Source organism: Stenotrophomonas sp. YJH_SMC_80, from assembly GCF_059372495.1.
In genome coordinates this window covers 57,672-169,633 of the sequence record NZ_JCAFVP010000006.1, presented here as the reverse complement: position 1 = coordinate 169,633, position 111,962 = coordinate 57,672, and the positions used below count along the sequence as shown (strand labels likewise).

The 111,962-nt window shown below is 67.5% G+C and carries 103 protein-coding genes, 1 tRNA gene and 1 pseudogene (2 of these 105 cut by a window edge); 40 read left to right on the top strand and 65 right to left on the bottom strand.

From position 1 onward, the window contains the following. The 3 genes in view from AC5P99_RS12625 to AC5P99_RS12615 are tightly spaced (each overlapping or abutting the next) and all read left to right on the top strand, a layout consistent with a single transcriptional unit that may run on beyond the window. Nucleotides 1–974 carry the 3' portion of a DUF4350 domain-containing protein gene (locus tag AC5P99_RS12625; RefSeq protein ID WP_033833771.1) on the top strand. The gene continues 211 nt to the left of window position 1, outside the view, so the window shows 974 of its 1,185 coding nt (coding positions 212–1,185); its start codon lies beyond the left edge, outside the window; the stop codon is at nt 972–974. Beyond that, nucleotides 971–1,957, top strand: coding sequence for an AAA family ATPase (locus AC5P99_RS12620; protein ID WP_099605388.1), 987 nt, complete (start codon nt 971–973; stop codon nt 1,955–1,957). The genes AC5P99_RS12625 and AC5P99_RS12620 overlap by 4 nt, the downstream gene beginning before the upstream one ends. Further along, nucleotides 1,954–3,252, top strand: a complete 1,299-nt coding sequence (locus AC5P99_RS12615; RefSeq protein ID WP_495213209.1) for a DUF58 domain-containing protein — start codon at nt 1,954–1,956, stop codon at nt 3,250–3,252. The genes AC5P99_RS12620 and AC5P99_RS12615 overlap by 4 nt, the downstream gene beginning before the upstream one ends. A 32-nt stretch (nt 3,253–3,284) precedes the next feature. On the opposite strand, the gene AC5P99_RS12610 is transcribed toward AC5P99_RS12615, so the two are convergent. Genes AC5P99_RS12610 through AC5P99_RS12600 form a run of 3 tightly spaced genes read right to left on the bottom strand, consistent with a single transcriptional unit; the run spans nt 3,285 to nt 5,690 of the window. Next, nucleotides 3,285–3,932, bottom strand: a complete 648-nt coding sequence (locus AC5P99_RS12610; RefSeq protein WP_099605386.1) for a hypothetical protein — start codon at nt 3,930–3,932, stop codon at nt 3,285–3,287. Beyond that, nucleotides 3,932–5,110, bottom strand: a complete 1,179-nt coding sequence (locus AC5P99_RS12605; protein ID WP_123959197.1) for a glutathionylspermidine synthase family protein — start codon at nt 5,108–5,110, stop codon at nt 3,932–3,934. Before AC5P99_RS12605 ends, AC5P99_RS12610 begins: the two co-directional genes overlap by 1 nt. Before the next feature lie 7 nt (nt 5,111–5,117). Then, the gene (locus AC5P99_RS12600) at nt 5,118–5,690 is read right to left on the bottom strand and encodes a DUF1190 domain-containing protein (RefSeq protein ID WP_005414818.1); all 573 of its coding nucleotides are present in this window, start codon (nt 5,688–5,690) and stop codon (nt 5,118–5,120) included. A 485-nt stretch (nt 5,691–6,175) separates the two neighbouring features. On the opposite strand from AC5P99_RS12600, the gene ilvD reads away from it, so the two are divergent. Together ilvD and AC5P99_RS12590 are read left to right on the top strand one after the other, a co-directional pair. Beyond that, a complete protein-coding gene (ilvD, locus tag AC5P99_RS12595) occupies nt 6,176–8,014 on the top strand; it encodes a dihydroxy-acid dehydratase (protein WP_123959201.1) in 1,839 nt (612 codons plus the stop codon). A 226-nt stretch (nt 8,015–8,240) separates the two neighbouring features. Further along, entirely contained in the window at nt 8,241–9,413 is a 1,173-nt protein-coding gene (locus AC5P99_RS12590; RefSeq protein ID WP_123959203.1) for a DUF418 domain-containing protein, read from the top strand. 106 nt (nt 9,414–9,519) lie between these two features. Here AC5P99_RS12590 and dinG read toward each other — a convergent pair whose 3' ends face one another. The 3 genes from dinG to aroE all read right to left on the bottom strand — a co-directional run bounded on the left by dinG (nt 9,520) and on the right by aroE (nt 12,992). After that, on the bottom strand, nt 9,520–11,622 hold the full coding sequence (dinG, locus tag AC5P99_RS12585) for an ATP-dependent DNA helicase DinG (protein ID WP_088436052.1): 2,103 nt from the start codon (nt 11,620–11,622) through the stop codon (nt 9,520–9,522). Nucleotides 11,623–11,789: 167 nt separating this feature from the next. Beyond that, nucleotides 11,790–12,143: a hypothetical protein gene (locus AC5P99_RS12580; RefSeq protein ID WP_005411542.1), complete on the bottom strand. Its 354-nt coding sequence runs from the start codon at nt 12,141–12,143 to the stop codon at nt 11,790–11,792. Nucleotides 12,144–12,146: 3 nt separating this feature from the next. After that, nucleotides 12,147–12,992, bottom strand: coding sequence for a shikimate dehydrogenase (aroE, locus tag AC5P99_RS12575; protein WP_005411543.1), 846 nt, complete (start codon nt 12,990–12,992; stop codon nt 12,147–12,149). 49 nt (nt 12,993–13,041) lie between these two features. Between aroE and AC5P99_RS12570 the strand changes: the two genes are divergently transcribed. Next, a complete protein-coding gene (locus tag AC5P99_RS12570) occupies nt 13,042–13,905 on the top strand; it encodes a hypothetical protein (RefSeq protein ID WP_495213208.1) in 864 nt (287 codons plus the stop codon). 82 nt (nt 13,906–13,987) lie between these two features. On the opposite strand, the gene AC5P99_RS12565 is transcribed toward AC5P99_RS12570, so the two are convergent. From AC5P99_RS12565 to AC5P99_RS12550, 4 genes are all read right to left on the bottom strand, one after another. Next, complete coding sequence (locus AC5P99_RS12565) at nt 13,988–14,257, bottom strand: hypothetical protein (protein WP_005411545.1); 270 nt, start codon at nt 14,255–14,257, stop codon at nt 13,988–13,990. Nucleotides 14,258–14,289: 32 nt separating this feature from the next. Beyond that, the gene (gene hemB, locus AC5P99_RS12560; RefSeq protein WP_049451274.1) at nt 14,290–15,279 is read right to left on the bottom strand and encodes a porphobilinogen synthase; all 990 of its coding nucleotides are present in this window, start codon (nt 15,277–15,279) and stop codon (nt 14,290–14,292) included. A 19-nt stretch (nt 15,280–15,298) separates the two neighbouring features. Next, nucleotides 15,299–16,216: a bestrophin family protein gene (locus AC5P99_RS12555; RefSeq protein WP_049451275.1), complete on the bottom strand. Its 918-nt coding sequence runs from the start codon at nt 16,214–16,216 to the stop codon at nt 15,299–15,301. A gap of 122 nt (nt 16,217–16,338) precedes the next feature. Next, nucleotides 16,339–16,587, bottom strand: a complete 249-nt coding sequence (locus AC5P99_RS12550; protein ID WP_005411548.1) for a hypothetical protein — start codon at nt 16,585–16,587, stop codon at nt 16,339–16,341. A gap of 184 nt (nt 16,588–16,771) precedes the next feature. On the opposite strand from AC5P99_RS12550, the gene AC5P99_RS12545 reads away from it, so the two are divergent. Beyond that, on the top strand, nt 16,772–17,230 hold the full coding sequence (locus AC5P99_RS12545) for a hypothetical protein (protein ID WP_024958198.1): 459 nt from the start codon (nt 16,772–16,774) through the stop codon (nt 17,228–17,230). A 172-nt stretch (nt 17,231–17,402) separates the two neighbouring features. On the opposite strand, the gene AC5P99_RS12540 is transcribed toward AC5P99_RS12545, so the two are convergent. From AC5P99_RS12540 to AC5P99_RS12525, 4 genes are all read right to left on the bottom strand, one after another. After that, nucleotides 17,403–19,202 carry a DUF885 domain-containing protein gene (locus AC5P99_RS12540; RefSeq protein ID WP_049451276.1) on the bottom strand — a complete coding sequence of 600 codons (1,800 nt, stop codon included), beginning with the start codon at nt 19,200–19,202 and terminating at the stop codon, nt 17,403–17,405. A gap of 266 nt (nt 19,203–19,468) precedes the next feature. Then, the gene (locus AC5P99_RS12535; RefSeq protein ID WP_005414826.1) at nt 19,469–19,984 is read right to left on the bottom strand and encodes a cytochrome c oxidase assembly factor Coa1 family protein; all 516 of its coding nucleotides are present in this window, start codon (nt 19,982–19,984) and stop codon (nt 19,469–19,471) included. Between the two features lie 25 nt (nt 19,985–20,009). Then, on the bottom strand, nt 20,010–22,235 hold the full coding sequence (locus tag AC5P99_RS12530; protein ID WP_012481560.1) for a S9 family peptidase: 2,226 nt from the start codon (nt 22,233–22,235) through the stop codon (nt 20,010–20,012). A gap of 162 nt (nt 22,236–22,397) precedes the next feature. Then, nucleotides 22,398–23,087, bottom strand: a complete 690-nt coding sequence (locus tag AC5P99_RS12525) for a glutathione binding-like protein (protein ID WP_005411553.1) — start codon at nt 23,085–23,087, stop codon at nt 22,398–22,400. Nucleotides 23,088–23,199: 112 nt separating this feature from the next. Here AC5P99_RS12525 and AC5P99_RS12520 point away from each other — a divergent pair, with 112 nt between their 5' ends. Both AC5P99_RS12520 and AC5P99_RS12515 read left to right on the top strand, forming a co-directional pair. Next, nucleotides 23,200–23,820: a TIGR00645 family protein gene (locus AC5P99_RS12520; protein WP_012481561.1), complete on the top strand. Its 621-nt coding sequence runs from the start codon at nt 23,200–23,202 to the stop codon at nt 23,818–23,820. Nucleotides 23,821–24,022: 202 nt separating this feature from the next. Further along, nucleotides 24,023–25,027, top strand: coding sequence for an energy transducer TonB (locus AC5P99_RS12515; RefSeq protein WP_005414830.1), 1,005 nt, complete (start codon nt 24,023–24,025; stop codon nt 25,025–25,027). Nucleotides 25,028–25,109: 82 nt separating this feature from the next. Here the strand turns inward: AC5P99_RS12515 and AC5P99_RS12510 are convergent, their stop codons facing one another. Further along, nucleotides 25,110–25,364: a hypothetical protein gene (locus AC5P99_RS12510; RefSeq protein ID WP_005414831.1), complete on the bottom strand. Its 255-nt coding sequence runs from the start codon at nt 25,362–25,364 to the stop codon at nt 25,110–25,112. 77 nt (nt 25,365–25,441) lie between these two features. On the opposite strand from AC5P99_RS12510, the gene AC5P99_RS12505 reads away from it, so the two are divergent. Next, entirely contained in the window at nt 25,442–26,239 is a 798-nt protein-coding gene (locus AC5P99_RS12505; RefSeq protein WP_495213207.1) for a helix-turn-helix domain-containing protein, read from the top strand. A 100-nt stretch (nt 26,240–26,339) separates the two neighbouring features. Next, a complete protein-coding gene (locus AC5P99_RS12500; RefSeq protein ID WP_495213206.1) occupies nt 26,340–27,038 on the top strand; it encodes a transposase in 699 nt (232 codons plus the stop codon). Between the two features lie 34 nt (nt 27,039–27,072). Here the strand turns inward: AC5P99_RS12500 and AC5P99_RS12495 are convergent, their stop codons facing one another. From AC5P99_RS12495 to AC5P99_RS12480, 4 genes are all read right to left on the bottom strand, one after another. Continuing rightward, a complete protein-coding gene (locus AC5P99_RS12495) occupies nt 27,073–28,257 on the bottom strand; it encodes an ABC transporter permease (protein WP_032967061.1) in 1,185 nt (394 codons plus the stop codon). Next, nucleotides 28,254–29,000: an ABC transporter ATP-binding protein gene (locus AC5P99_RS12490; protein WP_005411560.1), complete on the bottom strand. Its 747-nt coding sequence runs from the start codon at nt 28,998–29,000 to the stop codon at nt 28,254–28,256. The genes AC5P99_RS12495 and AC5P99_RS12490 overlap by 4 nt, the downstream gene beginning before the upstream one ends. Beyond that, nucleotides 28,997–30,523, bottom strand: a complete 1,527-nt coding sequence (locus tag AC5P99_RS12485) for an alpha/beta hydrolase (protein ID WP_049451280.1) — start codon at nt 30,521–30,523, stop codon at nt 28,997–28,999. Before AC5P99_RS12485 ends, AC5P99_RS12490 begins: the two co-directional genes overlap by 4 nt. A gap of 68 nt (nt 30,524–30,591) precedes the next feature. Continuing rightward, complete coding sequence (locus tag AC5P99_RS12480; protein ID WP_262091068.1) at nt 30,592–31,173, bottom strand: diguanylate cyclase; 582 nt, start codon at nt 31,171–31,173, stop codon at nt 30,592–30,594. Here AC5P99_RS12480 and AC5P99_RS12475 point away from each other — a divergent pair. The 3 genes from AC5P99_RS12475 to AC5P99_RS12465 all read left to right on the top strand — a co-directional run bounded on the left by AC5P99_RS12475 (nt 31,168) and on the right by AC5P99_RS12465 (nt 34,394). After that, nucleotides 31,168–31,695, top strand: a complete 528-nt coding sequence (locus AC5P99_RS12475; protein ID WP_049403666.1) for a DUF1203 domain-containing protein — start codon at nt 31,168–31,170, stop codon at nt 31,693–31,695. The genes AC5P99_RS12480 and AC5P99_RS12475 overlap by 6 nt on opposite strands. Before the next feature lie 190 nt (nt 31,696–31,885). Then, nucleotides 31,886–33,058 (top strand): lytic polysaccharide monooxygenase, encoded by a 1,173-nt coding sequence (locus AC5P99_RS12470; RefSeq protein ID WP_049451281.1) that lies wholly within the window; start codon nt 31,886–31,888, stop codon nt 33,056–33,058. Between the two features lie 178 nt (nt 33,059–33,236). Next, on the top strand, nt 33,237–34,394 hold the full coding sequence (locus tag AC5P99_RS12465; protein WP_495213205.1) for a lytic polysaccharide monooxygenase: 1,158 nt from the start codon (nt 33,237–33,239) through the stop codon (nt 34,392–34,394). 113 nt (nt 34,395–34,507) lie between these two features. Here the strand turns inward: AC5P99_RS12465 and AC5P99_RS12460 are convergent, their stop codons facing one another. Beyond that, complete coding sequence (locus AC5P99_RS12460) at nt 34,508–35,257, bottom strand: ferredoxin--NADP reductase (RefSeq protein WP_495213204.1); 750 nt, start codon at nt 35,255–35,257, stop codon at nt 34,508–34,510. A gap of 84 nt (nt 35,258–35,341) precedes the next feature. On the opposite strand from AC5P99_RS12460, the gene AC5P99_RS12455 reads away from it, so the two are divergent. From AC5P99_RS12455 to AC5P99_RS12435, 5 genes are all read left to right on the top strand, one after another. Continuing rightward, the gene (locus tag AC5P99_RS12455) at nt 35,342–36,310 is read left to right on the top strand and encodes an ABC transporter ATP-binding protein (RefSeq protein ID WP_005411567.1); all 969 of its coding nucleotides are present in this window, start codon (nt 35,342–35,344) and stop codon (nt 36,308–36,310) included. Next, nucleotides 36,307–37,098, top strand: coding sequence for an ABC transporter permease (locus tag AC5P99_RS12450; RefSeq protein ID WP_005411568.1), 792 nt, complete (start codon nt 36,307–36,309; stop codon nt 37,096–37,098). The genes AC5P99_RS12455 and AC5P99_RS12450 overlap by 4 nt, the downstream gene beginning before the upstream one ends. A gap of 320 nt (nt 37,099–37,418) precedes the next feature. Beyond that, nucleotides 37,419–38,186, top strand: a complete 768-nt coding sequence (locus AC5P99_RS12445) for a hypothetical protein (RefSeq protein ID WP_495213203.1) — start codon at nt 37,419–37,421, stop codon at nt 38,184–38,186. 377 nt (nt 38,187–38,563) lie between these two features. Further along, complete coding sequence (gene panE / locus AC5P99_RS12440) at nt 38,564–39,502, top strand: 2-dehydropantoate 2-reductase (protein WP_049451247.1); 939 nt, start codon at nt 38,564–38,566, stop codon at nt 39,500–39,502. Nucleotides 39,503–39,531: 29 nt separating this feature from the next. Beyond that, a complete protein-coding gene (locus AC5P99_RS12435) occupies nt 39,532–40,383 on the top strand; it encodes an NAD-dependent epimerase/dehydratase family protein (RefSeq protein ID WP_329757314.1) in 852 nt (283 codons plus the stop codon). 55 nt (nt 40,384–40,438) lie between these two features. Here the strand turns inward: AC5P99_RS12435 and AC5P99_RS12430 are convergent, their stop codons facing one another. Further along, complete coding sequence (locus AC5P99_RS12430; RefSeq protein ID WP_043034484.1) at nt 40,439–41,236, bottom strand: TatD family hydrolase; 798 nt, start codon at nt 41,234–41,236, stop codon at nt 40,439–40,441. A gap of 68 nt (nt 41,237–41,304) precedes the next feature. On the opposite strand from AC5P99_RS12430, the gene hrpB reads away from it, so the two are divergent. Both hrpB and AC5P99_RS12420 read left to right on the top strand, forming a co-directional pair. Further along, nucleotides 41,305–43,809, top strand: coding sequence for an ATP-dependent helicase HrpB (hrpB, locus tag AC5P99_RS12425; RefSeq protein ID WP_495213202.1), 2,505 nt, complete (start codon nt 41,305–41,307; stop codon nt 43,807–43,809). 211 nt (nt 43,810–44,020) lie between these two features. Then, nucleotides 44,021–44,395: a hypothetical protein gene (locus tag AC5P99_RS12420; RefSeq protein WP_149501393.1), complete on the top strand. Its 375-nt coding sequence runs from the start codon at nt 44,021–44,023 to the stop codon at nt 44,393–44,395. Between the two features lie 60 nt (nt 44,396–44,455). On the opposite strand, the gene AC5P99_RS12415 is transcribed toward AC5P99_RS12420, so the two are convergent. From AC5P99_RS12415 to AC5P99_RS12400, 4 genes are all read right to left on the bottom strand, one after another. Then, nucleotides 44,456–44,995 (bottom strand): pseudouridine synthase, encoded by a 540-nt coding sequence (locus AC5P99_RS12415; RefSeq protein WP_049451241.1) that lies wholly within the window; start codon nt 44,993–44,995, stop codon nt 44,456–44,458. Between the two features lie 146 nt (nt 44,996–45,141). Further along, complete coding sequence (locus tag AC5P99_RS12410; RefSeq protein ID WP_227832973.1) at nt 45,142–45,393, bottom strand: hypothetical protein; 252 nt, start codon at nt 45,391–45,393, stop codon at nt 45,142–45,144. Between the two features lie 135 nt (nt 45,394–45,528). Continuing rightward, entirely contained in the window at nt 45,529–45,789 is a 261-nt protein-coding gene (locus AC5P99_RS12405; RefSeq protein ID WP_049451239.1) for a hypothetical protein, read from the bottom strand. 139 nt (nt 45,790–45,928) lie between these two features. Next, nucleotides 45,929–46,786, bottom strand: a complete 858-nt coding sequence (locus AC5P99_RS12400; RefSeq protein WP_059035856.1) for a class I SAM-dependent methyltransferase — start codon at nt 46,784–46,786, stop codon at nt 45,929–45,931. A gap of 169 nt (nt 46,787–46,955) precedes the next feature. Between AC5P99_RS12400 and AC5P99_RS12395 the strand changes: the two genes are divergently transcribed. From AC5P99_RS12395 to AC5P99_RS12380, 4 genes are all read left to right on the top strand, one after another. Then, nucleotides 46,956–47,912 carry an aldo/keto reductase gene (locus AC5P99_RS12395; RefSeq protein ID WP_049397671.1) on the top strand — a complete coding sequence of 319 codons (957 nt, stop codon included), beginning with the start codon at nt 46,956–46,958 and terminating at the stop codon, nt 47,910–47,912. A 648-nt stretch (nt 47,913–48,560) separates the two neighbouring features. Then, a tRNA-Thr gene (locus AC5P99_RS12390) sits at nt 48,561–48,634 on the top strand. Between the two features lie 357 nt (nt 48,635–48,991). Beyond that, a complete protein-coding gene (locus AC5P99_RS12385; RefSeq protein ID WP_495213201.1) occupies nt 48,992–50,116 on the top strand; it encodes a slipin family protein in 1,125 nt (374 codons plus the stop codon). 55 nt (nt 50,117–50,171) lie between these two features. Beyond that, nucleotides 50,172–51,392 (top strand): RtcB family protein, encoded by a 1,221-nt coding sequence (locus AC5P99_RS12380; RefSeq protein WP_323152519.1) that lies wholly within the window; start codon nt 50,172–50,174, stop codon nt 51,390–51,392. A gap of 112 nt (nt 51,393–51,504) precedes the next feature. Here the strand turns inward: AC5P99_RS12380 and AC5P99_RS12375 are convergent, their stop codons facing one another. Further along, on the bottom strand, nt 51,505–52,410 hold the full coding sequence (locus AC5P99_RS12375; RefSeq protein WP_005411581.1) for an NAD(P)/FAD-dependent oxidoreductase: 906 nt from the start codon (nt 52,408–52,410) through the stop codon (nt 51,505–51,507). Then, the gene (locus AC5P99_RS12370; protein ID WP_495213200.1) at nt 52,400–52,855 is read right to left on the bottom strand and encodes an Rrf2 family transcriptional regulator; all 456 of its coding nucleotides are present in this window, start codon (nt 52,853–52,855) and stop codon (nt 52,400–52,402) included. The genes AC5P99_RS12375 and AC5P99_RS12370 overlap by 11 nt, the downstream gene beginning before the upstream one ends. A gap of 182 nt (nt 52,856–53,037) precedes the next feature. Here AC5P99_RS12370 and AC5P99_RS12365 point away from each other — a divergent pair, with 182 nt between their 5' ends. Further along, nucleotides 53,038–55,158 carry a methyl-accepting chemotaxis protein gene (locus tag AC5P99_RS12365; protein WP_099605374.1) on the top strand — a complete coding sequence of 707 codons (2,121 nt, stop codon included), beginning with the start codon at nt 53,038–53,040 and terminating at the stop codon, nt 55,156–55,158. Between the two features lie 156 nt (nt 55,159–55,314). Here AC5P99_RS12365 and AC5P99_RS12360 read toward each other — a convergent pair whose 3' ends face one another. Next, the gene (locus AC5P99_RS12360; RefSeq protein ID WP_005411584.1) at nt 55,315–56,217 is read right to left on the bottom strand and encodes a LysR family transcriptional regulator; all 903 of its coding nucleotides are present in this window, start codon (nt 56,215–56,217) and stop codon (nt 55,315–55,317) included. A 105-nt stretch (nt 56,218–56,322) separates the two neighbouring features. On the opposite strand from AC5P99_RS12360, the gene AC5P99_RS12355 reads away from it, so the two are divergent. Next, complete coding sequence (locus tag AC5P99_RS12355; RefSeq protein WP_005411585.1) at nt 56,323–57,537, top strand: MFS transporter; 1,215 nt, start codon at nt 56,323–56,325, stop codon at nt 57,535–57,537. 114 nt (nt 57,538–57,651) lie between these two features. Continuing rightward, nucleotides 57,652–58,461 (top strand): 2,5-didehydrogluconate reductase DkgB, encoded by an 810-nt coding sequence (gene dkgB / locus AC5P99_RS12350; RefSeq protein WP_012481584.1) that lies wholly within the window; start codon nt 57,652–57,654, stop codon nt 58,459–58,461. A 119-nt stretch (nt 58,462–58,580) separates the two neighbouring features. Here dkgB and AC5P99_RS12345 read toward each other — a convergent pair whose 3' ends face one another. Continuing rightward, complete coding sequence (locus AC5P99_RS12345; protein ID WP_033833843.1) at nt 58,581–59,282, bottom strand: alpha/beta fold hydrolase; 702 nt, start codon at nt 59,280–59,282, stop codon at nt 58,581–58,583. Between the two features lie 131 nt (nt 59,283–59,413). Here AC5P99_RS12345 and AC5P99_RS12340 point away from each other — a divergent pair, with 131 nt between their 5' ends. Then, a complete protein-coding gene (locus AC5P99_RS12340) occupies nt 59,414–59,794 on the top strand; it encodes a YbjQ family protein (protein ID WP_033833807.1) in 381 nt (126 codons plus the stop codon). A 62-nt stretch (nt 59,795–59,856) separates the two neighbouring features. Here the strand turns inward: AC5P99_RS12340 and AC5P99_RS12335 are convergent, their stop codons facing one another. Both AC5P99_RS12335 and mgtE read right to left on the bottom strand, forming a co-directional pair. Beyond that, entirely contained in the window at nt 59,857–62,577 is a 2,721-nt protein-coding gene (locus tag AC5P99_RS12335) for a bifunctional acetate--CoA ligase family protein/GNAT family N-acetyltransferase (RefSeq protein ID WP_149501396.1), read from the bottom strand. Nucleotides 62,578–62,766: 189 nt separating this feature from the next. After that, nucleotides 62,767–64,137: a magnesium transporter gene (gene mgtE / locus AC5P99_RS12330; protein WP_099561899.1), complete on the bottom strand. Its 1,371-nt coding sequence runs from the start codon at nt 64,135–64,137 to the stop codon at nt 62,767–62,769. A 344-nt stretch (nt 64,138–64,481) separates the two neighbouring features. On the opposite strand from mgtE, the gene AC5P99_RS12325 reads away from it, so the two are divergent. Further along, complete coding sequence (locus AC5P99_RS12325; RefSeq protein WP_005411591.1) at nt 64,482–66,260, top strand: monovalent cation:proton antiporter-2 (CPA2) family protein; 1,779 nt, start codon at nt 64,482–64,484, stop codon at nt 66,258–66,260. A 217-nt stretch (nt 66,261–66,477) separates the two neighbouring features. Here the strand turns inward: AC5P99_RS12325 and AC5P99_RS12320 are convergent, their stop codons facing one another. From AC5P99_RS12320 to AC5P99_RS12185, 28 genes are all read right to left on the bottom strand, one after another. Beyond that, nucleotides 66,478–69,816 (bottom strand): ankyrin repeat domain-containing protein, encoded by a 3,339-nt coding sequence (locus tag AC5P99_RS12320; protein ID WP_495213199.1) that lies wholly within the window; start codon nt 69,814–69,816, stop codon nt 66,478–66,480. Beyond that, nucleotides 69,809–70,069 carry a YcgL domain-containing protein gene (locus tag AC5P99_RS12315; protein WP_005411593.1) on the bottom strand — a complete coding sequence of 87 codons (261 nt, stop codon included), beginning with the start codon at nt 70,067–70,069 and terminating at the stop codon, nt 69,809–69,811. The genes AC5P99_RS12320 and AC5P99_RS12315 overlap by 8 nt, the downstream gene beginning before the upstream one ends. Before the next feature lie 160 nt (nt 70,070–70,229). Beyond that, nucleotides 70,230–70,670 (bottom strand): hypothetical protein, encoded by a 441-nt coding sequence (locus AC5P99_RS12310; RefSeq protein ID WP_005411594.1) that lies wholly within the window; start codon nt 70,668–70,670, stop codon nt 70,230–70,232. Nucleotides 70,671–70,732: 62 nt separating this feature from the next. Further along, on the bottom strand, nt 70,733–71,971 hold the full coding sequence (locus tag AC5P99_RS12305) for a beta-ketoacyl-ACP synthase (RefSeq protein WP_049459613.1): 1,239 nt from the start codon (nt 71,969–71,971) through the stop codon (nt 70,733–70,735). Beyond that, nucleotides 71,971–72,702: a 3-ketoacyl-ACP reductase FabG2 gene (locus AC5P99_RS12300; protein ID WP_088429563.1), complete on the bottom strand. Its 732-nt coding sequence runs from the start codon at nt 72,700–72,702 to the stop codon at nt 71,971–71,973. The genes AC5P99_RS12305 and AC5P99_RS12300 overlap by 1 nt, the downstream gene beginning before the upstream one ends. Then, nucleotides 72,699–73,154 (bottom strand): hotdog family protein, encoded by a 456-nt coding sequence (locus tag AC5P99_RS12295; RefSeq protein ID WP_099527223.1) that lies wholly within the window; start codon nt 73,152–73,154, stop codon nt 72,699–72,701. Before AC5P99_RS12295 ends, AC5P99_RS12300 begins: the two co-directional genes overlap by 4 nt. Continuing rightward, complete coding sequence (locus AC5P99_RS12290; protein ID WP_005411598.1) at nt 73,151–74,335, bottom strand: beta-ketoacyl-[acyl-carrier-protein] synthase family protein; 1,185 nt, start codon at nt 74,333–74,335, stop codon at nt 73,151–73,153. Before AC5P99_RS12290 ends, AC5P99_RS12295 begins: the two co-directional genes overlap by 4 nt. Next, nucleotides 74,332–74,889, bottom strand: coding sequence for a DUF3261 domain-containing protein (locus AC5P99_RS12285; protein WP_005414865.1), 558 nt, complete (start codon nt 74,887–74,889; stop codon nt 74,332–74,334). Before AC5P99_RS12285 ends, AC5P99_RS12290 begins: the two co-directional genes overlap by 4 nt. After that, nucleotides 74,877–76,127: an NAD(P)/FAD-dependent oxidoreductase gene (locus tag AC5P99_RS12280; RefSeq protein ID WP_043034447.1), complete on the bottom strand. Its 1,251-nt coding sequence runs from the start codon at nt 76,125–76,127 to the stop codon at nt 74,877–74,879. Before AC5P99_RS12280 ends, AC5P99_RS12285 begins: the two co-directional genes overlap by 13 nt. Nucleotides 76,128–76,179: 52 nt before the next feature. Then, nucleotides 76,180–78,555 (bottom strand): MMPL family transporter, encoded by a 2,376-nt coding sequence (locus AC5P99_RS12275; RefSeq protein WP_495213198.1) that lies wholly within the window; start codon nt 78,553–78,555, stop codon nt 76,180–76,182. Beyond that, nucleotides 78,527–79,156 (bottom strand): outer membrane lipoprotein carrier protein LolA, encoded by a 630-nt coding sequence (locus tag AC5P99_RS12270; protein WP_088435764.1) that lies wholly within the window; start codon nt 79,154–79,156, stop codon nt 78,527–78,529. Before AC5P99_RS12270 ends, AC5P99_RS12275 begins: the two co-directional genes overlap by 29 nt. After that, nucleotides 79,153–79,584, bottom strand: coding sequence for an acyl-CoA thioesterase (locus tag AC5P99_RS12265; protein WP_005411603.1), 432 nt, complete (start codon nt 79,582–79,584; stop codon nt 79,153–79,155). The genes AC5P99_RS12270 and AC5P99_RS12265 overlap by 4 nt, the downstream gene beginning before the upstream one ends. Next, nucleotides 79,571–81,121 carry an HAL/PAL/TAL family ammonia-lyase gene (locus tag AC5P99_RS12260; RefSeq protein WP_088435763.1) on the bottom strand — a complete coding sequence of 517 codons (1,551 nt, stop codon included), beginning with the start codon at nt 81,119–81,121 and terminating at the stop codon, nt 79,571–79,573. Before AC5P99_RS12260 ends, AC5P99_RS12265 begins: the two co-directional genes overlap by 14 nt. Further along, nucleotides 81,111–82,052: a lysophospholipid acyltransferase family protein gene (locus AC5P99_RS12255; RefSeq protein ID WP_049417925.1), complete on the bottom strand. Its 942-nt coding sequence runs from the start codon at nt 82,050–82,052 to the stop codon at nt 81,111–81,113. The genes AC5P99_RS12260 and AC5P99_RS12255 overlap by 11 nt, the downstream gene beginning before the upstream one ends. A 1-nt stretch (nt 82,053) precedes the next feature. Beyond that, nucleotides 82,054–82,824, bottom strand: a complete 771-nt coding sequence (locus tag AC5P99_RS12250) for a glycosyltransferase family 2 protein (RefSeq protein WP_049448222.1) — start codon at nt 82,822–82,824, stop codon at nt 82,054–82,056. Beyond that, a complete protein-coding gene (locus AC5P99_RS12245) occupies nt 82,814–84,499 on the bottom strand; it encodes an ApeI family dehydratase (protein WP_495213197.1) in 1,686 nt (561 codons plus the stop codon). The genes AC5P99_RS12250 and AC5P99_RS12245 overlap by 11 nt, the downstream gene beginning before the upstream one ends. Beyond that, nucleotides 84,492–85,043: a COG4648 family protein gene (locus AC5P99_RS12240; RefSeq protein WP_005414874.1), complete on the bottom strand. Its 552-nt coding sequence runs from the start codon at nt 85,041–85,043 to the stop codon at nt 84,492–84,494. Before AC5P99_RS12240 ends, AC5P99_RS12245 begins: the two co-directional genes overlap by 8 nt. Before the next feature lie 22 nt (nt 85,044–85,065). After that, nucleotides 85,066–85,323, bottom strand: a complete 258-nt coding sequence (locus AC5P99_RS12235) for an acyl carrier protein (RefSeq protein ID WP_005411609.1) — start codon at nt 85,321–85,323, stop codon at nt 85,066–85,068. Between the two features lie 17 nt (nt 85,324–85,340). Then, on the bottom strand, nt 85,341–85,598 hold the full coding sequence (locus AC5P99_RS12230; RefSeq protein WP_005411610.1) for a phosphopantetheine-binding protein: 258 nt from the start codon (nt 85,596–85,598) through the stop codon (nt 85,341–85,343). Then, a complete protein-coding gene (locus tag AC5P99_RS12225) occupies nt 85,585–86,382 on the bottom strand; it encodes a lysophospholipid acyltransferase family protein (RefSeq protein WP_005414875.1) in 798 nt (265 codons plus the stop codon). Before AC5P99_RS12225 ends, AC5P99_RS12230 begins: the two co-directional genes overlap by 14 nt. Next, nucleotides 86,375–87,118, bottom strand: a complete 744-nt coding sequence (locus AC5P99_RS12220; RefSeq protein WP_049448217.1) for a beta-ketoacyl synthase chain length factor — start codon at nt 87,116–87,118, stop codon at nt 86,375–86,377. Before AC5P99_RS12220 ends, AC5P99_RS12225 begins: the two co-directional genes overlap by 8 nt. Before the next feature lie 217 nt (nt 87,119–87,335). Next, on the bottom strand, nt 87,336–88,349 hold the full coding sequence (gene cydB, locus AC5P99_RS12215) for a cytochrome d ubiquinol oxidase subunit II (RefSeq protein ID WP_005414876.1): 1,014 nt from the start codon (nt 88,347–88,349) through the stop codon (nt 87,336–87,338). A 1-nt stretch (nt 88,350) separates the two neighbouring features. After that, the gene (locus AC5P99_RS12210) at nt 88,351–89,748 is read right to left on the bottom strand and encodes a cytochrome ubiquinol oxidase subunit I (protein WP_049448215.1); all 1,398 of its coding nucleotides are present in this window, start codon (nt 89,746–89,748) and stop codon (nt 88,351–88,353) included. Nucleotides 89,749–89,877: 129 nt separating this feature from the next. Further along, a complete protein-coding gene (locus tag AC5P99_RS12205; protein ID WP_049448213.1) occupies nt 89,878–91,077 on the bottom strand; it encodes an ABC transporter permease in 1,200 nt (399 codons plus the stop codon). A 1-nt stretch (nt 91,078) separates the two neighbouring features. Further along, nucleotides 91,079–92,374, bottom strand: a complete 1,296-nt coding sequence (locus AC5P99_RS12200) for an ABC transporter permease (protein ID WP_237398807.1) — start codon at nt 92,372–92,374, stop codon at nt 91,079–91,081. Between the two features lie 321 nt (nt 92,375–92,695). Then, nucleotides 92,696–92,911 carry a hypothetical protein gene (locus AC5P99_RS12195; RefSeq protein ID WP_049448210.1) on the bottom strand — a complete coding sequence of 72 codons (216 nt, stop codon included), beginning with the start codon at nt 92,909–92,911 and terminating at the stop codon, nt 92,696–92,698. Beyond that, nucleotides 92,908–93,561 carry an RNA polymerase sigma factor gene (locus tag AC5P99_RS12190; protein ID WP_049448208.1) on the bottom strand — a complete coding sequence of 218 codons (654 nt, stop codon included), beginning with the start codon at nt 93,559–93,561 and terminating at the stop codon, nt 92,908–92,910. The genes AC5P99_RS12195 and AC5P99_RS12190 overlap by 4 nt, the downstream gene beginning before the upstream one ends. Before the next feature lie 37 nt (nt 93,562–93,598). Beyond that, complete coding sequence (locus AC5P99_RS12185) at nt 93,599–93,928, bottom strand: hypothetical protein (RefSeq protein ID WP_043034435.1); 330 nt, start codon at nt 93,926–93,928, stop codon at nt 93,599–93,601. A gap of 168 nt (nt 93,929–94,096) precedes the next feature. On the opposite strand from AC5P99_RS12185, the gene AC5P99_RS12180 reads away from it, so the two are divergent. The 7 genes and pseudogenes from AC5P99_RS12180 to AC5P99_RS12150 all read left to right on the top strand — a co-directional run bounded on the left by AC5P99_RS12180 (nt 94,097) and on the right by AC5P99_RS12150 (nt 102,503). After that, nucleotides 94,097–96,469, top strand: coding sequence for a S9 family peptidase (locus tag AC5P99_RS12180; RefSeq protein WP_495213196.1), 2,373 nt, complete (start codon nt 94,097–94,099; stop codon nt 96,467–96,469). Continuing rightward, nucleotides 96,466–96,885: an NUDIX hydrolase gene (locus tag AC5P99_RS12175; protein ID WP_005411620.1), complete on the top strand. Its 420-nt coding sequence runs from the start codon at nt 96,466–96,468 to the stop codon at nt 96,883–96,885. The genes AC5P99_RS12180 and AC5P99_RS12175 overlap by 4 nt, the downstream gene beginning before the upstream one ends. 30 nt (nt 96,886–96,915) lie before the next feature. Beyond that, nucleotides 96,916–97,476 carry a hypothetical protein gene (locus tag AC5P99_RS12170; RefSeq protein ID WP_049448203.1) on the top strand — a complete coding sequence of 187 codons (561 nt, stop codon included), beginning with the start codon at nt 96,916–96,918 and terminating at the stop codon, nt 97,474–97,476. Between the two features lie 34 nt (nt 97,477–97,510). Then, nucleotides 97,511–98,642, top strand: a pseudogene (locus tag AC5P99_RS12165) (hypothetical protein). 37 nt (nt 98,643–98,679) lie between these two features. Next, nucleotides 98,680–100,293: a hypothetical protein gene (locus AC5P99_RS12160; RefSeq protein WP_495213195.1), complete on the top strand. Its 1,614-nt coding sequence runs from the start codon at nt 98,680–98,682 to the stop codon at nt 100,291–100,293. A gap of 54 nt (nt 100,294–100,347) precedes the next feature. Continuing rightward, nucleotides 100,348–101,244 (top strand): oxygen-dependent coproporphyrinogen oxidase, encoded by an 897-nt coding sequence (gene hemF / locus AC5P99_RS12155; protein WP_495213194.1) that lies wholly within the window; start codon nt 100,348–100,350, stop codon nt 101,242–101,244. A 95-nt stretch (nt 101,245–101,339) separates the two neighbouring features. Beyond that, on the top strand, nt 101,340–102,503 hold the full coding sequence (locus tag AC5P99_RS12150) for a hypothetical protein (RefSeq protein ID WP_495213193.1): 1,164 nt from the start codon (nt 101,340–101,342) through the stop codon (nt 102,501–102,503). A gap of 42 nt (nt 102,504–102,545) precedes the next feature. On the opposite strand, the gene AC5P99_RS12145 is transcribed toward AC5P99_RS12150, so the two are convergent. Next, the gene (locus tag AC5P99_RS12145; protein ID WP_024957711.1) at nt 102,546–103,025 is read right to left on the bottom strand and encodes a DUF421 domain-containing protein; all 480 of its coding nucleotides are present in this window, start codon (nt 103,023–103,025) and stop codon (nt 102,546–102,548) included. Between the two features lie 340 nt (nt 103,026–103,365). Further along, nucleotides 103,366–106,140, bottom strand: coding sequence for a DNA polymerase I (polA, locus tag AC5P99_RS12140; RefSeq protein ID WP_164221840.1), 2,775 nt, complete (start codon nt 106,138–106,140; stop codon nt 103,366–103,368). Between the two features lie 98 nt (nt 106,141–106,238). Between polA and AC5P99_RS12135 the strand changes: the two genes are divergently transcribed. Further along, the gene (locus AC5P99_RS12135) at nt 106,239–106,523 is read left to right on the top strand and encodes a DUF2782 domain-containing protein (RefSeq protein ID WP_005411628.1); all 285 of its coding nucleotides are present in this window, start codon (nt 106,239–106,241) and stop codon (nt 106,521–106,523) included. Nucleotides 106,524–106,792: 269 nt separating this feature from the next. Here the strand turns inward: AC5P99_RS12135 and AC5P99_RS12130 are convergent, their stop codons facing one another. Next, nucleotides 106,793–107,239, bottom strand: coding sequence for a universal stress protein (locus AC5P99_RS12130; protein WP_005411629.1), 447 nt, complete (start codon nt 107,237–107,239; stop codon nt 106,793–106,795). 229 nt (nt 107,240–107,468) lie between these two features. Then, on the bottom strand, nt 107,469–108,023 hold the full coding sequence (locus AC5P99_RS12125; protein WP_049448193.1) for a thioredoxin domain-containing protein: 555 nt from the start codon (nt 108,021–108,023) through the stop codon (nt 107,469–107,471). 144 nt (nt 108,024–108,167) lie between these two features. Between AC5P99_RS12125 and AC5P99_RS12120 the strand changes: the two genes are divergently transcribed. After that, entirely contained in the window at nt 108,168–108,794 is a 627-nt protein-coding gene (locus AC5P99_RS12120) for a hypothetical protein (RefSeq protein ID WP_495213192.1), read from the top strand. A gap of 90 nt (nt 108,795–108,884) precedes the next feature. Here the strand turns inward: AC5P99_RS12120 and AC5P99_RS12115 are convergent, their stop codons facing one another. After that, nucleotides 108,885–109,211, bottom strand: coding sequence for a low molecular weight protein tyrosine phosphatase family protein (locus tag AC5P99_RS12115; protein WP_049448189.1), 327 nt, complete (start codon nt 109,209–109,211; stop codon nt 108,885–108,887). A gap of 109 nt (nt 109,212–109,320) precedes the next feature. On the opposite strand from AC5P99_RS12115, the gene AC5P99_RS12110 reads away from it, so the two are divergent. Then, the gene (locus AC5P99_RS12110) at nt 109,321–110,058 is read left to right on the top strand and encodes a hypothetical protein (protein WP_237398806.1); all 738 of its coding nucleotides are present in this window, start codon (nt 109,321–109,323) and stop codon (nt 110,056–110,058) included. 104 nt (nt 110,059–110,162) lie between these two features. Here AC5P99_RS12110 and uvrD read toward each other — a convergent pair whose 3' ends face one another. Further along, nucleotides 110,163–111,962: the 3' portion of a DNA helicase II gene (uvrD, locus tag AC5P99_RS12105; protein WP_049448186.1), read on the bottom strand. The gene runs 393 nt beyond the window's last position; the window shows 1,800 of its 2,193 coding nt (coding positions 394–2,193); the start codon falls outside the window, past its right edge; the stop codon is at nt 110,163–110,165.

Sequence of the window (111,962 nt, the reverse complement as noted above, 5' to 3'; positions counted from 1 at the left end):
TGCAGCAGATGGCACTGGGGCCGAACGATACGGTGGTGCTGCTGCAGGACAGCAGCGAACTGCCGCCGCCCGTTGCCAGCGCGCTGCTGGACTGGGTCGACGGTGGCGGCCACCTGCTGGTACGTACACCGCCGCCGGCCGAGGACGATGCCGGCAGCACGCAGGGCCCCTTGCTGGACCGGCTGGGCGTGGACAGCCTGTTCCAGCGCAGCGACTGCCAGCCATTCCATGTCGACGACGATCCTGGCCACGTTGAATTCTGTGGTGGCCGCCGCTTCACCTTGGGTTTTGCCGCCAGTGCGCAGGCCGAACGTCGCTGGGGCACGGATCGCGACCTGGTGTTCGCGCGCCTGCGCCATGGCCAGGGCAAGGTGAGCGTGCTGGCCGACATGGAGTTCATGCGCAGCGAGGTGGACTCACCTGCGGCGCGCCTGGCCTCCGCAGGGGGCAAGGCCAGCGACGGCCTGCACGACGCGTCGCATCGCGACCTGACCCGCTACCTGCTCGATCCGAACTACGGCAAGGGTGCGGTCTGGCTGGTCTATGCCAGCCGCCCGCCGTCACTGTGGTCGCGCATGTTCTATCAGGGCTGGCCGCTGTGGGCACCGTTGCTGCTGGCCCTGCTGGGTTGGCTGTGGGGCCGCTCGCAGCGCTTCGGCAGCCTGCTGCCGTCGCCGGTTCTGGAACGCCGTTCGCTGCTGGAGCACGTGCGCGCCAGTGGTGAACTGCTGCTGCGCTTCGGTCACGGCGCGCGCCTGTACGAGGCCGTACTCGCCCTGTTCCTGCACCGCCTGCGCCTGCGCGCACCGGTTGCCGCCGCACTCGATGGCGCGCCGCGCGATCAGGCCATCGCCGAGCTGCTGAAGTGGCCGCAAGGCCGCGTTGCCAGCGCGCTCACGCCCCCTCCGCCGCACGATTCCTCCGCCCTGCGCGAGCGCATCCGCTTGCTGCTCCAGATGAGATCCCTGCTATGACCGAAGTCCCCGAGCTGCCGGCGGCCGCCAACGCCCGCCTGATCGAACGCGTCGATGCCATCCGCGATGCCGTCGGCCACGCCTTCATCGGCCAGGCTGATGTGCTGGACCAGATCCTGGTGGCCCTGCTGGCCGGTGGCCACGTGCTGATCGAGGGCGTGCCCGGGCTGGGCAAGACCCTGCTGGTGCGCGCGCTGGCCCAGGCACTTGAGCTGGACTACGGTCGCGTGCAGTTCACCCCCGACCTGATGCCCAGCGACGTCAGCGGCCACGCGGTGTACGACCCGAAGAGCGAGAGCTTCAAGATCCGTCGTGGCCCGGTGTTCACCAACCTGCTGCTGGCCGACGAGATCAACCGCGCACCGGCCAAGACCCAGTCGGCGCTGCTGGAAGTGATGCAGGAAGGCCAGGTGACCATCGAAGGCAAGGCCTTCACCCTGGCGCCGCCGTTCATGGCGCTGGCCACGCAGAACCCGCTGGAACAGGAAGGCACCTACCCGCTGCCGGAAGCACAGCTGGACCGCTTCCTGCTGAAGGTGCTGATCGACTACCCGCAGCTGGAGGACGAGAAGCGCATGGTGACCGCGATCACCAGCGGCCGCGCCGCCAGCGATTTCGACCTGAGCCAGGTGCCGCGCGTGCTCGGCGCCGGTGAGCTGCTGGAACTGCAGCGCGCCACGGCGGCGATCACCGTCGATGACGAAGTGATCGACTACGCGGTGCGGATTGTGGCGGCCACGAGGCAGTGGCCGGGTATCGCGGTCGGCGCTGGCCCGCGTGGCAGCATCGCGCTGGTACGTGCCTCGCGCGCGCAGGCGGTGTTGACCGGCCGTGACTTCGTCACCCCCGACGACGTGCGCGACATCGCGCGCCCCGCGCTGCGCCATCGCATCGCGCTGGCACCGGAACTGCAGATCGAAGGCCAGGACGCCGACGACGTGCTGGGTGCACTGCTGGCCAAGGTGGAAGCACCGCGCCGATGAGGCCGGCCCCGCTGCTGCTGGCGCTGCTGCTGGCCTGGGCCGCCCTGGGTGGCCTGGTGCTGGGCGGCCTGCTGCCGCGCTGGAGCTGGGCGCTGGCGGCAGTGGCAATTGCCGTGCCAGCGTTGATGGATCTGTGGCGGCAGACGCGGCGTCCATCGCCGCAGATCCAGCGTGAGCTGCCCGAAGCGCTGGCACTGGGCGTGCGCCGCGAGGCTGCACTGCGGCTGCAGGCGGACGCATCGATGACGGTGCAGGTGTTCGACCTGGTCCCCGGCGGCTGGCCGCTGGAGTCGCTGCCGCAGCGCGTGCGCCTGAAGGCCGGTAGCGCCTCCACGCTGCACTATCACCTGCAGCCGCTGCAGCGCGGGCACTTCCGCTTCGAAGGCGTGCACCTGCGCATGCGCTCGCCGTGGCGCCTGTGGTGGCAGCAACGCACGCTGCCTCCCGCGCTGGACGTGCGGGTCTATCCGAACTTCGTACCGCTCACCCGCTTCGCCCTGTTCAGCGCCGACCAGGCCTCGCGGCTGGTAGGTGCACACGTGAAGCGCCGCCGCGGTGAAGGCACCGACTTCCACCAGATGCGCGAGTACCGCATCGGCGACAGCCTGCGCCAGCTGGACTGGAAGGCCACCGCGCGTGCGCGCAAGCTGGTCTCGCGCGAGTACCAGGACGAGAAGAACCAGCAGCTGCTGCTGATGCTCGACAGTGGCCGCCGCATGCTGGCCAGCGAAGGCGGGCTCTCGCACTTCGATCATGCATTGAATGCCTCGCTGGTGGTGGCCTACCTTGCGCTGCGCCAGGGCGATGCTGCCGGCCTGTTCGCCACCGGTGGCGAGCGCCGCTGGGTGGCACCGCAGCGTGGCATGGGCACGGTCGAGCACCTGCTGCGTGCCAGCTACGACCTGCAGCCGCGCGTGGTGGCCACCGACTACCTGGCCGCCGCCACCGAAGTGTCGCTGCGCCAGCGCCGGCGCGCGCTGGTGATGCTGGTCAGCAACGTGCGCGACGAAGACATCGAGGATCTGCTGGCGGCGGTGCGCCTGCTGCAGAAACGCCACCTGGTGTGCGTGGCCAGCCTGCGCGAGCGCGAACTGGATGCTGTCCTCGATGATGAGGTGCAGTCGCTGGAGGACGCGGCACAGGCCGGTGCCGCGGCGCTGTACCTGCAGCAGCGCGCGAAAGCGCATGAGGCGCTGCGCAGCGAGAAGGTGATGGTGCTGGACGTGACCGCCGACGCCCTGCCCGGTGCACTGGTGGAGCGCTATCTGGCGGTGAAGCGCGAAGGGTTGCTCTGATACCAGGAGCGGTTGCCGGCCAGCGGCCGGCACTACCCCTGCAGCAATCGCCGCTGCAATCGCTCCACCGCACGCTGCAGCAGCACCCGGTTGCGGGCCAGCTTCATCCACTGCGGCAGGCGCGAGAACATGGATCGGTGATGGCCGCGGCTTTCGCGCAATGTCGCGCTCGCGTACTCGTGCAATGCGTGCAGATGTTCAGCGTTATAGGCCCAGAGCAGGCCTGCGCGGGTCTGTTCGACCAGGCACAGCGGCAATCCGAAGTGCGGATCGGTAGGCTCGGCATCACGCAATGGACGCACCGAGACCGAAACATCGGTACTGCGATCACATTGCGCACATCGAGCAGCGAAGGACGCCGGTGCAGGAACGCCAGCGGGAACCCGACGACGCACGTGCAGCCACTGATGCCCACAGAATCCACAAGGTTGGCGGCCCAGCATGTAGACCGCACCGACCCAGTCACCACTGTCCAGTGCAGAACTGCAGCCGGTGCAGCGGAATCGCGCGGTCCACCGGTAGGGTTCCCAGCTGGCGACCACCCAGCCGGGGGCGTCGCAGCGATGGCAACGCACCGCGACACGGTCCGCGAAGGCCTGCAGGCTGCGCCCGTCATCGAAGTGCCGGCCAGGCACGGGCGAAGAACGCCCATGCCGGCCAGGCCAACGCCGCACCGCCATCAGACGTAGATCCGCGTCGGCGCCTCGTCAACGATCGCATGCGGCACGAAGCGCGCACTGTCACGGGTGATCGCGCTGTCGTCTTCGCGGATGCCGACGCCGCAGGCGTGGTCACCCACCACCCAGCTGCCGATCAGCGGATAGCCGCCTTCGAAGCGGGTGAGCGGATGGGCGCGCTGGATGATCGCCGGGCCATCGTAGGGACCGTCGCTGCGCTGGGTGCTGCCATCGGCCAGATGCATCTCGATGTTCGCGCCTTCGCGCGAGAACAGCGGCTTGCGCACCCAGCCCGACGCCAGCGTGCTGCCGTCATCGAAATGCGCTTCCAGCAGGTTCGGATGGCCCACGTTACGCTGCCAAAGCAGCGGCAGGATGCCCTTGTTGCTCAACACCGCCTTCCACGCCGGCTCCAGCAGCTGCACGCCCGAGCCGGGCAGCGCGCGGCCGAATTCCTCGGCCATCAGGTCTTCCAGCGGGTACAGCTTGAACAGCGTGCCGATCACCGAATCGTCCAGCGCGGTGAAGCGGCCGTCCTCGGACAGGCCAATGTCCTCGATGGCGATGGCCTGGCCATGCAGGCCGGCCTGCGAGGCGCAGTCGCGCAGGTAGTCGACGGTGCCGCGGTCTTCTTCGGAACTGCCCACCGCGCTGAAATACAGCGGCGGTGGCAGCTGCGTGGCCAGTTCGCCGAAACGCTCGACCAGCGCTTCGTGGATCGCGTTGAACTGGTCGGCGTGCTGCGGCAGGCGACCGGCGTTGCGCTGGTCTTCCAGCCACTGCCATTGGAAGAAGCTGGCCTCGAACAGCGAGGTCGGCGTGTCGTAGTTCAGTTCGTACAGCTTGGCCGGGCCAGTACCGTCGTAGGCCAGGTCCAAGCGACCGTACAGATGCGGCTGGCGCTGGCGCCAGCTGTCGGCGATCCAGTCGCGGTAATGCGGCGGAATCGCCAGCTGGTCCATCAATCGTTCGCTGGCGATGACATCGCCGACCAGGTCCAGCGCCATCTGGTGCAGCTCGGCGCTGGGGTCTTCGATGTCCTGCTCGATCTGGCGCAGGGTGAACGCGTAGTACGCGCTTTCGTCCCAGTACGGCTGGCCGTCGATGGTGTGGAAGCGGAAACCCGCCTCTTCCGCGCGCGCCCGCCATTGGGCACGCTCGGCAATCCGGATGCGCTGCATGGGTCGATCAGCCGCCGTAGCTGCCGCTGCTGCTGCGGCGCGCGCTGCTGTTGCCGAAGCCACCACGGCTGGCAGTGACCGCACGGTTCGGTTCGCTGGTGACCGGGGCCAGGCCGGCCTTGCCCGCGCCGATGCCGCTGGCGGTGTTCAGGCCACCAGTGCCACCCGGTGCCGGGCGCGCCCAACCCGCATTCTTGTCCTGGTAGGCCGGCGCCGACGCCGGTGCCTGCGGTGCCAGGCCTCCGCGGTTGCTCAGCATCTGCGACATGAAGAAGCCCATCATCATCGGGCCGATGAACGAGGTACCGGCCGAGGTGTGCTGCTGCACGCACTGCTCCGGCTTGTAATCCTTCTCGCAGGCTTCCCTGCTGGCGTACTTCGGCGCCGCATCGGCGGCCTGCTTCTGCGCTTCGGCGAAGGCATTGCGGCACGACGACGGATCGCCGGTGGCCTCGGTGCAGGCCTCGACCGAGGTGTACAGGCCTTCCTGCACCTTCACCTCCGGCTCCTTCTGGCAGGCGGTGAACAGCAGCGGCGCGGCGCTCATCAGCAGCAGCGCGGTGGTGCGGGAACGTTTCATGGCCTCATGCCCTGTCGACGGATCAATGCCCCAATGATGCCAAATCCGGACCAGAAACCGGAATCGGCAAAGTCCGAAAGATGAACGGACTTTCATTTTCGTCGTTCCCCATCATCCACGCATGACGTGGATCCATCGTGTCGACCAAGGTCGACACCTACCAAGGGCAGAGCGCTGGCCCCGACACATCGCAGGAAACTGTCGAAGGCGGGGTGGGTCGGCTGGCGGGGGTGTCCGCGGCATGGATGCCGCGGCCAAGCCCCCAAGGACGGGTTTACGGCGTCCCCCGCCAGCGGACCCACCCCGCCTCCCGCAGGAAGCCCGCTGTTGCTTCGGCTGTTGCTTCGGCTGTTGCTTCGGCTGTTGCTTCGGCAGGTGCCGGGCGCAGCCCGGCCGGACCATCTCCGGTGGTTGCAGCAGCAACCGAAAAAATTGGCCATGATCGGCTGACCCCCACGTCGTACGGCCCGCCCGTTCCGCCAGCCATGCCCGAATACCGTTCCCGCACCTCCACCGCCGGCCGCAACATGGCCGGCGCCCGCGCCCTGTGGCGTGCCACCGGCATGAAGGACGGCGACTTCCACAAGCCGATCATCGCCATCGCCAACTCCTTCACCCAGTTCGTGCCCGGTCACGTGCACCTGAAGGACCTCGGCCAGCTGGTCGCGCGCGAGATCGAGCAGGTCGGCGGCGTCGCCAAGGAATTCAACACCATCGCCGTGGACGACGGCATCGCGATGGGCCACGACGGCATGCTGTATTCGCTGCCCAGCCGCGAGATCATCGCCGACGCCGTGGAGTACATGGTCAACGCGCACTGTGCCGACGCGCTGGTGTGCATCAGCAACTGCGACAAGATCACCCCCGGCATGCTGATGGCAGCGCTGCGCCTCAACATCCCGGTGGTGTTCGTTTCCGGCGGACCGATGGAAGCGGGCAAGACCAAGCTGTCCGAGCACAAGCTGGACCTGGTCGATGCGATGGTGGTGGCTGCCGATGACAGCGCTTCCGACGAGAAGGTGGCAGCGTTCGAACGCAGCGCCTGCCCCACCTGCGGCTCCTGCTCGGGCATGTTCACCGCCAACTCGATGAACTGCCTGACCGAAGCACTGGGCCTGTCGCTGCCGGGCAACGGCACCACGCTGGCCACCCATGCCGACCGTGAGGCGCTGTTCCGCCGTGCCGGCCGCCTGATCGTCGAACTCTGCCATCGCTGGTATGGCGGCGAGGACCCGAGCGCGCTGCCGCGCGGCATCGCCACCCAGGCGGCGTTTGCCAATGCGATGACCCTCGACATCGCCATGGGCGGCTCCACCAACACCATCCTGCACCTGCTGGCCGCCGCGCAGGAAGCGGAGGTCGACTTCGACCTGACCCACATCGACGCGCTGTCGCGGCGCGTGCCGCAGCTGTGCAAGGTGGCGCCGAACACGCCGAAGTACCACATCGAGGACGTGCACCGCGCCGGCGGTGTGTTCGGCATCCTCGGCGAGCTGGACCGCGCCGGCCTGCTCGAAACCACGGTACCCACCGTGCACAGCGCCAGCCTGGCCGAAGCGCTGGAACGCTGGGATGTGGTGCGCAGTGACAACGACACCCTGCACACCTTCTTCAAGGCCGGCCCGGCCGGCATTCCCACCCAGGAAGCCTTCAGCCAGGCCACGCGCTGGCCGACGCTGGACCTGGACCGCGCCGAGGGCTGCATCCGCTCGCTGCAGCATGCGTACTCACTGGAAGGTGGCCTCGCCGTGCTGCGCGGCAACCTGGCCGTCGATGGCTGCGTGGTGAAGACCGCCGGCGTGGACGAATCGATCCACGTATTCGAAGGTCCCGCGCGTGTCTATGAAAGCCAGGACGCCGCCGTTGCCGGCATCCTCGCCGACGAGGTGCTGCCGGGCGAGGTGGTGGTGATCCGCTACGAAGGCCCGAAGGGCGGCCCCGGCATGCAGGAGATGCTGTACCCGACCAGCTATCTGAAGTCGAAGGGGCTGGGCAAGCAGTGCGCGCTGCTGACCGACGGCCGCTTCTCCGGCGGCACCTCGGGCCTGTCGATCGGCCACGTCTCACCGGAAGCGGCCAGTGGCGGTGTCATCGGCCTGGTGGAAGATGGCGATCGCATCCGCATCGACATCCCTACCCGCCGCATCGATCTGCTGCTGGACGAGGCCGTGCTGGCCCAGCGCCGCGCCGACGCCGATGCCCGCGGCTGGAAACCGCGTGCGCCGCGCCCGCGCAAGGTCACCAGCGCGTTGAAGGCCTACGCCCTGCTCGCCACCAGCGCCGACAAGGGCGCCGTACGCAACACCGCCCTGCTGGGTGATTGACCGCCATACGGTAGTACCGGCCGCTGGCCGGCATCTGTACTGCGACGCCCCACTTCAATGAGGTTGCCGGCCAGCGGCCGGCACTACCTCTGCAACAATCGCCGCATCGCTCTGGTGGGTGCCAACCTTGGTTGGCACGGAACCCACAGCGCCGACCAAGGTCGGCATCTACCAACAACGGTTGCCGGCCAGCGGCCGGCGCTACCGATCCGCTACTCTGCGCGGCATGACCCAACGCCCGCCGCGCCAACCCCTCATCGATGCCCTGCGCGGATTCGCGCTGCTCGGCGTGTTCCTGGTCAACCTGCGCTTCTTTTCGCTCGATGCACTGATGACCGAGGCCGCGCAGCAGACCCTGCCAAGTGCCCCGTTTGATCACGCCATCCGCACCGGCATGGAATGGCTGGTGGACATGAAGGCGATCACCCTTTTCTCGCTGCTGTTCGGCATGGGTGTGGCGATGCAGATGGACGGCAATGCGCAGGGCAGCATGGCCGCGCACCTGCGGCGCATGGGTGTGCTGCTGGTGATCGGCCTGCTGCATTCGGTACTGCTGTGGTGGGGCGATATCCTGCTGGTGTACGCACTGGTCGGCTTGCTGTTGCCGCTGTTCCGGCACCTGGGTGATCGTGCCCTGCTATGCAGCGGCGTGATCATCGCCCTGCTGCTGCCACCGCTGCTGTCGCCGTGGATACGCGAATGGGTGGCCCTGCTGACTCCGCGCGCGCAGATGAATGCCACAGCGCTCGATGCATTGGCGCACGGCAGCCTGGCCCAGGCGTGGTGGCGCAACCTGCAATTGGCGGCGTGGCTGAAGCTGAGCAACTGGGCACTGCTGCTGTTCGTGCTGGGCCGCTTCCTGCTGGGCTACTGGGCGGGCCGCCGCGGCTTGTTGCAGCAACCGCGCGCGCATCTGCCTCTGCTGCGCGTGATCGCTCTCGGCGGTCTGCTGCTGGGCATCGTGTTCCTCTGGATCGATGTCAATGCAGATGCGCTCAAGCAGGCGTGGCCGGCGCTGCGTGGGGGCGTGCCCGGCTACCTGCTGCGCGTGTCGTACCGCGTTGCGCCGCTGGCATTGGGCATCGCTGCGGCGGCGATCTTCGCCCTGCTCTATCTGCGCCCGTGGGCCGAACGCGTGCTGCGCGTATTCGTTCCGGCCGGGCGCATGGCACTGAGCAACTACCTGCTGCAAAGCGCGATCTGCGTACCGCTGTTTGCCGGCTTCGGGCTGGGCATCGGCCCGCGGCATGGATTGTGGCCGGTGCTGCTGGTGGCTGCAGTAGTGTTCCCGCTGCAACTGCTGGCGAGCGCATGGTGGCTGCGCGGCCATCGTTTCGGGCCGGTCGAATGGCTGTGGCGCAGCGCCAGCGAAGGGCAATGGCTGCCGTTGCGGCGGTAGACACTACGGGGGCAGAAAAGGGGACGGAGGGAATTAAGTCGTTTACGGCAAAAACGACTTAATTCCCTCCGTCCCCTTTTTGCCGGCCAGCGGCCGGCACTACCGGTCAGCCGATCACGCGCTTGAACGGCGGCAGCGCGTCGATGATGCGCTTGCCGTAGCGGCGGGTCAGCAGCCGCGAATCAAGAATGACCACGCGGCCGGTGTCGGTGGAGGTGCGGATCAGGCGGCCGGCGAACTGGGTCAACGTGCGCAGCGCATGCGGAATGGCGATCAGGTTGAACGCATTGAGCCCGCGCCCCTCGAACCATTCGCTGAGGGTGGCGGTCTGCGGGTCGGTCGGCACCGCGAACGGCACCTGGGTGATCACCACCGTGGTGCAGGCTTCACCTGGCAGGTCGAGGCCTTCGCCGAACGAATTCAGCCCGAACAGCACCGAGCCTTCACCCGCCGCCACGCGGCGCAGATGCTCGTCAATCAGGCGGGTCTTGGACATCTCGCCCTGCACCAGCACCTGCTTGCGGCGCGCGGCCGACATCAGCCCAGCCACCTTCTCCATCTTCCAGCGCGAGGTGAACAGCACCATCGAGCCCTTGGCCCAGTCCAGTTCGGTGTCGAGATAGCGCGCCACTTCACGCGGGTGGCCTTCGCGGTCGTCCGGGGTGACCGGGAATTTCGGCACGATCAGTTCGGCCTGGTTGGGCAGGTCGAACGGTGACGACAGCGAGACCATCTCGGCCTCTTCCGGAATGCCGTTGTCGATCGCCAGCGACTGGAAGTCGCCACCGCCGGTCAGCGTCGCCGAGGTCATCACCACCGAGTCCACTTCATCCCACAGCAGCTTGCGCAGCACGTGCGCGGCCGACACCGGCGAGCCGTGCAGCACCAGGTCGCCGTCGCGGGTGGCGGTGACCCAGCGCGCCATCGGCGGCGCACCGTCCTTGTCTTCGCGACGCCAGGCCTGCCACAGGTTGTACTGCTGCTCGATCATTTCCAGCGCCATGCCCAGGTTGCGCTGCAGGCGCTCGCGCGCGGCATCGTCCGGCTTGCCCTTGGCCACCTGCGCGGTGGCGGCGTGCGCCCAGTTGTAGAGGCTGCGGGTATCGTCGGCGAGGGCCTCGATCGGCTCGCGCCAGGCCTCGGGCAGTCGCCCATTGGCCGCGCGCCACATCGGCTCTTCGTCCGCCGGCGCCGGCATCCACACCCGCTCGATATGATCGCGGAACGCGCGCAGCTGCTTGGCCACGTTGCTGGCCACCTCGATCGCTTCGTTCGGCAGCAGGTTGCCGAGGCGGTCCTTGTCGACCGCGCGGTAGGCGCCGGCGATCAGGATCTGCAGGCGGCCGGTACGCTTGGCCATCTCGTCCAGCGCCAGGCTCGCCGCGCCCTGGTCGATCGCCACGTTGCCGATGTGATGGCCTTCGTCCAGCACCAGCAGCATGTCCGAGGGCGGCGCGATCAACGGCTGGCCGTTGTCGCTGTCGCCGATCGACAGCGCCGACAGCAGCAGCGCGTGGTTGGTGACCACGATCTGCGCATCACGCACGGTGTTGCGCGAACGCAGCACCGCACACTGCGCCGAATAGGCACAACGGCGCCCGGCGCAGCCCGAAGCCGGCGTGGTGATGCGGCTGCGCAGGCCGGGGCTGATGGTCTCCGGTGCGTTGTCGATATCGCCATCCCAGCTGCCGCTGGTGAAGGCGTCGGTCAGGCGCTTGGCGATGTCCATCTCGATCGGCGCCAGTGGCCGGTCGAACAGCGGCGCGTCATCCTCGAACATGCCGCCCTGCGAGCCCTCGCCCTGCGCCTCGGCGGCATTGCGCGTGCACAGGTAGCGGGTACGGCCCTTGGCCAGCGCCACGGTCGCCTCCAGGCCGGTGGCTTTCAGGAAATTCGGGATATCGCGCTCGACCAGCTGCGACTGCAGCGCCACGGTGCCGGTGCTGATCACCAGCTTCTTCTTGCTGGCCAATGCGATCGGCACGCCTGCGGTGAGGTAGCCCAGGCTCTTGCCGACGCCGGTGGGCGCCTCGACCACGCCGACGCCACCGCTTTTCGACAGCGCACGCGACACCACGCCGATCATCTGGCTCTGCGAGCGACGGGTGGAAAAGCCGGGGGTATTGGCCTGCAGCGTCGTGTACGCCTTGCGGATCGCGTCCTTCAAGGTGTCATCGAGGGTGCGCGGAGCGGCGACGGTTTCGGTCACGCCGGGAATTACCGTAGCTGGATCAGGCCGGGCATTGTCGCATGGCCGGCCGCATTCACCGCCGCTGGGACCCTGAACGGGCCAGCGACGACGCCCGCTGGCGGTCCCGGTCCAATGGCCGGACCATCCCAGGGGCAGATACGCCGGGCATGGCCCGGCGCGACCGGTCAGGCGGCCGGGAGCGTACGGGTACGCAGCAGGCGCACCAGCGCCCACACCACCAGCACCACACCGATCGCCTCGACCATCGCCAGCGCGAAATGCAGCACGCCGAGGATGGCACTCAAGCTCGACACGGCACTGAAATCACCGCTGCGGACCATCCACATCGGCAGGATGCCCGCCGCCATGCCGCCGAGGCTGGCCAGCAGCAACAGCAGCAGGCCGACCAGGGCACCGGTGCGGGTGGCATCGCGCGGTGCGCCGACCACCCAGACCAGGCCCACGCACAGCGCGATCAGCACCGGCAGGCGCACGCCCACCATGCTCAGCACCGTGACCAGCAGGGTTGTGCCGTCCATCGATCAGTCCTCGCCGGCCAGCACGGCCGAGCCCTCACGCAGCGACTGGTAGACCTCGTCGGTCTGCGGGCGCACACCGTGCCACTGCAGGAAACTCTCAGCGGCCTGCTCGACCAGCATGCCCAGGCCATCGACCGTATTGCGGCACTCCGCGGCGCGCGCCCAGGCCAGGAAGGCGATCGCCGCTTCGCCGTAGTTGAGGTCGACGGCGGTGGTCATCGAGTTGACCAGCGACAGCGGCAGCTTGAACTCGACGTCACGGTCGCGGCCGGCCGAGGTGGCGTTGACGATCAGTTCGAAGTCACCCAGATCACGCAGGTCTTCCCAGTAGCGGCTGATCGCGCGACCCGGCTCACCCATCGCATCGATCAGTTCATCGGCGCGTTCCGGCGTGCGGTTGACCACCACCAGCTCGGTGATGCCGGCATCAAGCAGCGCCGGGGCGACGCTGCGCGCGGAGCCACCGGCACCGATCAGCAACATGCGGCGGCCACGCAGGTCCAGGCCATGGCGGTCGGTCAAGTCACGCACCAGGCCGATGCCGTCGGTGGTGTCGCCATGCCAGCGGTCGCCCTTGCGCAGCAGCGTGTTGACCGAACCGGCGCGGCGCGCGCGTGCGGTCAGGGTGGTGCACACCGAGAACGCGGCCTCCTTGTGCGGCGAGGTGACGTTGGCGCCGACACCGCCGTCGGCGGCGAAGGCCTCCAGGCCGGCCAGGAACGCCTCCGGGGCCAGGTCGATCGCGCGGTAATCCACCGCGATGCCTTCCTGGCGACCGAACGTCGCGTGGATCTGCGGCGACTTCGAGTGGGCAACGGGGTGTCCGAAGACGGCGTAACGGTCGGTCATGGAATCCTCAAGCTGGCTAGACTGATGCTCTGTTCGTGCATGGAACCGGATGATGCGCATCACCCTGCCCCTGCTGGTGCTTGCCGCCAGTCTACTCTCTGCCCCCGTGGCGATGGCGTTGAACGAGTACGGCATCGAAGGCATGGGCGTGGTCTCGACCCGTGCCGACGAGGGCCGCGCCACGATCAGTGCCGATGGCCGGCGCATCGTCTTCGCCCGCCGCGGCGAAGCCGGCTGGGGCCTGTGGGAGGCGCGCGTGGTCGATGGCCGCTGGCAGCAGGCGCAGGCCCTGGCGGTGGGCGTGGCCGGTGAGGCCCGCGATCCGTACTTCAGCCGCGACGGCCGCTGGCTGTTGTTCGCCGCCGGCCGCGAAGGCGCGCTGGCGCTGTACCGGGCTGCAGTGGAAGCCGATGGCCGGCTGGGCAAGGCGCACCCCATGGCCGGCGACGGTGGACGCCACGAAGAGCGCGGGCCGGCCCTGAGCGCGGACGGCACGCGGCTGCTGTTTGCCCGCCAACAGGGCCGTGGCGCCGGCTGGAACCTGTTCGTGGCGACGCTGGATGCGCAGGGCATGCGCGGCCCGGCCACCGCATTGACAGCGTTGAACAGCGCCGATGACGAGACCGACGGCGACTGGCTGGGCAACGATGGCGCAGTGGTGTTCAGCCGCGGCAACGGCACGACCGCACAGGTGTGGAGCAGCGGCTGCGCGTGGAGTGGCGCGGCCCTGCAACCGTTGGGACTGTCGTTCAACCAGACCGGCGGCTGGACCGGCGCGCCGGTGATCGACAACGCCAAGCCAGGCGAAATGATGGTGGCCAGCAGCGCGGCCAGGGCACCGCGTGCCGGTGGCGTGGACGTGTACCGGTTGGCGGTGCCGAAGGTGGAGGCGGTGGCCGGGTGCGTGCGGTAGATCCACGCCGCGCGTGGATGGCGCCCGCGAAGGGGTCAGAGCCCTTTCCTGCGGAAAGGGATCCGACCCCGGGCATTGCCCGTCAGCGCGACAACACCTTGGCGCGCAACTGCTCGTACTCCATCTCGCTCAGCTGGCCATTGTCCTTGCGCTGGTTCAGCGCGGCCAGCTCGGCCTGCACGCTATCCGGCAGGGCCTGCTCACGGGCCACGTGGCGGGCGGCGGAGAGCTGCTCCGGTGGGCGCTTGCCCGCGCGCCACGCGGCGATGAAGACACCGACGATGATGGCGCCGAACACCAGCGTGCCGGTGCCCCAGATCAGCCATTGCATCCATCCCAGTTCGGGTCCCATCGCGCAGTCCTCCGTCTATCGTGGCGCTATTGTCAGCGCTCGCGCAGCCATCGCGCCACCTGCGGCGCGAAATAGGTCAGCACGCCATCGGCACCGGCCCGCTTGAAGCCCAGCAGCGACTCCAGCACGCAGGCGCGCTCGTCCAGCCAGCCGTTGGCGAAGGCGGCCTTCATCATCGCGTACTCGCCACTCACCTGATAGGCGAAGGTCGGCACACCGAATTTCCCCTTCACCCGGCGCACCAGGTCCAGGTACGGCATGCCCGGCTTGACCATCACCATGTCGGCGCCTTCTTCCAGGTCCAACGCGATCTCGCGCAGGGCCTCGTCGCCGTTGGCCGGGTCCATCTGGTAGGTCTTCTTGTCGGCCTTGCCGAGGCTGGCCGCGCTGCCCACCGCATCACGGAACGGACCGTAGAACGCCGAGGCGTACTTGGCCGAGTAAGCCATGATGCGCACGTTGACGTGGTTGTCGGCATCCAGCGCACGGCGGATCGCGCCGATGCGGCCATCCATCATGTCCGACGGCGAAACGATGTCGACGCCGGCTTCGGCATGCGACACCGACTGCTTGACCAGCGCTTCGACAGTGATGTCGTTCAGTACATAGCCCTTGTCGTCGATGATGCCGTCCTGGCCGTGGGTGGTGTACGGGTCCAGCGCCACATCGGTCATCACCCCCAGTTCCGGGAAGCGCGACTTCAGCGCGCGGATCGCGCGTTGCGCCAGGCCGTCCTCGGCCCACGCCGCCGATGCATCCAGCGATTTCAGCGACGGGTCGATCACCGGGAACAGGTCGATCACCGGAATGCCCAGCTCCAGCGCCTCTTCGGCCACCTTCAGCAGTTCTTCGATCGACAGCCGCTCCACGCCCGGCATCGACGGCACTGCGGTGCGGCCGGCCAGTTCGTGCACGAACACCGGGTAGATCAGGTCGTCGGTGGTCAGCGTGTTCTCGCGCATCAGGCGGCGCGAGAACTCGTCGTGGCGCATGCGGCGCGGGCGATACAGCGGGTGGGACATGGCAGGCTCCGAGGAGTGGCTATTGCAACAGGTAGCCCTGCGGCAGCAGGGGTTCGGGCAACGGGCGTTCGCCGAGCGCATCGAGCTGGTCGATCTCGATCGTGCGCACCAGCGCGTCCAGCGGCAGATCGTTCGGCTCAAGGCCGAACGGGTCTTCCATTTCTTCGCCCAGCTGGTCCAGGCCGAAGAAGGCATAGGCCAGCACCGCCGACAGCACCGGCGTGCCCCAGCCCAGCGAACTGGCCAGGCCGAACGGCAGCAGCACGCAGAACATCCACGCGCAGCGGTGCAGCAGCAGGGTGTAGGCGAACGGCAGCGGCGTGGTGAGGATGCGCTCGCAGCCGGCCTGGATCGACGACATCGCGTGCAGGCGCTCTTCCAGCTGGGTGTAGAGGATGGGGTCGAGCTGGCCGGCGCGCAGCGCATGCGCCAGTTCGGCCGCGATCATCGCCAGCAGCGCATCGGGCACGTTCTCGCGCTGGCCCAGCTGTTCGCGCTGGCGCTTGTCCAGCCACGGCAGTGCTGCCAGGGCGACGATGCGACCACGCAGTCGCGCCGCCAGCGCATGGGCGAACGCGGTGGTGAGGTAGGCGACGCGACGACGACGGCCCGCGTCGTCGGCCAGCAGCAGGTTTACCTGGCGCGCCAGCGAACGCGATTCATAGACCAGCTGGCCCCACAGCTTGCGTCCTTCCCACCAGCGGTCGTAGCAGGCGCTGTTGCGGAAGCTGAGGAAGATCGACAGCACCAGGCCAAGCAGGGTGAACGGGGTCACCGACACGCGTTCGATGCCGGTAGGGGGCGCCAGTTCGACCACCGCAGCCACGGCGATGGACAGGATCAGGATGGCCAGCACCTTCGGCGCGATCGCTTTGACGATCGAACCGCGCAGGATGTACAGCAGTTGCCAGCCGTGGGGACGGGGTCGGATGATCATGGGGCAGCCGCGCGGGGCGCGGATTCACAGGCACGCGGGGGGCTCGCGCAGCCATTCATTGTACGCCCCCGCCCGGCCATCGGCCGTGTGCCTGCGACGCCCTGTCGCACCCGGGACCGGGCTCAGACCACGCCGCCGCCCAGGCCAAGACGCAGGATGCCGACCACCACCACGATACCGTTCAGGACCAACCCGGCCCACGCCCGGCCACGCTTGCTCGGGTGGGTGAACAGGATACCCAGCGCGGCGATGACTGCACCGACCGCGGCGAACGGGATCAGGAACCAGTTGCCCCAGCCCAGCAGCGGAATCAACGCCAGGATCATCCACAACAGCGCCAATACGCCCCACAACAGACTGATCACACCCATGCCGCTCTCCCGCAGTTGGTTCCTGGCCCCACCATAATCGTTCCCGTTGCCGCCGCCTACTGCCATTGGCGGGGCTGTCACCCGACCCGTGCTAGCGTGCTGTCGTGCGTGCCCCGGCCCGGGTGTTGGCGCCGATTCAGAGTGGCCCGCCGATCATCGCAACCAGTCCTGCAGGGGAAGTGCCATGAACATCCGTTGGGCCGCGTTGGCGGCCATGCTGCTGGTCGCCGCCGGCTGTGCCAGCACCTCCAAGGTGATGCTGGGCCGCGCCCGCGCGCCGATCGATCCGGCGCTGGTGCAGATCTATTCGACGCCACCGGCCGGCTCCCAGGAAATCGCCCAGCTGGAATCGTCTTCCGCCGTTGGCTTCGGCACCCAGGGCCAGACCGATGCCGCCGTGGCCCGCCTGAAACGTGAAGCCGCAGCGCTGGGCGCCAACGGCGTGGTGCTGATGGGCGTGGGCAGCAGCGGTTCGCCGGTAGGCATGTCGGTGGGCGCGGGCACGTTCGGCTCGCACGTCGGTGGCGGCGTCGGCATCGGGATTCCGACCACGCAGAAGCGCGCCGCGGGCGTCGCGATCTGGGTGCCGAATCCGGCACCGCCGGCGCGGTTGCCGACACAGGTGATTACCCCGCAGCGGTGACGCAGCAGCGTCACCGCGGGTAGTGCCGGCCGCTGGCCGGCACATCCCTGCAACAGCCAACACATCGCTCTGGTGGGTGCCAACCTTGGTTGGCACGAACCCACAGCGCCGACCAAGGTCGGCATCTACCAACACCGGTTGCCGGCCAGCGGCCGGCACTACCGGAGGGTGTTCAGCGCTTGTACTTCGGCACGAACACCTTGTTCACCGCGTCGGCCAGCTGGTCCGGCGGCAGCAGGCCCTGGTCGAGCAGGAAGTTGTTGAACGCCAGGCGGTCGAAGTTCGCACCCAGCGCCAGTTCCGTCTGCATGCGCAGTTCCAGGATGCGGGTGTAGCCGTAGAAGTAGCTACCGGCCTGGCCCGGCATCCGCACCATGTAGCGGTCCAGTTCCTGGGTGGCCATCGCCTTGGACAGGCCGACCTGCTCCATCAGCACGCGCTCGCCGTTGGCACGGTCGGTCAGGCCGAGGTTGAGCATCGGGTCGAGCATCGCGCGCGCGGCGCGCAGCAGGCGGAACTGCAGGGCGATCATCTGCCCGTCCAGCGGCTCGTACGGCACCATCTCGGCTTCGGCGTACAGCGCCCAGCCTTCCACGTTCACCGAATTGAACGCGAACATGGTGCGTGCCAGCGACACACCACGCTCGACCATCGCGGTGAACTGCAGCTCGTGGCCGGGGCGGCCTTCATGCGCGCTCAGCGTCCATGCTGCCGCACCGAAGTTGAAGTCGTCGTACTGCGCGCCCGGGCCCGCTGCCGGGTTGCCCAGCGGCAGCACGAAGGTGCCCTGCTGCCCGGTGTTGTTGACCAGCGGGGCCGGCAGGAAGTGCGGGGCCGGGCTGGCCGCGCTCTCGGCGGCCGAGCCCAGGCGCATCTGCATGGCGCGCTTGGGCACGTCGACGATGGCGTGCTCGCGGATCAGCGGATCGATCGCATCGATCACCTTGCGGTAGTGGCCTTCCAGATGATCGTCGGCGATCTTGTCGGCCTTCAGCGCGCGGATCACCGCCACCGGATCGCTCGGGTCGGCCACCTTCAGCCCCTTGTCCTTCACCACCAGCGGTGCCAGCTGCTGCATCGCCGAGCGGGTTTCCATGAACTCCAGCTGCGCGCGCTGCATCAGCAGCTTCGGGTCGATGTCGATGCCTACCTGCTTGAGCTGGTAGGCGTACAACGGTGCCGGCAGGCGTGCGTCGGCACGTGCCTTCGGCAGTACCTCCTTGCGGGTCCAGTCGGCGTAGTCCTTCATCTGCCCGGCCAGCGCCTTCATTGCTTCATCGGCGCCGGCAATCTGGTACTTCTTCAGCAGCGACTCGATACCGGTGATGTAGGTCTCGACGTTGTCCAGCGACTGCTGCACTTCGATCCTGGTCGGCTGCAACAGGCTGCTGTCCTTCAGCCGTTCCTCGTAGCGCTGGCGCGCCAGCGTGGTGAAGGCGGTGCCGCCCGGCTGCAGGCCGGCATAGGCCTTGAGGCGGTCGACCGCCTTGGCCCGGCGCTCGGCCGGCACCTGGTCGGACAGCAGCAGGTTGAGGCCGCTGAACACGGTCTGCGGCGCATCGCTCCACGGCAGCAGGTACTTCTCGTTGAGCTCGCTGCCTTCGATGTTCTGGCTGGCGGCGTGGATCATGATCTCCAGGTCCTGGCGGACATTGGGATCCTTCTCGACGGCCAGCTTTGCCTTCAGTTCGTCGCGTGCCTTGGCCATGGCAGCGCGGTAGCGCTTGCCGTTGTCCGGGCCGAGATCGGCCACCTTGTCGTCGTAGCCGGGCACGCCGAAGAAGCCGGTTTCCTCCGGCTGGAACGGGCCCTGGGCGTCCAGCAGAATCTGCGCCAGCGCATTGCTGCGGGCGACCCAGGCCGGGCTGGCCGGGGTGGCGGCCTTGGCAGAGGGTGCCGCCAGCGCCGGTGGTGCGGACAGCAGCGGTGCGGCAGTCAGGGCCAGGGCAACGGCGAGCGCAATCGGCTTCATGGGACACTCCAGCAAAGGGTTGCCCGCACCCTACGCGCTCACGGCGATGGCGACAATCGGCGGGAAGTCATGGCGGGCTGGTTGTGCAGCCGGGCTCCGCGGAAACCTGGCGGGGGTAGAGTCGATTGTCAGTCGACTATCGCGCGCAGCGCGGGGGTTTTCGCTGTCTGATCGAAGAGCAGTCGACTGACAGTCGACTCTACCCGGTCGACCCTACCCGGTCGACTCTACCCAGTCGACGTCCCGCAGTCGCCTGCCCCCGGAGGTCAGAGCACGGCGGTCAGCGGGCATTCGCCGCGATCACGGCAGGCCTTCAGCTCGCACTCCTGCGCGGCCTCGTCGTCGTCCAGCGCCGTCAGGTCGAAGGTCTGCTTGTCCTCGCCCAACACGTACATCACCGGGTAGTCCCACACGTCATCGCGACGGGTACCCTGCACGAACAACCGCCCGTGCGCATGCGGTCCTTCCAGGGCTACGGTCAGGCCGACATCACGCTGGCCGTTGATCGCCGTCTGCATGCTGCCCAGCGGCATCGACTCGATGTTCAACGGCTCACCGAACGCTTCCACCAGTTCAATACTGCAGCCCGCCCGCCGCAGCGCCTCGCGCATCGGCGGGCTCTCGCGTGCCGCCTCGCTCCAGCGCAGCACGCTCCAGGTCACCACACCCCCTGCACCACCCAGCACCAGCACCACCATCAACGGCATCGCCCAGCGCCAGTGGCGGCACCACCAACCGGCGGATGCCGGGTCATGGGCGGGAATCGGCGGTGGCAGGGTCATCGGCGGGCTCCTTCCCGTTGCTGGATCAGGGCTTGAGGCAACGTCCCAGGAAGGCTTCGGCCACGCGGTAGCGATGCAGGGCATCGGCGCCGGACAGGCCATGCTTGGCACCCGGGTAGGTCATCAGCTCGAACGGCTGTGCACGCTTCTGCAACGCGCTCATCAGGCTGGTCGAATTGGTGAACAACACGTTGTCGTCAGCCATGCCGTGGATCAGCAGCAGCGGCGAGCGCAGGCCATCGATATGGGTCAGCACGCGCGCTTCGCGGTAACCCGCTTCATTGCGCGCCGGCAGGTCCATGTAACGTTCGGTGTAATGGCTGTCGTACAGGCCCCAGTCGGTCACCGGCGCACCGGCCACGCCACAGGCGTACTGGTTCGAAGCCTTGGCCAGCAGCATCAGGGTCATGTAGCCGCCGTTGGACCAGCCCTGCACGCCGATGCGCGCCGGGTCCACCCATGGCTGCTGCTTCAGCCAGGCCACGCCGCGCAGCTGGTCGGTCACTTCCACCGTGCCCTGCTTGCCATACAGCGCACCACCGAAGTCGCGGCCACGGCGCGGGGTGCCACGGTTGTCCAGCGAGAACACCACGTAGCCCTGCTGGGCCAGGTACTGGTTGAACAGGTGGTCGCCACGGCCGGGCCAGCTGTCGGTGACGGTCTGGCTGGCCGGGCCACCATAGACGTACACGGCCACCGGGTAGCGCTTGGACGGATCGAAGCCGGCCGGCTTGATCAGGCTGTAGTTCAGCGGGGTCTTGCCGTCGGCAGCCATCAACGTGCCGAACTCCACCGGGCGCTGCGCATCGCGGTAGCGCGCATACGGATGCTTGGGATCGGCCAGGTCGTTCTCGAGCAGGGTGGCGATCTTCTCGCCATTGGCGCGGAACAGTTCGATCTGCGGCGGCGTGGTGCTGTTGGACCAGCTGTCCACGTAGACGCTGGCGTTGCGGGCGAAGCTGGCGCTGTGCATGCCCGGCGCCTTCGACAGGCGCTGCGGCTCACCGCCCTGCAGCGACACCGCGTAGATCTGGCTTTCGCGCGAGGTCTCGATGCCGGCGCGGAAGTAGGCCTTGCCAGCCTTTTCATCGACCGCCAGCAGCTCGTCTACCGGCCAGTTGCCGTGGGTCAGCGCGGTGGCCTTGCCCTTGCTGTCGATGCGGTACAGGTGCTGGAAGCCGGTGCGTTCGGACGACCACAGCACGCTGCCATCGTCGAGGAAACGCAGGCTGTTGTGCAGCGGCACCCAGGTCGGGCTGGTTTCGTGGGCGAGCACGCGCTGGCGGTTGGAGTCGAGTGCCACTTCCACCAGGTCCAGCTGCTTCTGGTCACGCGACTGGCGCTGGAAGCTCAGGTGCTGCGCATCGCGCCAGTCCACGCGGGCCAGGTAGATGTCCTGTTCCTTGCCGAGGTCGATCCAGCGCGGCTGCGCATCGGCGGCCGGTGCGATCACGCCCAGCTGCACGCGCACGTTGGCATCGCCGGCGGCGGGATAACGCTGCTCGATCACGTCGGTGCGGTCGGCATAGACCTCGTAGCGCTTCTGCACCGGTACCGGCGATTCGTCGATGCGGGCAAAGGCAATCGCCGAATCGTCCGGCGCCCACCAGTAACCGGTATGGCGATCCATTTCCTCGTCGGCGACGAACTCGGCAACGCCGTTGCCGATGGTGGTGCTGCCGTCGCGGGTCAGCTGCAGCTGCCTGCCGCTGGCCAGGTCGATCACCCACAGGTTGCGGCCGCGGATGAAGCTGACGAAGCCGCCCTTGGGCGACAGCTTGGCGTCGGTGGCGAAGCCTTCACCATGGGTCAGCTGGCGCACCGCCGCCTGGCCCTGCTGCTTGAGGTCGTACAGGTACAGCTCGCCGCCCAGCGGGAACAGCAGGCGCTGCGCGTCCGGCGACCACTGGTAATCGACGATGCCGGTCATCGCGGCGATGCGCTGGCGCTCGCGGCGGGCCTTCTCCTCGTCGCTGAGGGTCTCGGTGCCGGGCAGCACCACCTTGGAATCAACCAGCAACCGGGTCTGGCCACTGTCGATGTCGTAGGTCCACAGGTCCAGCTGGTTGCGGTCGCTGTCCTTGCCGCGCAGGAAGCTGACCTGCGAACCGTCGGGCGCCACCTTCGGCTTCATCAGGGTCGGGCCGGACAACGGCAACGGGCCGGTGATGGCTTCCAGGGTCAGCTTTTCAGCGTGGGCGGCGGTACTGGTGGCGAGCATGAGGGCGAGCGAAGCGAACAGGTGGCGCATGGAGGATCCCGGCAAACGGCAGGTCCGCCCCCGCGATGGACGCGGAGCGGTCGTCCCCCATCCTAACCAAGCCCGTGCGGGAAGGCAGCATGACCTTCTGCCCATGGCCTGGTGCTGGGGTCAGAGCCCTTTGCGCTGCAAAGGGATCCGACCCCGAGGCGGTCAGCGCTGGCCGAACAGGTGCTTGCGCTCTTCGTCGCTGAGCGGCTTGCCGGCGTTGGGGTTCACCTGCTGGCGCAGGGCATAGGCCCGCTGGGTGGCCGGGCGTGCGGCAATGGCTTCATGCCAGCGCTTGAGGTTCGGGAACGCGGTGAAATCCACCGGCAGCTTGTCGTAGGCGCCGATCCACGGGTAGCTGGCCATGTCGGCGATGGTGTACTCGTCGCCGGCCAGGAAGGCGTGCTGGGCCAGGCGCTTGTCCATCACCCCATGCAGGCGGCGCACTTCGTTGTCATAGCGCTCGATGGCATACGGGATCTTTTCAGGCGCGTATACGTTGAAGTGGCCCATCTGGCCGCTCATCGGGCCCAGGCCGGCCATCTGCCAGAACAGCCACTCCAGGGTGGTGACGCGGCCGCGGGGGTCGCTGGGCAGGAAGCGGCCGGTCTTCTCGGCCAGGTACAGCAGGATCGCGCCGGACTCGAACACGCTCTGGGGAGCACCGCCATCGGCCGGTGCCTGGTCGACGATGGCCGGCATCTTGTTGTTCGGCGAGATCGCCAGGAATTCCGGCTTGAACTGGTCGCCCGAGCCGATGTTGACCGGGTGGATGCGGTATTCCAGGCCGGTTTCTTCCAGCAGCAGGGTCACTTTGTGGCCGTTCGGGGTGGGCCAGTAATACAGGTCGATCATGGCGGCGGCTCGGGGTGCGGAAAGGAACCTGAAGTCTAGTGCGTGAGTTGGGTTGGCACCGTCATGGCGGGCCGGTAACCTCGCCTCTCCCCCGCAACGCAGCATCCCTCGCATGAGTGCAAACCGCCCGCCGCTCTCCCCCTTGTCCACGCTGATCTTCGCCTCACGCTGGCTGCAGCTGCCGCTGTACCTGGGCCTGATCGTGGCGCAGTGCGTCTACGTGTTCCTGTTCGGCAAGGAACTGTGGCACCTGATCTCGCACTCGGTGTCGATGGGCGAGCAGCAGATCATGCTGATCGTGCTGGGCCTGATCGACGTGGTGATGATCTCCAACCTGCTGGTGATGGTGATCGTCGGCGGCTACGAGACTTTCGTCTCGCGCCTGCGCCTGGAAGGCCACCCGGACCAGCCGGAATGGCTGAGCCACGTCAATGCCAGCGTGCTGAAGGTGAAGCTGGCGATGGCGATCATCGGCATCTCCTCGATCCACCTGCTGAAGACCTTCATCGCCAGCGGTGCGCTTGGCGGCATCCCGCTGTGCACGCCGGAGCAGATGAGCGTGGCCGCTGCCAACATCGGTGTCGCCCGCTGCTCGATGCTGACCCAGGATGGCGTGCTGTGGCAGACCATCATCCACTGCGTGTTCATCCTGTCGGCGATCGGCATCGCCTGGACCGACAAGCTGATGTCCAACAGCCACAGCAGGTCGCACGACAAGGCACACGACCACTGAGGTCGCCGCCGCCAGCGGCTTGACCGCCGCTGCCCCATTCCGGCCACCGTCCCTTGTGCGCGGCGGTGGCCGGGATGCTAGATTGCACCCTCGCCGTTGCCGGCGGTGGCGTCGGGAAACGTCACCCTGCCGCGCCCGGACCGCAGGTCCCGGCCATGCGTATCAATGATTTACGTCACGTCGTCTTCTAGAGGGGAGCAGGATGTCGCACGTCTCAACGATCACCGCCGCGCGCCGGTGGCTGCCGGTTGCCCTGGCACTGGCACTGGCCGCCTGCTCGGGCAAGGAAGAATCCGCAGCGCCTGCTGCCGCCACGGCGCCTGCCGCTGCCGCACCCGCCGCACCGGCGGTTGCTGCCAAGGTGCAGTCCATGGGCACCGAGCAGCTGCGCGAGTCGGCCAGCCAGGCGCTGCGCGAGAACCGCATGTATGCACCGGCCGGCGACAACGCCATCGAGTACTACCTCGCCCTGCGTGACAAGACGCCGGACGACGCCTCGGTGAAGAGCGCACTGACCGACCTGCTGCCGTACACCCTGATCGCCGCCGAGCAACACCTGGGCCGCGAGGACTACACCGAAGCGCAGCGCCTGGTGGCACTGATCGAGAAGGTGGATGCATCCGCGCCGGCCCTGCCGCGCCTGAAGGACGGCCTGGCCAAGGGCGTGCAGAACGCAGCCAAGCGCACCGAAGCGGAAGCCGAGAAGGCCAAGAAGGACGCCGAGGACCGCAGCAAGCAGCAGACCGAGCAGCAGCGCCTGAGCGAGCAGCGCGCCAAGGAAGCCGACGCCGCCAAGCAGATTGCCGCGCAGCAGGATGCCGCGCGCCGCGACAACGAGCGCCAGGAAGCCGAGCGCCAGGCCGCCGCCCGCCGCGAGGCCGAGCAGAAGCAGCAGCAGGCTGCCGCCCAGCAGGCCAGCGCCGCACGCCAGGCCGCCGCACCGGCAGCGCCCACCCTGCGCCCGGTCAGCACTCCGGCGCCGCGCTATCCGGGCGAAGCGCTGCGTTCGGGAACCTCCGGCGAAGTGCTGGTGGAGATCACCGTCGGCACTGACGGCTCGGTGGTGAACGCTCGCGTGCTGCGCGCGACGCCGGGACGCGTGTTCGACCGTGAAGCCCTGAACGCGGTCAAGCGTTGGCGCTTCGAGCCGGTCAGCGCGCCGGTGACCACCCGCCGTACGCTGGTGTTCGCGCCGGGCAACAACTGAACGAAAAAGGGGACGGAGGGGATTAAGTCGTTTCTGCCCCTGCAATGACGCCAAGGCCCGGCATGTCCGGGCCTTGTCCGTTTCAGGCCGCTCCATCGATCAGGTGTTGCAGTGCCGGATCGCGCGCCGTCAGCACCTGGAACAGGCCCAACGCGTGCAGGCCCGGCAGCAGCGCACGCAGGTCGGCTTCGGCAGTGGAACGGGTGGCAACATCGCTGGCGGGATCCTGCCAGTCACGGACGCTGGCCAGGAAGGCGCCGACACTGCCCTTGCGCACGGTGAGGCCGTTCACCTGCACGTCGTTCTGATGGTCGGGGAGGATGTCGTGTGGCTGCATGGGGAAGCGCTCCGTTGAAGTGGGCCCCAGTGTCGGGGCCCGGAGGCGACGTTTCTGCCGTATAACTGCCAATCGATATGGCAGATCAGACAACCGCCGCATTGCTCGACCCCGCGCTGGCCGATGCCACCGATGGACCGGTGGTGCTGGCGGCCCGGCTGCACCAGCTCGGCAAGCGTCGCACGGCCCGCCACCGGCATGCGCGTGGGCAGCTGCTGGGTGCGTACCAGGGGCTGCTGCGGATCGCCGCCGACGACCTGCACTGGCTGCTGCCCGCAGGTCACGTCGCCTGGATACCGCCGTTGCTGCCCCACGCGCTGCTGGGCGCAGACGGGTTCAATGGCTGGAGCCTGTACTTCAACGCGGAGGCCTGCCTGGGTCTGCCCGCCACACCACGCATCTTCCAGCCCAATGCGCTGCTGCAGGCGGCGACAGCACGTGCGCTGCAATGGCCCCATGCGCCACTGGATGCTGCGCAGGCACGCCTGGCCGGCGTGATCGCCGATGAGATTGCCGCCAGCACGCCGCTGCCGCTGGCCCTGCCACAACCGCGTGACCGGCGCCTGGGCCGGATCGCCGCCGCGCTGGCTCGCGCGCCGCACGACAACCGCACCGTCGAGGACTGGGCCGTCAGCAGTGGCCTGTCCGGCCGCAGCCTGGCCCGCCACTGGCTGGCCGAGACCGGCATGACGCTGAGCCAGTGGCGGCAACGCCTGCGGGTGCTGCTGGCGCTGCCACGCCTGCTGTCCGGCGAGCCGGTGATCAGCGTCGCGCTGTCGATGGGGTACGACACGCCTAGTCCATTCATCGCCGTGTTCAAGCGCGAGATGGGGGTGACGCCTGCGCGGTATGGAAAAGGGGACGGAGGGGATTAAGTCGCTTCTGCCCTCCCCCACGCCATCTCGCGGCATCGCCTGATGCCCTTCAAGGTCACGGAGGCGGCAGTCTGATGAATTCTTGAAGCCCCGAACTGCCATGCCTCGACAAGCACGCCTGATGTTGGCCGAACAGCCGTACCACGTAACCCAGCGCGGTGTGAACAAGGGGGCGATCTTCGTTGACGATATCGACCGTCAGCTGTTTCTGCACCTGTTGCACAGCGCGTTCCTGAAGCATCAGGTCGCACTGCATGCCTACGTATTGATGGGCAATCACGTTCATCTGTTGGCCACACCTTCCACGCGTGTTGGCTTGGCGAATGCGATGCGGATGCAGGGCAACAACTATGTCCAGGCGTTCAATCAGCGGCATCAGCGCAGCGGACCGCTCTGGCAGGGCCGCTTCCATTCTTCGATGGTGGACAGCGACGCCTATCTGCTCAGCGTCTATCGCTACATCGAACTCAATCCGGTTCGTGCAGGCATGACTGCCGCCCCGGAAGATCACCCATGGTCGAGCGTGCATGGAAACCTGCAGCGGCGCCACGATCCGATGCTGACGGAACATCCCGCATTCCAGGCGCTCGCCCAGACCCAGCGACAGCGGGGAATGCTCTATGCGGAGTTTCTGCAGGACATGAACGCGTCCGCTGACCTGCCGGCAATCCGTGCGCACAGTGCCGGGCAGCATCCGTTGGGAAATGCAGCCTACCTGCGAATGGTGGAACGGACGCTGGGTCGCCCCGTGATGCTGCGCAAGCGGGGGCGCCCTCGGAAGAAGGGGGCGGAGGGTTAGAAACGACTTAATCCCCTCCGTCCCCTTTTTGCGGTCAGCCGGAGATTGCCAGGCGCTCGTTGTGATAACGGCGCACGGCGGCGAACCACAACACGGCGGCCAGGCCGAGGCTGGCGCCGAGGTAGATGGCCCAGACCGCGGGTGTGATGGTCTCGTGGCGGATCACCTTCAGCAGCATCTGGTTCTGCGACAGGAACGGCACGGCGTACTGCCACAGCTGGCTCTTCACCGGGTAGGCGATCAGCGCATAGCCCGGCAGCATCGGCAGAAGCATCAACCAGGTCATGTGGCTCTGCGCTTCCTTCATGCTCTTGGCCGCTGCGGCCAGGAAGGTCAGCAGCGAGGTGCCGATCAGCAGCATCGGCAGCATCACCAGCAGCATCTGCACCATCGCCATGATGTTCATGTTGAGCTGGCGGCCGATGTTGCCGGGGGCGATCTGCGCGCTCACCTTGAACGCGGCCAGGGTCAACAGCAGCGACGCAAAGCCGACCATGCAGGCGGCGGCGATCTTGCCGCTGACAATGGCACTGCGCGACCCCGGCGTGGCCAGCAGCGGCTCCAGCGACTGCCGCTCACGCTCGCCGGCGGTGGTGTCCATTACCAGGTAGGCACCACCGAGGAACGAGGTGAGAGTCAGCAGGATCGGCAACAACGCCGACAGCATCAGGCCACGCTTGGCTTCGGCACTGGCCATGTCCTGGCTGGCCACGTCCAGCGGCCGTGCGACCTGGGCGTCGATGCCCCGCGCCATCAGCCGCAGTGCCCCCACCTGCCCGTTGTACGTGGCCAACGCCGCCTGCAGACGCGCAGTGGGCACCTCGGCGGCGCGTCGTGTGCTGTCACTGATCACCTCCACCAGCGCCGGCTTGCCATCGGCCCAGTCCCTGCCGAAGTCCGGGCTGATACGCAGCGCCACGTCGATGTCCTGCGAACGGATGGCCTCGGCCAGGTCCTTCGGCGCAGCAGCGGCATTCAGGCCCTGGGCAGCCAGGAAGCGCACCAGGTTCGGCGCATGTTCGGCGCCGATGGTGGGAATCTGCAGCGGCTGCTCGATCTGCGTGCGCACGCGGCTTTCGGACAGCTTGCCCATGCCCAGGATCAGCAGCGGGTACAGCAGCGGCCCGAACAGCAGGGTCAGCGCCAGCGTACGGCGGTCGCGCGACAGGTCACGCAGCTCCTTGCGCATCACCGTCATCAGGGTCGACATCATGCTCATGCGTGCAGGCCCTCTTCGCTGCCGATCAGTTTCACGAACGCATCCTCCAGGTTGGATTCGCCGGACTGCGCGCGCAGTTCATCGGCGCTGCCGGCGGCCATCACCGTGCCCTTGGCGATGATCACGATGTGATCGCACAGCGCGGCCACCTCCTGCATGATGTGGCTGGACAGGATCACGCAGCGGCCTTCTTCGCGCAGGCCCAGCAGGAAGCGGCGCAGTGCGCGGGTGGTCATCACGTCCAGGCCGTTGGTCGGTTCATCGAGAATGACGTTGCGCGGGTCGTGCACCAGTGCGCGGGCGATCGCGGTCTTGGTGCGCTGGCCCTGCGAGAAGCCATCGGTCTGGCGGTCGAGGATGTCCCCCATGTCCAGCGCGTGCGACAGCACCTCGATGCGCTCGCGGATGCGCTCGGCCGACAGGCCATGCAGTTCGCCGAAGTAGGCGATGTTCTCACGCGCGGTCAGGCGCTTGTAGACGCCACGCGCGTCGGGCAGCACGCCGAGATGGCGACGCACTTCCACCGGATTGCGCGCAGCATCGACACCATCGACGCTGATGCTGCCCTGGTCGGGGGTCATCAGCGTGTACAGCATGCGCATGGTGGTGGTCTTGCCAGCACCATTGGGCCCCAGCAGGCCGGTGATGCGGCCATCCTCGGCGCGGAAGCCGACATTGGACACGGCCTGGATACGGCCGGTGCGGGTGTCGAAGGCCTTGTGCAGGTTGTCGGCGACGATCATGGTTCCCATCCGTTGAACGAGGTGAACGCTGGCACGTAGCTCAGCGTGTCCAGGCAGCCGGCATCCAGCGCCTTGGCATCGGTCGTGTCGATGAACTGGCCGAGCAGGCGCGGCATGCAGCCGGCGGTCAGCGTGCCGTGGCCCTGGCCACGGGCGACCAGCGCGCGTCCATTGGGCAGGCCCTTGAGGACCTGCTCGGCATAGCGCGGCGGGGTCACCGGGTCCAGTTCACCAGACAACAGCAGCGCCGGTACGTCACTGCGCAGCGGCACGGCATTGGCTGCCGGTGCCGGTCGGTGCGGCCATGCCGGGCAGGCGGCAAAGAAGGAACTTGCCACGTCGTTGCCGAACAGGCGCCCGGGATCCTCGGCCGGCGCCTGGTAGCGCGGCGCGTCTTCGCTGCAGATCACCGACCAGTGCATGCCACGGTTGATCTGGAAATCCATGCTGCGGTTCGCACCGCGCGCCAGCGAGGCGAGCGGCGCGTAGCGGCCGTGCGCGGCTTCATCAAGAACCAGCGGCAGCAATGAGGCGTACTGGGGTACGTAGGAAAACGCAAAAGCCAGGCCCACCACGCTGTCCGGTGTCAGCACATCCTTCCGGGTGTCGTAGGTGCCGGGATCGCGATACTCGACCGGAACCGGTGCACGGCGCAGGGTCTCGACCACGCTGCGCAGCTGCGCACGGGTATCGGTCGGGAAGCGCCTGCTGCAGGCAGCGTCCTTGCGGCACTGCGCCGACTGCAGGGCGATCGCGTCTTCGAACGTCCTGGCGAAATCGCCGCCCACCACCAGCTCATTCGGCACCACGCCATCGATGACGATGCTGCGGGTGTGCTGTGGATAGGTACCCACATAGCGCTGGGCCACGCGGGTGCCGTAGGACGCACCGATCAGATTGACCCGGTCCACGCCCAAGGCCTGGCGGACCGCGTCCAGGTCGGCAATGGCTTCGGTGGTGGTGTAGAAACGTGCGTCCGCACGTCCCTGCAGGGAAGCCGCGCATCGCTGGGCATAGTCGCGCAGCAAGGCCTCGGAGGGCGCCGCGTCCTCGTCCATCGGCAGTTCCTTTCCGTCCGCGCCGAGGCAGCTGAGCGGGTTGGAGCCGCCGGTGCCGCGCTGGTCGACCAGGAAGATGTCCCGCTGCTTGCGCACCTGGCGCAGCGCGGTATCGACGATGACGGCCACTTCGCTGGCGGCCTGGCCGGGGCCACCGGCCAGGAAGAACACCGGGTCGGGCTGGTTGGAGCCGCTGCTGCCCGATTCCAGCCAGGCGATGCGCAGGCCGATGCGCCGGCCAGCGGGCTGGGCCCGGTCCTCCGGCACCTGCAGGGTGGCGCACTGCGCTTCCACGTTGGCACTGGCACCTACCGTGGACAGCGTGCAGGGCTGGAAGTCGATCGTGCCGAAACGGCGGCTGGGTGCATCGCTGGCGCCTTCGGCGCCGGGTGACGGTGACTGGCTGCAACCGGCAAGCATCAGGCTGGCCAACACTGCGGCCAACGCGAGGTGGTGTCTTTGCATCGTGCTCGTTTCCCCTGGAGGACGTTCCTGGCAACCACGACGGGCTGCCGCGGAAGATGTGACTCAACTTACACGGGCACGGCGTCGTCGGCGATGGGCAGACGCGAAATCTCCGCCGGCGTGGCGCAGGCCAGGCGATCGCGGCCGGCGGCCTTGGCCCGGTACAGCGCCGCGTCTGCCGCTGCCAGCAGCGTGGACAGCTCGCCCTGACCGTCGTCCATCGCCAGGCCGATGCTGGCAGTGAACGTCACCGGCCCGGTGGCCAGCCGCGCCGGCTTCTGCTGCAGAGCGGTACGGATCGCCGCAGCCCGCGCCATCGCTTCCGCCTGCGTGCTGCTGGCCAGCACCAGCACGAACTCCTCGCCACCGTAGCGGCCCAGCAGCGTGTCATGACCCTGCAAACCGTGCTGCATCAATGCAGCGAAGTGGCGCAGTACCTCGTCTCCGGCCAGATGGCCCCAGCGATGCAGAGCAGGAAGCCAAGCGCGGTGAGGGTGGGGAAATCCAGGGGCGGCGCGCGCATCTTGGCGCCTTGTGCTGCGATCCCCGTGGCGCTGCCGGGCCCGATGAGATGCGGGGTCTGAAAACGGCGAGCACGGCGGCCGGTGCCTGCGCAGAATCCGCGGAAAACCAAGGAGACGCCCATGCATGCGTGGTACCTCGGTGGCATCGACCACCGCCCGTTCCTGCACCTGTTCGAAAAGAGCGACACCGCGCTGGCTGCGCTGGGCATCCGGCGTCGCTGGGCCGGCGAATCAGGAGGACACCCCTGCCGGATCAGCCTGAGCGATCCGCCCGGTGGCAGCGAGCTGCTGCTGTTGTCCCATGTGCACCTGCCCCTGCACTCGCCGTATCACGCCTCGGGCCCGATCTTCGTACAGCGTGGCGTGACCCGTTGCGTGCTGCCGCCAGGCGAGGTGCCCCCGTATGTGCAGCGCCGGATGATCTCGTTGCGCGCCTATGACCAGGCTGCATTGATGCTGGCCGCCGAGATCAGCGCAGGCACGGATGTCGGCGCTCGGCTGGACGCGCTGTTTGCCGACCCTGCCGTGGCCTTCGTGCAGCTGCACAACGCGGCCCACGGCTGCTTCTCGTGCCAGGCGGATCGCGTCGGCATGACACCGACATGGCCGGATCTCCACGACGTGATCGTTGCCACGCCGGACACGTGATCGCCAGCGCATCCGTTCAGGCCCACGTGAAGCCCGCGGGAAGGGCTTCACACCCACAGTCACGGATCAGCATTTCCATGGTTCCGCACCCGGCACCGCAACTCGATACTCGCCATGGTGCCGCCGAAAGTCCGCCGCGCAGCGCAACTCTGCGGTCACCGCTCTCTTTCGACGACCACAAGGAAGCGCCATGTCATTCCAATCCACACCGCTGCTGCTGGCTACTTCATTGGCCGCCGCTGGCCTGTTGCTGGCCGGCGATGCTTTTGCCCACGGCACCATGACCACGCCGGTCAGCCGCGTCTATGCCTGTTTCCAGGGCAATCCGGAGAACCCGACCAACCCGGCCTGCGCCGCCGCGAAAGCGGTGGGCGGATCGCAGGCGTTCTACGACTGGAACGGCATCAACCAGGCCAACGCCAACGGCAACCATCAGGCGGTGGTGCCCGACGGCAAGCTGTGCAGCGGCAACAATGCCACCTTCCGCGGCCTGGACGTGAACCGCAGTGACTGGCAGACCACGCCGATCCACGCCGATGCCAATGGCAAGTTCACCTTCGTGTTCAAGGCAACCGCGCCGCACGCCACGCGCGACTGGCGCTTCTTCGTCACCCGCGACGGCTGGCAACCGGGCAGCCCGTTGCGTTGGGCCGACCTGCAGGAGTTCTGCACGCTGGGCAATACACCGCTCTCTGCCGATGGCACCTACAAGCTGCAGTGCACGCTGCCGCAGCGCACCGGCCAGCATGTGATCTACAACACCTGGCAGCGCTCGGATTCGACCGAAGCGTTCTACACCTGCATGGACGTACGCTTTGAGGGCAGCGGCGGTGGTACGACGCCGGCACCGCAATGGCAGGATGCCGGCCCGGTCACCGCCCGCGGTGAATTGCCGGTCGGTACGACGCTGGCACTGCGCGTGTTCAATGCCAGCGGCAACGATGTCGAACGTGTGGAAGCGACGCTGACCAGCGGCCAGACCTCGGCCGCGCAATGGCCCTTGGCGCTGGCCCGCAAGGTCAATGCCAGTGCCCGGCATGCGCGCGTGGGCGTGCTTGCCAATGGCGTGATCACGCCGTCGGCGTCGGCCACCGACAATCGCGTGTACCTGAAGGACGGCAACCGCTTCCAGCTCGATACCCAGGTGCCGGACCCGGGTACGCCATCGCCGGGTGGTGATTTCGACCACGTGTACCCGGCGGGCATCGGCAGCTATGTGCCGGGCCAGACCGTGGTGAAGAGCAGCGACGGCAAGCTGTATGCCTGCCGCCCGTTCCCGGAGGGTGCATGGTGCAACGTCAATGCCGAGGCCTACCGGCCGGGCGTGGGCGCGGCCTGGCGCGATGCGTGGATCGCGTACTGACGCAGTGATGTGGGAGGCGGTGCACATCACACCGCCTCCTGGCTCCCCTGCCGCGCAGTGGGGCGCGCGTTGCAGAAACAGAGGAACGCAGCAGCCTTTCAAACTTGTCTGATGGGCATATGGCGGCTACATGGGAAGACTCCGCGAGGTTTCCAACACTTCGCAAAGGAGTTCCTGCATGCACCTGTCCCATCGGGCCGTCCTCGCACTGTCCGCCGTTGTCGGCCTGGCACTGTCCGGCAACGCCTTCGGCCACGGCACCCTGTCCAAGCCGCTCAGCCGCGTGAAGCAGTGCCACGAGGGCAATCCGGAGAATCCGACCAACCCGGCCTGCGCCGCCGCCAAGGCCATCGGCGGCGCCCAGCCGTTCTACGACTGGGCCGGTGTCAACCAGGCCAACGCCAACGGCAACCATCAAGCGGTGGTTCCAGATGGCGAGTTGTGCAGCGGCGGCAACAGCAAGTACCGCGGCCTCGATCTGAACCGCAGTGACTGGCCGACCTCGCCGATCCGCGCCGATTCGCGCGGGCGCTACACCTTCGAGTTCAAGGCACCGGCGCCGCATGCTACCCGCGAGTGGAAGTTCTACGTCACCCGCGACGGCTGGCAGCCGGGCAGCCCGCTGCGCTGGGCCGACCTGCAGGAATTCTGCACGCTGGGCAACGTGCCGGTCTCCGGCGACGTCTACAAGCTGGATTGCCCGCTGCCCAAGCGCAGCGGCCAGCACATCATCTACAACACCTGGCAGCGCTCGGATTCCGGTGAAGCGTTCTATACCTGCGCGGACGTGCGCTTCGAAGGCGGTGGCGGCGTTGAACCGCCGCCGCAGTGGCAGGACGCCGGCCCGGTCACCGCCCGCGGTGCGTTGGAAGAAGGCACCACCCTGACGCTGCGCGTGTTCAACGCCCAGGGCAATGATCTGGAGCGTCCGGAGATCACCCTGGCCGCAGGTCAGACCGCTGCGAACCAGTGGCCGCTGGCGCTGGCCCGCAAGATCAACGCTTCTGCCCAGCATGCCCGGGTGGGCATACTGCAGAACGGAATCATCACACCCATCGCCTCGGCCACCGAGAACCGCGTCTACCTGAAGCCGGGCCATCGCTTCCAGCTCGACACGCAGCTGCCGGATCCGGTCGATCCGCCGCCGGGCGACTATGACTTCGTGTATCCGGCCGGTATCGGCAGCTACACGCCGGGCGAAACCGTGGTCAAGGGCACCGACGGCAAGCTCTACGCCTGCCGACCGTTCCCGGAAGGTGCGTGGTGCAGCATCAACGCCGATGCCTATCGCCCGGGCACCGGTTTCGCCTGGCGCGATGCCTGGGTCGCGTACTGAGGCAGGGCACCGGGGGCGGCGTGGCGCCGCCTCCGGTTCTTGGAGTTGCAGGCCAGCGGCCGGCACTACCAGGGTTCGTGGGGCTGCCGGCCAGCGGCCGGCACTACCCTGACTTACTTGCTGCTGACGTACTTCTCGCGGCGGATCTGCGGGTTGCCCAGGCCGGCGGCCTTCAGCAGCTCGGCACAGGCATCGACCATGTCCGGGTTGCCGCACAGGTAAGCGATGTCGGTGGCCGGGTCCGGCGTGAAGCCGGCCAGCGCCTGCTGCACGTAGCCGTGCTGTACGTCCGGGTGCGGATCAGCCGGGAGTTCACGCGACAGGCACGGAACATAACGGAAGTTCGGGTGCTTTTCGGCGAAGCTGTAAAAATCTTCGCTGTACAGCAGTTCGCCCGGGCTGCGCGCGCCCTGCAACAGCACGATCTGCACACCGCGTTCGGCCATGGCCTTTTCCAGCAGCGGCAGCATCGAGCGGTACGGGGTAACGCCGGTACCGGTGGCGATCAGCAGGTAACGGGCGTTGTGGTCACCGGGATTCAGGCAGAACCGGCCATAGGGGCCGGACGCACTGATCTGGCCGCCCTGCTCCAGTGCCTCGAACAGGGCCGTGGCGGCGCCACCCGGCACGAAACTGACGGCGATATCCACCGCCTCGCCTGGGCCCAGCGCGTGGTCGTGGATGGTCGCCAGCGAGTAGCTGCGCTTGGTTTCGGTGCCGTCGGCGTAGCTCAAATGGACCTGGATGAACTGGCCGGGCTGGAAATCCAGCGGCTGCCCATCGTCACGCACGAACTGGTAGTGGCCGACGGTCGGGGCCAGCATGCGGCAGCCGACCAGCTTGAGGGGGAATTGAACAGGCACGACTTTTCGGGACAGTGTGTAGCCGGGGCAAGCCCTCGGGGTCTTCTATAATAGCCCCTCCCCGCCCCTCTCCAGCGCCAGCCCATGGGCGCGAAGGCTTCGAGCTTGGCATCCCAGAACGATACGGCGCCCGCCCTGCGCGTGCGCGACCTGCGCAAGACCTACGACAACGGCACCCAGGCCCTGAAGGGGGTTTCCCTGGAAGTGGCCCCGGGCGACTTCTTCGCCCTGCTCGGCCCCAATGGCGCCGGCAAGTCGACCCTGATCGGCATCATCAGCTCCCTGGTCAACCTCAGCGAGGGCCAGGTGGAAGTGTTCGGCAGCGACCTGGTGCGCAACCGCAGCGCCACCATGCGCCTGATCGGGCTGGTGCCCCAGGAAATCAACTTCAACCTGTTCGAGAAGCCCTTCGACATCCTGGTGAACTACGCCGGCTTCTATGGCGTACCGCGCGAGGAAGCCGAGCAGCGCGCCGAAGAGGAACTGAAGCGCGCGCACCTGTGGGAAAAGGCACAGGTGATGAGCCGCACGCTGTCCGGCGGCATGAAGCGCCGGCTGATGATCGCCCGCGCGATGATGACCCGCCCGCGCCTGCTGATCCTGGACGAGCCGACCGCCGGCGTGGACATCGAGATCCGCCGCGACATGTGGCGCGTGCTGAAGGAGATCAATGCCGCAGGCACCACGATCATCCTTACCACGCACTACCTGGAAGAAGCCGAGTACCTGTGCCGCCACCTGGCGATCATCAACCATGGCCAGATCGTCGAGCAGGGGCCGATGCGCACCCTGCTGGCCAAGCTGGACGTGGAGGGCTTCCTGCTGGACATCGACGGTGACCTGCCGGCACAGCTGCCGGTGATCGAAGGTGCGACGCTGACCGCGCCGGACCCGCACACGCTGGACATCGACATGCCGCGCGCAATGGACCTCAACCGCGTGTTCGCCACGCTCAACGAGGCCGGTATCCGCGTGCGTTCGATGCGTACCAAGAGCAACCGCCTGGAGGAGCTGTTCGTGCGCCTCACCGGCAACCTGGAGAAGCCTGCATGAGCACCACCGAGCTGACCGACGGCCAGCGCAACCGCATCGCGCTGATGACCATCGTGCGCCGCGAAGTCGCCCGCATCATGCGCATCTGGGGCCAGACCCTGGTGCCGCCGGCGATCACCATGACCCTGTACTTCCTGATCTTCGGCAACCTGATCGGGTCGCGCGTGGGTGACATGGGGGGCTACACCTACATGCAGTTCATCGTGCCGGGCCTGGTGATGATGAGCGTGATCCAGAACAGCTACGGCAACATCAGTTCCTCGTTCTTTGGCGCCAAGTTCGGCCGCCACGTGGAAGAACTGCTGGTCAGCCCGATGCCGAACTGGGTGATCCTGTGGGGCTACGTGGCCGGCGCCGTGCTGCGCGGCCTGATGGTGGGCGTGATCGTGCTGATCATCGCGATGTTCTTCACCCCGGTGCGCATCCCGCACCCGCTGGTGATGCTGACCACGGTGATCCTGGGCGCGACGATCTTCTCGCTGGCCGGCTTCATCAACGCGGTGTATGCGAAGAAGTTCGATGACGTGGCGATCGTGCCGACCTTCATCCTGACCCCGCTGACCTACCTGGGTGGCGTGTTCTATTCGGTGAAGCTGCTGCCGGGCTGGGCCGAAGCGGCCACGCACGCCAACCCGATCTTCTACATGGTCAACGCGTTCCGCTATGGCCTGCTGGGCAGCAGCGATGTACCGCTGCCGGTGGCCTACGGCCTGATGATCGGTTTCGTGGTGGTGCTGACGGCGTTGGCGCTGTGGCTGCTGCGTCGCGGCGTGGGCATGCGCAGCTGAGTTTTGCCTGCAGGGTCTGCGGCCCTGCACCTGCCGAATCAACTTCAACGGCAACGGCAAAAGCTGACTAGCCGGGGGATGGCGGGGGGTGGGTCCGGTTGCGGGGGACGCCGTAAACCCATCCTGGGGGGCTTGGCCGCGGCATCCATGCCGCGGACACCCCCGCAACCGGACCCACCCCGCCTTCGACAGATTGCCGCTGCTGTTGGTGGGTGTCGACCTTGGTCGACACGATGGATCCACGCCATGCGTGGATGGAGCGTTCACGGTAAGGCCGACGCCCGGATCTTTTCGTTCGGAATTGCGGCTAGGCTGTGGCGATGAAGATCACTTCCATTCCATTGGACAAGGCCGTTGTGGACGGCTCCATCGATGCCTTCAGCCATGCGTTGCTGGGCGATTCACCCACGCTGGATGAGGTGCTGGAATACCTGGCCTCGCGGCACGCGGCTGATCCCCGGTATCGCTACCTGTGCACGCTCGATGATGTCGGCCAATGCCGCTACACCAGCAGGCATGCGTCCGACGACGCGCGCATCGCGCTGTACGAGGACGAAGATCCGGAAACCCCCGAAGATGCATTGGCGGCACGCGAGCGGTTGCTGGCGCATGTGGTCGCGCAGCTCGAGCATTCCTCTCATCGGCTGGAATGGAGCGCGCTGGCGGGCACGCTGATGTGCAGCAACGAGGACGTCGAGGCGCTGGTCGCCGCCAATGCAACGCCGGACCTCATCGTCGACGAGGTGGTCTGCGTGCAGCAGGTGCCGGTGGACCGCGATGACCTGCTGATTGCCGCCCTGCCCAACGGTTACTTCAGCGCGGACTGGGACATCTTCCAGAATCACGCCCTGATCCGGCACCTGCAGGAGCACCATGGCTACCGCTTGTTCGGACTCGGCGCATCGTGGCTCGGCTTCCAGCGCGACAGCGCGCCGTCGCCTGCACAGGCAAATGCGTTGGTCGCGGACCTGCAGCGCGTCTACGCGGCCGGAACGCATGACACGTGGTCAAAACTGGCTGCAACCCTGGCCACCCGCACCACACTGCTGTTGGGCTACACCGAAGACTTCAGCGAACAACTGCCCTGAGCACCGCTCTACACGAGCGAGCGCAGCGAGCGACCCGCCTCCGCTCCTGATCTGTTTTCCGTGGTGGCCGCACCCGGAAACTGTCAGGGGTCGTGTGCGATGGGCTCGCGGGGGTATCCGCGCCATGGATGGCGCGGCTAAGCCCCCAGGGGTGAGGGCGCTTTGCTTGCGAAGCATTGCTTCGCAAGCGCCCGAACGCACAGCCGCCAGCGGCTGGGCCGGACCGCGGAGCGGGGTTCACGGCGTCCCCCGCGAACCCATCGCACACGACCCAGCTCATGAAACCAACTGCGCGAACCACCACGAGGGGCTCCGCCGTTGGCCGCAATCTCCGGCACAATCGCAGATCTGATTCTCCAGAAAGCGGTGAACGTGCAATGCGCATCCTGATCCTCGGCGCCGGCGGTACCGGCGGTTACTTCGGTGGTCGCCTGGCCCAGGCCGGCGTGGACGTGACCTTCCTCGTGCGCCCCGCGCGCGCCACACAGCTGGACCGCGATGGCCTGGTCATCCGCAGCCCGCTCGGCGATGCCAGCTTCCCGGTGCAGCACGTCACCGCCGATGCGCTGCCCGCATTGGCCGCGCAGAAGCCGTTCGATCTGGTCATCCTCAGCTGCAAGGCCTACGACCTCGACAGCTCGATCGACGCCATTGCTCCAGCCGTGGGCGCGAACACCACCGTGCTGCCGATCCTCAACGGCCTGCACCACTACAACGCGCTGGACCTGCGCTTCGGCCGCGAGGCGGTGCTGGGCGGCCTGTGCTTCATCAGCGCCACCAAGGCACCTGATGGCGCCGTGCTGCATCTGGGCAAGCCGGCCAAGCTCACCTTCGGCGAACGCGATGGCGGCGCGGCGTCCGCACGCGTACGTGCCTTCGCCGCCGCCTGCGCGCAGGCCCATCTTGATCACCTGGCCAGCGAACACATCGGCCAGGAACAGTGGATCAAGTACACCTTCCTGACCGCGCTGGCCGCCGCGACCTGCCTGCTGCGTGCGGATATCGGCACCATCGTCGCCACCGATGATGGCGAGGCGATCGTGCGCGGCCTGTACGACGAATGCCTGGCCGTGGCCGAAGCTGCCGGTGAGCCGATTCCCGATGCCGCGCAGGACACCGCGCGCGGCACCCTCACCCAGGCCGGCTCTGCATTGAAGGCATCGATGTTGCGGGACCTGGAGGCTGGCCAGCAGGTCGAGGCCGAGCAGATCGTCGGCGACATGCTGGCGCGTGCACGCAAGGCCGATCAGGAAGCCCTGTTGCTGCAGGTCGCCTACAGCAGCCTGCAGGCCTACCAAGCACTGCGCGGCGCGTGAGCCTCCCGTTGCAGGCCGGCGCGCTGCCTATGCGGGTGCTGATCCTCGGTATGGGCTGGAGCGGATGCGTGCTGGCCCCGCATCTGCAGGCGCCGGGCGTGCACGTCGTCGGCACGGTGCGTAACCCCTCGTCGGCGCCGGACGATGGCCTGCTGCGGCATCAGCTGCACGCTGACTCCCCACCGTCGCCCGCCCTGCTCGATGAGGTCGCGCAGGCCGAGGCCGTGCTGTGCAGCGTGCCGCCAGATGCCGCGGGCGACCCGGCACTGCGCCTGCTGCTGCCGGCTCTGCGGGCCAGCCCGGCACTGCGCTGGGTGGGCTATCTGTCGTCCACGTCGGTGTATGCCGATCGGGCCGGCGGCTGGGTTGACGAGCACAGCGCAGCCGATGCCACCGAAGCAGCCGGCGTGCAGCGCCTGCGTGCCGAAGCGCAATGGCGTGCGCTTGCAGAGGAACGTGGCATCGCTTCGGCGGTGTTCCGCCTGCCCGGCCTGTACGGGCCGGGGCGCAATGCGTTGCTGCAGCTGTCACAGGGCCGTGCCCGCCATGTGATTCGGCCGGGCCTGGCGTTCAACCGCCTGCACGTAGAGGATCTTGCGGCAGTGATCGTCGCGGCGATGCAGCGACCGGTTGCGCAGGGGATATACCTGCCCAGCGATGACGAGCCGGCCCCACCGCAGGATGTGCTGGCCTTCGCCGCGAAGCTGGGCGGGTTTGCGATGCCGCCTGCCGTGGCATGGGACGACCCTGCACTCAGCCCGACGCTACGGCGCTTCTACGAGAGCAACAAGCGCATCGACAGTCGTGGCACGCGTGAAGCGCTGGCGTGGCAGCCGCGCTTCCCCAGCTACCGTGAGGGCCTGCGCGACCTGCTCCGGTAGTGCCGGCCGCTGGCCGGCACCACGGTTGATTGCCGGCCAGCGACCGGCACTCCCATCAACCCGCGTCGGGCAGGCGGAAGAACGCACGCGTCGCCGCAGTCGCATTGGCCGCCGTCACTGCAACGTCCTCGCCACGGTCACGCGCCAGTTCTTCCACGATGTGCGAGAGGAACATCGGTTCGTTGCGGCGGTCCTTCGGCATCGGCTTCAGCGTGCGTGGCAGCAGGTAGGGCGCATCGGTCTCGATCATCAGGCGGTTGGCCGGGATGTTCTTCACCAGTTCGCGCAGGTGCGCGCCACGGCGCTCGTCGCACAGCCAGCCGGTGATGCCGATGTACCAGTCCTGGTCCAGGTAGTCGAACAGCTCGTCGCGTTCGCCGGTGAAGCAATGCACCACCGCCGGGCCTATGCGACCTTCGAAGTTCTTCATCTGTGCCATGAAATCGGCATGCGCGTCGCGCTGGTGCAGGAACAGCGGCTTGCCATTGTCCGCGGCCAGCTGCAACTGGCGCTCGAAGGCACGGTGCTGCGCCGGGCGCGGCGAGAAGTCACGGAAGTAGTCCAGCCCGCACTCGCCCACCGCCACCACTTCCGGGTGGTCATGCAGCGCGCGCATCTCGGCATCACATTCCTCGGTGTACTCCACCGCATGATGCGGGTGCACGCCGGCGGTGGCATACAGAAAGCCCGGGTGCTGCTGCGCCAGCTGCACGGCCAGCGGCGAGTGCTCGCGGCTGGCACCGGTGATGACCATCTGCACCACGCCGGCCTGCCGTGCGCGGTCCAGCACGGCATCGCGGTCGCGGTCGAAGGAGTCGTGGGTCAGGTTGGCGCCGATATCGATCAGGTGCATGGTCATCGCGGGGGAAAAAGTGCCCGCGCATTGTACCTGCGGCCGCCATGGCCCCTTATCCTTTGCCCATGAATGCCCCGCTCTTCCCGATTTCCCCGCTGCTGCCGCAGATCCAGCAGCACCTGGCCGTGCAGCCACGGCTGGTGCTGGAAGCCCCGCCCGGCGCCGGCAAGACCACCCAGGTACCACTGGCCCTGCTCGAAGCGCCATGGCTGCAAGGCCGGAAAATCATCCTGCTGGAGCCGCGCCGGGTCGCCGCACGCAGCGCCGCGCTGTTCATGGCACGGCAGCTGGGCGAAGAGGTCGGCGGCACGGTCGGCTACCGCATCCGCTTCGAGAACAAGGTCTCGGCACGCACCCGCATTGAAGTCGTCACCGAAGGCATCCTGACCCGCATGCTGCAGGACGACCCGATGCTGGAAGAGGTCGGTGCGATCCTGTTCGACGAATTCCACGAGCGCCATCTCAGCGGTGACCTCGGCCTGGCGCTGGCGCTGGACGTGCAGGCGCAGCTGCGCGATGACCTGCGCCTGGTAGTGATGTCGGCCACGCTGGATGGCGAGCGCCTGGCACGCTTCCTCGATGCGCCGCGGCTGAGCAGCGAGGGCCGCAGCTACCCGGTGACGGTCAGCCATTTCCCGGCGCGCCGCGATGAGACGCTGGAACTGCAGGTGCGCCGCGCGGTGCAGCAGGCCCTGGCCGATCACCCCGGTGACCTGCTGGTGTTCCTGCCCGGCCAGCGCGAGATCGCGCGGGTGCAGGCTGGCCTGCAGGAATCGCTGGATGCCGGCGTCGAAGTACTGGCCCTGCATGGTGAGCTGCCGGTGGAACAGCAGGCGCGCGTGCTGCAGGCCGCCAGCGATGGCCGCCGCCGCGTGGTGCTGGCCACCAACGTGGCCGAGTCGTCGGTGACCCTGCCCGGCGTGCGCGTGGTGATCGACAGCGGCCAGGCACGCGAACCGCGCTACGACCCCAACAGCGGCTTCACCCGGCTGGACGTGGTGTCCATCACCCAGGCGTCGGCCGACCAGCGCGCCGGTCGCGCCGGTCGCGTGGCCGAAGGCGTGGCCTGGCGGCTGTGGCCGCAGTCGCAGCGGTTGGAGCCGCAGCGCCGCGCCGAGATCGACCAGGTGGAACTGGCCGGACTGGCACTCGAACTGGCCGCCTGGGGCAGCAGCGACCTGCGCTTCCTCGATCCGCCACCTGCCGGCCCGATGGGCGCCGCCCGCGAACTGCTGCAGCGGTTGGGCGCATTGTCCAGCAGTGGTGCGATCACCGCACTCGGCCGCCGCATACTGGCGCTGGGTACGCACCCACGGATGGCGGCGATGCTGCTGGCCGCGCCCGATGCACGTTCGCAGGCACTGGCCGCCGATCTGGCCGCGCTGCTGGAAGCGCGCGATCCGCTGCGCCAGGGCGGTGACGCGCTGGCGAGCCGCTGGCGCGCACTGGCCGCGTTCCGCAATGGCCGCACACCGGGCGATGCCAACCGCAGCGGGCTGGCCGCCATCGATGCCGCCGCCAAGCAGTGGCGTCGCCGCCTGCGCTGCGAAGCCACGCCGCCGGCCAGCATCGAGGCCCATGAGCTGGGCGACCTGCTCGCTCACGCCTTCCCTGATCGGATCGGCTTCCAGCATCCCAGCGATCCACTGCGTTACCTGCTGGCCAATGGGCGCAGCGCGCGCCTGCACGAGCTGAGCGACCTGCGTGGCGAACCGTGGCTGGTGGCCCGCGAGCTTCGCTTTGAGGCACGCGATGCGCTGCTGCTGCGTGCCGCACCGGTGGACGAAGGCCAGCTGCGCAGGACGTGGCCGGAGCGCTTCGTCACCGAAGACGTGGTGCGCTGGGACAGCGAGCGCCGCGCCCTGGTGGCCCTGCGCGAGACCCGTTTCGACCGGATCGTGTTGGACAGCCGCTCGGCCGGCCGGGTCGATCCGCAGCACGCCGCGCAGGCGCTGACCGATGCGGTGGCCGAGCTCGGCCTGCAGGCGCTGCCGTGGACCGAAGGCCTGCGCCAGTGGCAGGCACGGGTGGAATCGCTGCGCCGCTGGATGCCCGAGCTCGGCCTGCCCGACTGCAGCGACGACGCCCTGCTGGCCAACCGTGCGCAGTGGCTGCAGCCCGCGTTCGCCGGCAAGACGCGACTGGATGCGCTGGACGAATCCAGCTTTGGCGAAGCGCTGAAATCGCCACTGGAGTGGTCACAACGGCAGCTGGTCGAGCGTCATGCGCCGACCCGCATTACCGTGCCGTCCGGACTGGAGCGGCCGATCACCTATGCGCTGGACAGCGAGAGCGGCGATCCGCTGCCGCCGGTGCTGGCGGTGAAGCTGCAGGAACTGTTCGGCCTGGCCGACACGCCGCGCATCGCCGATGGCCGCGTGCCGCTGACCCTGCACCTGCTCTCCCCCGGTGGCCGCCCGCTGCAGGTCACCCAGGACCTGCGCAACTTCTGGCAAAGCACCTACGCCGAAGTGAAAAAGGAGATGAAGGGCCGTTACCCGCGCCACCCATGGCCGGATGATCCGTGGACGGCGACGGCCACGCACCGGGTCAAGCCGCGCGGAACCTGAAGGGCGGGGTCGGATCCCATTGCATCGCGATGGGCTCTGACCCCAGGCGTGGCGCTGGGGTCAGAGCCGTTTCCCAACGGAAAGGGATCCGACCCACCCTGCCTGATCCTGAATGGCTACGCTAAAGTCACACCGCCTGCGTCCCCGACTGACATACCGTTTACGGGCAACACGCGACACTGGACTTCGACCCGAGGCAAAGGACCCCCGCATGAGCAAGCTGACTGTAATCACCGACCGCGCTCTGGAGCGCGCCCTGGAGCTGGCCCACACCGCCGGCGATGGCCTGAAGAGCGCTGGTGGCAGCCTGCGCAACGCGGACTGGATCAAGACCGGCGCCGCCCTCGGCGCAGTAAAGACCGGCGGCAAGGTCGCCACCAAGTTCGCCCGCCGCAACCCGGCCGTGACCATTGCCGCGGCTGCCGTCGGCGTCGGCCTGCTCGGCTATGCGCTGTACCGCAAGCAGCAGAAGAAGAAGGCTGCCAATGGCCACGTGGTGAATGGGCAGGCGCAGCGCATCAACGCACGCGACCGCCGCAACGGCACCGTGGTGGACGAGCACAGCGATATCGGCAGCGACGCCTGAGATCTTCGGCCACTGTCAGGGCCGGGGTCCTTCCGCAGGAAGGGCTCCGGCCTTTTCATTTCAGCCAATCTGCCGCCACTGCCCCGGCTGCAGGTCGTCCAGCCGGTAGGGTCCCATCGACACGCGGACCAGCCGCAGCGTCGGCAGGTTCACCGCCGCGGTCATCCGCCGCACCTGGCGGTTGCGCCCCTCGCGGATCGTGATCGCCAGCCAGCTGTCAGGCACGGTCTTGCGGAAGCGCACCGGCGGATGGCGTGTCCACAGCGACGGCGCCGGATCGAGGCGCTCGATCTTCGCCGGCAAGGTCGGCCCGTCATTCAGCTCCACCCCATCGCGCAGCCGTTGCAGCTGCTCATCGCTGGGCGTGCCTTCCACCTGCACCCAGTAGGTCTTGTCGGCCTTGTGCCTGGGGTCGGTCAGCTTGTGCGCCAGCGTACCGTTATCCGTCAGCAGCAGCAGGCCTTCGCTGTCATGGTCCAGGCGACCGGCGGCATACACGCGCGGCGGCAGGCCGAACCCGGCCAGCGTCGGCCGCGGCGGTACGCTGCGGTCGGTGAACTGGCAGAGCACGTTGAAGGGCTTGTTGAAGGCGATCAGCATTGCGGGCACGGCAGTCGGCGGGTGGGGCATTGTCCCATGCCGCGAAGTACAGGCGCCCCGGTGTTGTAGCACCACAGGGTGCCGGTCAGGACGGCCGGCATGGTCATGCCCGGCGGCTCTTTCCTGCGACCACGAACACGAAGGGCTCAGCCGAATACCTTCCACTGCAGCAGGAACGAACCCAGCACCAGCAAGAAACCGCATGCCGAAACGACATTGGCCCGGCGGCGCAGCGCCGCGGGGGGCGGGCAGGTCATGCGGGCCTGTTCGTCCAGCACGCCACCAAAGAACAGCACCGCAAAACCCGTCGCTCCCAGCAGGTCGTAAGCATGCCCACCGTGGAACACGAAGTCATACAGCCGCGGCAGCACCAGCACCGCGATGACGATGTACAGCACCTTCTTCAACGGTCCATGTCCTTGAATCCGATTGGGCTCCGGCACATGGCCGGACCGGGGGCCAGCCATACCTCGCGCTGCACGCGATGAGCGCAGGCTCGACGGCCCTTTCCCGCCGCGGCGATCACGGCGGGCTCAGCCGAAAACCTTCCATTCCAGCAGGAACGAACCCAGGACCAATGCGATGCCGCACGCGGCGATGACATTGGCCCGGCGCCGCAGGTCTGCCGCCGGCGGGTCGGCCTTGCGCGAACGTTCCTCCAGAAGGGCACCCGTAAACAGGACGGCAAACCCTACCGTCGCCATCAGATCGTGGGCATGACCACCGTAGAACACGAAATCGATCAACCGCCCCAGCACCAGCACCGCGACAGCGATGTAAAAAATCTTCTTCAACTATCCATGTCCTTGCATACGATCGAATTCCGGCGCATGGCCGGCCTTGGGACCAGCCATGCGCCGCGCTACGCGCGATGAGCCGAGCATGGGCTCGGCTCTACAGAGTCAGCATGCGCCAGCCCTGCCCCCCCCCCCTTTACGGCTTGATGAAGCGCAGGGTCATGCGGTCGCTTTCGCCGATCGCCTGGTACTTCGCATCATCGGCCTTGTCGTGCTGGTTGGTCGGCGGCAGCGTCCACACGCCGTTCGGGTGGTCCTTGGTGTCGCGCGGGTTGGCGTTGACCTCGCTGCGCGCGTCCAACCTGAAGCCGGCGGCCTCGGCCATCGCGATCACCTGCTGCTGGCCGACATAGCCGGTGTCATCCTCGTCGGCCACGTCGGCCTTGGCGCGATGTTCGACCACGCCCAGCACGCCGCCCGGCTTGAGCACGTTGAAGAAGCCCTGGAACATGCCCTGCGCCTGGCCGGCCTTGCGCCAGTTGTGCACGTTGCGGAAGGTCAGCACCACATCGGCTGAACCGGCCGGGCCGAACACCGGCTTGGCCGGATCGTAGGCGACCACGGCAGTCTTGCCGAACTGTGCCGGCGCACCGGCGTACTTCTTTTCCAGGCTGTCGCGGCTGCGCTGCTGGTAGTCACGGCCGCGGCCTTCGGGCACCGCCATCGGATCGACCACCGCAGCAACGTAGTGGCCCTTGTCGTGCAGCAGCGGCGCCAGGATCTCCGAGTACCAGCCGTTGCCGGGGGTGATCTCGATGACGGTCTTTTCCGGCGTCACTTTGAAGAACGACAGCGTCTGCGCCGGGTGGCGGAAGCCGTCGCGCTTGACGTTGTTGGCATCACGGGTGGGTGCCTTCACCGCCGCGTCGATGGCCGGCGACACCTGGATCTTCGCCGGCGCCACCGTGGCCGGTGCGGCGAACGCGGGAACAGCGGCAAACAGGGCCGAAGCAAGCAGCAGGCGGCAACCACGCAGGGACGAAGCAGGCATCATCGGAGCGACTCCAGCGGAAGATGCGGCGAGACTAGCAGCCGCGGCGTCCCAGGTGTTCACAAAACGTTAGCTGCGTGCGTATCGCGGAACACTGTTTTGTGGTCGCCGCCGCAGCACGGTCACACTACGCGTTTTATTCTGGAACACTTCCCCCAAGGAGTCCGTGCCCATGACGGCAACCCGCGAACTGGGCCGTTCCGGCCTGCATGTACGTCCGCTCGCCTTCGGTGGCAACGTGTTCGGCTGGAGCGCCGATGAGAAGGCCAGCTTCGCCCTGCTCGATGCCTTCGTCGACGCCGGCTTCAACCTGGTCGACACCGCCGATGTGTATTCGGCGTGGGTGCCGGGCAATGCCGGCGGCGAATCGGAAACGCTGATCGGCAAGTGGTTTGCCCGCAGCGGCAAGCGCGACAAGGTGGTGCTGGCGACCAAGGTGGCCAAGTGGGCCGAACGCCCCGGCCTGACCCCGGACAACATCAATGCGGCGGTCGAGGATTCGCTGCGCCGCCTGCAGACCGACGTGATCGATCTGTACCAGGCCCACGAGGATGACGAGTCGACGCCGCTGGAAGCGACCCTGGCTGCATTCGGCCGGTTGATCGAAGCTGGCAAGGTGCGTGCGATCGGTGCTTCCAACTACAGCGCCACGCGCCTGGCCGATGCGCTGAAGGTGTCCACCGACTACAAGCTGCCGCGTTACGAAACCCTGCAGCCGGAGTACAACCTGTATGACCGCGCCGGCTACGAAAAGGAACTGGAACCGCTGGTGCAGCGCGAACAGATCGGCGTGATCGGCTACTACGCGCTGGCCAGTGGCTTCCTCAGCGGCAAGTACCGCACGCCGGCCGATGCGGCCAAGAGCCCGGCGCGTGGCGAGAACGTGGTGAAGCGCTATCTGAATCCGCGTGGCCTGCGCATCCTGCAGGCACTGGATGACGTGGCCAGCAAGCACAACGCCAGTGCCGCGCAGATCGCGCTGGCATGGCAGATCGCACGGCCGTCGATCACCGCGCCGATCGTCAGCGCCACCAGCGTCGAGCAGCTGCACGATCTGCTGGCGGCGGCCAACGTGTCGCTGAGCGTGCACGATGTCGCGCAGCTGGATGCCGCCAGCGCGGAAGCGTGAGGGCCGGTAGTGCCGGCCGCTGGCCGGCATTGCACACATACTGCAGAAAATAATTGAACAAAATGGTTGCGCACGACTAAATCGTGGTTTATCGTGCGCACCTCGTTTCAACAACCACTGGAAACTTCCCTTGAACGCGCATTCCGTCGCCATCGCCAAACTGCTGCCATGCCTGCGCATGGACGGGCCGGCGCGCGCGTTCGGCAAGGAAGACCAGCTGACAACGGCCTGATACCCGCCCTGCGGAGATCGGCCACCCCGATCTCCGAGGCCTGACGACGCCCTCGGAACGCAAGTCCCGGGGGCGTTTTCGTTTGCGTCGACACAAGGACCCGCGATGCCAGAACTGCACCCCGCGCGGCGACCCGCCGCTCACTGACCCAGGCTTTTCCCACCCCGCCGAAGGATTTACTTCGCGCAACTGGCAGCGCCTGGACATTATCTGCATCGCACCCAAACATTATCGCTCGCGATAATGTCGTTGGCCTGCACCCTCGATTCTCCAACGGTCCCGTTTCATCCACGGGCTGGTGCGCGCGGCGTTGCCGTGGCGTATGCCGGAGGTCGCGGACATGCCATCGCCTGGATCGCCTGCTGGAGGCAGGCGCCGGTTCGCCGGTACGCGGTTCGATTCCGCGCGGTCCCCAACTGGATAGCTCAGCTTGGTCAGAGCAACGGATCCGTAATCCGTCTGTCGTGGGTTCGATTCCCACTCCAAACCACATGACCTGTCACGTCATGACTTGAAGCAACACCCGGGGTGCAAGCCCCAGCGGCCATCGTCGCCGTCCACCGACATCGCCTTCGGGCAGGAACGTGGAAGGCAACGGACCGCACGCCGGGCCCCGGCCCGCCGCCACTGCCAGCCACGTTCCGCACCGGTGCTGCCTGCCGGGAACGACGATGGCAGCACTGCCGGCGCACCGAAGGCTCCGCGCGCGGACCGTCCGCCGATGGCCGCCCTCTTCCGCTGCCTGCACGTGATGTGCAGGCAGCCTCGCCACGACCGGATCGACCCGGGTCATGGCGATTCATCCGCAACGGGTCGAACCACCAGAGCCATACAAGGAGAGACTCCCATGTTCTGGACCATCAAGGTCGTGATCGGCGACGGCGAGCGCGGCCTGGTGTATCGCAACCGTCGTTTCCAGCAGATCCTGCTGCCGGGCGTGCACCGCCTGTCGCCGTTCGGCGGCCGGCCGCACGTGGACATCCACACTGCATCGAAGGGCGCGGCCTACACTGGCAGCGACCAGGACAGCCTGATCGAAGCGCTGGGCGCACAGCTGGACACGCACTTCGTGCTGGCCAACGTCGGCGCCAGCGAGGTCGGCCTGTTGCTGCGCAACGGCCGCATCGATGAAGTGCTGCCGCCGGGCAGCCGCCGTCTGTACTGGCGCGGTTCGGTCGATACCCAGGTGCAGGTAATGGCGTTGGGTGACCAGCCGCGCATTCCGGCCGACGTGCAGCAGCGGCTGGGTCAATTGGGCGTGCTGCCGCGTGTGGCGGTGATCAACACGGTGCCGAGCGAGTCGGTCGGCCTGCTGTTCATCGATGGCACGCTGCGGCAGACGCTGGACGCCGGCCTGCACGCGTTCTGGAACTTCAACGGCAACGTGTCGGTGGAGCGTGTGGAACTGCGTGCACGTTCACTGGACGTGTCCGGCCAGGAACTGCTCAGCCGCGACAAGGTGACCCTGCGGGTGAACCTGGCCGCGACCGTGCAGGTGGTCGACCCGGTGCGTGCGCACCGCACGCTCAGCAATGCCGATGAGTTCGTCTATCGGCAGCTGCAGTTCGGCCTGCGCCAGGCAATTGCCGCGCGCAGCCTGGACGAGCTGCTGGGTGACAAGGCGGCACTGGACGGCGAGATCGCTGCGCATGTGCAGGCGGCGATCGAAGGCCACGGCGTGCGCTTGCTCGGCGTCGGCATCAAGGACGTGATCCTGCCGGGCGAGATGAAGGAGATCCTCAACGGCGTGGTGCTGGCCGAAAAGCAGGCCCAGGCCAGCGTGATCCGTCGCCGCGAGGAGGCCAACGCCACGCGTTCGCAGCTCAACACCGCAAAGCTGATCGAGGACAACCCGGTGCTGATGCGCTTGAAGGAGCTGGAGGCACTGGAGAAGGTCACCGAGAAGATCGACACGCTCACCGTGTTCGGCGGCCTGGATGGCGTGCTGAAGCAGCTGGTGACGATCAGGTAGGGGTCGCGGTGGCGCAGGGACGCGCCGCCGGCCCATCAAGGACATTAAAGAAGACATGGACACTCAACAGAACTATCAATGGCTGCATGCCGAGGGCACCACGCCGATCAAGGGCTGGGTCAACGGAGTGCCGCTGGAAGCGCAGGCACATGAGCAGCTGCGCAACATCGCCGCGATCCCGTTCGTCGGGCCGTGGGTGGCCGTGATGCCGGACGTGCACCTGGGCAAGGGCGCGACCGTCGGCTCGGTGATCCCGACCCGCGGGGCGATCATCCCGGCCGCGGTCGGCGTCGACATCGGCTGCGGCATGGCGGCGGTGCGTACCACGCTGCGCGCCGATGACCTGCCCGATGACCTGCGGCAGCTGCGCAACAGCATCGAGCGCAGCATTCCGGTCGGCAACGGGCGCGGCGGCGAGCATCACCGCATGCCCGACAGCATCCACACCCGGCTGGTGCAGTCCGGGCTGGCCGCCGGCCTGGAGAAGATCAAGGACAAGCACCGCCGCATCCGCACCGACAAGCTGGACCGCCAGCTGGGTACGCTGGGCGGCGGCAACCACTTCATCGAACTGTGCCTGGACGAGACGGACACGGTGTGGGTGATGCTGCACAGCGGCTCACGCGGTACCGGCAACCTGATCGGCACCTACTTCATCGAGAAGGCGCGCGAGGAACTGGCCCGGCGCGTTCTGGGCTTCCACCTGCCGGACAAGGACCTGGCGTTCTTCATGGAAGGCGAGCCGCTGTTCGATGACTACGTCGAAGCGGTGTCGTGGGCGCAGGACTACGCCCGGCAGAACCGCGAGGCGATGATGTCGCGCGTGCTGGCCGAGATGCGCCACCGGCTGCCGAAGTTCCAGCTGGCGGCGATGGCGGTGAACTGCCACCACAACTATGTGCAGAAGGAGACGCACAACGGCCAGGAGTTGCTGGTGACGCGCAAGGGCGCGGTCAGCGCGCGTGAGGGCGAGCTGGGCATCATTCCCGGCAGCATGGGCACGCGCAGCTATATCGTGCGCGGCAAGGGCAACGCGGACAGCTTCCACAGCTGCAGCCACGGCGCCGGCCGGGTGATGAGCCGTGGCACGGCGCGCCAGCAGATCACGCTGGCCCAGCACCGCGAGGCCACCGCGCACGTGGAATGCCGCAAGGACAGTGGCGTGCTGGACGAGTCACCGGCCGCGTACAAGTCGATCGACGATGTGATGGCTGCGCAGCTCGACCTGGTGGACGTGGTGCACACGCTGCGGCAGGTGCTGTGCGTGAAGGGGTAATGGAGCGGTGCCGACCAAGGTCGGCACCCACCGCTCCCGATTGCAGTAGAACCACGCCATGCGTGGATGGAACAGCGCCGACCAAGGTCGGCATCTACCGGAGCACGCGCGTTCAGCGCGGCACGCTGTCTTCGGCCACCAGCGCATGGTGCACGCCGATGCCCGCGCGCACGCCTTCGGCCATGGCCAGGGTGATGTTGCCCACCGTGGTCGCATCGCCTGCGGCATACACGTTCGGCACCGAGGTCTGCTTCATCGCATCGACCTCGATCAGCACGCCCAGCGGGCTCTCGACCAACGTGCAGCCCAGCTGCTGCACCAATGGCGTGGCCATCGCCTGGGTGGCCGGCACGAACAACGCACGCTGGGCGATTCGGCGGCCGTCGGCCAGCTCCACTTCCAGCCAGGTCGGCTGGTCGCCCTGCACGCCCAGCACGGGTGACGTCTCGATCTGCACGCCGCGCTGCTGCATGGCAGCGCGTTCCTCATCCGTGATGTCCAGTCCCATGCTGAAGAACGTGACATTGCCCCAGTCCGCGAACAGCGGCGCCTTGCTGGCGGACATCGGATGACCGCCAAGCAGGCCAATGGCACCACCACCCACTTCATAGCCATGACAGTACGGGCAGTGCAGCACGGTGCTGCCCCAGCGCTCGGCGAGGCCCGGCAACGCCGGCAACTGGTCGGCGATGCCGCTGGCGAGCAGCAGCTTGCGCGCGGCCAGCACCTGGCCATCGGCGGTACGCACTTCCACGCCTTCGGCGCTGGCGGTGGCCTGAACGGCTTCGGCATGCACCCAACGCACCGTGGGGTAGTCCAGCAGCTGCTGGCGCGCCGTCTTCAGCAGCTCGGCGCCACTGATGCCATCCAGCCCGAGCACCCCGTGCGAATGACTGGCGAAACGGTTGCGCGGCGAACCGGCGTCGATGACGGTGACCGGGCGACGGGCACGGGCCAGGATCAGGCCGGCGGCAATGCCGGCATAGCTGCCGCCGACGATGAGCACATCAGGATTCATGGTGACCTTCCAGGGAACGGTGATGGGCAAGATGGCGGGCGAAGTCGGCGCCGAGCTGGTCCAGCGTGGTCGCCTGCAGCCGCGCTTCGAGCAGGCGCTGCGCTTCGCGCGCCCCTTCGAGCAGGGCGCTGTTGACCAGCTGCTGGATCGGGCAGCCACCGCCGGAGTCGCGTGCGCCGACCTGGACCAGCGGTGGTGCGCCCACCGCCAGGTAGATGTCATGCAGGGTGATCGCCGCGGCATCGCGTGCCAGCAGGCTGCCGCCGCCGTGGCCGCGGGTGCTGCGCACCAGGCCGGCCTTGTGCAGCTGCGCCAGCAGGCGACGGATCACCACCGGATGCGTCGGCAGGCAGGACGCCAGCTGCTCGGACGTGCGCGGGGCGCCATGGCCGACCAGGTGCGCCATCACATGCAGGGCGTCGGACAGTGGATTTGCGGATTTCATGTAACAACGATAGTTACATTTAAATTCTCTGTCGAGAATCTTCTTTCGTTCCATATGGACACATTTGTCCTATGAAACATCCCCTTCACATCACTAAACGAAACGGTAATGTGATGAACGTCGCACTTCAGACGCGTGGGGACAGGTCGATACCGCATTGCCCCTTCCCGAGAGTCCCTTCCATGAAAGCGTCTGTCCGTGCTCCGCGCCTGCAGTCCAAGCTGCTCGGCGCGGTTTCCGTTGGTCTGGCCGTGGTCCTGCTGTGCGCATTGGCGGGCCTGGCCTCCGCCTGGTTGAAGCTGTCCACCGAGGTTCCACCCGAAGTCGCGCACAGCCGCGACGCCGAACGCCTGCAGCGCGAGTTCCGCAGCCAGGTGCAGGAATGGAAGAACGTGCTGCTGCGCGGCCACGACGACGCGCTGCGCCAGCGCCATCTGGACGCCTTTGACAGCGAGGGCCGCCTGGTCGAGCAGCTGGCCAGGGGCCTCGTAGCCAGCCCGGACATACGCACGCGCGAACTGGCACAGTCCTTCATCGGCCTGCACACGCAGCTGCAGAAGGACTACCACGCCGCCCTGCAGGCGTTTGCGGAAGCCGGCTACGATCCCGCCGCCGGCGACAACCTGGTGCGTGGCAAGGACCGCCCGGTGGCGACCGCACTGGATGCGCTGAGCACGCATGCCACGCAGGTGGCCGAAGCAACCGTAGCGGCGCGGTCGCAGCAGGCGCGGCAGACCCTGCTGCTGTGCGCGGCGCTGACCGTGCTGGCCGCCGTGTTGCTGCTGATGGGCCTGGCCTGGTGGCTGAGGCGCGCGGTGGTGCAGCCGGTGCTGGCGGTGGAAGCCGCTGCGCGTGCCGTGGCCGCCGGTGATCTGCAGCACGTGGTGCAGGTGCGCAGCCGCGACGAGATCGGTCGCCTCGCGCAGGCGATGCAGGCGGTGCAGTCCACGCTGCGCGGCGTACTGGACGCACAGGCGACGATGGCGCAGGCGCATGACGCCGGTACCATCAGCCATCGCATGGATGCCAGTGCGTTCCCGGGCGCGTTCGGCACCATGGTGGCCGACTGCAACACGCTGGTTGACGCGCACATCCAGGTGAAGATGCGCGCGATCTCGATCATGGGCCGCTATGCCGTCGGTGACCTCAGCCAGGACATGGAACGCCTGCCCGGCGAAAAGGCCGTGATCACCAACGCGTTGGATACGGCCAAGGCCAATCTCGGCATGATCAACGGCGAGATCCGCCGCCTGGCCGAAGCCGCCGCCGCCGGTGACTTCAGCCAGCGCGGCGACAGCGCACGCTTCGAGCATGATTTCCGCGCAATGGTCGACGGCTTGAACCGATTGATGCAGACCACTGAACTGAACCTCGGCGAGGTCTCCAGCATGCTGCGCGCGATTGCCGATGGCCGCCTCGGCGCGCGCATGCACGGTGATTTCCAGGGCGTGTTCGCGCGTATCGCCGGCGACGCGAACACCACCGCTACGCAGCTGGCAACCATCGTCACCGACATCAAGCACGCCTCCGGCAACATCCACACGGCGGCGGCGGAGATCGCCGCCGGCAACAACGATCTGTCGCGCCGTACCGAACAACAGGCCGCCAACCTGGAAGAGACGGCGGCATCGATGGAGGAACTGACCTCCACCGTGCGCCAGAACGCCGAGCATGCGCGCCAGGCCAACCAGCTGGCGATCGGCGCGCACACCGTTGCCTCTCACGGCGGCAGCGTGGTCGGCCAGGTGGTGACGACGATGGGCGCGATCGAAACCTCGTCGCGGCAGATCGCCGAGATCATCAGCGTGATCGACGGCATCGCCTTCCAGACCAACATCCTGGCGCTGAACGCCGCGGTGGAAGCGGCACGCGCCGGCGAGCAGGGCCGCGGCTTCGCGGTGGTTGCCAGCGAAGTGCGCACCCTGGCACAGCGTTCGGCGGCAGCCGCGAAGGAGATCAAGGCGTTGATCGAAGCGTCGGTGGAACAGGTCGGCCACGGTGCACGGCGCGTGCGCGAGGCCGGTGACACCATGGCCGAGATCGTGGCGTCGGTGCAGCGTGTCACCGACATCATGGCCGAGATCTCCGCCGCCTCGCAGGAGCAGAGCGCGGGCATCGAACAGGTCAGCCAGACGGTGATCCAGATGGACGGCACCACCCAGCAGAATGCCGCGCTGGTGGAGGAAGCCAGCGCCGCCGCACGCAGCCTGGAGCAGCAGGCGAACCGGTTGATCGACGCGGTGGATGTGTTCGATCTGTCGACCACCGCCGCAGCGAAGGACGCGCTGGCGCGCGCGGCCTGATTGATCCGGTTGCCGGCCAGCGGCCGGCAACCCCACCACCACATGGGTAGCGCCCGACCGTTGGTCGGGCGATGGCAGGGGCCGTGCGGACCAACGGTCCGCACCCACCGTAACCTGCGGTAGTGCCGGCCGCTGGCCGGCACCCCCACCACGACCTCAGCGCAGGTAATCGCTCCGCGCCATCGCTTCACCCAGGTAATCCAGGAACGAGCTGATCCGCGCCGACACCGCCGTGTTGCGGTAATACACCGCGTGGATCGGCTGGTACACATCCAGCGTCTGCGTCGCCAGCACCGGCACCAACGTGCCGGCAGCCCGGTCGCGATCGGTCACGAAGTCGGACAGGCAGGTGATGCCCACGCCTTCCACCGCCAGTCGGCGTAGTGTTTCGCCGCTGGACACCGCGATATCCGGACGCACCCGCAGCAGGCCATCGGCATCGCCCGGCAGCGGCCAGTGATTCAACGATTCCGGTTCGTTGAAGCTGAGCAGGGTGTGCTGGCCCAGCGCGGCGACGCTGGCCGGTTCGCCGTGTGCCGCCAAGTAGGCCGGACTGGCCACCAGCCGCAGCTGGCAGCGACCCAACGGCCGCGCATGCAGGGTGGAGTCGGCCAGCGGCCCGATCCGGATCGCCAAGTCGGTGCGCCGTTCCAGCAGGTCGATGTAGCGCTCGGAGCTGTTCAACTCCAGCTGCACCTCCGGGTAGCGCGCGCGGTACCCGGCCACCAGCGGCGCGATCACGTGCAGCACGAACGGCATCGCCGCGTCCACGCGCAGGCGCCCGGCCGGGCGCTCGCGGCGGGCGGCCATCTGTTCCTCGGCGGACTCCACCGCATCGATGATCGCCCGTGCATGGCGCAGGTAGGCCTCGCCCTCTGCCGTCAGGTGCAGGCGGCGGGTGGTACGGGTCAACAGGGTGGTGCCGAGCTTGTCTTCCAGCCGCCCCAGCGCCCGGCTCACGCCCGACGGCGTCTGCCCCAGCTGTTCGGCGGCAGCACTGATCGACCCGCTGTCGATCACCGCGAGGAAGGCCTGCATTTCATCGAGAGTGGTCTTCATGCCTCCATTATTGACTGGGCGGCAATAGTGATTGGCGTGAAGACCGGTTTTTCGGCAAAGGTGCGCCGCGCACACTGCGCGCCTTCCTTCCCTCCGGAGCCGGCCATGATCCGTGGCATTCCCCTCGCCCTGCTGGCGCTGACCCTCGGTGCCTTCGCCATCGGCACCACCGAGTTCGTCATCGTCGGCCTGATTCCCACCATTGCCGCCGACCTGCAGGTCAGCCTGCCCTCGGCCGGCCTGCTGGTCTCTCTGTATGCCCTCGGCGTGGCCATCGGTGCGCCGGTGCTGACCGCGCTCACCGGCCGCGTACCGCGCAAGTCGCTGCTGGTGGCGCTGATGGTGCTGTTCACCCTGGGCAACGTCATCGCCTTCCTGGCGCCGGGCTACACCTCGCTGATCGTCGCCCGAATCCTCACCGGCCTCGCCCACGGTGTGTTCTTCTCGATCGGTTCGATCATCGCCACCGCGGTGGTGCCAAAGGAGAAGGCCGCCAGCGCGATCGCCATCATGTTCACCGGCCTCACCGTGGCGCTGGTGACCGGTGTGCCGCTGGGCACCTTCATCGGCCAGCACCTGGGCTGGCGCGCCACCTTCCTGGCGGTGGCCGCGCTGGGCGTGATCGCCCTGCTCGGCGCGCTGCTGTTCGTGCCGCGCAGCGTGCCGCAGAGTGCGCCGGCCAGCTTCCGCCAGCAGCTGGCCGTACTCGCCCAACCCCGCCTGCTGCTGGTCTATGCGATGACCGCGCTGGGCTACGGCGGCACCTTCCTGGCCTTCACCTATCTGGCGCCGATCCTGCAGGACGTCACTGGTTTCTCGGCAAACGCAGTCAGCCTGGTGCTGCTGGTGTACGGCGTGTCGGTGGCGATCGGCAACCTGTGGGGCGGGCGCATGGCCGACCGCATGGGCCCGGTGCCCGCACTGAAGCGCATCTTCGCCCTGTTGGCCGTCGTGCTGTTCGTGCTCACCTTCACCGCCTACAACACCTGGCTGATGCTGCTGACGGTACTGGCACTGGGTGCGGTGGCGTTCGGCAACGTGCCCGGCCTGCAGGTGTATGTGGTCAAGCAGGCTCAGCGCTATGCGCCGCAGGCCACCGACGTCGCATCGGGGCTGAACATCGCCGCCTTCAACATCGGCATCGCGCTGGGCGCCTCGCTCGGCGGCCTGGTGGTGGAGAACATCGGCCTGATGCACACGCCGTGGCTGGGCGCGCTGGTGGTGGTGGGTGCGTATGCATTGACCGTGCTCAGCGGCCGCCTGGACCGCCGCGACGGCATCGATGACCGCGCCGATGGCATCGCCGTGGCCACGCATTGAGATAGGTCATGCCCTGCCGGTACGGTGGTGCAATGCACCGTTGCCGGCACGCATGCGGCCACTGGCCTACCCTTTGCTGGATATTCGCATCCCTCCCCTCTGCTGGAGCTCCCCATGACTGTCCCCGCCTTCGGTCTCGGAACCTTCCGCCTGAAAGACCAGACCGTGATCGACTCGGTGCGCAATGCGCTGGATGTCGGCTACCGCGCCATCGATACCGCGCAGATCTACGGCAATGAAGCCGAGGTCGGCCAGGCCATCGCCGATTCCGGCGTGCCGCGCGAAGAGATCTACCTGACCACCAAGGTCTGGATCACCGCGTTCAAGCGCGAAGCGCTGCTGGCCAGCCTGCGTACCAGTCTGGAAAAGCTGCGTACCGATCATGTGGACCTGACGCTGATCCACTGGCCGTCGCCGAACGACAAGGTCGACGTGCCGATGGAGGAGTACCTGCCGGCGCTGGCCGAGGCCAAGGCACAGGGCCTGACGAAGGCGATCGGCATCTCCAACTTCACCATCGCCCAGACCCGCAAGGCCATCGAGATCCTTGGCGCCGATGCCATCGCCACCAACCAGATCGAGATCCATCCCTACCTGCAGAACCGCCTGCTGGTGAAGTTCCTGCAGGACAACGGCATCCACGTCACCGCCTACATGAGCCTGGCCTATGGCGAGGTGATCAAGGACCCGGTGATCCAGGCCATTGCCGGCCGCCACCAGGCCACTCCGGCGCAGATCGCGCTGGCCTGGGCGCTGCAGCAGGGCTTCTCGGTGATCCCGTCGTCGACCAAGCGCGAGAACCTGTCGAGCAACCTGGAAGCGGCAGCGATCCGCCTGACCGACGAAGACATGGCGCAGATCGCCAAGCTGGACCGTGGCCATCGCCTGGCGAATCCGGAAGGGATTGCACCCGCCTGGGATTGATCCCGACCGCGGTTGCGGATCGGAATCGGTAGGTGCCGCCCTTGGTCGGCACTGACCTCTGATGGATCATTGAAACACCGTGCGGACCGAGGTCCGCACCCACCAGAAGCGGCTTTGGCCTAGCCCTGCAGCAACCACCCGCGCATCGCCACACTGACCTCGTCCGGCTTCTCCATCGGGGCCAGGTGCCCGCAGTCCGGCACCACCACCAGCTGCGAGTGCGGCACCAGGGCGTGCATTTCCTCGCTGACCGCGAGTGGCGTAATGCGGTCGTTGGCCCCGCAGATGATCAACAGCGGATCGCGGTAGCCAGCCAGCACGTCATGGCCGTCACGGCGTTCCAGCGCACTCTGGCGCAGGAACACGTCCGCGCCCAGGCGGGCGGTCATGTCACGCACACGTTGCACCAGCACGTAATCATCCAGCCGCGAGGCATCGATGTAGCTGCGCATCAGCACATCGCCGAAGCCATGGAACTTGCCGGGCAGGCGCACGCTGGCGCGCTGGCTGCGGCGCTGTTCGGCACGTTCCGGTGAATCGGCGTGGATCGAGGTATCGACCAGCGCCAGCTGCAGCACGCGTTCCGGCGCGATGCGCAGGATCTGCTGGGCGACGAAACCGCCCAGCGAGAACCCGGCCAACGCAAAGCGCTCCGGCGCCTGTGCCAGCACGTCCTCGGCCACCGCCTGCAGGGTTTCGCCACGGGTCTGGTCGCCTACGGTGCAATCGGCGATGTCGGCCAGATCGGCCAACTGCGCGCGCCACAGTTCGGCATCGTTGAGCAGGCCAGGCAGCAGCAGCAGGGGGATACGGTCGGTCATGCGGGTATTGTCGCGCCGGTGCGGTGGCAAGGACATGCCGTGGCTGGCCCTGTGCGTTGCAGAACCGGCCCAGCAGCGCGACGACACGCTAGGATGCAGCCCTCGACCCTACCCGTTCCAAGGATGCGGCCATGGCAGACCCCTACAACAGCGGCAACCCGACGACCTCGCTGACACGTTTCGACGATTCACTGGTCACCACCGCCTTCGAGTTGCCCGGCCATCGCGTGGTGCGCAACCTGGGCGTGGTGCGCGGCATCACCGTGCGCTCGCGCTCGATCGTCGGCAATTTCCTCGGCGGCATCCAGACCCTGTTCGGTGGCAACATCACCATCTACACCGAGCTGTGCGAACAGGCCCGCGAGGAAACCTACCGCGACATGGTCAAGCACGCGCGGCAGCTGGGCGCCAACGCGATCATCGGCATGCGCTACGACGCCACCGATGTGATGACCGGGCTGACCGAAGTGCTGTGCTACGGCACGGCAGTGGTGGTGGAACCGATGCGGTAGCCTGGTCGTAGAGTCGAGCTTGCTCGACTGCTTTCGATGGCAACAGTCGAGCGAGCTCGACTCTACAGCGGTGCCGCCGGCACCTCTACCTGCTGCACCGGCAGGGTCACCATCATCACCGTCGGGTCATCCGGGTCCAGCTTCGTCTTGAAGCCCAGGCTCTGGCACATCGCCAGCATGGTGCTGTTCTCGCGCAGCACCTGGCCTTCGACCACGTCCAGGCCCAGCCACTTGGCGTACTCGATCATGATCGCCATCAGCCGCCAGCCAATGCCGTGGCCCTTCAGGTCCGAGCGGATCAGGATGCCGTACTCGCCGCGGTGGTAGTCGGCATCGGCGTGCAGGCGCACCGCGCCGAGCATTTCGCCACTGCGCGGTTCGATCGCCACCAGTGCGATCGAGCGTGCATAGTCGAGCTGGGTCAGGCGTGCGATGAACTCGTGGCTGAAGTGCTTCACCGACTGGAAGAAGCGCAGGCGCAGATCCTCGTCGCTGACGCGGGCAAAAAACGCACGGAACAATGCGTCATCCTCCGGCCGCACCGGACGCACGAAGGCGCGGCCGCCATCGGACAGTTCGATGGTGCGCTCCCACTCCTTCGGGTACGGGAACACCGAGAAGCGCGGATGGCCACGGCCCTTGTGCAGGATGCGCGACGGCGCCACCGCCACGCGTGCGTCGAGGGCGAGGATGCCCTTGCCGTCGACCAGCAGCGGATTGATGTCCAGCGTACGCACTTCGGGAATGTCGGCGGCCAGCTGCGCCAGCTTGACCAGCGCCAGGGCCAGTGCGCGCTCGTCGGCGGCAGGCACATCGCCATAGGCCTTGAGGATACGCGAGGCACGGGTCTGGCCGATCAGCTCATGGGCCAGGCGCAGATCCAGCGGCGGCAGCGCCAACGCCTTGTCATTGATCACTTCGACCGCAGTACCGCCACGACCGACCACGATCACCGGGCCGAACGTCGCGTCATCGGCAATGCCGACGATCAACTCGCGCGCCTTCGGGCGGACGATGGTCGGCTGCACCAGCAGACCGTCAATGCGCGCATCCGGCCGCAGCTGGCGCGCACGTGACAGGATCGCATTGGCCGCGCTCTGCACCGCCGGCAGCGTCGTCAGGTTCAGGCGTACGCCATCGACTTCCGACTTGTGCGGAATATCGGGTGACAGGATTTTCAGTGCCACGCTGGCGCCACGTTCCAGCAGCGGTTGCGCCAGGTCCATCGCCTCGTGCGCATCGCGAGCATGCATCACCGGCGCGGAGGGAATGCCGTAGGCCTTGAGCAGTTCGTGGGTGGCCAACGGGTCCAGCCATTGCTGGCCGTTGGCCAGCGCCGCATCGACCAGCGCGCGTGCGGCCGCCGCGTCGACACTGAAATCCTGCGGCAGGCTGGGTGGCGTTTCCATCAGCGCGTTCTGCGCCTCGCGGTAGCGCACCAGGTGCTGGAAGCCACGCACCGCTTCGGCCTCGGTCGGATAGGTCGGCACCCGTGCCGCGTTGAGCGTGGCGGTGGCCTGGTCATCGTTGCCCAGCCACACCGCGAACACCGGCTTGTCGCGGTGATGGCGCGGGCGCAGTCCGAGCGTGCGGGTAAGCGCCTGTGCGGCGTCTGCGGATGAAGTGAATGCGGTCGGCACGTTGACCACCATCACCGCATCATTCTCGTTGTCGGCCAGCAGCGCCTCGATGGCGGCGGCATAGCGGTCACCATCGGCGTCGACCACGATGTCGACCGGGTTGCTGCGCGACCAGCCCTGCGGCAGCACGGCGTCGAGTTTCTCGACCGTGCTGTCGGACAGGTTGGCCAGCGTGCCACGCAGTGCAATGAGCTGGTCCACGGCCAGGCGGCCGACACCGCCACCATTGCTGAGAATGGCCAGGCGACGACCGGGGAAGGTCCCCAACCGGCCCAGCGATTCGGCGGCCGTGAACAGTTCGTCCAGCGCGCCCACGCGCAGCAGGCCGGCGCGGTTGAAGGCTGCACCGTACACATCGTCGGCGCGGGCCAGGGCCTGCACATGGGTATCGCGGCTGCCCGGCTGCACGCGCTCGGCGCGGCCGGACTTCACCACCACCACCGGCTTGGCGCGGGCGGCGGCACGCGCGGCCGACATGAACTTGCGCGCATCCTTGATCTGCTCGACGTAGAGCAGGATGGCGCGGGTGCGGTAGTCGGTGGCGAAGTAGTCGAGCAGGTCACCGAAGTCGACGTCCATCGTGTCGCCCAGCGAGACCACCGCGGAAAATCCGACCGAGCGGGCCACGCCCCACTCCACCAGCGCGGCGGCAATGGCCGAGGATTCGGAGATCAACGCAAGATCACCGGCCTGCGGGAAGTGCGCTGCGATGCTGGCATTGAGCCGTGCGTGCGGTGCAATCACACCCAGGCAGTGTGGGCCGAGGATGCGCAGGCCATGCTTGCGCGCCACCGCCTCCACCTGCGCCGACAGCGAGCCCGGGCCTTCACCCAGGTGGGCGGTGAGGATGATTGCGGCCTGCACGCCGCGTTCGGCAGCGGTGCGCACCACCTGCGGCACGATCGACGCCGGCGCGGTGATCACCACCAGATCCGGCACCCAGTCCAGGTCCTTCAGCCGCTTCACGGTGCGGATGCCATCGATTTCGGCATGCCGCGGGTTGATCCACGCCACCCTGCCGGGGAAGCCGGTGCCGCGCAGGTTGCGCATCACCGCACGTCCGGCCGAGCGCTGACGCGGGCTGCCGCCGATCACCGCGACCGACTGCGGACGGAACACGGACTGCAGGTGGTAGGTACTCATGCGCCTACGGTAACCAAATTCCATGGCGATGGGGTCAGATCCCTTCCCCAGGAAAGGGCTCTGACCCTTGCGTGAACCTTGCGTGCCGACCAAGGTCGGCAACTACCGGGGCACGGTGCTTCAGGGGTCAGAGCCCTTCGCTGCGCGAAGGGATCCGACCCCGTAACCGACCCCGTAACCGACCCCGGTTTACAACAGTGTGCCGTGCAGGATCATCGCGGCGATGCTGAAATAGATCACCAGTCCGGTCACGTCCACCAGCGTGGCCACGAACGGGGCCGAGGCACTGGCCGGGTCGAAGCCGAGCCGCTTCAGGATGAACGGCAGCATCGATCCGGACAGCGAGCCGAACGTGACGATGCCGACCAGCGCGGCGCCGATGGTGATCGCCAGCAGGATCCAGTGCTCGCCGTAGTCATGCAGGCCACCCAGCTGCCAGATGACGATGCGCACGATGGCCAGGCAGCCGAGGATCGCGCCCAGCACCATGCCGGTGGGCACTTCGCGCAGGGCCACCTTCCACCAGTCGCGCAGGCGCAGTTCGCGCAGCGCCAGGCTGCGGATCAGCAGCGAGGTGGCCTGCGAACCGGAGTTGCCGCCCGAACTCATGATGAGCGGAATGAACAGGGTCAGTACCACCGCGCGCGCCAGTTCGTCCTCATAGTGCTGCATCGCGCTGGCGGTCAGCATCTCGCCCAGGAACAGCACGCTCAGCCAGCCGGCGCGCTTGCGCAGCATCTCGAAGAAGCCGATCTGCATGTACGGCTTGTCCAGTGCTTCCATGCCGCCGAACTTGTGCGCGTCCTCGGTGGATTCCTCGATCAGCGCATCCAGTACGTCATCGACAGTGACGATGCCGAGCATCTGCTGCTGCGCATCGACCACCGGGATCGCCAGCAGGTCGTGGCGACGGATCAGCCGTGCCACTTCTTCCTGGTCCATCAGTGCGTCCACCGTCACCGGTGGATTGACCTGGGCCACGTCCAGGATCGACTCCTCCGGCAGGCCGGTGATCAGCCGGCGCATGGTCACCACCTGCTGCAGCTGCTGGCTGGCCGGGTCCAGCACGTAGATCGCGTACACCGTTTCACGGGTGCGCTCGACCTGGCGGATGTGCTGCAGGGTCTGCGCCACGGTCCAGCTGGCGGGTACCGCCACGTACTCGGTGGTCATCAGCGCACCGGCGGTGTTCGGCGGGTAGCTGAGCAGCTTCTGGATGGCCTGGCGGGCGTCGGTGCCCAGCAGCGGGATCAACCGGGCGCGTTCTTCCTCATCCAGCTCATGGACGATGTCGGTGGCGCGGTCGTCGGCCATCAAGCCGAGCAGGGCGGCCGCGCGCGCCGGCGGCAGCGCAGCCACCAGTTCGCCACTGCGGTGCAGTTCCGGTGCTTCCAGCATTTTCACTGCACGCGGCAACGGCAGCGCAGCCAGCGTTTCCGCGGCGCGGGCCAGTTCCAGCGTGTTGAGGAATTCCACCGCATCGGCGGTGTTGAAGTTCGCCAGCGGCGCGGCCAGTGCGGCGGCATCGGCCACCGGGCGCAGCAATTGCTTCTGGTTCATCGGGTTTGCCTTGTGGGGGTGCGACCTCGCGCAACGCCAACGCAGGCAAACCGTCCCGATGTCAGGCGGTGGCCATCGCTGGCGTCGAACGAGGTCGACTTCTACTGTCGCTGGACATGGGTTGGGGACTCCGGGATGCGTGTGCCGACGGACGCGCCGCCAGCGGCGGGCAGTCTGGACCCGTGGACCATGCAGGTCAACCCGGTCCCGCCGCGGCAGCACCCTGCCCGCAGGTTGTTCTCGTGCGTACACAGGCCGGCGCGCATAATGGCGCGGTGGTGTTCGCCACGCTTTTCCCAACCCGAACGGACGCACAGCGGCTCCCCCGATGACCAGGTATTCCCATGCATAGCGGTGGTCTGGAACTGGCGCTGGTGCTGCTGCTGGCGGCAGTCATCGCCGTGCCGGTGTTCAAGAAGTTCGGCTTCGGCGCGGTGCTGGGCTACCTGGCGGCCGGCGTGGTGCTGGGCCCGGACGGGCTCGGCTTCGTGCAGGACGCCGACCGCATCCTCGGCGCCGCCGAGATCGGCGTGGTGATGCTGCTGTTCGTGATCGGCCTGGAACTGTCGCCGGCACGCCTGAAGGTGATGCGGCGCTCGGTGTTCGGTGCCGGTGCGGCGCAGGTGGCGCTGTCCGGGCTGGTGCTGGGCGGCCTGCTGCTGCTCGACCACTTCCAGTGGAAGAGCGCGCTGGTGGTAGGCGTGGCGCTGGCGCTGTCATCGACGGCGGTGGGCCTGCAGCTGCTGTCCGAGCACAAGGCGATCAACAGCGACCACGGCCGGTTGGGCTTTGCCATCCTGCTGTTCCAGGACCTGATCGCGATCCCGCTGCTGGCGGCCATCCCGCTGCTGGGCGGGGTGAAGAACGAGACCCTGCGCTGGGAAGATGCGGCCGTGGCGCTGGGGGCGCTGGCGGTGGTGATCCTGTGCGGACGACCGGTGCTGCGCAAGGTGTTCAGCATCATTGCGCGCACCCGCAGCCCGGAAGTATTCACTGCCACCGCCCTGCTGGTGGTGCTGGGCACCGCCTGGTTCATGCAGGAAGCCGGCCTCAGCCCCAGCCTCGGCGCGTTCCTGGCCGGCGTGCTGCTGTCCGATTCGGAGTTCCGGCATGAGCTGGAAGCGCAGATCGAGCCGTTCAAGGGGCTGCTGCTGGGCCTGTTCTTCATCGCGGTGGGCATGGGCATCGACCTGGACCGCATCGCCGCCGAGCCGTGGCTGATCGCCGCAGGTGTCGGCATCCTGCTGGTGGTCAAGTTCAGCCTGCTCTACGCGGTTGGACGTGTCGCCCGGCTCAGCTCGCGGCAATCGCTGCTGCTGGGCAGCGTGCTGTGGCTGGGCGGCGAGTTCGCCTTCGTGGTGTTCAACGAGGCACAGCGCGCGCACCTGCTGGGCAACGCCAACCACGACCGGCTGGTGGCGATCGTCGGCCTGTCGATGGCGATCACGCCGCTGTTGATGATCGCGCTGCTGAAACTGCTCGGCCAGGAGAAAGCCACTCCGCGCGAGCCGGCCGAGGCCGACAAGGTGGCGCCGGACAACCGGCCCAAGGTGCTGATCGCCGGCATGGGCCGCTTCGGCCAGGTGATCGCGCGCCTGCTGACCGCGCAGAAGGTGCCGTTCGTGGCGCTGGAGGCGAACCCGGATACCGTGGCCGACCTGCGCCGATTCGGCAACCAGCTGTATTACGGCGACCCGACCCGGCCGGAGATGCTGCGCGCGGCCGGGGGCGAGCACATCGATGTGTTCGTGATCACCGTGGATGACCCGGAAACCAACCTGCGCGCGGTGCGCATGGTGCGCCGGCTGTACCCGGACGCGACGGTGCTGGCGCGTGCACGCAACCGCCAGCATGCGTGGCGCCTGATGGACATGTCGGCCGAGCCGTTCCGCGAAGTGTTCGGCACCAGCCTGGAGATGAGCGGCCGCGTGCTGACCGCGCTGGGCGTGGCACCGGACGTGGCCGAGCGCCACGTGCAGCGCTTCCGCGAGCACGATGAGCAGCTGCTGCGCGACCAGTACCTGGTGTACGACGACGAGGCAGCGGTGATCCAGACCTCGCGCGACGCACGCAACGACCTGATGCATCTGTTCGAGGCCGACGCGGAAAGCGACGGCAAGTAGGCGTGCCGACCAACGGTCGGCACCCACCCGATGGCTGATGGACCCGGTAGTGCCGGCCGCTGGCCGGCAGCCTCGTGATCCCGAAGGTTTCAGGAGATTGCCGGCCAGCGGCCGGCACTACCCACTGCGGATTCCGGCAGTGGATCCACGCCATGCGTGGATGACGCGATGCCGGGGTCAGAGCCCTTTCCGTGGGAAAGTGATCCGACCCCGGTGCTCAACCGTTGTCGCGCAGGAACCGCGCCATCGACGAGACACCCGGCACGCGCGGTTCGAACTCGCCGGCCACGTCGATGAAGCCACGCATCACCGCGATCTCGCGCGGGCTGCGGTTGAGGCTGTCGCGCGCCTCCGGATCGGCACCAGCGCGCAGCAGGCGCTGCACCAGCAGCGGCAGGCCGTGCAGGGCCGCGAGGTGCAGCGGTCCGAAGCCGCGCGGATCACGCACCTCAAGGCTCACGTCTTCGTCCAACAGGCGTTCCACCGCAGCCATCACCACCTGTTCGTCGCAGGCGGTGCCGGGCTCGGCGCGTGCACCCAGCAGCAGCAGCAGCGGCGTGACCGCACCGGCCGCGGCCTGGTCCGGTTCGGCACCGGCCAGCAGCAGGGTGTCGAGCAGGGCGAGCAGGCGCGAGCGGTCGCGGGCACTGAAGCCATACAGCGCGGCACAGTGCAGTGGGCCCAGCTGCTGGGCGTCACCGGCGTGCACGTCGGCACCGGCGGTGAGCAGGCGCGCAACGATGTCCGGCAGGCCCAGCGCGGACGCCAGCATCAGCACGGTCACGCCGCCCGGCAGGCGGTGTTCCAGCTTGGCGCCAGCGTCGAGCAGGGCCGAGACGATGTCCACCTGGCGCATGCTGACCGCCGCCGACAGCGGCGTGGCACCACTGGCCGCTGCGTGCTGCGGATCGGCGCCACGCGCCAGCAACAGGTCGGTCACCGCCAGATGGCCACCACCGGCGGCGCGCAGCAGCGCGGTGCAGCCCTGCGCATCAACCGCATCGACGGCGAAGCCCAGATCGATCAGGCGGCGTACCGCGTCGACGTCACCGGCCATTGCGGCGGCCGGCAGATCGGACTCGCGCAGGGTGCGGCGCGGCAACGGCCACACCCGCCAGTCCAGCCAGTCGGCCAGGTCGCGGCGACCAATCGACAGCGCCACGCCCAGCGGCGTCTGGCCATCGGCGGCGCGTGCTTCCGGCGAGGCACCGTGCTGCACCAGCAGCTTCAGCGCGCCTTCGCGGGCCAATGCGGTGGCCAGATGCAATGCGGTCATGCCATGGCTGTCGCGCGCTTCACGATCGACGCCCGCCTTCAGCAGCGCCTGCTGCAGGCGCAGCCAGCCCAGGCGCACCGCCAGCGACAACGGCGGATCACCGGCCGGCGAAGCCGCGAACGGATCGGCGCCACGCTCCAGCAATTCCAGCGCCAGCTGTTCCAGGCCACGGGCGGCCTGGTCGTGCTGCGCACAGGCCGCCAGGAAGCGCGCCAGGCCACCGCGTCCGGCCGGCGACAAGCCACGCTGCAACATCACCTGCAACGCCGGCACCGCATCAATGCCGCGCGACAGCAACGCGAACATCGGCGTATCGGAACAGGCGTCGCGCACGTAGGGATCGGCGCCGTGGCCCAGCAGCCAATCCACCGCGCGCGGCTCCAGCGCCAGCTCGGGGTCGAGCAGCAGGCCGCCCAGTTCTTCCGGCTGGCACAGCTTGGCCAGCGCGGCCATGCCTTCGGTGTTGCCGAAGCCCAGCGCCTCGCGCAGCAGGGTCAGCGGCGGGCGGTCCGGCAGCAGGCCGCTGGCACTGGCGGCTTCGCCACGCTCGGCCAGGCCGTCACTGACCGCGGCCGGCAACGGATAGGACGGATCCAGCAGGGCGACAATCGCCCAGCGCCCGGCTTCGGCAGCGTAGTCCACTGCACGGCGACCGACCGGATCGGTCGCGTCGGCGGCGATGCCCAGCTCCACCAGGCGCTTGACCAGCAACGGCGAGACATCCTCTGCCATCACGGCCAGCTGCACTGCGTTGCGCCCTTCGCCGTCGACGGCAACCAGATCCGGCTTGTGCGGCAGCAAGTGTTCGACCACCGCGGCGCGCCCGGCACGGGCGGCTTCCAGCCAGGGCGTACGTCCCAGTGCATCGCGTGCTTCCAGGTTGGCACCGGCGGCCAGCAGCACGCCGATGATTTCAACGTGGCCGGCCAGCGCCGCCTCGTGCAGCGCGCTGCGGCGCTGGCGATCACGCGCGTCGGCACGTGCCTTGTGCTTGAGCAGCAGCTGCACGCCAGCCGGATCGTCGTCTTCGGTGGCGGCGGCGGCCAGCAGCACCGGGGTGCCCTCTGCCGGTTCGCTGCGCGCACCGCGTTCGAGCAGGAAGCGGGCCAGGCGCCAGTTGCCGACCTGGCAGGCCACGGCCAGCGGCGACCAGCCCTCGTTGTTCAGCGCATCGACTTCGGCGGCGGCATCGCGCAGCAGCGCGGCCACGCCTGGGTCGGAACTGCGCGCGGCATGGTGCAGCGGGGTGTTGCCATCGCTGTCGGTGGCACGCGAATCGGCACCGTTGGCGAGCAGGGTCATCACGGCTTCGGGGCGGCCATGCCAGCTGTCGCGGGTGGCGGCCAGCAGCGGGGTCATGCCCCGGTGCGGCGCGTTCACGTCAACGCCGCGGGCAATCAGTTCGCGCAGCAGGCGCAGGTCCGGCAACACCGCCGCCAGCACCGCCAGGCTGCGCTGGTCGCGCCAGTTCGGGTCGGGCAGCGCATACGGATCGGCGCAGGCCTGCAGCAGCTGCAGGCCGCGGTCGATGCGGCCGTGGCGGGCGGCTTCATACAGGGCCGGGGTCAGCTCCTGCGGTGCCATCGCCTCCAGCGGCGCGGTCTCGGCCGCGGCAGCGAACATCGGTTCGTGTTCTGCGCTGGACGTCGCCATCGGGCTGGGGCGCAACGACACCAGCGGCGCCGGCGCGACCCGTTGCAGCAGCAGGTGCAGCACGGGAGACACCACCACCACGGCCAGCGCAGCGGGCCAGCGCGCGCTCTCCGGCAGCAGTCCCGGCCAGGCCGGCAGCACCACCAGCGCGGCCAGCGCGATCACCAGCGCCGCCACGCCGAGACCGCGCCAGGCGGTCAGGTCACGACCGGCCAGCGCCTGCCAATGATGGGCCAGGCTGCCATCAAGCCGTTCGACATCGTTCCACAGCGGCCAGGTGCGCCAGGCAGCGAGCAGGCCGGCACTGACCAGCACGCTCAGGCCCAGCACCGCCGCAAGGCTGCCGCTGTCACGCAGCGCCGCCAGCGGCCAGGCCAGCAGCAGCGCCAGCAGCAGCGGTGCGGCCGCCCACAGTGCCAGCAGCGCCGGCAGGTCCTGGCGTGCAACCACCTTCAGCGGCAGCAGCGCACGGCTGCGCCGCCACCACGATACGCCCAGCGCGAACGCCGGTTGCGCCAGGGCGGCGAGGATGGCACCGGCAACGCCGCCCACGGCAGCACCCAGTGCCAGCACGGCGCCCACGGCGAAGGCGATCGACAGGGCGCGCGGACGGGAGACGTCAGTCATAGTGGCGCGGCATCAGGCTGGCCACCGACGGCGGCACCTGCAGGTAGAACCCGCGCTCGCTCATGTCACTGCGAACCTTGTCCGGGTCGGCCTGGGCCAGGCGACGCTGGGCATCCAGGGCCACGTCCAGGACGAAGGTGAGCGCACCCAGCGAGGTGAGCAGCGGCGCAGGCAGCGCGCTGAAATCATCGCGTCGGGGAACGTAGACGTAGGTGTCAGGCTTGAGTTGGCTTTTATAGACGTAGGCGTGCATGTCCGCGGGACGATAACCCGGGAAGAGCCATGATTGTGTCGGAAAGCCGACACCGGGGAAAGCCGTCGGCCGACGATGGCGGCGTGATCGACGGCGTTTCCCCGACGGGGTTCAGCAATGTGGCGGCGGCGTTCAGGCAACGCCGCTGCCCTGCGGTCGCTTACTTGACCTTGGCGTAGGTGCCCTTCAGCGCCACGCCGGCGAGGATCGTACCGGCATAGCATTCGTAGTTGGTGCTGCTCTTGAACTCGTTCTTCTTGTAGTAGCTGACGATGTCGACCACCGCGTTGGCACCGCGCGACTTGGCGCCATCCTGCAGCGCGCGCAGCGCCGACAGCGCGACCCAGCGGCAGGCCTCGGCATCGCTCTTGTTGGCGGCGTTGGTCTTCTTGTTGGTCACGTCCTCGCCCAGGCGCTGCTGCACGCTGACCGGCTGGCCGGCCAGGTAGAAGCGCACGCTGCCGTCGATGCCGGCGTCCCGGGCGGCCTGCGAGGTGACCAGCTCCTGCAGGGACTGCTCAACGCGGGTGTCGCGGGCGGAGGCGGTGGAGGTCAGGGCCAGCAGTGCAGTGGCCGTGGCGATCATCAGGGTGCGGCGCATCGGAACATCTCCTTGTCGGGGGTGCGGGTGGGTTGAGGAAAAAGGCGGGATGGGACGGTGGATCATTCGCTCCAGCGGCGGAACACCAGCGAGGTGTTGATGCCGCCGAAGGCGAAGTTGTTGCTCATCACGTACTCGGCCTGCAATTCGCGGCCCTGCCCGGTGATGAAGTCGAGCTGGCCGCAGCGCGGGTCAACCTCGGCCAGGTTCAGCGTGGGGGCGAACCAGCCGGCACGCATCATCTCGATGCTCAGCCAGGCCTCGAACGCACCGCAGGCACCGAGCATGTGGCCGACGTAGCTCTTCAGCGAGCTGATCGGTACGCGGCTGCCGAACACCTGCGCGGTGGCCTGGGTCTCGGCGATGTCGCCGTGATCGGTGGCGGTGCCGTGGGCGTTGACGTAGTCGATCTGCGCCGCCTCCAGGCCCGCATCCTCCAGCGCCAGGCGCATGGCCTGGGCCATGGTGTCGGCGCTGGGCTGCGTGACGTGCTGGCCGTCGCTGTTGGTGCCGTAGCCGACCACCTCGGCAAGAATGGTGGCACCGCGCGCCTGCGCGTGCTCCAGGTCTTCCAGGATCAGCGTGCAGGCACCCTCGCCCAGCACCAGGCCATCGCGGCCGGCATCGAACGGGCGCGGCGTGGTCTGCGGCGCGTCGTTGCGCACGCTGGTGGCGAACAGGGTGTCGAACACCGCCGCAGCGGTAGCGTCGAGCTGCTCGGCACCACCGGCGACCATCACCGTCTGCTTGCCGCTACGGATCGCTTCATAGGCCGCGCCCACGCCCTGGCTGCCCGAGGTGCAGGCGCTGGAGGTGGTATAGACACGCCCGGAAAAACCAAAGAACACACCGATATTGACCGGCGCGGTATGGCTCATCATCTTCAGGTAGGTGGTGGCGCTGATGCCTTCGGTGGTGAATTCGTTGAGCATGCGCCCGAACTCGCCGGTGGCTTCGTGGCTGCCCGACGAGGAGCCATAGGCCACGCCGGTGCGACCGCTGCGCAGCACCGGGTGCTCGTGCAGGCCGGCTTCGCGCAGCGCCACTTCGGTGGCACGCACCGACATGATCGCGACCTTGCCCATCGAGCGGGTGGTCTTGCGGTTGTAGTTCGGCGGCAGCGCGAAGTCCTGCGCCGGCGCAGCCAGCTTGGTGTTCAGCCCGGCATAGACATCCCACTCGGGCATCGCGCGCACCGCGTTGCGGCAGCTGCGCAGGTGCGCCTCGATGGTCGGCCAGTCATGGCCGAGCGGACTGATCGCGGACGCACCGGTCACCACGACGCGACGATCGGTGGCCATCAGAGCATGCCCCCGTTCACCGAGATCACCTGGCGGGTGATGTAGCCGGCCGATTCGGACAGCAGGAACGCCACCGTGGCCGCCACTTCGTCGGGACGGCCGACGCGGCCGGCGGGAATCAGCTTGAGCGCGTGTTCGATCACTTCATCGTTGAGCATTTCGGTCTCGATCAGGCCCGGGGCCACGCAGTTGACGGTGATCTGGCGGCTGGCCAGTTCCAGCGCCAGGGCCTTGGTGGCACCGATGATGCCGGCCTTGGCGGCACTGTAATTGACCTGCCCGCGGTTGCCGGCCAGTCCGGACACCGACGACAGGGTGACGATGCGGCCCGGCTTGCGCCGCCGCACCATCGGCATGATCAGCGGATGCAGCACGTTGTAGAAGCCATCCAGGTTGGTGTGGATGACCTGGTCCCAGTCTTCCGAAGAGAGCGCCGGGAAGGCGCCGTCGCGGGCGATGCCGGCATTGCAGACCACGCCGTAGTACGCGCCGTGCGCTTCGACATCGGCCTCCAGCGCGGCGCGTGCGGCCTCGCGGTCGGCCACGTCGAACATCAGTACGCGGGCCTGCTGGCCCAACGCGTGGATCTCGGCCACCACGGCCTGTGCCTCATCCAGGCGGCTGCGGCAATGCACCACCACGTCGAAGCCATCGCGCGCGATGCGCAGCGCGATGGCCCGGCCGATGCCCCGGCTGGCGCCGGTCACCAGCACGCTTCGATTCCCTGTCATGCCTGTCCACTCTCCAGATAGGCCATCGCATCGGCCGGTTCGAACACCGACACGTTGGCTGTCGCCCATTCGTCCTCGCCCGCCAGGATGCGGCAGGCGAACATCCCCAATCCATTGTCACCCAACAGCTCGCAGCGCGCCTGTACGCGCAGCCGCGAGCCGCTGGGGAAGCTGCAGCGCACGCTGTTGTAGCGGCGGCTGCCGAGCAGGAAGCCCAGCTGCGGAGGCTTGCCCGCTGCACGCGCACGGCAGCCGGCCCAGGCCGCGATGGCCTGTGCCATGTATTCGATGCCCACCCAGGCCGGCACTTCGTGGTTTTCCACGAACAGGCCGGCCTCGGGCACCACCAGTTCCGCCTCGATGGTGTCCTGGTCCCAGTGCGTGATGCGCTCCAGCAGGCACATGTCCTGGCGGTGCGGTACCACCTCTTCAATTGCATACAGCATGTTCATCGACGCTCCAGCGCCAGCACGGCATTGCTGCCGCCGAAGGCGAACGAATTGCTCAGCACCCGCCGCGGTGCCTGCGCCAGGCGGGTGGCTGGTGCGACCAGCGGCAGTGCCGGCAGCGCGGGGTCTGCCACGCCGTCCCACCAGTGCGGTGGCAGTTGCTGCTGCGGGTTCTCGGCCAGCACGATCCAGCACAATGCAGCTTCGATCGCGCCTGACGCACCCAGCGTATGGCCGGTCAGGGGCTTGGTCGAACTGGCCCGAATGCCGTTGCCCAGCACCTGCGAAACCGCCAAGCTTTCCATCGCATCGTTGTGCCCGGTGGCGGTGCCATGCAGGTTCACGTAGTCCACTTCATCGGCCGCCCAGCCGGCGCGCTGCAGCGCCTGCTGCAGTGCATCGATGGCACCCAGGCCCTGCGGGTCCGGCGCGGACATGTGGTGGGCGTCGGCCGATTCGCCCCACCCGGCCAGGCACACCGGGCCCGGCTCGCGGGTGAGCAGGAACAGCGCGGCGCCCTCGCCGATGTTGATACCGGCGCGGTGCTGCGAGAACGGATTGCAGCGCAGGGCCGACACCGATTCCAGCGCACTGAAACCGGCCACGGTGAAGCGGCACAGCGAGTCCGCGCCGCCTGCGATCACGGCATCGACGATACCGGCTCGCAGCATGCGTGCAGCCGACATCAATGCCTTGGCACTGGACGAGCAGGCGGTGGACAGGGTCCACGCGGGCCCCTGAGCGCCGCTGCGCTGGCGCACGAACTGCGCGGCAGTACCCATTTCCTGCTGGGCGTAATCGAAGCCCTGCGGCCACTGGCCCTGTTCGGCGTGGGTGCGCAGGGCCTGCTCGGACTCACCAATGCCCGAGGTGCTGGTGCCCAGCACCACCGCCACGCGCTCGGCGCCATGGCGGGTGATCGCGGCGGCCACCGCCGGAGCGATCTGCGCCAGTGCCACGTCCAGCAGGGCGTTGTTGCGCCCGCGCAGGGCCACCGGCAGTTCCTCCAGCGCCGGCAGTGGCGTGCGTACTTCTCCCAGCGCCAGGGTGCGCCCCGGCAACAGGCTGTCGTTGTCACTGAGCCCGCCCGGCACGTCGGCGAACATCGCCGACGCGACAGCGGCGCGGCCATCGCCGAGCGCGCAGACCACGCCCAGGTCGTTCAGGTAGATCGGTGCACTCATCGGTCCTGTCCGGCCATGTCGATCGATTCGATGCGCAGCGCATAGCCTTCGGCACGGTTGTCCAGCTGCACGCTGCCATCGTCCAGGCGCTGCAGTTGCAGCCACACCGTGCCATCGCGCGACAGGCTGCGCTGCTGGCCGTCGTCGCTGACCTGCCAGTCGGCCGGCAGCGCGGCGGCGATGGCCGCGGTCGGCCACAGCGCGAACTGCAGGTCATCCAGCACACGCTCGGCACGTACCTGCGGCGGCAGCCACGGCGCGCGCTGCTGGGTCAGCTGCTGGCCGTCCCACTGCAGGCGCACGCCGGTCTGGCCCATCGCCTGCACCGCCAGCTGCACCTGCTGCGCGTCGGCCTCCAGCAGCGCGTCGAGGTCGCGCTCATGGCTGCCGAAGCGGAAATGCAGCTGCTGCTGCAGGGCCAGCGGCGCCGGCAGGCTGGCCGGCGACAGCCGCAGCGGCGGCAGCTCCACCTGGGGCTTGGGCATGCGCCCGGCACAGGCGGCCAGCAGCAGGCACAGCAGCAGGGCCGCAGTACGGAAGATCAGGCGCTGCACAATTCCTCCAGCACGCGCATGCGGCGACCACTTTCATCGGCCACATACGGATTCTTGGTGTCCCAGGCGTAACCGGCCAGGATGGAGCTGATCATGTCGCGCACTTCGGGCTGCTGCTGCGGGTGGTAGATGATCTTCTGGAAGCCGCCCTGGTACCAGCTTTCCACGAAGCGGCGGAAGGTCTTCACGCCGGCGCGCAGCGGGATCGAGAATTCAGCTTCCCAGTCGACGGTTTGGCCGGCATAACGGCGCTTGAGGCACTCGCTGGCCAGCTGCGCGGACTTGAAGGCAATGGTCACACCGGACGAGAACACCGGGTCGAGGAACTCGCCGGCGTTGCCCAGCAACGCGTAGCCGGGGCCCCACAGCGAGCTGACATTGGCCGAGTAACCCGTGATGCGGCGCACCGGCAGCACCGCCCATTCGGCATTGGCCAGCAGGCGGGTCAGGTTGGGGTCCTCACCGACGATGGCCTGCAGCTTCTGCAGGTCGTCGCCTTCGTAGCGCTCGAAGAACGACGGCTCGGCGACCACGCCCAGCGAGCAGCAACCGTTGGAGAATGGAATCGTCCAGTACCAGACGTCGATGTGTTCGGGATGGGTGGTGATCAGGATCTTGTTGCGGTCGAAGTCGGCTTCGGCCGGAATGTTGTCGCGCACGTGGCAGAAGATCGCGCCGCGCACCGGGAAATTGGATGGCGATTCCAGCTGCAGCAGGCGCGGCAGCAGGCGCGCGAAGCCCGATGCGTCGAGGATGAAATCGGCCTCGATGCGGTATTCGCTGCCATCCGGGCGGCGCACGTTCACCGCAGGCTGTTCACCGGGTTCGACCGACAGCACTTCATCACCGAAACGCAGCGTGGTTCCCATGCGCTCGGCGCCGCGTGCCAACACGTTGTCGAAGTCGGCGCGCTGCACCTGGTAGGTGGTACCCCAGCCCGGCGAGAACTTCTTCCGGAAGTCGAAGGCAGTACGCGCTTCACCGTGCACGAAGGCCGCGCCGTTCTTGTACTGGAAGCCGGCCTCGACCACATCCTGCAGCAGCCCGGCTGCTTCGATGTACTCCATGCTCTGCGGCAGCAGGCTTTCGCCGATGGAGAAGCGCGGGAACTGCTGGCGCTCCAGCATCAGCACCTGTCGGCCCTGCTGGCGCAGCATCGCCGCGGCCACGGAGCCGGCCGGGCCTGCGCCGATGATCAGGATTTCAGTGCGTTCGACAGCATCCACAGCAGTACTCATCGGGGCGTCCTTGTTGCTCGATCAGGGGAAAGAAGAAAAGCGGAAGGCGGACTCAGGCCGGCGGCAGGTCATGCGGTGGCGGCCGGAACAGTGGCGAGATCAGCCAGACCAGGCCGATGCCGAACAGCAGGGTCAGGCCGAACGCGCGCAGCGCCGGGGTCTGCGACAGGCCCAGCAGGCCGAACGACAGCCAGGTGCTGGCCGCACCCACGCAGACCGCCAGCCATGCGCTGGCATCGCCACGGTGTTCGATCAGGAAGATGCCGTAGTCGATGCCCATGCCCAGCAGCAGCATCAACGCCAGCACGTTGAACAGCTGCAGCGGCTGGCCGAACAGGCCCAGCAGGCCCAGGGTCAGTGCGCCGGCAATCAGGGTGGGGGCAAATACGCGCCAGGCCTGGCGGCGGTAGCGCAGCCACAGCGCACCGAACACCAGTGCGATGCCGACCAGCAGCAGCCCGCCCATCAGCTTGCGGTAGTGGCCCAGCAGCTTGGAGAAATCGGAGGTGCGGTCTACCCAGCGCACGCCGGGCAGGCCTTCGGCGGCACCCTCCAGCGTGGCCAGGGCATCGGCGCGCGACAGGTCATCGACCATCACCACGCTGATCATCTGCCCACCGACTTCACCCACCCACAGGTGGCGGAACGGCTGCGAGGCCGGCGAGGCCAGGAAGGCTTCGGCGGTGAGCGGCGCGGCGGCGAACTGCGGTCGCTGCAGCGGCTCGCCCACCGCCTCGGACACGGCCGACAGCACGCTGGGTTCCACCTTCGCGGTCAGCGCGGCATCGGCCTGCTGGCGCGCCGGCGACGGCAGCCAATCGCTGATCGCGCGATAGCCGCCAATGCGCTTGTCGGTGGCCAATACACGCAGGCGCTCGGTCAGTGCTTCCTCGCGCTGCAGCAGCTGCGCGGCATCGACACCCTGCACCAGGTAGAACTGCGCCGGACTGGGCATGCCCAGCAACTGGCTCAGGCGGATCTGCTGCGCCATCAATGCCGGCGGCGAGGACTGCAGGCTGCGCAGGTCGTCGTTGCTCTGCAGGCGCACGATGCCGATGGCGGACAGTGCCAGCGCGACCACCACGAAGACCGTCACCGCGCGGCGGCCATGCAGCCGCGGGAAACGCTCCAGCGTATTGCCCAGCCACTTCGAGAAGCGGGTCTGGCGGATCTCGCCACCGTCGAGCCACGGGAACCAGAAGATCACCGTGAGGAAAGCTGCGGCCAGGCCCACCACCGAGAACAGCGCCATCTGGCGCAGGCCGGGGAACGGGGCCAGGCCCAATGCCAGGTAGGCCAGCGCACTGGTCAGCAGGGCCAGCCACAGGCCGGGCAGCAGATGCCGCAGCAGTTTCCAGCGACGATCGGCCGGTTCGGCCTGGCGCGAGGCGAACCAGTGAATGCCGTAATCCTCGGCCACACCCACCAGCGACGCACCAAACACCAGGGTCAGCACATGCACCTTGCCGAACACCAGCACGGTCACCGCCAGCGCCACGCCACAGCCGATCAGCAGCGAGGCGGCCACCAGCAGGATCGGGCGCAGCGAGCGGAATGCCAGCCACACCAGCAGCAGCACCGCCGCCAGCGACCCCCAACCGATGGTGTTGATCTCCTGGTTGGCCTGCACCGCGGCGGCCTCGGCATGCAGCGGCACGCCGGCATGCAGGATTTCAAGCTCAGGCGCCGCCGCCGTGGCGGCCTGCCCGGCACGTTCCAGCAGGCCATCGAGGTGGCGCTCGCCATCCAGCTGGAACGCCGAACCGGGCGTATCGAACTGCAGCACGGCCCAATGCCTGCCCTCGGCTTCAAGCAGGCCGTCATCGCCCAACCGCAGGCCCGAACCCTGCGCCTGCTGCTGCCACCACTGCGGCCACAGCGACAACGGATCCTGGCGCCATTCAGTCAATCGCGGCGCACCCATCGGCCCATACAGCGCAGCCAGCGCCTGCTCGGCCAACACGCCCGGTTCGCTGCCCTGCAACTGCTCGCGCTGGGCCGGTGTCAGCAGGCGGTCGCGGTACGGCGCGTAGAACGCGCGCGCCTCGTCAAACCAGCCTTCGATCGAACCGCTGGGTACCAGCAAGGCGTGGTCGGCATCCTTGGCCATGGCCGCCGCAAAGGCCGCCTGCGCGCGCTTCGCAGCCGCGCTGTCCTTGCTGCCGAGCAGCACCACGACCTGCCGCGAACTGCCATCGGCAATGCGCCGGGTGACGTCGCTCAACAGGCGGTCGTGCGCATCCTGCGGCAGCAGGGCGAGGATGTCGGTGTCGATCCGCGATTGCTGGCTCCACAGCTGCCACTGCTGTGCGCCCAGCGCCAGCAGCACCAGCAGCCAGGCAATGCCCAGCCAGTGCCACCAGCGCCGCAACCGGTCCGGTGCGTTCGATGCCACGGCCTCACTCAAAGCGGCGGGCCTCGTCGGCATTGAGCGTGGCCGGCGCCTCGCTCAACGCGCTGAACTGGATCTGCGTGCGGTCCTTGTTGGCCTCGACGATCTCGACCTGGCGCACGTAGCGGTCGCCCTGCAGGGTCAGCGATTCGAAGGCCTTGGCGAGCATCGCCGACTTCGGCGTCAGGCGCAGCCGCCAGCCCTGCCCTTCACGGCTGGCTGCCACGTTGAACTGGCTGGACAGTGCCTGCACGTCGCCACTCATCAACGCGAACATGATCGCATTCACCGAACGCATCGCCGGCTGCTGCCGCGCGTCCAGTTCGACGCGGGTGCTGCCATCACGCTGCCGGCTGAGGATGCGGTCGGCGGTGACCACTACTTCCGAGGGGAACGGCTTGAGCGTGGTCCAGATCACGCCGTGCTGGCGCGCGACCACGAACCGGCCCTGCGAGCGCAGCGGGTTCCTGAAGCCACTCACCTGCTTTTCCTGGCTGAACTGGCCACGCAGCACATCCGGCCGCGCCACCGCCTGGGTAATCGCATCGATGGCAGGGTCGGCCGCCTGCACCAGTGGTGGGGCCACCAGCAGCAGCGCGCACAGCAGCGCACGCGCGAAACGGTTCGCTTGGTTCATGGCGCAGGCACTCCCAGGCGTTCCCACAGTACCGGCGGGCACTGGTACAGCATTTCCTTGCTGGCCGCGTCCACCGCGACCTGGATGGTCATCGCCCGGGTCAGCACCTGGCCGCTTTCCGCATCGAGGATTTCGTACTCGATCTTCAGCCGGTTCTCCCATTCCACGATGCGCGCGACCACGCGCAGCGCCTGGTTGAACAGCAGCGGGCGCACGTACTTCACCCGCGCATCGACCACCGGCCACAGGTAGCCCGATTCGAGCATCTGCGGGTAGTCGTAGTCGTAGCGACCGAGCAGCGCGCAGCGCGCGATCTCGAAGTACTTGAAGTAGTTGCCATGCCAGACCACGTTCATCGGATCGCAGTCATGGAAGGCGGGGGTCAACGCAATCTCGCCAACCCGTTCAATGGCCTCATTCACCGGCATACAGCTCCCAACGTTGCGCGCGGATCTCCACCAGCAGTTCCCGCAGTTCGCGATCCAGCGCGCGGTCTTCCTCGACCAGGGCGATACGTTGCCCCAGGTCGGCGTACATATCGGCCAGACTGCCATGCAGCTGCGCATTTAGGCCAACCCGTTCACGCAGGGCCAGGCCCTGGCGCGCGGTGATCAGCATTGCCGCCACCACCTGTTCGGTCAGCTCGATCACGCGCAGGCAGTCGCGCGCGGCGATGGTGCCCATGCTGACCTTGTCCTGGTTGTGGCATTCGGTGGAACGCGAGAACACGCTGGCCGGCATGGTCTGCTTCAGCGCTTCGGCAGTCCAGGCCGACACGCTGATCTGCAGTGCCTTCAGCCCATGGTTGATGGCCGCGCGCGGACCGGTGGCCGCCGACAGGTTGGCCGGCAGGCCATGGTTGTAACGGGCGTCCACCACCAGCGCCAGCTGTCGGTCGAGCAGATCGGCAACGTTGGCCACGGTGTTCTTCAGGGTGTCCATCGCCAGCGCGATGTGGCCCCCGTAGAAGTGGCCGCCATGCAGGATGCGCTCGCCGTCGGCGTCGATCAGCGGGTTGTCGTTGGCGCTGTTCAGTTCGGTCTCGATCAGCTGGCGCAGGAACGGCAGGCTGTCCTCCAGCACGCCGATCACATGCGGTGCGCAGCGCAGCGAGTAGCGATCCTGCAGGCGCTGTTCATTGCGCGGCGGGCGCTCGCTGTGCAGGTCGCTGCGCAGGCGCGCGGCGATGCGGCCCTGGCCCGGGTGCGGCTTGGCTGCGAACAGGGTTTCGTCGAAGTGGTGCGCGTTGCCGTCGCTGGCCAGCACGTTGAACGCGGTCAGGCGCGTAGCCATTCGTGCCAGGTAGTCGGCGCGCTGCCAGGCCAGGCAGGCCAGGCCGGTCATCACCGCGGTGCCGTTCATGATCGCCAGGCCTTCCTTCGGCCGCAGCTTCAGCGGGGTCATGCCGATCTTCGCCAGCACGTCCGCCGCCGGCTGCACGCGGCCGTCGTGCAGCACCTCGCGCTCGCCGCACAGCACCGCCGCCACGTACGACAGCGGGGTCAGGTCGCCACTGGCACCGACCGAGCCTTCGGCCGGAATCATCGGCAGCACGTCGTGCTGCAGCAGCGTGGCCAGGCCTTCCAGCAGCGGCAGGCTTACACCGGACATGCCGCGCACCAGAGAGGCCAGGCGCGCCGCCAGCACCGCACGGGTCTCGACCGGGTCCAGGTAACGGCCCAGGCCGCAGCCATGGTAGGTATACAGGTGGTGCGGCAGTTCAGCCACCAGTGCCGGCGGGATGTTCACCGTGCACGAATCGCCATAGCCGGTGGTCACACCGTAGATCACGCCATCCTCGCGCAGCAGGCGGTCGAGGAAGTCGGCACCACGCTGGATGTGGGCGCGGAATGCCGGCGCGTCGCTCAGTGCGGCCTCGCACTGGCGCTGGGCCAGGGCAACCACGTCTTCGATGGTCAACGGTGCATCGCCAAAGCGGCACACGGGTACGGCGTCAGTCGTCATGCGGAGCCTGATCCCAGAAGGGGAAGAAATTGAACCAGTCCAACGGGGACTGGATGACCTGGAGTTCCAGCCAGCGCGCGAAGCGCTGTGCCTGTTCGGCCAGTGCCGCATCGCGTGAGCCGCGCGGCAGCACGATGCGTTCGGCGAACTGTTCGAATGCCACGCGGTAGCCCTCGCCCTGGTGCAGGCAGGCCATGGTGTAGACCGGGCAGCCCAGTGCAGCGGCGAGCACATAGGCACCGATCGGGAACGGGGCGCGGTGGCCAAGGAAATCGGCGGTGACGCTGCGTCCGCCCTGCACCGGCGTGCGGTCGCCGACGATGGCGACGAAGCCCCCCGCCGCGACGCGCTCGGCCAGCATCACTGCCGTGGCCGGGCCCATTTCGGTTACCTGCACCAGTTCCACCGCCGCCAGCGGGTCCAGCCGTTGCAGCAGGCGGTTGAAGCGCTGCGCATGCGCGGTGTGCACCAGCACGGTGATGCGGAACCCCGGCACCTGTTCGGCCAGCACCTGGCACAGTTCCAGGCAGCCGATGTGTGCGGTCAGGATCAGCCCGCCTTCGCGGCGCGCGATCTTCTCCAGCACCAGGTCGCGATGCAGGTGGATGCGTTCGGCCGGATAGCGCCCGCCCAGGCCGAGGATCTTGTCCAGCATCGTGTCGGCGAAGGCGAAGAAGTGGCGCAGGCTGTCGCGCCGGGTCGGCGCACGGCCCAGCACACCGCTGTGTGCCTGCAGGCGCTGGAGGTACTGCATGGAGGCCTGGCGGCCGACGCGGTTGCCCAACCAGTGGCAGGCCACCACCGGCCACACGCACAGGCGGAACGGCCAGCGCCCGAACCAGCGGTGCACCCAGCACAGGAACAGCACGCCGGCCACCGACGTCGATTCGCCGATGTCGGCCCAGTGCGGAGCGCCCTGCGCGGCCGCCATCTCAGCGCTGCCCGCGCAGGCGGCGCCACAGCAGGCGCGGTGCGCGCCAGAGCATGCCGAAGAACAGGCGGGTATGCATGCGGCTGATGCGCACGTTGTCGCGCCACACATCGAAGTGCGAGACGCCATCGGCGGGATAGGTCACCCGCGTGGCCAGGTGCTCGACCGGCAGCTGTCGCCAGTACAGGCGCACCATCACCTCGGTATCGAAATCCATGCGGCGGCCGATGGTCTCTTCACCGATCAGGCGCAGCACCGGCGGCAGCGGATACACGCGGAAGCCGCACATGGTGTCGCGCAGGTGCAGCGACAGCGTGTTGATCCAGACCCAGATGTGGGTCGCGTAGCGGCCATATAGGCGCGCCTTGGGAACACTGGCGTCGTAGGCCGGAATGCCGCAGATCACCGCACCCGGGTGCGCACGCGCCGCCTCGATGAAACGCGGCAGGTCGGCGGTATTGTGCTGGCCGTCGGCATCGATCTGCAGCACGTGGCTGTAGCCACGCGCAGCGGCCTCGGCAAAGCCGGCCAGCATCGCGCCGCCCTTGCCCTGGTTGATGTCCAGGCGCAGCAGGTCGACGCCTTGGCGCTGTGCCAGCGAACGCAGCACCGTCGCGCACGCTTCATGCGAGCCATCGTCGACCAGCAGGCACGGCAGCCCGGCGGCCTGCACGCCGTCGACCACCGCCCCGATGGCGTGCTCATGGTCGTAGACGGGAATCACCACCAGTGGCGCGAACGCGGCACCGGCAACGGCCGGATCAGTCCGCATCGGCGAAAACCACCTTGCCGCTGGCATGCACACCGTGGCTGGAGGTGTAGCGGAACGCCAGCACATTGCGCGTGGCATCCCAGTCCAGCTGCAGGGTCAGCTCATCGCCCGGGCAGGCCACGTGCTGGAACTTCACCGCATCCATGCGCAGGAATCCGGCTGGCATGCTGAACGCCTGGCGGCCAAAACGCACGGCCCAGTCCAGCTGCGCCACGCCGGGCAGGATCGCCGCCTGCGGGAAGTGGCCCTGGAACGGCCGCAGCGCCGGGTCGAGGGTCATGCGCAACGTAGCGCTGGCAGCATCGCGGTGATCCCAGACCGGCACCGGCATGAGCGGCTGGAACAGCGCCGCCAGTGCCGCCTGGGTGACCTTGCCCTGTGCATTGATCGGCAGCGCCTTCACCAGGCGCCAGCGACGCGGCCGGGTGACCGCGTCATGCGCCTGTGCCAGGCGCGCGCCAAGGCGCTGGCCCAGCGCGCGGCGCGCGGCGTCACCGCCCTCCAGCAGCGCCAGGCTGGCCGGTACCACCACCGCTGCCAGCTGCTCACGCTGTCCTGGCAGGACCAGTACTCTCACATCGTCCACTTCGGTGTCTTCGCGCAGCGCGCGTTCCAGCGCATCCAGCGAAACGCGGCGCTCCTCGATCTTGACGATGCGGTCGGCGCGGCCCAGCAGGCGGAAGCGGCCATCGGCCAACGCTTCCACGCGGTCCTGGGTGCGCCGCCAGTCGAGGGTTTCCAGATGCGCCGAGGCGACGGCCAGGCAACCATCCTCGATGCGCCACTGCACGCCCGGCAACGGCTGCCACGGTGGCAGGTCGGTATCCCAGCGGCGCCAGGCGATACCACCGGTTTCGCTGCTGCCGTAAACCTCGGTCGGTGCCACGCCCAGCCATTGCCGTACCTGGCGTGCGGCTTCTTCGGGCAGCGGGCCACCGGAGGAGAACACCGCGCGCAGGCGGCCGTGCAGGCTGGCCCAGTCGAGCTGCTCGGGCAGGCGCTTGAGGTGGGCTGGCGTCGCCACCAGCACCGTGTCGGTACCGGCCAGCGCACCCACCAGGTCTTCGTGGAAGAACCGGCGCGGATGGATCAGGCGGCCGGCGGCCAGCGGCCACAGCACCCGGAACAGCAGGCCGTAGATGTGCTGGTGGGACACCGTGCCATGCACCTGCACGCCTTCCAGCTGCGCGCCGAACGCAGCCTGCAGCGCATCCACCTCGCGCGCCAGCTGGTCCATGCGCTTGTTGATCGCACTGGGCTGGCCCGTGCTGCCGGAGGTGAACACGCACAGCTCGCAGGCGCGCTCGTCCAGCACCTGCAGTTCGCCGTCCACGCCAACGGTGGGGGCAACCAGCGCTCGGTAGTCGGCGGAAACATCGCCGGCGAAACCGCTCACCTGTGGCTGCAGCGCCTGCAGCGTGGCCGGCAGGTTGTCGGCAGCCAGAAACACCCGCTTGCCGGCATGCCAGGCGCCGAACAGCGCAGCAGCGAAGGCCACCGCATCATCGAAGTACAGGGCCCAGTCACGGCCATCGGCAGCAGCAAAGGCCGCACGCCAGGCCAGCACCCGCTGGCGGAAGCGGGCATGGTCGATCACCTCGCCATCGCACACGCCGATGCTGCGCTGCGGCTGCGGGTCCACCAGCAGCCGGTCCAGGGCAATCCACTCAGCCATGCGCGTGCGCTGCCTTGACCCGACGCCGCACCAGCCACTCACCTGCAAACAACACGCCCATCATCACGTACGCCAACAATCCGTTGTAGAGCATCCAGACCCGGTCCGACGCGTAAAGCGCGGTCAGCAGGGCCAGGCTGCCGTTGAGAACGAAGAAGCCACACCACACCTGGGTGACGCGGCGGGTATAGGCCACCGCGAATGCCGGCAGGTCCGGCTCCTGCAACCGCGCCAGGCGTTCCACCAGCGGCGGGCCGAAGCGCAGGCTGGTGCCGAACACCGCCAGCATCACCATGTTGACCAGCGCCGGATACAGCTTCAGCGGCAGGGCCTGGTTCAGCACGGTGGCCAACACGGCCAGCAGGCCGGTACCCGCGGCGGCGGCCCACCACAGCGGCTGGCGCGTACTCAGCGCACGCAGCAGGGCCAGGGTGAACAGCAGCAGCGACAGCCAGCGTGGCTCGAAACGGCCCATCGCCAGGTACACCAGCACCGGGTAGGCCAGCGAGATCGCAGCCACCACGACCGTGCGTGCGCGTGCCATGGCGGAGCCGCCGGCGCTGCGGTCAGGCGGCTGCCTGGTCCGGCAGCAACCCATGCACGACATCGACGATGTCCTGCACGGTGCGCACGGCCTTGAACGCTTCCGGCTGCAGGTTGCGGCCCAGCAGCGGCTTGAGCTGCACGATCAGGTCGACCGCATCGATGCTGTCGATATCCAGGTCGTCGTACAGGCGTGCCTCGGGGGTGATCCGGGCGGTTTCGATCTCGAAGCTGTCGGTCAGGATGCTGACGATGCGTTCGAACAGTTCATTCTTGGTCATGGCAATTCCTGGCGCCGTTACGACTGGCGGGCGGCGACGAACTCGCCGAGCGCGCGCACGCTGGAGAAATGGCGACGGGTTTCTTCCGAATCGGCCGAGAGGCTGACACCGTACTTCTTCTGCAGCGCCAGGCCCAACTCCAGCGCGTCGATCGAATCCAGGCCGAGGCCCTCGACGAACAGCGGCGCGGTCGGATCGATGTCCTCCGGCGTGATGTCCTCCAGCGAAAGGGAGGAAATGATCAATTCCTTGATCTCGTGCTCAAGTGCTTGCACGGGGCGGCTCTCCAGACAGGTCGAAATAACGAGAAAGGTGCTCGGTAACGCGGCGTGCCGCCAAGGCATCCCCCCTTGGCGAGTCGTCTTCGGCCAAGAAAGGCGCGATCGGGATATCTTCGCCGATCTGCAGCCGAACGTGAAAGCGACGTGAGGGGACACGATACCACTTCTGTCCCTTGGTCAGGGTTGGCGGGCTGCAGGTGATCCGCACCGGGGTGACGTCGATGCGGCCCCGTACGGCGATGTTGGCGGCCCCGCGCTGCAGGCGCGGCGGCTGCCCGGGCACGCTGCGGGTGCCCTCCGGGAAGATGACCAGGGTGCCGCCGGCATGCACCGCGGCCACGCAGTCATCGACCAGGCCGGCGCCATCGTCATTGGAGATGTAGCCGGCGGCCCGTACCGGACCGCGCATGAACGGGTTGCAGGCCACGGCCCGCTTGACCACGCAGTCGGCGTTGGGAAGCAGCGAGATCAGGCAGACCACGTCGATCAGGGTCGGGTGGTTGGCCAGCACCAGCAGGCCGTCACGCTGCAGGCGTTCACCGCCCTCGATCTCGTAGGTCATCACCCCCAGCCCGCGCATCAGCCGCAGATGGCTGGCGAACGCGACCTGGACCACGCGCCGGGCGCGCCGGCGACGGGCCACCGGGTCCCGCATCAGCAGCAGTACCGGCATCACCAGGACGCCGAGCAGCAGCCCGCCCAGGCCAAACGCAACAAAGCTCAGGCCGGTGCCAAACACCCGCCAGGCGTGGTCGAGGCGGCGCGGCAGCTCACTCACGGCGGCCCCAGCGCCAGCGCTGGCCATGGGCCACGTGCTCCAGCGCTGGCGCGCCGGACAACAGGAAGCGATGCAGGTCCAGCGCGTGCGGCAGCAGGCCGGGCACAGTGCTGGCCTGGCCGTCGGCCGGCTGCCACTGCAGCGCCAGCGTCGGCCGGCCCCCTGTTGGCGCGGTCAAACGCCAGCACCAGGCGAAGAACGGGTCGGGTTCGTCGGCGAACGTCGCGTAAACCTCCGGGAGCGGCGACTCGTAGACCACCACCCGCACCTCGCGGGCGCCATCGGCCAGCAGGCCGACGGCCTCCAGGCACGCGGCTTCGACCGTTGCCTGGCCAGCAGCCAATGCCAGGTAGTTGCCGCGATGGCCGCGGGCGATTGAATACAGCGCGGCGATCGCGTTGTGCACCGACAGGCCAAATCCGGTGGGCGACAACGGCTGGTCGCCGACCAGCGCCCCCAGCAGGTCCATCGAACGTGCGACGTCGCCATGGCGGCTGGCGAACACCAGCGGCACGTCGCTGTCGGCCCCCTGCCCGTCCTCGCACCAGCACGCGGTCTGGATCGCCATGCGGCCCAACCGCTCGATGCGACGGCGTTGCATTGCCGGAACCTCTGCCAGTGCCGGCGTATCCCCGCCGTGCGGCAGGTACGGCGCTTCGGCCCAGCCCAGCCACTGGCTACGCTCGCTCAGGCCGGGCGCCCACGCGGCCCAGTCGACGATGGAGAATTCAATCATTTAGCGTTGGTGCTTCAACGGGAGATCGATAGGCACGAGCCATTACGGCGACGCGCGGCGGCCCCCCATTCCTGCAGCCGTGCGTCCGTCCAGGACGTCGCCGGCTGCCCCCCTGGCTGCCGGAAAGGAGCGCACGCTAGCACGTCCCGCCCGGGGTGTGCAGGTTTCACATTCCCCAACACGGGGCCCGGCACCGGCGGGCCCCGCCTTCAACCCATCAGTGGTAACCGGTGTCGGCGTGCACCTTGCCGCGAAACACCCGGTACGACCACGCCGTATAGCCGAGGATGACCGGCAGCAGAATGACCAGCCCGACCAGGGTGAAGCCCAGCGAGGAGGCCGGCGCGGCGGCCTGCCACAGGGTCATCGACGGCGGCAGCAGGTACGGCCACATGCCCAGCACCAGGCCAAGGAAACCAAGCACGAACAGCGCCAGGCTGAGCAGGAACGGCGGCAGGTCGCGGCGCGGATGGGTCGCACTGCGCCACAGCGCGGCGGCCACCGCCAGGGTCAACAGCGGCACCGGCGACAGCCACCAGAAGTTGCCGTCGCTGAACCAGCGCGCCATCAGCCGCGAATCGAGGAACGGCAGCCAGCTGCTGACCAGGCCCATCGCTGCGATCACCGCCACCACCAGCGGCCGGGTCATCTGCCGTGCCAGCGCCTGCACGCGGCCTTCGGTCTTCAGGATCAGCCAGGTGCTGCCCAGCAGCGCATAGCCGGCTACCAGCGCGGCACCGGTCAGCATCGCGAACGGGCTGAACCAGGCGAACGGCCCGCCCTGATAGACACCGTCCACCAGCGGGATGCCCTGCACCAGGGTGCCGAGGATCACGCCCTGGGCAAACGTGGCCAGCAGCGAACCGAGTCCGAACGCCACGCTCCACAGCCGGCGCGACCGGTGTGCCTTGAAGCGGAACTCGAACGCCACGCCGCGGAACACCAGCGCCACCACCAGCAGCAGCACCGGCAGGTACAGCGCCGACAACAACACCGCATAGGCCTTCGGGAACGCCGCCAGCAGCCCGGCGCCGCCCAGTACCAGCCAGGTCTCGTTGCCGTCCCAGATCGGCGCGGCGGTGTTCATCATCAGGTCCAGCTGCTCCTCGTCCTCGGCGAACGGGGCCAGGATGCCGATACCGAGCACGAAGCCATCTAGCACCACATACATCAGCACGCCGAAGCCGATCACCGCGAACCACGCCACCGGCAGCCAGGTCATCAGGTCCATGTCAGCGCTCCTCCAGCGGTTCGTCGGCCGCCGACAGCGGGCGTGCCGGGGTGTGGCTGCCGTGGTCCAGCGACGGTCCATCATCATGTGGCCGCGGTCCGTGGCGCAGGATCTTCACCAGGTACCAGATGCCCCAGCCGAACACGAAGGCGTAGCCAACGACGTAGACCGCCAGCGACAGCGCGGTCATCCACGCACTCTGCGGGCCGACCGCATCAGCAGTGCGCAGCACGCCATACACCACCCACGGCTGGCGGCCCATCTCGGTGACGAACCAACCCGACAGCAGCGCGATGAAGCCGCTGGGCAGCATCCAGTTCCAGCCGCGCAGCAGCCACGGCGAATCCAGCAGCTTCTTCCGCCACAACTGGAACGCCGACACCCAGGCCAGCAGCAGCATCAGCGTGCCCAAACCGACCATGATGCGGAAGGCGAAGAACACCGGCGTCACCGGCGGCCGCTCGTTGGACGGTACCGAGGTGAGCGGGTCGAAGGTACCGTCCAGGCTGTGGGTGAGGATCACGCTGCCCAGCTTCGGGATGGCAACTTCGAAATCATTGCGCTCTTCCTTCTCGTTCGGCAGCGCGAACACCACCAGCGGTACGCCCTCGCCCTCCTTGGTTTCATGCCAGTGCGCTTCCATCGCCGCGATCTTCATCGGCTGGTGCTTGAGCGTGTTCAGGCCATGCATGTCGCCGACGAAAATCTGCACCGGCACGGTCAGTGCCGCGAACGCCACCGCTGCGATCAGCATGCGCCGGCCCGCTTCCACGTGCGTGCCCTTGCGCAGGTACCACGCGCCCACGCCACCGATCACGAAACAGGTGGTGATGAACGAACCCAGCGCCATGTGCGCCAGCCGGTACGGGAACGAGGGATTGAACACCACCTGCCACCAGTCCACCGGATGCACCACGCCGTTGACCATCTCGTAGCCGGCCGGCGTATGCAGCCAGCTGTTGGACGACAGGATCCAGAACGTGGAGAACAGCGTGCCCAGCGCCACCATGCAGGTGGACAGGAAATGCAGGCGCGGCGAGACGCGGCCCCAGCCGAACATCATCACGCCGAGGAAGCTGGCTTCCAGGAAGAACGCGGTCAGCACTTCATAGGTCAGCAGCGGGCCGATGACCGTGCCGGCCACCTCGCTCAGCCGTGGCCAGTTGGTTCCGAACTGGAAGGCCATGACGATGCCGCTGACCACGCCCATGCCGAACGACACCGCGAAGATCTTCTGCCAGAAGAAATACAGCTCGCGCCACACGGGCAACTTCGTGCGCAGCCAGCGCCATTCGATGAAGGCCAGCCAGCTGGCCGTGCCAATGGTGAAGGCGGGGAACAGCACATGGAAACTGATGACGAATCCGAACTGGATCCGGGACAACAACAACGCGTCCAAGGGACGCCTCCTGCCTGTGACCGGTGGGATACCGGACCACTTTAGGAGGATTTCGTTAAGACGGGATGCGACCGGGTGACGCGCTGCTTCACTTTGTCGCAGGTGAAGCTGGGTGACAGGATGAATGGGCTACAGGGGCTCCAGCAGGGTCAAGGGCGGCTCCTTGGCGATTCTCAGGGCCCGGGGTACCAGTGCAGTCAAGCAGGCCGCCATCACCAGCACAACAGCGCTCGATATCGAGAACCACGGTGAACCGGTGATGCCGTCCTGCGGCGACCCTACCCACTGCAACGACAACGCGCCGAGCAGGGTGCCCAGCGTGGTGAACAGTGAAACCTCGAACATGATTTCGGCAAAGATCACGGATCCGCGAGCACCCAATGTCCGTCTAACCCCAATGGAGTGCCGGCGCTGATCAAGCCACGCGCCCACAACTCCAGAAACGCCGGCCATCAGCACACCGAGAACAACGGCGGTCATGACCGCGAGCACGGTCGTAGCGAAGCGATCAGCTTTGACGTAGGCGTCGCGATAACCCGCCAGCGTCTCGACACCGGCTGGATGCATGATCCGATAAGGCCGCTGCAGCGCATCGGCGGTGCGATCAAGCGATGAACGATCAACCTCCGACTTCCACTTCGCCAGATAATAGCGACTGGCGCCCATGGGAAGGCCCGGGAGCAGCACCCACTGCGAGTCCCGCTCATTGCCGCCTGGCGCCGGTCCAGCAACAGACGCAAATACGCCCACGATGACCCGGCTGCTGCCGGGGCCGAAATACAGGTGGCGGCCAACAGCATTCCCCGTTCCGAACAGATGGGCAGCCAGCGATTCACTGATCAGCACCACCGGAGCGCCTTCAACCATGTCCTCCTCCATGGCATCGCGCCCCAGGACGATTCCCGCGCCCAGCATCGCCAGCAAGCCAGAGCTTGCAGTTACAACGGGAACGCGATCACATCCAGCAACGTCTGCCGTGCCCGCGTTCATCGAATGCACCATGGCCGACTCACTGGTGCATACGCCGTATCGATGGGCTCTTCCCCCGAACGGAACAGCGTCGCTCACAACCGTGTTCTGAACACCGGGCAGCCGGATCGCGGACAGGTCTGCCCGCAGCACTGCCGCATCCGCGCCGTCTTCGACATCAGAGACTCTGACCACACCAATCGATGCTGCCTCCCGGATGCTCCCGGCGTTCAATCTGGCGAAGCTGTCCAGCGCAGATTGCAGTGCGAACGCACATGCCAGGCTTGCAAGCGCTGCCTGCACTGCAAGCAGTGCGGCGCTTCCCAAATGTCGTCGGGTCTCCCTCATCGAGTCGAACATTTCAGGCAGCCCCCTTCGCGAAGGCACTCGACAGGGAGCTGACCCTGCAGATTTCAAACGACGGGACCAATGAACAGAGCAACGTCGTGACGACTCCCAGGCCAGCGGCCATCAGCATTGCCCCAGCATGCATCGCCGTTATCGCGCTGGGCAGAACGTCTCCCGCAGCAACCACCCGGATTCCCAGCGTGTAGGTGACGACAGCGAGCACACTGCTTGCGGCTCCCGCCGCGATGGATTCCCACATGAGCTGGATGAACACGTCCCGACGTCGCGCTCCCAGTGCACGTCGTATCGCGAGCTCCCGCCGACGGCGCCCCAGACTGAAGCTCAGCAGCGCCGCCGCGTTGACGATGCACACACCGAGAAGGATCAGTGACAGCCGAAGCTGCATCCTGGCCCGCTCCGGAACCAATCCCAGCCTATCCAGCCACTCCATCAACGGCCAAAGTGCCACCTGCTGGGTGCCTGGTTCGATCCGAAGGCCCTTTGCCTGTGCATAGGCATCCAGATTCGCCCGGTAGGCGGCGACATCGTCCGCGGTGGGCAGCCACGCCCACAATTGGAGCCATGACACGTTGGCTCCTGCAGGGTCCGTGTCCTGGTCACCCCCCCAGATCGCCGTCCCATCCACAACAGTCAGCCTGTCCGCGATTGCGGTCTCAACCGGCAGGTAGATCTCGTCAGGTTCCACAAACGGCCGGCGTGTGAGATCTCCCTGAAACATCGGCACCGGATGCCAATCCTCCGCGACACCCACAACAGTGTAGGTGCGCCTGCCCAGTTCCAACCGATGACCAACACAGTCCTGCGCACACTCGCGCTCACCAAGCGCACGCGACAGGACCACTATACGACTCGCAGCATGCCCCTCCTCGGCGGTCCATGCGCGCCCTTCAACAACAGCAATGCCAAGAACACTGAACACTTCGGACGTTGCGAACCTCGCACGCAGCCTTGCGCTGGAGGCTCCCGGCCGGGAGAGCGTCACCGCCCCGCCCGCCATGGCGGCCTGCTTCCACGACCTCCCCTGGCCCAGAAGCGCCTTCGCATCCGGCCAGGTCAGTGCCTGTCCCGGATCCGAGGAACCACTGCGCAGAGCATCTGGACGCGCGTCAAGGTACGGGCGGAACAACGCGGAGCTCCGGCCTGGCGCGGGATCCGACGATGCCTGGAGAACAATGGAGAGCATCACGGTCGTGATCCCCACCCCCGCACCCAGCATGAGAGCGATTGCCAGATGAGTCCCGATTCGTTGCTTGAATCGGGCAAGCGAAAGCTGGATGTAGTAGAGCATCATCCAATTGCATCCGGCGTTGGATTACTGGCGCACCTGTCCATGTGATTCTCACTCCATACCCGTGGAAGCTGATGGTTGAGAGTCTCTGATTGTGAAACTCCGACTCAAGCGGAGGCATGGAGTTTGCAACTTTCCTCAGGAAACACACGTAGCTCGCGGACCCTGGATAGAGCGACTGCCACTGATGACGAGGCCGACGTGACGGAGTCTGACGGGAAAGGCCAACTGCCGACGTGGAGACAACGCCCGACGCTTGGATATCTGATCGGAAGTTGGAGGAAGAAGCGTCCCAAAGCAGTTGCGGGCGTCAATGTTCTTCTAGACCCAGATGTACCAGGCCGCTGCAGCCAGCAGCGCGCCAAACAACAGCACCTGCACCACCACATAGCCCACGCCACTGTCGCGCGACTCAGCGGCAATGCGCTTCTGCAGCGCCTCACTCACATCCGGCGTTTCTTCCCGCTGCACCTGCTCACGCAACGCCTGCGCCAGCGCGCGCTCTTCCGCATCGCGAGGGTCGGTCGGTCGGTTCACAGCAGTTCTCCGGCGGCGGCACGCCGCGTCAGTTCCTGCTTCAGGACCTGGCGCGCACGGTGAAGGTGGCTCTTGATGGTACCGCGCGCCAGCCCGGTCACCTGCTCGATTTCGGCCAGATCGAAATCCTCCAGGTAGTGCAGGCCGACGATCAGGCGCTGCGGCGCGCTCAGCCGTTCCAGTGCCACGCCGAGCTGGCGCCCGGCCTGCAGCGCCTCGCTCAACTCGGCGGGCCCGGGGCCTTCATCGCCGATCCCCAGTTCCTCCGGCACCTCCACCGCCACCACCCATTGCGCCTCCAGCCGCCGCCGGCGCAGGTGCTGCAGTGCAGTGGTGTAGGCCACCCGCGAAACCCAGGTACGCAACGAAGATTCAAAGCGGAACCGGTGCAGCTGGCGGAACACGGCCAGGAAGGTTTCCTGCAGCAGGTCAGCCACCTGGTCGCGGTCGCCCACCATGCGTCCGATCACATGCGCGCAGGTGCGCTGGTGGGCTTCAACCAGCTGCGCGAAGGCCGACTGCGAGCCATCGATGATGGCTCGCACCAGGGCCTGGTCCGCGTCCAGCGGTGCGGCGGGTGCCGCCGTCGCCGCTGCATCGTGACGGCGACGGCCCCGCAGTGCCGACAATGCTTCGCCGAACAGGCTCATCTACGGGGCGCCCCCTGTGCCCGTGGCATGTTCCAGCTCAGCCCTTGCGGACGGCGGGACGGGTGAAGTGCCAGGCCAGCAGCTGGCCGAGGCCGGCGCTGCCGACCAGTGCGGCGGCGGCGCCGAAGGTCAGGTCACGGGCACCCATCGCTTCCAGCAGGGCCATGGCCAGCGCCAGGCAGACCAGGCTGATGCCCCAGCGCAGCGCGCCCTGGCGGCGGCGCTCTTCTTCCAGCACGGCCAGCGAGCGGATCACTTCCTCGGGCACGTGCGGGGCCACCAGCTTGCTACGCGCGCGGGCATCGGCAATGGCGTGGATCGCGTAGGCGATGCAGATGAAGAGGGTGATCGGGATCAGTTCCTGCATGGTCGGGCTCCTGTTCGGTGGATGATGCGGGTTCAGGAGAATGGATGCGCGAGGCCGGCCAGCGGTTGCACTACTTTGCCAATCCCGCTGCCATGACCTGTGGCCCCTGCCCCCGGCCCGTGCGGCTGCTACGCTTGACCGGTTTTCCTCTACTGGTGCCGTCCGCCCATGTCCCGAGTGCTGCCCCTGTCCATCCTGCTGTCGGCCGTGCTGGCCGCACCGGCCGCGCATGCCGCGCCGACGCCGATCACCATCGAACAGGCCATGGCCGACCCGGACTGGATCGGCCCGCCGGTCGAGAAGGCCTGGTGGTCGTGGAACAGCCAGCAGGTGGAGTACCAGCTCAAGCGCAACGGCAGCCCGGTGCGCGATACCTTCCGCCAGCCGGTGGCCGGTGGCGTGGCCGCGCAGGTGGCCGATGACCAGCGCGGCACCCTGGACGTGGCCGAGCCGGTCTACGACCGCAGCCGCAGCCGCAGCGCCTTCGTGCGCAATGGCGACGTGTTCGTGCGCGACCTGCGCAGCGGCGCGCTGACGCAGCTGACCCGCAGCAACGAGCGCGCGGGCAACGTGAACTTCGCCGCCGACAATGGCGTGATCTGGCGCGTCGGCCAGAACTGGTTCCACTGGACCGCCGCCAGCGGCGTGCAGCAGGTGGCCAGCCTGAAGGCCGAAAAGGACCCGCGTACGCCGCCGAAGGCCGACGTGCTGCGCGACCAGCAGCTGCGCACGCTGGAAACCCTTCGCCGCGACCGTGACCAGCGCGAAGCACTGAAGGACCAGGACCAGCGCTGGCGCCAGGCTGACCCGACCCGCGCGCCGGGCCCGGTGTACCTGGGCGCCGACGTGGAGATCGCCGACAGCGTGCTGTCGCCTGACCTGACCCACCTGGTCGTGGTGACCAAGCCGAAGGACTTCGATGACGGCCGTGGCGGCAAGATGCCGCTGTACGTGACCGAGTCGGGCTACGAGGAAACCGAGGACACCCGCACCCGCGTCGGCCGTAACGGCTTCGAGCCGCACACGCTGTGGTACGTGGACGTGCGCACCGGCAAGGCCGAGAAGGTTTCGCTGGCCGGCCTGCCGGGCATCAGCACCGATCCGCTGGCCGAGCTGCGCCGCAAGGCCGGCAAGGACGCGCTGAAGGGCGAGCGCAGCCTGCAGGTGATGAGCGACTTCATGGGCGGTGGCATCCGCTGGAGCCCCGATGGCCAGCAGGCCGCGGTGATGCTGCGTGCCAACGACAACAAGGACCGCTGGATCGTCAGCATCAACGCCGCCGACGGCCGCGTGCAGAACCGCCATCGCCTGACCGACAACGCCTGGATCAACTGGGGCTTCAATGATTTCGGCTGGATGGCCGATGGCCGCACGCTGTGGCTGCTGTCGGAGGAATCGGGCTTCTCGCACCTGTATACCCAGTCCGGTACGGCCAAGCCGCAGGCGCTGACCAGCGGCAAGTGGGAAACCTCGGCGCCGGTGCCCTCGGCCGATGGCAAGGGTTTCTACTTCCTGTGCAACCAGCAGGCGCCGCATGACTACGAAGTCTGCGCGGTCGACACCGGCAGCCGCCAGGTGCGCGAGCTGACCAGCCTCAACGGCGTGGAAGACTTCTCGCTGTCGCCGGACGGCCAGCAGCTGCTGGTGCGCTACTCCGGCGCCTACCTGCCGGCGCAGCTGGCCGTGGTATCGAGCACCGGCGCAGGCCAGGCCCGCGTGCTGACCGACACCCGCACTGCCGAGTTCAAGGCGCGCCAGTGGATCCAGCCGAAGCTGGTGGCGGTGCCGTCCAAGCATGGCGCCGGCGTGGTCTGGGCCAAGTACTACGAGCCCGAAAACAAGGAACCGGGGAAGAAGTACCCGATCGTGATGTTCGTGCACGGCGCCGGCTACCTGCAGAACGTGCACCAGCGCTACCCGGCCTACTTCCGCGAGCAGATGTTCCACAACCTGCTGGTGCAGAAGGGCTACATCGTGCTGGACATGGATTACCGCGGCAGCGAGGGCTACGGCCGCGACTGGCGTACGGCGATCTATCGCAACATGGGCCACCCGGAACTGGAAGACTACAAGGACGGCCTGGACTGGCTGGTCGACACCCAGCAGGGTGACCGCGACCATGCCGGCATCTACGGTGGTTCCTACGGCGGCTTCATGACCTTCATGGCCCTGTTCCGCTCGCCGGGCACGTTCAAGGCCGGCGCCGCGCTGCGCCCGGTGGTGGACTGGCACCAGTACAACCACGGCTATACCAGCAACATCCTCAATACCCCGGACATCGATCCGGAGGCGTACCGCGTGTCCTCGCCGATCGAATACGCGCAGAACCTGCAGGACAACCTGCTGATCGCCCACGGCATGATGGATGACAACGTGTTCTTCCAGGACTCGGTGAACCTGACCCAGCGCCTGATCGAACTGCACAAGGACAACTGGTCGATCGCACCGTACCCGCTGGAGCGCCACGGCTATGTGCGCGCCGATTCCTGGCTGGACCAGTACAAGCGCATCCTCAAGCTGTTCGAGCAGAACCTGAAGTGAGCAACGCCGCGGCCACGATCCACATCGTGGCCGCGGTCATCCTGGATGACCGCGGCCGGGCGCTGGTGGTACGCAAGCACGGCGCCAGCCGCTTCATCCAACCGGGCGGCAAGCCCGAACCCGGCGAAGCGCCGCTGCAGGCGCTGGCCCGCGAACTGGACGAAGAACTCGGTGTGCAGCTGTGCGCCGAAACCGCCATCGCGCTGGGCACCTTTGAGGATTGGGCGGTGAACGAACCCGGCCATCGCGTGCAGGCACAGGCCTGGTGGGTGCGGGTGGACGGCACGCCACAGGCATGTGCCGAGATCGCCGAACTGGCCTGGGTGCCACTGCAGCCGCCGCATGGCCAGCCCTTGGCACCGTTGAGCGAACACCATATCCTGCCGGCCGTCGCCACCCGGGTGACGGCCCGCTGATCGCGCGGGCACCGATTGCAAGGACACCGGATGTCAATGTCGATCCCGCCGATTCCCTCGCTGGTCCAGCCGACCTATCACGCCTGGGTGCGCCCGATCGCACACGCTTCGTTCTGGCTGTCGCTGCTGCTCACGGTGTACTTCGTGATGCAGGGGCTGCTGCTGTGGCCGCTGCACAACCTTCCGATCTGGCATCTGGTTGAGAGGGAAGTACAAGACCAGCACCTGCACAGCCTGATCTGGCTTTTGGCGCATCCGGTGGCCGCGTCGATGATTGCCGCGCTGCTGTGCCTGGCCTCGACGCTGGCCAGCTGGGGCCTGCTGCGCGAGCGCAGCTGGGGCCTGTGGAGCTTTGTGGTGATCCTGCTGCTGAGCGCGTTGGCCAACTTTGCGATCGCCGGCTGGTTGGACGTGTTCATGCGTGATGTCATCCCGTTTCTCTCCGACGACGCCGTCCTGCAGCAGGAACTCCATCTGAAACGCTGGTTGATCACGCTGACCGTGGTGGCCATGTCATTGGTGCTCCTCGGCCTGCAGGGCTGGCTGGCCTGGCGCCTGTTGCGGCCGGACATCCGCTCGCGCTTCCACTGAGCCACCCCCTTTCCCGCACGACAAGGACCGTCGCTTGCGCTTTTCGACCCTTCTCCCCGCATTGCTGCTGTTGACTGCGCTGCCTGCCGGCGCCGATGCGCTGCAATGTGGCGAATACCGCAGCGCCGATGGCGGCATGGCGCTGGTGTTCACCACTCCCGGCAGCGGCTACCACCACGATGAGGGCAGCGAGCCACAGCCGCTGTGGGTTGATCGCGGTGCGGCACAGACGCGGTTGGTCATGCTCGACGATGGCGTGGCGCAGCCGATCCGGATCAGCGCCGATGGGCAGCGCATCGAGCACGACGGGGTGGTGCTCTACACCCTGCGCCAGCCCCGCGCCTGCGCCAGCGAGCCCAGCGCGATGGACGGCAGCTGCCGCGCCGCCGGCAGCCACTGCGTTGCACGGCTGCCCACGGCCTCACCCGGCCAGGCCCAGCGTGCGTGCAGCGAAGGCGTTGGCGCGGGCTGCTCGGCGCTGCTCGGCGCTGCTGCGCCAGCTTCGCGATGGAACAACTGCAGTCGGCAGCGATGACACCAGCCCCGCGCGCTTCGAACGCCCGCCCATCTGCCGCGAACACACGCCCGGCCATGACCCGCGGGCCTGCGAGACGCTGACCGGCGATGCGCTGGCCGCCGCCATGCAGAAGGTCGGTGAACGCCTGCAACAGGAAGACGAAAACATGCCGGATTCACCGCTTCCGGCCGCTGCACACGATCGCCTGCAGCAGTTGTGCCTGCAGCACCGCAGTGGCCGCTTCTGCGTCGAACTAGCCGCACAGCAGCTGATCGCGCTGGAGCCCGCATTGGCGGTGCAGGCGCTGCAGGTGGTCTGCGATGCCGGCCGCGCCAGCGCCTGCGAACGCATCGCACCGCTGCGCGGTCCCGGCGCTGACCTGCGCCTCGTCCCGGCCCAGCAGGTGCCCTGCGGCCGCTACCAGGCCGATGGAGGCGTGATCGACAGGCTCGACTTCGGCGATGGCACCCGGGCCCGCCTGCAGAACGGCGCCATCCACCTGCAGCAGAACGGCGAAACCCTTGTGCTGCGCCAGCTCGGCAACGGCGATCTGCTCGGCATGGATGCGCAGACCGCCTACCAGCGTTACCAGTCCGTGCCCGGCACGGCACAATGCACGGCCCCGCGCGAGGGCCGTGGTTCGCCGTAGCGCCTGGAGTTTCCCGTTCGATCGTCAAGGAGACGACATGCATTCACCCGCACCGCGCCAGCGCTGGCTGGCCTGGGCGCTGCTGCTGGCCGCACCGATGGCCGCCGCACAGTCACCGCAATGCGGCCTGTTCAAGGCCGACGAAGGCAGCAGCACGCTGCGCATCAGCTCACCCAACCGTGGCGAGCAGAAGCACTTCGGCAGTGCACCGTCTCCGGTCGCGTTCCAGCAGATCGACGGGAAGCTGCAACTGGTGAACCTGGAGTACGGCCTGCCCAGCCCGCTGCAGGTACGTGATCGTGGCCGCACGGTCGAGGTGGATGGCACGACCTACATCCTGCTGGCCCCCGAACAGTGCGCCGCCGCAGCCACACCGGCTGAAGGCAGCTGCCTGGCCAATGCCGTGGCCTGCCTGGACAACCGTCACGAAGCCACTCCGGCCGCGCTGGAAGCAGGGTGTCGGGAAGGCGTGCCCGGCATGTGCCTGCAACTGGCTGATCGCTGGCGTGATGAAGCCAAGCCTACGGTGAAGGCCGATCCTGTCCAGCAGAAGGCGGCCCTCGACGCCGCCCTGTCCGGCATCAAGCTCCCCGCTGCCTGTGACAACGGTGGCTTCGAACAGGAAACCCCGGCATGTGCCGCCGCGCTCGAGGCCGACCCCGCAGCGCAGGCGCAGCTGGTCAAGGCCGCGATGACGGCAGCCATGACCGAAGCCATGGTGACGATGACGGCGCCGACCGTGCCGGTGATCATTCCGGCTGAGCGGCGGCAACAGTTGTTGCGGCTGTGCCGCGAGGTAGCGCATGGCGGCTTCTGCGAGCGGGTGGCCGAACTGTCCTGGGACGCGGGAGATCCCCTGCTGGCGGTGCAGGCGCTGGCTGCGGCCTGCACACCGGGCAACGACACCGCCACCTGCGAGCATCTGCCGGCGTTGCAGGCGCTGGGCGCATCATTGCAACCGCAACCGGCAACGGCCCTGCCCTGCGGCAACTACCGGGCCGATGGCGGTCTGATGGACACGCTGGACTTCGGTGACAACGGCCTGGTCGGCGTTGGCTGGAACAGTCATCTCCGCGCCCGCGTCGAAGAGGGCGACATCCGCATCCGCCACGACAGGGGCGGCGACTTCGTGCTGCGTCCGCTGCCTGGCGGCCAACTGCTGGGCCTGGATACCTGGACCCGCTTCCAGGTGTTCACCTCCACTGGAGATGGCCCGGGCCGCTGCAGTGCACCAAAGCAGTACACCGTGCTGCCGCTGCCCCAGGATTGCCCGCAGGCGCTCGCTGCCGGCGGGGCGGAAGCCTGCTGCGCGCAGGGCAGGCTGCAGGGCTGCAACATACTCGGCAACCGCCTTGCGCTGTCCGGGCACTGGCTGCAGGCCGCCGAGCACTACACCACGGTCTGCCGAGCCGGCGTCCGCGAGGGCTGCGAGAACCTGGTCACGGCCCAGGGCAACGATGCCGAGGTGGATGCACATGCACTGCTGGACCGGCTGTGCAAGGCCGACCGCAGTGGCCTGCACGTGGCCTGCGACGTGCTCGGCACCCAGAACTGGGAACTGATCGATCTGGGCCGCGCGCTGCAGAAGGCGGCCGATGACGCGGCATCAGACGACACCCCGCCGCCACGCCATTCCAACCGCAAGCGCTGAGCCGGCCAGGGCCTGTCCGCAGCTTCGGGCGGGCCCTGCGGTAAAGTACGCGCCATGAACGAATTCGAGCGCGTGCGCGCCTACCTCACCGACCTGCAGGACCGCATCTGTGCGGCGATCGAGGCCGTCGATGGCCGGGCCCGCTTCCAGGAAGACCTGTGGCAGCGTGCCGAGGGCGGCGGTGGGCGCACCCGCGTGCTGCGCGACGGCGCGGTGTTCGAGCAGGCCGGTATCGGCTTTTCCGATGTGTCCGGCAGCCGCCTGCCGCCGTCGGCCTCGGCCAACCGCCCGGAACTGGCCGGCGCCTCCTGGCGCGCCACCGGCGTGTCGCTGGTGTTCCACCCGCTCAACCCCTACGTGCCGACCACCCATGCCAACGTGCGCTTCTTCCAGGCACAGCGCGACGGTGAAGTGGTGGCCAGCTGGTTCGGCGGCGGCTTCGACCTGACCCCGTTCTATCCGTTCGACGAGGACGTGCAGCATTGGCACAAGGTGGCACGCGATCTGTGTGCGCCGTTCGGCGACGAACGCTATGCCGCGCACAAGCGCTGGTGTGATGAGTACTTCTTCCTGCGCCACCGCAGTGAAACGCGCGGCGTCGGCGGGCTGTTCTTCGACGACCTGCACGGCGACTTCGAGCGCGACTTCGCTTATCTGCGTGCGGTCGGCGATGGTTTCCTCGACGCCTACCTGCCGATCGTGCAGCAGCGCAAGGACGCCATCTATGGCGAGCGCGAGCGCGAGTTCCAGCTGTACCGCCGCGGCCGCTACGTGGAGTTCAACCTGGTCTACGACCGCGGCACGCTGTTCGGCCTGCAGAGCGGCGGCCGCAGCGAGAGCATCCTGATGAGCCTGCCGCCGCGGGTGCGCTGGGAGTACGGCTTCGCCCCGGAAGCGGGCAGCGCCGAGGCGCGCCTGGCCGACTACCTGGTGCCACGCGACTGGCTGTGATCTTCCGGCGCCACGCCTGACGCGTGGCGCCTTCTCGCGCCTGTGGTGCGCCCTGCACCGGACAGTCCCTGCTCACTTCCTTCAAGGATGACCCCATGCCCGCCGCTGTTTCCCCCCGCCCCCGCGCTGCGGGCTGGCGCTCCCTGCTGTTGCTTGCATTGGCCTCGGCCAGCCTGCCGGCCGCCGCGCAGTCGATGGCCTGCGGCACCTACAAGGACAGCAGCGGCAACACCACGCTGACCCTGGAGAGCGAAGGCCACGGCTTCCTGTCCGGCCCCTACCAGGCCACCGAGGAGCTGCGCATCGCCCGCCAGGAAGACGTGCTCGGTACCGGCAACCTGTCCACGGGCCAGCTGGAAAACTGGTACTTCTCGGACAACGACCGCACGATCAGCACGCCCTATCGCGAGTTCACCCGTGAGCACGCCGCCGCCTGCAAGACGATGCCGCAGCCCGTCGAGGGCGGTTGCGTGATGAACACCTCCGAGTGCCTGGAGGCGCTGCCAGAGGCCGCACCTGTGAAACTGCACGCCTGGTGCGCCCAGGGCGTGGGCGCAGCCTGCATGCGCCTGCTGGAGACCTACCAGCAGCAGGCCAAGGACGCAGCGCCCAGAAAGGAAGAACCGCCGATTCCCGAGATCTGCAGGGAGGAGCTGCCCTCGTTCGACGCCGAGGGTTGCATGACGGCAGCCAAGGAGATTGCCTCGGAAATGATGGGCAAGGCCCTGCTCGGCCTGCAGCATTCCGTGGATGCGCCTCTGCCACCTGCACAGCTTGATGAACTGATCGACCTTTGCCGCGTGCAACAGGGCGAAACGTTCTGCGCCGACACCGCCGAAACCTTGTGGAGCAGTGGCCGCCTGCAGGAGGCCCGCGATGCGCTGCAGCGATCCTGTGCACAGCGCGCGGACGCCCCGGCCTGCGGTCCGGCCAAAGACCTTGCCGTTCTCGCCAGCGCCCCCGCGGCAGCGCTCACGCCGGTGCCGGCCGCCGCACTGCCCTGTGGCAGCTTTGAAGCCGAGCGCAGCGCGCTGTCGCAGCTGCGTTTCCTCGAGGGTGGTGTGGTTGAGGCCGGTGGTCGCGAACAGCCACTGCGGGCAAGCCTGCGCGATGGCCGCATCCTCATACACCGCGATATCGGCAGCGACTTCGTGCTGCAGCTGCTGCAGAACGGCAACCTGGTCGGTATCGACAGCGGCAATCAATTCGCCTATTACGAGCGCAAACCGGCGGCCGGCAATACCCGCTGCACACCGTGAATGATGCCCTGTAGCGCCGAGCCCATGCTCGGTGCTGCACGATCAGGTGCCCTTCCGCGGAAGGATGGTGATGTGCCCGGTCGTCTCCAGCAGGGCGATCTGCACATCCTCGATCCGCAGGCCACCCTGCTGGCGCAACGCAGCATCGAAATCGGCCCGGCTGATCAGTTCGCGGCGGAGAACACCCTCCAAAAGCCGGCCATCGCGCGCGATTACGGTAGGTTCTCCTTCGATCATCCGCTCCATGCGTCGATTCCGGGTGGTCAGCCAGCCCACCCCATAGTTGAGCAGAATGAGGGTCGCGGCCAGCAGCAGGCCGCCGCCCAGCGAGGTATCGGTGCCCAGCAGCGCGTTCTGCACCGCATTGCCCAGCAGCACGATCAACAGCACGTCGAAGGGCGTGATCTGTCCTAGAGCCCGCTTGCCGCCAAGCCGGACCATGCCCAGCACCACGACATAGACCACCACCGCGCGCAGGATGAACTCCCACCAGGGCATTGCCAGTGCAAACAGATCGGGCATGGTCTTCCCCTGTGGAACGGTAGCCCAGCCTAGCACCAAGGATCTGACCCCATCCCTGGTGCTGCGGCGGCACAAATAAAAAGCCCCGCTGACCAGGGGGAGGTCAACGGGGCCGGGGAACGGGCACTTGGGGAGGAGTCCCCGTTCCGAGATCTGCTCCAGGGGATGGGAGAGATCCACAACAGGCGTTGCGCCTGTCGAGAGTTATAGAAGCACTCCGAACACTAACGGTTCGTGAAGGGGCCCAATTTAATGAACCTCGATCAGGACAACATTCATGATCGAGTCAGAAACCTCTGACGAATGAACGAATTCACGTCGTTTTCGGCCTGAAATACCCTCAGTGCGCTTCGTCCCAGTTGTTGCCGACGCCGGTATCGACCACCAGCGGCACCCGCAGTTTGGCCGCTTGCGACATGCGCTCGACCACCTGCAAACGCAAGTCTTCAACGAAACTGCTTTCGGTTTCGAACACCAGTTCATCGTGCACCTGCAGGATCATCCGTGCCGGTGCGCCGCTGTCACGCAGCCACTGGTCCACGTCCACCATCGCGCGTTTGATGATGTCGGCGGCGGTGCCCTGCATCGGCGCGTTGATCGCCGCGCGTTCGGCACCGGCGCGCAGGCCCTGGTTACGTGCATGAATGTCGTTCAGGTACAGGCGACGACCAAACAGGGTTTCCACATAGCCCTGGTCGCGGGCCTGCTGGCGCATCCGCTCCATGAAATCGCGCACGCCCGGGTAGCGGCTGAAGTACAGCGCCACGTAATCCTGCGCCTGGCCGCGGTCGATGCCCAGGTTGCGGGCCAGGCCGAAGGCGCTCATGCCGTACATCAGCCCGAAGTTGATCGCCTTGGCGGCGCGGCGCTCGTTCGGCGTCACCTCCTCCAGCGTGCGCCCGAACACCTCAGCGGCGGTGGCACGGTGCACGTCGGCACCCTGCTCGAAGGCACGCACCAGGCCCGGGTCTTCGGAAAGGTGCGCCATGATCCGCAGCTCGATCTGCGAATAGTCGGCCGCCAGCAGCTGGAAGCCTTCCGGCGCCACGAACGCGCGGCGGATACGGCGGCCATCCTCGGTGCGGATCGGGATGTTCTGCAGGTTCGGGTCCGAGGAGGACAGGCGGCCGGTGGCGGCACCGGACTGGTGGTAGCTGGTATGCACCCGGCCGGTGTCCGGGTTGACCATCTCCGGCAGCTTGTCGGTGTAGGTGCTGCGCAGCTTGGCCAGCCCGCGGTAGTCGAGGATCACCCGCGGCAGCTCATGCTGGTCGGCAATCGCCTCCAGCGCCTCTTCATTGGTGCTGGGCTGGCCCTTCGGGGTCTTCACCACCGCCGGCAGCTTCAGCTCGTCGAACAGCACCGCCTGCAGCTGCTTGGGCGAATCCAGATTGAAGCTGCGCCCGGCCAGCTCGGTGGCCTTCTGCTGCGCGGCCAGCATGCGCGAGGACAGGTCCTGGCTCTGCCGGCGAAGTTCGTCGGTGTCGATCCGCACGCCATTGGCTTCAATGCTGGCCAGCACCGGCACCAGCGGCATCTCGATGTTGCGGTACACGCTGTCCAGCGCCGGCTCGGCCAGCAGCTGCGGCTGCAACGCGTGGTGCAGGCGCAGGGTGATGTCGGCGTCTTCGGCCGCATAGCGGCTGGCTTCGTCGATGCCTACCTGCGAGAACGGGATCTGCTTGGCGCCCTTGCCGGCCACGTCCTCGAACTTGATGGTGCTGTAGCCCAGGTAACGCAGGGCCAGCGAATCCATGTCGTGGCGGGTGGCGGTGGAATTGAGCACGAAGCTCTCGAGCATGGTGTCATCGTGGTAGCCCTGCACCGCCACGCCGTGGCGGCGCAGCACATGCAGGTCGTACTTGCCGTGCTGGCCCAGCTTCTTCTTCGCCGGGTCCTGCAGCGCCGGGCGCAGTGCGTCCAGCACCTGCTGCATCGGCAGCTGGGCCGGCGCACCCGGGTAATCGTGGCCGACCGGAATGTACGCCGCCCTGCCCGGCTCGACGGCCAGGCTGATGCCCACCAGGCGCGCGCGCATCGCGTCCAGCGCGTCGGTCTCGGTATCGAAGCTGATCAGGTCGGCCTGCTGCAGGCGTTCGACCCAGGCGTGCAGCTGCTCGGCGGTCAGCACGGTCTCGTATTCACCCGGCGCGGACAGTGCCGGATCCAGCGTGCCGGCGGCGGGCGCCTCGACGCTGCCTCGCGCGAAGCCGGCCGCAGTGCCGCGCAGGCTCGGGGTCGCCTCGCTGGCGGCCACCGGTGCCGGCACCGGCGCGCCCAGCTCCTTCAGCGCCTGGGTGAAGCCATAGCGCGTATACAGCTCGGTCAGCTCCGGCACATCCTGCTCGCGCAGGGCCAGCGTGGTCGGGCTGGCGTCCAGCTGCACGTCGGTACGGATGGTCACCAGCTCGCGGTTCAGCGGCAGCCGCTCCAGTGCCGCGCGCAGGTTTTCGCCGATCTTGCCCTTCATGGAGGGCGCGGCCGCCATCACCCCATCCAGGTGCTGGTACTCGGCCAGCCACTTGGCAGCGGTCTTCGGCCCGCACTTCTCGACGCCCGGCACGTTGTCGACCGCGTCGCCCATCAGCGCCAGCAGGTCGATGATCTGGTCGGCGCGCACGCCGAATTTCTCCATCACCGCCGCATCCGAATCCATGCGGCTGCCGGTCATGGTGTTGACCAGCTCGATGCCCGGGCGCACCAGCTGGGCGAAGTCCTTGTCGCCGGTGGAAATGGTCACCTTCAGGTCCTGCGCCAGGCCCTGGAGGGCCAGCGTGCCGATCACATCGTCGGCTTCCACGCCGGGGACGCGCAGGATGCTGATGCCCAGCGCCTCGACGATGCGGCACATCGGCTCGACCTGGCTGCGCAGCTCATCGGGCATCGGCGGGCGGTTGGCCTTGTACTGGTCGTACAGGTCGTCACGGAAGGTCTTGCCGGGCGCATCGACCACGAACGCGACGTAGGCCGGGCGTTCCTTCAGCGTCGAACGCAGCATGTTGACCACGCCGAACAGTGCGCCAGTGGGTTCACCCTGTGCATTGGACAGGGGCGGCAGCGCGTGGAACGCGCGGTACAGGTAACTGGACCCGTCGATCAGGACTAATCTGCTCATGGGCCGATTCTACGCGCCCGTGCCTGCACCGCGACGACACGGCACGCACCTGGCGATGGGGCATAATCAGGGCTCTCTCCAGGCAAAGGCCCCCGCCGATGAAGACCCTGATGCTGGCTTCCCTGCTCCTGCTCGCTGGCTGCGCCAGCATGGGTGGCGCAGGTGCTCCCCCGGTGGACGTCAAGGGCGCCGATGTCTCCAAGCGCACCATGGACAACGGCGATGTCATCGAGGAATACCGTGTGTCCGGCCAGCTGCGCATGGTCAAGGTGACGCCATCGCGCGGTGCTCCGTTCTACATGTACGACAAGAACGGCGACGGCCGTTTCGACAACGACAAGGACGGTGTGTCGCCGGTGTACTGGAAGCTGTACAGCTGGTGAGGTGACCGGGGTTGTGACCGGGGTCGGATCCCTTTCCACAGGAAAGGGCTCTGACCCCCTCAGGGTGATTGGCACGGCCCATCCACGCATGGCGTGGATCTACCGGGACAACGAACGTGGGTCCACGCCATGCGTGGGTGACCGCCTATCAGTAGATCCACGCCATGCGTGGATCCGCCCCCTATCCCCCACAAAAAACAACGCCGGCGCGCATCCTGCGGCCGGCGTCGGGTCCCCTCCCCGGGAACGCTTGAATCTGCGGGTATGGATCAGCGGATGACCAGCACCGGCAGCGTGCTGCGTGCCAGCACTTCGGCGGTCTGGCTGCCCAGCAGTACACGGGTCACGCCACGGCGGCCGTGCGAGGTCATCACGATCAGGTCGCTGTTGCGCTCGCCGGCGGTCTCGATGATGCCGTCGGCCGCATAGCGGTCCAGCACGTGTACCGGGTTGGCGGTGATGCCCTGCTCGGCGGCCTTGGCCAGCGCCGGCTGCAGTACCTTCTGCGCCCCTTCCTCGCGGTCGGCCTTGTACTCGGGGCTGTTCATGTAACCCACGCTCCAGCCCATGGCGTCGTACATGCCGACCGCCCACGGCTCGGAAACAGTGACGATATCGACCTCGGCGTTGAGGTCCTTGGCCAGCTCCAAGCCCTTCGCCAGGCCCTTGTCGGCCAGCTCGGACCCGTCGGTGGCAATCAGGATGCGCTTGTACATGGTGGGGCTCCGTGGCGGTCTGCCAGATGGGAACGACACCATTGCACACCGGATGTGGAGGCGGCGCCTTGAGCAGGATCAATCCGGCGTCGCGCAGCGGCGTGTGCGCACCGTCACGTGGTCCGGGGGACAGGCCCGGCCCGCCCTTCTCTGTAGAGCCGAGCCCGTGCTCGGCTGCTTCTGGCGGGAAAGGCAGCCGAGCATGGGCTCGGCTCTACAACAACGTCGCTCAGGCGATCTGCACGATGCGCGCGTTCTGGCACAGCGGGTAGCTGGCCACGAATCCGGCGATCGCATCGCGCATCACCTCGAACGATTGGCCGTACATGTACAGCGCGGTCTCGGTCGGGCCCTGCCACCAGCTGCAGATCTCGCCCAGGCCGTCGATGCTCTCCGACAGCTGCTCGAACACGTGGTTGGAATCGCACTGCTCGTAGACTTCGTCCGGCAGGTTCAGGCCATCCAGGTAGATGCCCAGGCCCTCGGTCACGCCGAAGCTGAGGTCGGCCTCGCCCGCGCCGTGGATCTTCGAGCCCTTCGGTGCACCCAACTGCTCCAGCAGGTCGATCAGCTTCGGCACGCCATCGGCATCGACCAGCGCCACTTCGATGTCGCCGTATTCGACCTCACCCAGATCGGACATCGCAGTGCCGCCGCCCGTCAGCTCGCCCACCTGGGCCGCCTGCAACAACGCGTCAAGCGGATCCTCGAACAGTTCATGGCGGTGTTCGGGTTGCAGCTTGGCATTCAACGTCACGGTGACGTGCAGCGTGGGTTCGGTCATGGGGGCGTTCCTGGAAGAAGTGCCGCCTATTGTAGAGCCGGGCCGATGCTCGGCCGACTTTCCCTGCCCAGACCAAAGCCCCCCCCGTCTGCCAGCCAAGCGATAATGCGCGTCGCAAGGACATCATTCCAACAGGGGGAATACATGAAGTCGATCATTGCACCGGCGCTGCTGCTGTTGCTCACCGGCTGCGGCATCCGCACCGAAGTGGTGCGCGTGAACGTGCCCGATATCCGGGTGAATCCCGAACAGGGTCCGGTAGTGGTGGTGGGGCCCGTGCGCGACGGTCGTCCGGTCTATTACCCGGAAGTTGCGGCAGCCGACCGTGCGAAGAACATTGCCGGGGTGGTTCGTCAAGGCAACGGCGTCCTTGTCTCCATCGAGTCCACCACAGCGGCGGACAAGACGCGCGAAATCATGATCCAGTCATTGCGAAACATGGGCTATCGCACCGCCGATCAGTGCGAAACCTCATGTACGCAACTGGAGGCCTCGCTCACCGATTTCTCGGTCAAGATGCCGGCGAACTTCTTCCGGATGGTGTCATCCACACAACAGATGCTGGCCGACATTTCGGTGCAGGTCGTTGCGCGGAAGGACGGCCAGACCCGTGCCTTCACCGCCACCGGGCATGGCGCGAACATCTTCCAGGTGCCATCACGCGAGAACTGGGAGATCGCACTGGAGCGCGCGGTAAAGAGTTTCACCAGCAGCCTGCAGCAGTCGATGTCCGAACAGGATGCGGCGGCCGGTTCAAAGGCGCAGGACTGACGCTCTGTCCTTCTAGTAGAGCCGGGCCGATGCTCGGCTGCTTTTCGCGCCAGACGCCGCCGAGCATCGGCTCGGCTCTATAACAGCCCGTCAACGCAGGAACGGCGTGACCTTGCGCTTCAGCAGCTCAACCAGCACCGGGTCCATGTAATCGTAGTCGTCCGGGATATCCAGGCAGATCACCCGCTTGCCGTTCAGCCATGCCTTGTAGCGGCTGGACAGCCGGTTGCGGTGGGCGCGCTCCATCACGAACACGATATCGGCCCACTGCAGCAGCTCGGGGCTGAGCACTTCCTCGGCATCGGCCAGTAACCCGGCCGAGGCAGTCTCGATGCCCGGCCAATCGGCGAATACCTGCTCGGCGGTGGGGCTGCGCAGGCGGTTCTGGCTGCAGAGGAAGAGCACGTTGCGGGTCATGCGCGCAGCCTAATCGGGGCCGGATCCCTTTTCCAACGGAAAAGGGCTCTGACCCCACTCAGGTACATTCGGACAAGTTGCATGGCCGGAAAACACTCGAAAGACCATCATGGGCCTTTCCACCGTCCAGATGCCCATGATCACCAAGGATGACCTGTTAACGACGTTCGCAGAGGTAGCCGAGGCGCACGACTGCTACTTCAGCAAGTACGTAGTCGCGACGTACGTGCTCTATTGCTGCATCAGAAATGCCAAGGAACATGACCTCGCGATCGCGTCCAAAAATGTCGATGATCCGGAGTTCGCCGCCAGCGTTGTGCTGAACGCGCCGCCCCGTCTTTCACATGATGGGCCAACGATCTTTGAAATTCCTTCCAACGCCTATGGGTTCACTCATGCGATGGCGGTTCCCAGCACTTATCACGGGCTTCTGAATGGGATCGAGAAGCGCACGGGTCTGTTCCTGTGCCTGCCGATCTTCCGGTGTGAGTTCAACGGCAACGAATCAGCAGAGGATTTCAGGTGGTCCACACATCACATCGTTGACGTCAACAACTTGCATAGGACCAGGCAGCCGAAGATCAGCGTGTACTTCGACAATCCCCGCACTGGTGGCGGCACGGACAAGGACGGTGCCATTGTGAGCCTGGAGACATTGATAGCGGAGATCGACAACGTTAGCGGAGTGAGCAACGGCTTCATCGAGATCACCAACTACCGCGGCGAAGTGATCGAGGTGTTGTCGCCGGCGGAAGGCCACTACGCGCTGATCCGCAACCGCCAGGATGAAGAAGCGATGGACCGCGCCGGGTTGGTGGCAGCCGTGGAGAAGTTCACCATCGGCTGATATCCGACCGCTGTTGTAGAGCCGAGCCATGCTCGGCTGGTTTTCCCGCCTGAAGCAGCCGAGCATGGCTCGGCTCTACAGGAATTCCCGCCCCCTGACGGTGATCAGATCACCGTCAGGTTGGCGTAGGCCATCACCAGCCACTTGCTGCCGGCATCAGCAAACTCGACCTGCACGCGGGCGTGCGCGCCGCTGCCTTCGTAGTCGGTCACCATGCCTTCGCCGAACTTGGGATGGGTGACCAGCGCGCCGAGCTTGACTGGCGGCGCCTCGATCGAGGCATGGCCCATCACCCGGCTGGCGCCCATCGAGGCAGGCCGCGAGACCTGCACCTTCGGGCGCACTTCGTGCAGCAGCTCGCGCGGAATCTCGCGCAGGAAGCGCGACGGCAGGCTGTAGTTGTCCTGGCCGTGGATGCGGCGCGACTCGGCGTAGCTCAGCACCAGCTTCTGGCGCGCGCGGGTGATGCCCACGTAGGCCAGGCGGCGCTCTTCCTCCAGCCGCCCGCTTTCTTCCAGCGAACGTGCGCTGGGGAACAGGCCGTCTTCCATGCCCGCCAGGAACACCAGCGGGAATTCCAGGCCCTTGGCCGAATGCAGGGTCATCAGCTGCACGCCGTCCTCGCCGGCCTGCGCCTGGCCTTCACCGGCCTCCAGCGCGGCGTAGGCCAGGAACGCGACCAGCTCGTCCATGTCCTCGCCCACTTCCTCGATGTCGTCGGCGCGGCGCACGAAGCGCGAAGCGACCGAGACCAGTTCGTCGAGGTTGTCGGTGCGCGATTCCGAATCCAGCGAATTGCGGCTTTCCTTGCTCCAGTGCTCGCGCAGCTGCGAGCGGGCCAGCACGTGGTCCACGCGCTCGGCGAGGGTCATGTGCACGGTCTGCGCCTGCAGCTCGTTGACCAGCCCCAAGAAGCCGGCCAGTGCATTGCGCGCGCGTGCGGCCAGCGCGTTGCCCTGGGTGACCAGCATCGTTGCTTCCCACAGCGAGATGCCCTGCGCGCGCGCCTCGCGGCGCACTTCGTCCAGCGTGCGGTCGCCGATGCCCCGGGTAGGCGTGTTGACCGCGCGCTCGAAGGCGGCGTCATCGTTGCGGTTGGACAGCAGGCGCAGGTAAGCCAGCGCGTCCTTGATTTCGGCACGTTCGAAGAAGCGCATGCCGCCGTACACGCGATAGGGCACCTGTTCGCTCAGCAGCGCCTCTTCCAGCGCGCGCGACTGCGCGTTGCTGCGGTAGAGCACGGCCACTTCGGTGTAGCTGCCACCGTCGCGCACCCACTGGCGGGCACGCTCGACGATGTAGCGCGCCTCGTCCATCTCGTTGTACGCCGCGTACAGGTCGATCGGTTCTCCGTCGCCACTGTCGGTCCACAGCTGCTTGCCGATGCGATCCGGGTTGTGCGCGATCACCGCATTGGCAGCGCCGAGGATGTTGGCAGTGGAGCGATAGTTCTGTTCCAGGCGGATGGTCTGCGCACCTGGGAAATCGCGCAGGAAGCCCTGCACGTTCTCGACCTTGGCGCCGCGCCAGCCGTAGATGGCCTGGTCATCGTCGCCGACCACGAACACGTGGCCGGAATCGCCGGCCAGCACGCGCACGAAGGCGTACTGGATGGCATTGGTATCCTGGAACTCGTCCACCAGGATCTCGCGGAAGCGGGCACGGTAGTGCGACAGCAGCGCCGGGTTGTCGCGCAGCAGTTCATGCGCGCGCAGCAGCAGCTCGGCGAAGTCGACCAGGCCGGCGCGGTCGCAGCGCGCCTGGTACTCGATGTAGGCCTGGCGCATGGTTTCCAGCCACGCGTCGTGCGGTTCCGGCTGGATGTGCTGCGGGCGGCGGCCCTCGTCCTTCTGCGCGTTGATCCACCACGCGATCTGCTTGGGCGGGTACTTGCCGTCGTCCAG

What these genes read in the sequence shown, in the direction of transcription:
- AC5P99_RS12185 (WP_043034435.1), bottom strand. Translation starts at nt 93,928, where the DNA reads ATGCAGGAACTGATCCCGATCACCCTCTTCATCTGCATCGCCTACGCG.
- AC5P99_RS12590 (WP_123959203.1), top strand. Translation starts at nt 8,241, where the DNA reads ATGACCCAACGCCCGCCGCGCCAACCCCTCATCGATGCCCTGCGCGGA.
- AC5P99_RS12160 (WP_495213195.1), top strand. Translation starts at nt 98,680, where the DNA reads ATGCATTCACCCGCACCGCGCCAGCGCTGGCTGGCCTGGGCGCTGCTG.
- AC5P99_RS12415 (WP_049451241.1), bottom strand. Translation starts at nt 44,995, where the DNA reads ATGCTGATCGCCTTCAACAAGCCCTTCAACGTGCTCTGCCAGTTCACC.
- AC5P99_RS12120 (WP_495213192.1), top strand. Translation starts at nt 108,168, where the DNA reads ATGAAGTCGATCATTGCACCGGCGCTGCTGCTGTTGCTCACCGGCTGC.
- AC5P99_RS12620 (WP_099605388.1), top strand. Translation starts at nt 971, where the DNA reads ATGACCGAAGTCCCCGAGCTGCCGGCGGCCGCCAACGCCCGCCTGATC.
- AC5P99_RS12290 (WP_005411598.1), bottom strand. Translation starts at nt 74,335, where the DNA reads ATGAGTGCACCGATCTACCTGAACGACCTGGGCGTGGTCTGCGCGCTC.
- AC5P99_RS12125 (WP_049448193.1), bottom strand. Translation starts at nt 108,023, where the DNA reads ATGACCGAACCCACGCTGCACGTCACCGTGACGTTGAATGCCAAGCTG.
- AC5P99_RS12580 (WP_005411542.1), bottom strand. Translation starts at nt 12,143, where the DNA reads ATGGACGGCACAACCCTGCTGGTCACGGTGCTGAGCATGGTGGGCGTG.
- AC5P99_RS12170 (WP_049448203.1), top strand. Translation starts at nt 96,916, where the DNA reads ATGTCAATGTCGATCCCGCCGATTCCCTCGCTGGTCCAGCCGACCTAT.
- AC5P99_RS12355 (WP_005411585.1), top strand. Translation starts at nt 56,323, where the DNA reads ATGATCCGTGGCATTCCCCTCGCCCTGCTGGCGCTGACCCTCGGTGCC.
- AC5P99_RS12420 (WP_149501393.1), top strand. Translation starts at nt 44,021, where the DNA reads ATGAGCAAGCTGACTGTAATCACCGACCGCGCTCTGGAGCGCGCCCTG.
- polA (WP_164221840.1), bottom strand. Translation starts at nt 106,140, where the DNA reads ATGAGCAGATTAGTCCTGATCGACGGGTCCAGTTACCTGTACCGCGCG.
- cydB (WP_005414876.1), bottom strand. Translation starts at nt 88,349, where the DNA reads ATGGACCTGATGACCTGGCTGCCGGTGGCGTGGTTCGCGGTGATCGGC.
- AC5P99_RS12445 (WP_495213203.1), top strand. Translation starts at nt 37,419, where the DNA reads ATGAAGATCACTTCCATTCCATTGGACAAGGCCGTTGTGGACGGCTCC.
- AC5P99_RS12270 (WP_088435764.1), bottom strand. Translation starts at nt 79,156, where the DNA reads ATGAACCAAGCGAACCGTTTCGCGCGTGCGCTGCTGTGCGCGCTGCTG.
- AC5P99_RS12200 (WP_237398807.1), bottom strand. Translation starts at nt 92,374, where the DNA reads ATGCTCTACTACATCCAGCTTTCGCTTGCCCGATTCAAGCAACGAATC.
- AC5P99_RS12520 (WP_012481561.1), top strand. Translation starts at nt 23,200, where the DNA reads ATGAGTGCAAACCGCCCGCCGCTCTCCCCCTTGTCCACGCTGATCTTC.
- AC5P99_RS12320 (WP_495213199.1), bottom strand. Translation starts at nt 69,816, where the DNA reads ATGACTGACGTCTCCCGTCCGCGCGCCCTGTCGATCGCCTTCGCCGTG.
- AC5P99_RS12435 (WP_329757314.1), top strand. Translation starts at nt 39,532, where the DNA reads ATGCGGGTGCTGATCCTCGGTATGGGCTGGAGCGGATGCGTGCTGGCC.
- AC5P99_RS12395 (WP_049397671.1), top strand. Translation starts at nt 46,956, where the DNA reads ATGACGGCAACCCGCGAACTGGGCCGTTCCGGCCTGCATGTACGTCCG.
- AC5P99_RS12240 (WP_005414874.1), bottom strand. Translation starts at nt 85,043, where the DNA reads ATGGCACGCGCACGCACGGTCGTGGTGGCTGCGATCTCGCTGGCCTAC.
- AC5P99_RS12365 (WP_099605374.1), top strand. Translation starts at nt 53,038, where the DNA reads ATGAAAGCGTCTGTCCGTGCTCCGCGCCTGCAGTCCAAGCTGCTCGGC.
- AC5P99_RS12180 (WP_495213196.1), top strand. Translation starts at nt 94,097, where the DNA reads ATGTCCCGAGTGCTGCCCCTGTCCATCCTGCTGTCGGCCGTGCTGGCC.
- AC5P99_RS12605 (WP_123959197.1), bottom strand. Translation starts at nt 5,110, where the DNA reads ATGCAGCGCATCCGGATTGCCGAGCGTGCCCAATGGCGGGCGCGCGCG.
- AC5P99_RS12375 (WP_005411581.1), bottom strand. Translation starts at nt 52,410, where the DNA reads ATGAATCCTGATGTGCTCATCGTCGGCGGCAGCTATGCCGGCATTGCC.
- AC5P99_RS12470 (WP_049451281.1), top strand. Translation starts at nt 31,886, where the DNA reads ATGTCATTCCAATCCACACCGCTGCTGCTGGCTACTTCATTGGCCGCC.
- hemF (WP_495213194.1), top strand. Translation starts at nt 100,348, where the DNA reads ATGAACGAATTCGAGCGCGTGCGCGCCTACCTCACCGACCTGCAGGAC.
- AC5P99_RS12515 (WP_005414830.1), top strand. Translation starts at nt 24,023, where the DNA reads ATGTCGCACGTCTCAACGATCACCGCCGCGCGCCGGTGGCTGCCGGTT.
- hemB (WP_049451274.1), bottom strand. Translation starts at nt 15,279, where the DNA reads ATGTCCCACCCGCTGTATCGCCCGCGCCGCATGCGCCACGACGAGTTC.
- AC5P99_RS12545 (WP_024958198.1), top strand. Translation starts at nt 16,772, where the DNA reads ATGAACATCCGTTGGGCCGCGTTGGCGGCCATGCTGCTGGTCGCCGCC.
- AC5P99_RS12530 (WP_012481560.1), bottom strand. Translation starts at nt 22,235, where the DNA reads ATGCGCCACCTGTTCGCTTCGCTCGCCCTCATGCTCGCCACCAGTACC.
- AC5P99_RS12340 (WP_033833807.1), top strand. Translation starts at nt 59,414, where the DNA reads ATGGCAGACCCCTACAACAGCGGCAACCCGACGACCTCGCTGACACGT.
- AC5P99_RS12205 (WP_049448213.1), bottom strand. Translation starts at nt 91,077, where the DNA reads ATGTTCGACTCGATGAGGGAGACCCGACGACATTTGGGAAGCGCCGCA.
- AC5P99_RS12430 (WP_043034484.1), bottom strand. Translation starts at nt 41,236, where the DNA reads ATGCACCTGATCGATATCGGCGCCAACCTGACCCACGACTCCTTCGAC.
- AC5P99_RS12540 (WP_049451276.1), bottom strand. Translation starts at nt 19,202, where the DNA reads ATGAAGCCGATTGCGCTCGCCGTTGCCCTGGCCCTGACTGCCGCACCG.
- AC5P99_RS12550 (WP_005411548.1), bottom strand. Translation starts at nt 16,587, where the DNA reads ATGGGTGTGATCAGTCTGTTGTGGGGCGTATTGGCGCTGTTGTGGATG.
- mgtE (WP_099561899.1), bottom strand. Translation starts at nt 64,137, where the DNA reads ATGAACCAGAAGCAATTGCTGCGCCCGGTGGCCGATGCCGCCGCACTG.
- dkgB (WP_012481584.1), top strand. Translation starts at nt 57,652, where the DNA reads ATGACTGTCCCCGCCTTCGGTCTCGGAACCTTCCGCCTGAAAGACCAG.
- AC5P99_RS12130 (WP_005411629.1), bottom strand. Translation starts at nt 107,239, where the DNA reads ATGTACAAGCGCATCCTGATTGCCACCGACGGGTCCGAGCTGGCCGAC.
- AC5P99_RS12490 (WP_005411560.1), bottom strand. Translation starts at nt 29,000, where the DNA reads ATGATCGTCGCCGACAACCTGCACAAGGCCTTCGACACCCGCACCGGC.
- AC5P99_RS12310 (WP_005411594.1), bottom strand. Translation starts at nt 70,670, where the DNA reads ATGCGCCGCACCCTGATGATCGCCACGGCCACTGCACTGCTGGCCCTG.
- AC5P99_RS12610 (WP_099605386.1), bottom strand. Translation starts at nt 3,932, where the DNA reads ATGGCGGTGCGGCGTTGGCCTGGCCGGCATGGGCGTTCTTCGCCCGTG.
- AC5P99_RS12315 (WP_005411593.1), bottom strand. Translation starts at nt 70,069, where the DNA reads ATGCACGCCTACGTCTATAAAAGCCAACTCAAGCCTGACACCTACGTC.
- AC5P99_RS12565 (WP_005411545.1), bottom strand. Translation starts at nt 14,257, where the DNA reads ATGGGACCCGAACTGGGATGGATGCAATGGCTGATCTGGGGCACCGGC.
- AC5P99_RS12475 (WP_049403666.1), top strand. Translation starts at nt 31,168, where the DNA reads ATGCATGCGTGGTACCTCGGTGGCATCGACCACCGCCCGTTCCTGCAC.
- AC5P99_RS12260 (WP_088435763.1), bottom strand. Translation starts at nt 81,121, where the DNA reads ATGACGACTGACGCCGTACCCGTGTGCCGCTTTGGCGATGCACCGTTG.
- AC5P99_RS12495 (WP_032967061.1), bottom strand. Translation starts at nt 28,257, where the DNA reads ATGAGCATGATGTCGACCCTGATGACGGTGATGCGCAAGGAGCTGCGT.
- AC5P99_RS12480 (WP_262091068.1), bottom strand. Translation starts at nt 31,173, where the DNA reads ATGCATGGGCGTCTCCTTGGTTTTCCGCGGATTCTGCGCAGGCACCGG.
- AC5P99_RS12115 (WP_049448189.1), bottom strand. Translation starts at nt 109,211, where the DNA reads ATGACCCGCAACGTGCTCTTCCTCTGCAGCCAGAACCGCCTGCGCAGC.
- AC5P99_RS12385 (WP_495213201.1), top strand. Translation starts at nt 48,992, where the DNA reads ATGTTCTGGACCATCAAGGTCGTGATCGGCGACGGCGAGCGCGGCCTG.
- AC5P99_RS12190 (WP_049448208.1), bottom strand. Translation starts at nt 93,561, where the DNA reads ATGAGCCTGTTCGGCGAAGCATTGTCGGCACTGCGGGGCCGTCGCCGT.
- AC5P99_RS12110 (WP_237398806.1), top strand. Translation starts at nt 109,321, where the DNA reads ATGGGCCTTTCCACCGTCCAGATGCCCATGATCACCAAGGATGACCTG.
- AC5P99_RS12555 (WP_049451275.1), bottom strand. Translation starts at nt 16,216, where the DNA reads ATGATCATCCGACCCCGTCCCCACGGCTGGCAACTGCTGTACATCCTG.
- AC5P99_RS12465 (WP_495213205.1), top strand. Translation starts at nt 33,237, where the DNA reads ATGCACCTGTCCCATCGGGCCGTCCTCGCACTGTCCGCCGTTGTCGGC.
- AC5P99_RS12510 (WP_005414831.1), bottom strand. Translation starts at nt 25,364, where the DNA reads ATGCAGCCACACGACATCCTCCCCGACCATCAGAACGACGTGCAGGTG.
- AC5P99_RS12245 (WP_495213197.1), bottom strand. Translation starts at nt 84,499, where the DNA reads ATGGCTGAGTGGATTGCCCTGGACCGGCTGCTGGTGGACCCGCAGCCG.
- AC5P99_RS12370 (WP_495213200.1), bottom strand. Translation starts at nt 52,855, where the DNA reads ATGAAATCCGCAAATCCACTGTCCGACGCCCTGCATGTGATGGCGCAC.
- aroE (WP_005411543.1), bottom strand. Translation starts at nt 12,992, where the DNA reads ATGACCGACCGTTACGCCGTCTTCGGACACCCCGTTGCCCACTCGAAG.
- ilvD (WP_123959201.1), top strand. Translation starts at nt 6,176, where the DNA reads ATGCCCGAATACCGTTCCCGCACCTCCACCGCCGGCCGCAACATGGCC.
- AC5P99_RS12535 (WP_005414826.1), bottom strand. Translation starts at nt 19,984, where the DNA reads ATGACCCTGCCACCGCCGATTCCCGCCCATGACCCGGCATCCGCCGGT.
- AC5P99_RS12280 (WP_043034447.1), bottom strand. Translation starts at nt 76,127, where the DNA reads ATGAGTACTGCTGTGGATGCTGTCGAACGCACTGAAATCCTGATCATC.
- AC5P99_RS12450 (WP_005411568.1), top strand. Translation starts at nt 36,307, where the DNA reads ATGAGCACCACCGAGCTGACCGACGGCCAGCGCAACCGCATCGCGCTG.
- AC5P99_RS12500 (WP_495213206.1), top strand. Translation starts at nt 26,340, where the DNA reads ATGCCTCGACAAGCACGCCTGATGTTGGCCGAACAGCCGTACCACGTA.
- AC5P99_RS12275 (WP_495213198.1), bottom strand. Translation starts at nt 78,555, where the DNA reads ATGCCGACGAGGCCCGCCGCTTTGAGTGAGGCCGTGGCATCGAACGCA.
- AC5P99_RS12305 (WP_049459613.1), bottom strand. Translation starts at nt 71,971, where the DNA reads ATGGCCACCGATCGTCGCGTCGTGGTGACCGGTGCGTCCGCGATCAGT.
- AC5P99_RS12255 (WP_049417925.1), bottom strand. Translation starts at nt 82,052, where the DNA reads ATGGCGGCCGCGCAGGGCGCTCCGCACTGGGCCGACATCGGCGAATCG.
- AC5P99_RS12150 (WP_495213193.1), top strand. Translation starts at nt 101,340, where the DNA reads ATGCCCGCCGCTGTTTCCCCCCGCCCCCGCGCTGCGGGCTGGCGCTCC.
- AC5P99_RS12265 (WP_005411603.1), bottom strand. Translation starts at nt 79,584, where the DNA reads ATGCCGGTGAATGAGGCCATTGAACGGGTTGGCGAGATTGCGTTGACC.
- AC5P99_RS12360 (WP_005411584.1), bottom strand. Translation starts at nt 56,217, where the DNA reads ATGAAGACCACTCTCGATGAAATGCAGGCCTTCCTCGCGGTGATCGAC.
- AC5P99_RS12300 (WP_088429563.1), bottom strand. Translation starts at nt 72,702, where the DNA reads ATGACAGGGAATCGAAGCGTGCTGGTGACCGGCGCCAGCCGGGGCATC.
- AC5P99_RS12615 (WP_495213209.1), top strand. Translation starts at nt 1,954, where the DNA reads ATGAGGCCGGCCCCGCTGCTGCTGGCGCTGCTGCTGGCCTGGGCCGCC.
- AC5P99_RS12505 (WP_495213207.1), top strand. Translation starts at nt 25,442, where the DNA reads ATGGCAGATCAGACAACCGCCGCATTGCTCGACCCCGCGCTGGCCGAT.
- AC5P99_RS12455 (WP_005411567.1), top strand. Translation starts at nt 35,342, where the DNA reads ATGGGCGCGAAGGCTTCGAGCTTGGCATCCCAGAACGATACGGCGCCC.
- AC5P99_RS12220 (WP_049448217.1), bottom strand. Translation starts at nt 87,118, where the DNA reads ATGATTGAATTCTCCATCGTCGACTGGGCCGCGTGGGCGCCCGGCCTG.
- AC5P99_RS12235 (WP_005411609.1), bottom strand. Translation starts at nt 85,323, where the DNA reads ATGACCAAGAATGAACTGTTCGAACGCATCGTCAGCATCCTGACCGAC.
- panE (WP_049451247.1), top strand. Translation starts at nt 38,564, where the DNA reads ATGCGCATCCTGATCCTCGGCGCCGGCGGTACCGGCGGTTACTTCGGT.
- AC5P99_RS12250 (WP_049448222.1), bottom strand. Translation starts at nt 82,824, where the DNA reads ATGCGGACTGATCCGGCCGTTGCCGGTGCCGCGTTCGCGCCACTGGTG.
- AC5P99_RS12335 (WP_149501396.1), bottom strand. Translation starts at nt 62,577, where the DNA reads ATGAGTACCTACCACCTGCAGTCCGTGTTCCGTCCGCAGTCGGTCGCG.
- AC5P99_RS12525 (WP_005411553.1), bottom strand. Translation starts at nt 23,087, where the DNA reads ATGATCGACCTGTATTACTGGCCCACCCCGAACGGCCACAAAGTGACC.
- AC5P99_RS12485 (WP_049451280.1), bottom strand. Translation starts at nt 30,523, where the DNA reads ATGCAAAGACACCACCTCGCGTTGGCCGCAGTGTTGGCCAGCCTGATG.
- AC5P99_RS12135 (WP_005411628.1), top strand. Translation starts at nt 106,239, where the DNA reads ATGAAGACCCTGATGCTGGCTTCCCTGCTCCTGCTCGCTGGCTGCGCC.
- AC5P99_RS12145 (WP_024957711.1), bottom strand. Translation starts at nt 103,025, where the DNA reads ATGCCCGATCTGTTTGCACTGGCAATGCCCTGGTGGGAGTTCATCCTG.
- AC5P99_RS12600 (WP_005414818.1), bottom strand. Translation starts at nt 5,690, where the DNA reads ATGAAACGTTCCCGCACCACCGCGCTGCTGCTGATGAGCGCCGCGCCG.
- AC5P99_RS12400 (WP_059035856.1), bottom strand. Translation starts at nt 46,786, where the DNA reads ATGATGCCTGCTTCGTCCCTGCGTGGTTGCCGCCTGCTGCTTGCTTCG.
- hrpB (WP_495213202.1), top strand. Translation starts at nt 41,305, where the DNA reads ATGAATGCCCCGCTCTTCCCGATTTCCCCGCTGCTGCCGCAGATCCAG.
- AC5P99_RS12570 (WP_495213208.1), top strand. Translation starts at nt 13,042, where the DNA reads ATGATGCGCATCACCCTGCCCCTGCTGGTGCTTGCCGCCAGTCTACTC.
- AC5P99_RS12345 (WP_033833843.1), bottom strand. Translation starts at nt 59,282, where the DNA reads ATGACCGACCGTATCCCCCTGCTGCTGCTGCCTGGCCTGCTCAACGAT.
- AC5P99_RS12325 (WP_005411591.1), top strand. Translation starts at nt 64,482, where the DNA reads ATGCATAGCGGTGGTCTGGAACTGGCGCTGGTGCTGCTGCTGGCGGCA.
- AC5P99_RS12295 (WP_099527223.1), bottom strand. Translation starts at nt 73,154, where the DNA reads ATGAACATGCTGTATGCAATTGAAGAGGTGGTACCGCACCGCCAGGAC.
- AC5P99_RS12380 (WP_323152519.1), top strand. Translation starts at nt 50,172, where the DNA reads ATGGACACTCAACAGAACTATCAATGGCTGCATGCCGAGGGCACCACG.